This window comes from Enterococcus sp. DIV0901a, assembly GCF_051711525.1.
GTDB classification, from domain to species: Bacteria; Bacillota; Bacilli; order Lactobacillales; family Enterococcaceae; genus Enterococcus_B; species Enterococcus_B faecium.
Map to the genome: position 1 here is coordinate 728,358 of NZ_JBIOMW010000001.1, position 115,343 is coordinate 843,700.

112 protein-coding genes, 3 tRNA genes, 1 riboswitch and 1 other annotated feature (2 of these 117 cut by a window edge) are annotated in these 115,343 nt (G+C 38.7%); of the genes, 100 read left to right on the forward strand and 15 right to left on the reverse strand.

The annotated features are described in order from the left end of the window. The 9 genes from IGL70_RS03400 to IGL70_RS03440 all read left to right on the forward strand — a co-directional run. Nucleotides 1-367: the 3' end of a DUF916 and DUF3324 domain-containing protein gene (locus IGL70_RS03400; RefSeq protein WP_104873696.1), read on the forward strand. The gene continues 668 nt to the left of window position 1, outside the view; the window shows 367 of its 1,035 coding nt (coding positions 669-1,035); its start codon lies beyond the left edge, outside the window; its stop codon occupies nt 365-367. Nucleotides 368-380: 13 nt separating this feature from the next. Next, nucleotides 381-716: a hypothetical protein gene (locus tag IGL70_RS03405; protein ID WP_002301068.1), complete on the forward strand. Its 336-nt coding sequence runs from the start codon at nt 381-383 to the stop codon at nt 714-716. Beyond that, nucleotides 700-3,180, forward strand: coding sequence for a hypothetical protein (locus IGL70_RS03410; protein WP_104873695.1), 2,481 nt, complete (start codon nt 700-702; stop codon nt 3,178-3,180). The genes IGL70_RS03405 and IGL70_RS03410 overlap by 17 nt, the downstream gene beginning before the upstream one ends. A 55-nt stretch (nt 3,181-3,235) precedes the next feature. Next, nucleotides 3,236-4,795 carry a helix-turn-helix domain-containing protein gene (locus IGL70_RS03415; protein ID WP_016925810.1) on the forward strand — a complete coding sequence of 520 codons (1,560 nt, stop codon included), beginning with the start codon at nt 3,236-3,238 and terminating at the stop codon, nt 4,793-4,795. After that, entirely contained in the window at nt 4,792-6,156 is a 1,365-nt protein-coding gene (locus tag IGL70_RS03420; protein ID WP_002323810.1) for an NAD(P)/FAD-dependent oxidoreductase, read from the forward strand. The genes IGL70_RS03415 and IGL70_RS03420 overlap by 4 nt, the downstream gene beginning before the upstream one ends. Before the next feature lie 170 nt (nt 6,157-6,326). Beyond that, the gene (locus IGL70_RS03425) at nt 6,327-7,397 is read left to right on the forward strand and encodes an ABC transporter permease (RefSeq protein WP_002296464.1); all 1,071 of its coding nucleotides are present in this window, start codon (nt 6,327-6,329) and stop codon (nt 7,395-7,397) included. A 14-nt stretch (nt 7,398-7,411) separates the two neighbouring features. Beyond that, nucleotides 7,412-8,080, forward strand: a complete 669-nt coding sequence (locus IGL70_RS03430; protein WP_002295078.1) for an ABC transporter ATP-binding protein — start codon at nt 7,412-7,414, stop codon at nt 8,078-8,080. A 19-nt stretch (nt 8,081-8,099) separates the two neighbouring features. Then, a complete protein-coding gene (locus tag IGL70_RS03435; protein ID WP_002306167.1) occupies nt 8,100-8,678 on the forward strand; it encodes a TetR/AcrR family transcriptional regulator in 579 nt (192 codons plus the stop codon). A 401-nt stretch (nt 8,679-9,079) separates the two neighbouring features. Beyond that, nucleotides 9,080-9,991, forward strand: a complete 912-nt coding sequence (locus tag IGL70_RS03440; protein WP_002300433.1) for an N-acetylmuramoyl-L-alanine amidase family protein — start codon at nt 9,080-9,082, stop codon at nt 9,989-9,991. Nucleotides 9,992-10,368: 377 nt separating this feature from the next. On the opposite strand, the gene rnhC is transcribed toward IGL70_RS03440, so the two are convergent. Then, nucleotides 10,369-11,286 (reverse strand): ribonuclease HIII, encoded by a 918-nt coding sequence (rnhC, locus tag IGL70_RS03445; protein WP_002296459.1) that lies wholly within the window; start codon nt 11,284-11,286, stop codon nt 10,369-10,371. Nucleotides 11,287-11,487: 201 nt separating this feature from the next. Between rnhC and zapA the strand changes: the two genes are divergently transcribed. From zapA to IGL70_RS03485, 8 genes are all read left to right on the forward strand, one after another. Then, nucleotides 11,488-11,925 (forward strand): cell division protein ZapA, encoded by a 438-nt coding sequence (gene zapA, locus IGL70_RS03450; RefSeq protein ID WP_002295087.1) that lies wholly within the window; start codon nt 11,488-11,490, stop codon nt 11,923-11,925. A gap of 58 nt (nt 11,926-11,983) precedes the next feature. Further along, nucleotides 11,984-12,532, forward strand: a complete 549-nt coding sequence (locus IGL70_RS03455) for a CvpA family protein (protein WP_002295088.1) — start codon at nt 11,984-11,986, stop codon at nt 12,530-12,532. A 114-nt stretch (nt 12,533-12,646) separates the two neighbouring features. Next, nucleotides 12,647-15,007, forward strand: coding sequence for an endonuclease MutS2 (locus tag IGL70_RS03460; protein ID WP_104873928.1), 2,361 nt, complete (start codon nt 12,647-12,649; stop codon nt 15,005-15,007). A gap of 86 nt (nt 15,008-15,093) precedes the next feature. Further along, nucleotides 15,094-15,408, forward strand: a complete 315-nt coding sequence (trxA, locus tag IGL70_RS03465) for a thioredoxin (RefSeq protein ID WP_002290803.1) — start codon at nt 15,094-15,096, stop codon at nt 15,406-15,408. A 181-nt stretch (nt 15,409-15,589) separates the two neighbouring features. Continuing rightward, nucleotides 15,590-17,368, forward strand: a complete 1,779-nt coding sequence (gene uvrC / locus IGL70_RS03470) for an excinuclease ABC subunit UvrC (protein WP_002339007.1) — start codon at nt 15,590-15,592, stop codon at nt 17,366-17,368. A 144-nt stretch (nt 17,369-17,512) separates the two neighbouring features. Then, on the forward strand, nt 17,513-18,412 hold the full coding sequence (locus tag IGL70_RS03475; RefSeq protein WP_104873927.1) for an ABC transporter ATP-binding protein: 900 nt from the start codon (nt 17,513-17,515) through the stop codon (nt 18,410-18,412). Continuing rightward, nucleotides 18,405-19,667: an ABC transporter permease gene (locus IGL70_RS03480; RefSeq protein ID WP_002296456.1), complete on the forward strand. Its 1,263-nt coding sequence runs from the start codon at nt 18,405-18,407 to the stop codon at nt 19,665-19,667. The genes IGL70_RS03475 and IGL70_RS03480 overlap by 8 nt, the downstream gene beginning before the upstream one ends. Before the next feature lie 160 nt (nt 19,668-19,827). Beyond that, on the forward strand, nt 19,828-21,726 hold the full coding sequence (locus tag IGL70_RS03485; protein WP_104873926.1) for a fructose-1,6-bisphosphatase: 1,899 nt from the start codon (nt 19,828-19,830) through the stop codon (nt 21,724-21,726). A gap of 452 nt (nt 21,727-22,178) precedes the next feature. Here the strand turns inward: IGL70_RS03485 and IGL70_RS03490 are convergent, their stop codons facing one another. Continuing rightward, on the reverse strand, nt 22,179-22,898 hold the full coding sequence (locus IGL70_RS03490; RefSeq protein ID WP_002300438.1) for a gamma-glutamyl-gamma-aminobutyrate hydrolase family protein: 720 nt from the start codon (nt 22,896-22,898) through the stop codon (nt 22,179-22,181). 189 nt (nt 22,899-23,087) lie between these two features. Further along, nucleotides 23,088-23,135: a sequence feature (sodium ion sensor (DUF1646 type); this cis-regulatory element may regulate processes involved in with the transportation of sodium ions), on the forward strand. A gap of 99 nt (nt 23,136-23,234) precedes the next feature. On the opposite strand from IGL70_RS03490, the gene IGL70_RS03495 reads away from it, so the two are divergent. Genes IGL70_RS03495 through IGL70_RS03540 form a run of 10 tightly spaced genes read left to right on the forward strand, consistent with a single transcriptional unit; the run spans nt 23,235 to nt 33,152 of the window. Continuing rightward, entirely contained in the window at nt 23,235-23,567 is a 333-nt protein-coding gene (locus IGL70_RS03495; protein ID WP_002349065.1) for a hypothetical protein, read from the forward strand. Then, nucleotides 23,554-25,557, forward strand: a complete 2,004-nt coding sequence (locus IGL70_RS03500; RefSeq protein WP_104873963.1) for a V-type ATP synthase subunit I — start codon at nt 23,554-23,556, stop codon at nt 25,555-25,557. The genes IGL70_RS03495 and IGL70_RS03500 overlap by 14 nt, the downstream gene beginning before the upstream one ends. Nucleotides 25,558-25,575: 18 nt before the next feature. Continuing rightward, nucleotides 25,576-26,046 (forward strand): V-type ATP synthase subunit K, encoded by a 471-nt coding sequence (locus tag IGL70_RS03505; RefSeq protein WP_002292848.1) that lies wholly within the window; start codon nt 25,576-25,578, stop codon nt 26,044-26,046. Between the two features lie 20 nt (nt 26,047-26,066). Then, nucleotides 26,067-26,651 (forward strand): ATPase V, encoded by a 585-nt coding sequence (locus IGL70_RS03510; RefSeq protein WP_058128366.1) that lies wholly within the window; start codon nt 26,067-26,069, stop codon nt 26,649-26,651. Between the two features lie 14 nt (nt 26,652-26,665). Next, the gene (locus IGL70_RS03515) at nt 26,666-27,652 is read left to right on the forward strand and encodes a V-type ATPase subunit (protein WP_002295099.1); all 987 of its coding nucleotides are present in this window, start codon (nt 26,666-26,668) and stop codon (nt 27,650-27,652) included. Beyond that, nucleotides 27,642-27,953, forward strand: a complete 312-nt coding sequence (locus IGL70_RS03520; protein ID WP_002292844.1) for a V-type ATP synthase subunit F — start codon at nt 27,642-27,644, stop codon at nt 27,951-27,953. The genes IGL70_RS03515 and IGL70_RS03520 overlap by 11 nt, the downstream gene beginning before the upstream one ends. A gap of 21 nt (nt 27,954-27,974) precedes the next feature. Continuing rightward, entirely contained in the window at nt 27,975-29,756 is a 1,782-nt protein-coding gene (locus IGL70_RS03525) for a V-type ATP synthase subunit A (protein WP_086299821.1), read from the forward strand. Next, nucleotides 29,749-31,125 carry a V-type ATP synthase subunit B gene (locus tag IGL70_RS03530; RefSeq protein ID WP_002292842.1) on the forward strand — a complete coding sequence of 459 codons (1,377 nt, stop codon included), beginning with the start codon at nt 29,749-29,751 and terminating at the stop codon, nt 31,123-31,125. The genes IGL70_RS03525 and IGL70_RS03530 overlap by 8 nt, the downstream gene beginning before the upstream one ends. A gap of 6 nt (nt 31,126-31,131) precedes the next feature. Continuing rightward, nucleotides 31,132-31,767 carry a V-type ATP synthase subunit D gene (locus IGL70_RS03535; RefSeq protein WP_002295103.1) on the forward strand — a complete coding sequence of 212 codons (636 nt, stop codon included), beginning with the start codon at nt 31,132-31,134 and terminating at the stop codon, nt 31,765-31,767. A gap of 29 nt (nt 31,768-31,796) precedes the next feature. After that, nucleotides 31,797-33,152 (forward strand): TrkH family potassium uptake protein, encoded by a 1,356-nt coding sequence (locus IGL70_RS03540; RefSeq protein ID WP_002295106.1) that lies wholly within the window; start codon nt 31,797-31,799, stop codon nt 33,150-33,152. A gap of 191 nt (nt 33,153-33,343) precedes the next feature. On the opposite strand, the gene IGL70_RS03545 is transcribed toward IGL70_RS03540, so the two are convergent. After that, nucleotides 33,344-34,738, reverse strand: coding sequence for a PLP-dependent aminotransferase family protein (locus IGL70_RS03545; RefSeq protein ID WP_002325072.1), 1,395 nt, complete (start codon nt 34,736-34,738; stop codon nt 33,344-33,346). Between the two features lie 91 nt (nt 34,739-34,829). On the opposite strand from IGL70_RS03545, the gene IGL70_RS03550 reads away from it, so the two are divergent. Further along, complete coding sequence (locus IGL70_RS03550; RefSeq protein ID WP_002334119.1) at nt 34,830-35,801, forward strand: ornithine cyclodeaminase family protein; 972 nt, start codon at nt 34,830-34,832, stop codon at nt 35,799-35,801. Further along, complete coding sequence (locus IGL70_RS03555) at nt 35,798-36,580, forward strand: PhzF family phenazine biosynthesis protein (RefSeq protein ID WP_002295114.1); 783 nt, start codon at nt 35,798-35,800, stop codon at nt 36,578-36,580. Before IGL70_RS03550 ends, IGL70_RS03555 begins: the two co-directional genes overlap by 4 nt. Before the next feature lie 168 nt (nt 36,581-36,748). Here the strand turns inward: IGL70_RS03555 and gloA are convergent, their stop codons facing one another. Next, nucleotides 36,749-37,120 (reverse strand): lactoylglutathione lyase, encoded by a 372-nt coding sequence (gloA, locus tag IGL70_RS03560; protein ID WP_002334120.1) that lies wholly within the window; start codon nt 37,118-37,120, stop codon nt 36,749-36,751. A 133-nt stretch (nt 37,121-37,253) separates the two neighbouring features. Between gloA and IGL70_RS03565 the strand changes: the two genes are divergently transcribed. Then, on the forward strand, nt 37,254-37,697 hold the full coding sequence (locus tag IGL70_RS03565; RefSeq protein ID WP_002295117.1) for an NUDIX domain-containing protein: 444 nt from the start codon (nt 37,254-37,256) through the stop codon (nt 37,695-37,697). Between the two features lie 42 nt (nt 37,698-37,739). On the opposite strand, the gene yidA is transcribed toward IGL70_RS03565, so the two are convergent. Genes yidA through IGL70_RS03580 form a run of 3 tightly spaced genes read right to left on the reverse strand, consistent with a single transcriptional unit; the run spans nt 37,740 to nt 40,749 of the window. Beyond that, entirely contained in the window at nt 37,740-38,549 is an 810-nt protein-coding gene (yidA, locus tag IGL70_RS03570) for a sugar-phosphatase (RefSeq protein ID WP_002295119.1), read from the reverse strand. Nucleotides 38,550-38,567: 18 nt separating this feature from the next. After that, nucleotides 38,568-39,935, reverse strand: a complete 1,368-nt coding sequence (locus IGL70_RS03575) for an HD domain-containing protein (RefSeq protein ID WP_002295121.1) — start codon at nt 39,933-39,935, stop codon at nt 38,568-38,570. After that, nucleotides 39,919-40,749, reverse strand: coding sequence for a lipoate--protein ligase family protein (locus IGL70_RS03580; RefSeq protein WP_002295123.1), 831 nt, complete (start codon nt 40,747-40,749; stop codon nt 39,919-39,921). The genes IGL70_RS03575 and IGL70_RS03580 overlap by 17 nt, the downstream gene beginning before the upstream one ends. 162 nt (nt 40,750-40,911) lie before the next feature. On the opposite strand from IGL70_RS03580, the gene IGL70_RS03585 reads away from it, so the two are divergent. The 5 genes from IGL70_RS03585 (at nt 40,912) to IGL70_RS03605 (ending at nt 44,646) form a co-directional block, all read left to right on the forward strand. Beyond that, nucleotides 40,912-41,349, forward strand: coding sequence for a DUF1934 domain-containing protein (locus IGL70_RS03585; RefSeq protein ID WP_002295125.1), 438 nt, complete (start codon nt 40,912-40,914; stop codon nt 41,347-41,349). 75 nt (nt 41,350-41,424) lie between these two features. After that, nucleotides 41,425-42,045, forward strand: a complete 621-nt coding sequence (gene rpoE / locus IGL70_RS03590; RefSeq protein WP_002292825.1) for a DNA-directed RNA polymerase subunit delta — start codon at nt 41,425-41,427, stop codon at nt 42,043-42,045. 189 nt (nt 42,046-42,234) lie between these two features. Next, nucleotides 42,235-42,741, forward strand: a complete 507-nt coding sequence (locus IGL70_RS03595) for an RNA polymerase sigma factor (RefSeq protein WP_002295126.1) — start codon at nt 42,235-42,237, stop codon at nt 42,739-42,741. 16 nt (nt 42,742-42,757) lie between these two features. Then, entirely contained in the window at nt 42,758-43,657 is a 900-nt protein-coding gene (locus IGL70_RS03600) for an RsiV family protein (RefSeq protein ID WP_104873962.1), read from the forward strand. Nucleotides 43,658-43,743: 86 nt separating this feature from the next. Beyond that, nucleotides 43,744-44,646, forward strand: coding sequence for a polysaccharide deacetylase family protein (locus IGL70_RS03605; protein ID WP_113792380.1), 903 nt, complete (start codon nt 43,744-43,746; stop codon nt 44,644-44,646). Between the two features lie 191 nt (nt 44,647-44,837). On the opposite strand, the gene IGL70_RS03610 is transcribed toward IGL70_RS03605, so the two are convergent. Then, nucleotides 44,838-44,909 (reverse strand) — tRNA-Arg (locus tag IGL70_RS03610). Nucleotides 44,910-44,968: 59 nt separating this feature from the next. Here IGL70_RS03610 and rpoN point away from each other — a divergent pair. The 7 genes from rpoN to IGL70_RS03645 all read left to right on the forward strand — a co-directional run bounded on the left by rpoN (nt 44,969) and on the right by IGL70_RS03645 (nt 53,696). Continuing rightward, nucleotides 44,969-46,303, forward strand: a complete 1,335-nt coding sequence (gene rpoN, locus IGL70_RS03615; RefSeq protein ID WP_104873801.1) for an RNA polymerase factor sigma-54 — start codon at nt 44,969-44,971, stop codon at nt 46,301-46,303. A gap of 148 nt (nt 46,304-46,451) precedes the next feature. Next, nucleotides 46,452-47,543, forward strand: a complete 1,092-nt coding sequence (locus IGL70_RS03620; RefSeq protein WP_002321448.1) for a sugar-binding transcriptional regulator — start codon at nt 46,452-46,454, stop codon at nt 47,541-47,543. Between the two features lie 40 nt (nt 47,544-47,583). Then, on the forward strand, nt 47,584-48,585 hold the full coding sequence (gene gap, locus IGL70_RS03625) for a type I glyceraldehyde-3-phosphate dehydrogenase (protein WP_002292818.1): 1,002 nt from the start codon (nt 47,584-47,586) through the stop codon (nt 48,583-48,585). A gap of 109 nt (nt 48,586-48,694) precedes the next feature. Beyond that, the gene (locus tag IGL70_RS03630; protein ID WP_104873800.1) at nt 48,695-49,885 is read left to right on the forward strand and encodes a phosphoglycerate kinase; all 1,191 of its coding nucleotides are present in this window, start codon (nt 48,695-48,697) and stop codon (nt 49,883-49,885) included. A 103-nt stretch (nt 49,886-49,988) separates the two neighbouring features. Then, nucleotides 49,989-50,744 (forward strand): triose-phosphate isomerase, encoded by a 756-nt coding sequence (gene tpiA, locus IGL70_RS03635; protein ID WP_002292815.1) that lies wholly within the window; start codon nt 49,989-49,991, stop codon nt 50,742-50,744. A 115-nt stretch (nt 50,745-50,859) separates the two neighbouring features. After that, nucleotides 50,860-52,158: a phosphopyruvate hydratase gene (eno, locus tag IGL70_RS03640; RefSeq protein ID WP_002292812.1), complete on the forward strand. Its 1,299-nt coding sequence runs from the start codon at nt 50,860-50,862 to the stop codon at nt 52,156-52,158. 398 nt (nt 52,159-52,556) lie between these two features. After that, nucleotides 52,557-53,696, forward strand: a complete 1,140-nt coding sequence (locus IGL70_RS03645; protein ID WP_002295137.1) for an ArgE/DapE family deacylase — start codon at nt 52,557-52,559, stop codon at nt 53,694-53,696. 66 nt (nt 53,697-53,762) lie between these two features. Here the strand turns inward: IGL70_RS03645 and IGL70_RS03650 are convergent, their stop codons facing one another. Both IGL70_RS03650 and IGL70_RS03655 read right to left on the reverse strand, forming a co-directional pair. Further along, nucleotides 53,763-54,338 (reverse strand): ECF transporter S component, encoded by a 576-nt coding sequence (locus IGL70_RS03650; RefSeq protein WP_104873799.1) that lies wholly within the window; start codon nt 54,336-54,338, stop codon nt 53,763-53,765. A gap of 4 nt (nt 54,339-54,342) precedes the next feature. Beyond that, nucleotides 54,343-55,317 carry a nucleoside hydrolase gene (locus IGL70_RS03655; RefSeq protein ID WP_002296444.1) on the reverse strand — a complete coding sequence of 325 codons (975 nt, stop codon included), beginning with the start codon at nt 55,315-55,317 and terminating at the stop codon, nt 54,343-54,345. Nucleotides 55,318-55,340: 23 nt separating this feature from the next. After that, a riboswitch (PreQ1 riboswitch) is annotated at nt 55,341-55,385 on the reverse strand. A 214-nt stretch (nt 55,386-55,599) separates the two neighbouring features. Here IGL70_RS03655 and IGL70_RS03660 point away from each other — a divergent pair. The 25 genes from IGL70_RS03660 to IGL70_RS03780 all read left to right on the forward strand — a co-directional run bounded on the left by IGL70_RS03660 (nt 55,600) and on the right by IGL70_RS03780 (nt 73,845). Then, nucleotides 55,600-56,568, forward strand: a complete 969-nt coding sequence (locus tag IGL70_RS03660; RefSeq protein WP_002289477.1) for an alpha/beta hydrolase — start codon at nt 55,600-55,602, stop codon at nt 56,566-56,568. Between the two features lie 112 nt (nt 56,569-56,680). Then, nucleotides 56,681-56,959, forward strand: coding sequence for a GNAT family N-acetyltransferase (locus tag IGL70_RS03665; RefSeq protein ID WP_086299815.1), 279 nt, complete (start codon nt 56,681-56,683; stop codon nt 56,957-56,959). A 117-nt stretch (nt 56,960-57,076) separates the two neighbouring features. Continuing rightward, the gene (secG, locus tag IGL70_RS03670) at nt 57,077-57,313 is read left to right on the forward strand and encodes a preprotein translocase subunit SecG (RefSeq protein WP_002289017.1); all 237 of its coding nucleotides are present in this window, start codon (nt 57,077-57,079) and stop codon (nt 57,311-57,313) included. Between the two features lie 102 nt (nt 57,314-57,415). Next, nucleotides 57,416-58,171 carry an alpha/beta hydrolase gene (locus tag IGL70_RS03675; RefSeq protein ID WP_002304573.1) on the forward strand — a complete coding sequence of 252 codons (756 nt, stop codon included), beginning with the start codon at nt 57,416-57,418 and terminating at the stop codon, nt 58,169-58,171. 2 nt (nt 58,172-58,173) lie between these two features. Beyond that, nucleotides 58,174-60,531, forward strand: a complete 2,358-nt coding sequence (gene rnr / locus IGL70_RS03680; protein WP_002299412.1) for a ribonuclease R — start codon at nt 58,174-58,176, stop codon at nt 60,529-60,531. Between the two features lie 21 nt (nt 60,532-60,552). After that, nucleotides 60,553-61,017, forward strand: coding sequence for an SsrA-binding protein SmpB (smpB, locus tag IGL70_RS03685; protein WP_002289013.1), 465 nt, complete (start codon nt 60,553-60,555; stop codon nt 61,015-61,017). Nucleotides 61,018-61,318: 301 nt separating this feature from the next. After that, nucleotides 61,319-62,038: a F0F1 ATP synthase subunit A gene (atpB, locus tag IGL70_RS03690; protein ID WP_002289012.1), complete on the forward strand. Its 720-nt coding sequence runs from the start codon at nt 61,319-61,321 to the stop codon at nt 62,036-62,038. A gap of 52 nt (nt 62,039-62,090) precedes the next feature. Further along, complete coding sequence (gene atpE / locus IGL70_RS03695; protein ID WP_002289011.1) at nt 62,091-62,306, forward strand: ATP synthase F0 subunit C; 216 nt, start codon at nt 62,091-62,093, stop codon at nt 62,304-62,306. A gap of 90 nt (nt 62,307-62,396) precedes the next feature. Next, nucleotides 62,397-62,921: a F0F1 ATP synthase subunit B gene (gene atpF, locus IGL70_RS03700; protein WP_002289010.1), complete on the forward strand. Its 525-nt coding sequence runs from the start codon at nt 62,397-62,399 to the stop codon at nt 62,919-62,921. Beyond that, a complete protein-coding gene (locus IGL70_RS03705) occupies nt 62,908-63,450 on the forward strand; it encodes a F0F1 ATP synthase subunit delta (RefSeq protein ID WP_104873798.1) in 543 nt (180 codons plus the stop codon). The genes atpF and IGL70_RS03705 overlap by 14 nt, the downstream gene beginning before the upstream one ends. 22 nt (nt 63,451-63,472) lie before the next feature. Next, a complete protein-coding gene (atpA, locus tag IGL70_RS03710; protein ID WP_002289008.1) occupies nt 63,473-65,029 on the forward strand; it encodes a F0F1 ATP synthase subunit alpha in 1,557 nt (518 codons plus the stop codon). A 13-nt stretch (nt 65,030-65,042) separates the two neighbouring features. After that, the gene (locus IGL70_RS03715) at nt 65,043-65,945 is read left to right on the forward strand and encodes a F0F1 ATP synthase subunit gamma (protein ID WP_002292792.1); all 903 of its coding nucleotides are present in this window, start codon (nt 65,043-65,045) and stop codon (nt 65,943-65,945) included. A 22-nt stretch (nt 65,946-65,967) separates the two neighbouring features. Then, nucleotides 65,968-67,374: a F0F1 ATP synthase subunit beta gene (gene atpD, locus IGL70_RS03720; RefSeq protein WP_002289006.1), complete on the forward strand. Its 1,407-nt coding sequence runs from the start codon at nt 65,968-65,970 to the stop codon at nt 67,372-67,374. A gap of 13 nt (nt 67,375-67,387) precedes the next feature. After that, nucleotides 67,388-67,810 carry a F0F1 ATP synthase subunit epsilon gene (locus IGL70_RS03725; RefSeq protein ID WP_002289005.1) on the forward strand — a complete coding sequence of 141 codons (423 nt, stop codon included), beginning with the start codon at nt 67,388-67,390 and terminating at the stop codon, nt 67,808-67,810. A gap of 468 nt (nt 67,811-68,278) precedes the next feature. Beyond that, nucleotides 68,279-68,509, forward strand: a complete 231-nt coding sequence (locus IGL70_RS03730) for a DUF1146 family protein (protein WP_002289004.1) — start codon at nt 68,279-68,281, stop codon at nt 68,507-68,509. A gap of 96 nt (nt 68,510-68,605) precedes the next feature. Then, a complete protein-coding gene (gene murA / locus IGL70_RS03735) occupies nt 68,606-69,907 on the forward strand; it encodes a UDP-N-acetylglucosamine 1-carboxyvinyltransferase (RefSeq protein WP_002289003.1) in 1,302 nt (433 codons plus the stop codon). Nucleotides 69,908-69,919: 12 nt separating this feature from the next. After that, on the forward strand, nt 69,920-70,096 hold the full coding sequence (locus tag IGL70_RS03740; protein WP_002292789.1) for a DNA-directed RNA polymerase subunit beta: 177 nt from the start codon (nt 69,920-69,922) through the stop codon (nt 70,094-70,096). A 134-nt stretch (nt 70,097-70,230) separates the two neighbouring features. Continuing rightward, a complete protein-coding gene (gene yidD, locus IGL70_RS03745) occupies nt 70,231-70,527 on the forward strand; it encodes a membrane protein insertion efficiency factor YidD (RefSeq protein ID WP_002325064.1) in 297 nt (98 codons plus the stop codon). 63 nt (nt 70,528-70,590) lie between these two features. Beyond that, nucleotides 70,591-71,058, forward strand: coding sequence for a GNAT family N-acetyltransferase (locus IGL70_RS03750; protein ID WP_002338989.1), 468 nt, complete (start codon nt 70,591-70,593; stop codon nt 71,056-71,058). 84 nt (nt 71,059-71,142) lie between these two features. Then, nucleotides 71,143-72,027 (forward strand): ROK family protein, encoded by an 885-nt coding sequence (locus IGL70_RS03755; protein ID WP_104873797.1) that lies wholly within the window; start codon nt 71,143-71,145, stop codon nt 72,025-72,027. Between the two features lie 113 nt (nt 72,028-72,140). Further along, nucleotides 72,141-72,377 carry a DUF2969 domain-containing protein gene (locus tag IGL70_RS03760; protein ID WP_002316425.1) on the forward strand — a complete coding sequence of 79 codons (237 nt, stop codon included), beginning with the start codon at nt 72,141-72,143 and terminating at the stop codon, nt 72,375-72,377. An 87-nt stretch (nt 72,378-72,464) separates the two neighbouring features. Further along, nucleotides 72,465-72,545: transfer RNA gene (locus tag IGL70_RS03765), tRNA-Tyr, on the forward strand. A gap of 6 nt (nt 72,546-72,551) precedes the next feature. Then, nucleotides 72,552-72,623: transfer RNA gene (locus IGL70_RS03770), tRNA-Gln, on the forward strand. A gap of 124 nt (nt 72,624-72,747) precedes the next feature. Further along, nucleotides 72,748-72,918, forward strand: a complete 171-nt coding sequence (locus IGL70_RS03775; RefSeq protein ID WP_002294990.1) for a hypothetical protein — start codon at nt 72,748-72,750, stop codon at nt 72,916-72,918. A gap of 219 nt (nt 72,919-73,137) precedes the next feature. After that, nucleotides 73,138-73,845, forward strand: coding sequence for a GntR family transcriptional regulator (locus tag IGL70_RS03780; protein WP_002292782.1), 708 nt, complete (start codon nt 73,138-73,140; stop codon nt 73,843-73,845). A 58-nt stretch (nt 73,846-73,903) separates the two neighbouring features. On the opposite strand, the gene IGL70_RS03785 is transcribed toward IGL70_RS03780, so the two are convergent. Continuing rightward, nucleotides 73,904-74,548 carry a YigZ family protein gene (locus IGL70_RS03785; RefSeq protein ID WP_002296584.1) on the reverse strand — a complete coding sequence of 215 codons (645 nt, stop codon included), beginning with the start codon at nt 74,546-74,548 and terminating at the stop codon, nt 73,904-73,906. 126 nt (nt 74,549-74,674) lie between these two features. On the opposite strand from IGL70_RS03785, the gene IGL70_RS03790 reads away from it, so the two are divergent. The 16 genes from IGL70_RS03790 (at nt 74,675) to phoU (ending at nt 90,828) form a co-directional block, all read left to right on the forward strand. Further along, a complete protein-coding gene (locus tag IGL70_RS03790; protein ID WP_002294988.1) occupies nt 74,675-74,962 on the forward strand; it encodes a DUF7662 domain-containing protein in 288 nt (95 codons plus the stop codon). A gap of 107 nt (nt 74,963-75,069) precedes the next feature. Then, nucleotides 75,070-75,390 (forward strand): PTS sugar transporter subunit IIB, encoded by a 321-nt coding sequence (locus tag IGL70_RS03795; protein ID WP_002292778.1) that lies wholly within the window; start codon nt 75,070-75,072, stop codon nt 75,388-75,390. Between the two features lie 80 nt (nt 75,391-75,470). Then, nucleotides 75,471-76,784, forward strand: a complete 1,314-nt coding sequence (locus tag IGL70_RS03800) for a DEAD/DEAH box helicase family protein (protein ID WP_104873796.1) — start codon at nt 75,471-75,473, stop codon at nt 76,782-76,784. Further along, nucleotides 76,781-77,500, forward strand: coding sequence for a ComF family protein (locus tag IGL70_RS03805; protein WP_010727502.1), 720 nt, complete (start codon nt 76,781-76,783; stop codon nt 77,498-77,500). The genes IGL70_RS03800 and IGL70_RS03805 overlap by 4 nt, the downstream gene beginning before the upstream one ends. A 127-nt stretch (nt 77,501-77,627) precedes the next feature. Continuing rightward, nucleotides 77,628-78,179: a ribosome hibernation-promoting factor, HPF/YfiA family gene (gene hpf / locus IGL70_RS03810; protein ID WP_002296587.1), complete on the forward strand. Its 552-nt coding sequence runs from the start codon at nt 77,628-77,630 to the stop codon at nt 78,177-78,179. A 221-nt stretch (nt 78,180-78,400) separates the two neighbouring features. Further along, complete coding sequence (secA, locus tag IGL70_RS03815) at nt 78,401-80,935, forward strand: preprotein translocase subunit SecA (protein WP_002289770.1); 2,535 nt, start codon at nt 78,401-78,403, stop codon at nt 80,933-80,935. Between the two features lie 125 nt (nt 80,936-81,060). Continuing rightward, nucleotides 81,061-82,162, forward strand: a protein-coding gene (gene prfB, locus IGL70_RS03820) for a peptide chain release factor 2 (RefSeq protein WP_096948712.1) whose coding sequence is annotated in 2 segments (ribosomal slippage) — nt 81,061-81,132 and nt 81,134-82,162 — 1,101 coding nt in all. Because the reading frame shifts where the segments join, the coding sequence is not laid out codon by codon here. 104 nt (nt 82,163-82,266) lie between these two features. Continuing rightward, on the forward strand, nt 82,267-82,953 hold the full coding sequence (gene ftsE, locus IGL70_RS03825; RefSeq protein WP_002292768.1) for a cell division ATP-binding protein FtsE: 687 nt from the start codon (nt 82,267-82,269) through the stop codon (nt 82,951-82,953). Continuing rightward, nucleotides 82,946-83,830 carry a permease-like cell division protein FtsX gene (gene ftsX / locus IGL70_RS03830; RefSeq protein WP_002294981.1) on the forward strand — a complete coding sequence of 295 codons (885 nt, stop codon included), beginning with the start codon at nt 82,946-82,948 and terminating at the stop codon, nt 83,828-83,830. The genes ftsE and ftsX overlap by 8 nt, the downstream gene beginning before the upstream one ends. 151 nt (nt 83,831-83,981) lie before the next feature. After that, the gene (gene cls / locus IGL70_RS03835; protein WP_002306208.1) at nt 83,982-85,430 is read left to right on the forward strand and encodes a cardiolipin synthase; all 1,449 of its coding nucleotides are present in this window, start codon (nt 83,982-83,984) and stop codon (nt 85,428-85,430) included. A gap of 336 nt (nt 85,431-85,766) precedes the next feature. Beyond that, complete coding sequence (locus IGL70_RS03840) at nt 85,767-86,624, forward strand: phosphate ABC transporter substrate-binding protein PstS (RefSeq protein WP_002292763.1); 858 nt, start codon at nt 85,767-85,769, stop codon at nt 86,622-86,624. Between the two features lie 114 nt (nt 86,625-86,738). Beyond that, complete coding sequence (gene pstC / locus IGL70_RS03845) at nt 86,739-87,659, forward strand: phosphate ABC transporter permease subunit PstC (protein WP_002292761.1); 921 nt, start codon at nt 86,739-86,741, stop codon at nt 87,657-87,659. Continuing rightward, the gene (gene pstA / locus IGL70_RS03850) at nt 87,659-88,543 is read left to right on the forward strand and encodes a phosphate ABC transporter permease PstA (RefSeq protein WP_002296590.1); all 885 of its coding nucleotides are present in this window, start codon (nt 87,659-87,661) and stop codon (nt 88,541-88,543) included. Before pstC ends, pstA begins: the two co-directional genes overlap by 1 nt. Before the next feature lie 14 nt (nt 88,544-88,557). Next, nucleotides 88,558-89,364 carry a phosphate ABC transporter ATP-binding protein PstB gene (gene pstB / locus IGL70_RS03855; RefSeq protein ID WP_002289486.1) on the forward strand — a complete coding sequence of 269 codons (807 nt, stop codon included), beginning with the start codon at nt 88,558-88,560 and terminating at the stop codon, nt 89,362-89,364. A 15-nt stretch (nt 89,365-89,379) separates the two neighbouring features. Further along, nucleotides 89,380-90,138: a phosphate ABC transporter ATP-binding protein PstB gene (gene pstB, locus IGL70_RS03860; protein ID WP_002289489.1), complete on the forward strand. Its 759-nt coding sequence runs from the start codon at nt 89,380-89,382 to the stop codon at nt 90,136-90,138. A 12-nt stretch (nt 90,139-90,150) separates the two neighbouring features. Beyond that, a complete protein-coding gene (phoU, locus tag IGL70_RS03865; protein ID WP_002289490.1) occupies nt 90,151-90,828 on the forward strand; it encodes a phosphate signaling complex protein PhoU in 678 nt (225 codons plus the stop codon). 327 nt (nt 90,829-91,155) lie between these two features. Here phoU and IGL70_RS03870 read toward each other — a convergent pair whose 3' ends face one another. Then, a complete protein-coding gene (locus IGL70_RS03870; RefSeq protein WP_104770650.1) occupies nt 91,156-92,472 on the reverse strand; it encodes an ISL3 family transposase in 1,317 nt (438 codons plus the stop codon). A 94-nt stretch (nt 92,473-92,566) separates the two neighbouring features. Here IGL70_RS03870 and IGL70_RS03875 point away from each other — a divergent pair, with 94 nt between their 5' ends. The 11 genes from IGL70_RS03875 (at nt 92,567) to IGL70_RS03925 (ending at nt 102,163) form a co-directional block, all read left to right on the forward strand. Continuing rightward, entirely contained in the window at nt 92,567-93,622 is a 1,056-nt protein-coding gene (locus tag IGL70_RS03875) for a YibE/F family protein (protein ID WP_113809445.1), read from the forward strand. After that, the gene (locus IGL70_RS03880) at nt 93,619-94,386 is read left to right on the forward strand and encodes a YibE/F family protein (RefSeq protein ID WP_002294975.1); all 768 of its coding nucleotides are present in this window, start codon (nt 93,619-93,621) and stop codon (nt 94,384-94,386) included. Before IGL70_RS03875 ends, IGL70_RS03880 begins: the two co-directional genes overlap by 4 nt. Before the next feature lie 99 nt (nt 94,387-94,485). Then, nucleotides 94,486-96,054, forward strand: a complete 1,569-nt coding sequence (gene liaX, locus IGL70_RS03885) for a daptomycin-sensing surface protein LiaX (RefSeq protein WP_002289495.1) — start codon at nt 94,486-94,488, stop codon at nt 96,052-96,054. Nucleotides 96,055-96,350: 296 nt separating this feature from the next. Then, nucleotides 96,351-96,671, forward strand: coding sequence for a PspC domain-containing protein (locus IGL70_RS03890; protein ID WP_002294972.1), 321 nt, complete (start codon nt 96,351-96,353; stop codon nt 96,669-96,671). Continuing rightward, nucleotides 96,671-97,021 (forward strand): phage holin family protein, encoded by a 351-nt coding sequence (locus IGL70_RS03895; RefSeq protein ID WP_104873943.1) that lies wholly within the window; start codon nt 96,671-96,673, stop codon nt 97,019-97,021. The genes IGL70_RS03890 and IGL70_RS03895 overlap by 1 nt, the downstream gene beginning before the upstream one ends. Before the next feature lie 166 nt (nt 97,022-97,187). Then, a complete protein-coding gene (gene hprK / locus IGL70_RS03900) occupies nt 97,188-98,126 on the forward strand; it encodes an HPr(Ser) kinase/phosphatase (protein WP_002289568.1) in 939 nt (312 codons plus the stop codon). Nucleotides 98,127-98,140: 14 nt separating this feature from the next. Next, nucleotides 98,141-98,971: a prolipoprotein diacylglyceryl transferase gene (gene lgt, locus IGL70_RS03905; protein WP_002289570.1), complete on the forward strand. Its 831-nt coding sequence runs from the start codon at nt 98,141-98,143 to the stop codon at nt 98,969-98,971. A 43-nt stretch (nt 98,972-99,014) separates the two neighbouring features. Further along, on the forward strand, nt 99,015-100,040 hold the full coding sequence (locus IGL70_RS03910) for an NAD(P)H-dependent glycerol-3-phosphate dehydrogenase (protein WP_002325060.1): 1,026 nt from the start codon (nt 99,015-99,017) through the stop codon (nt 100,038-100,040). A gap of 14 nt (nt 100,041-100,054) precedes the next feature. Further along, nucleotides 100,055-100,993 (forward strand): UTP--glucose-1-phosphate uridylyltransferase GalU, encoded by a 939-nt coding sequence (gene galU, locus IGL70_RS03915; protein WP_002289574.1) that lies wholly within the window; start codon nt 100,055-100,057, stop codon nt 100,991-100,993. Nucleotides 100,994-101,117: 124 nt separating this feature from the next. Further along, nucleotides 101,118-101,558, forward strand: a complete 441-nt coding sequence (locus tag IGL70_RS03920; protein ID WP_002289575.1) for a DUF948 domain-containing protein — start codon at nt 101,118-101,120, stop codon at nt 101,556-101,558. A gap of 2 nt (nt 101,559-101,560) precedes the next feature. Continuing rightward, nucleotides 101,561-102,163, forward strand: a complete 603-nt coding sequence (locus tag IGL70_RS03925; protein WP_002294968.1) for a YtxH domain-containing protein — start codon at nt 101,561-101,563, stop codon at nt 102,161-102,163. Nucleotides 102,164-102,221: 58 nt separating this feature from the next. Here IGL70_RS03925 and IGL70_RS03930 read toward each other — a convergent pair whose 3' ends face one another. After that, nucleotides 102,222-103,328, reverse strand: a complete 1,107-nt coding sequence (locus IGL70_RS03930; protein WP_002299438.1) for an aminopeptidase P family protein — start codon at nt 103,326-103,328, stop codon at nt 102,222-102,224. Between the two features lie 209 nt (nt 103,329-103,537). On the opposite strand from IGL70_RS03930, the gene ccpA reads away from it, so the two are divergent. Next, the gene (gene ccpA, locus IGL70_RS03935; protein ID WP_002299439.1) at nt 103,538-104,539 is read left to right on the forward strand and encodes a catabolite control protein A; all 1,002 of its coding nucleotides are present in this window, start codon (nt 103,538-103,540) and stop codon (nt 104,537-104,539) included. Between the two features lie 336 nt (nt 104,540-104,875). Here ccpA and IGL70_RS03940 read toward each other — a convergent pair whose 3' ends face one another. Continuing rightward, nucleotides 104,876-107,221, reverse strand: coding sequence for a transglycosylase domain-containing protein (locus IGL70_RS03940; RefSeq protein ID WP_002289443.1), 2,346 nt, complete (start codon nt 107,219-107,221; stop codon nt 104,876-104,878). Between the two features lie 278 nt (nt 107,222-107,499). Here IGL70_RS03940 and IGL70_RS03945 point away from each other — a divergent pair, with 278 nt between their 5' ends. Further along, a complete protein-coding gene (locus IGL70_RS03945; RefSeq protein WP_104873942.1) occupies nt 107,500-108,402 on the forward strand; it encodes a deoxyribonuclease IV in 903 nt (300 codons plus the stop codon). A gap of 212 nt (nt 108,403-108,614) precedes the next feature. Continuing rightward, a complete protein-coding gene (locus tag IGL70_RS03950) occupies nt 108,615-110,390 on the forward strand; it encodes a hypothetical protein (RefSeq protein ID WP_002294959.1) in 1,776 nt (591 codons plus the stop codon). A 65-nt stretch (nt 110,391-110,455) separates the two neighbouring features. Here the strand turns inward: IGL70_RS03950 and IGL70_RS03955 are convergent, their stop codons facing one another. Beyond that, on the reverse strand, nt 110,456-112,042 hold the full coding sequence (locus IGL70_RS03955; RefSeq protein ID WP_104873940.1) for an Nramp family divalent metal transporter: 1,587 nt from the start codon (nt 112,040-112,042) through the stop codon (nt 110,456-110,458). 250 nt (nt 112,043-112,292) lie between these two features. Between IGL70_RS03955 and IGL70_RS03960 the strand changes: the two genes are divergently transcribed. From IGL70_RS03960 to IGL70_RS03970, 3 genes are all read left to right on the forward strand, one after another. Beyond that, nucleotides 112,293-112,517: a YneF family protein gene (locus IGL70_RS03960; RefSeq protein WP_002294955.1), complete on the forward strand. Its 225-nt coding sequence runs from the start codon at nt 112,293-112,295 to the stop codon at nt 112,515-112,517. Nucleotides 112,518-112,657: 140 nt separating this feature from the next. Further along, a complete protein-coding gene (locus tag IGL70_RS03965) occupies nt 112,658-114,409 on the forward strand; it encodes an ABC transporter ATP-binding protein (RefSeq protein WP_002304603.1) in 1,752 nt (583 codons plus the stop codon). Further along, nucleotides 114,409-115,343 carry the 5' portion of an ABC transporter ATP-binding protein gene (locus tag IGL70_RS03970; RefSeq protein ID WP_104873939.1) on the forward strand. Its footprint extends 850 nt past the window's final position, so 935 of the gene's 1,785 nt are visible here — the first part of the coding sequence; it begins with the start codon at nt 114,409-114,411; its stop codon lies beyond the right edge, outside the window. Before IGL70_RS03965 ends, IGL70_RS03970 begins: the two co-directional genes overlap by 1 nt.

Genomic DNA, 115,343 nt, shown 5'->3' on the forward strand with positions numbered 1-115,343 from the left:
GATATTTACGAGCAAGATCTTTTATGAAAATCAGCTTTATATTGAAAATACGTCTAATGCATTTTTAGTTGCACCAAATTCGAATTTTCACTTGAATCTTGATTTAGCTGGTGATAAAGCAAAAGCCGGCGATTACCGCGCAGAAATCATAGCAAAATCAGGCGACAGTAATGAATGGCGATTTACACAAAACTTTACGATCAAAAAAGAAAAAGCACAAAAAGTAAATGAAAATTCCGTTTTTGCAGTACAAGAACAATCTTTCCCATGGCTTTATGCAGGATTGGTTGCTGCAGTTCTAGTGTTATGGTTGATTTTGCTGTTTTTGTGGGTCCACAAGAAAAAGAAAAAAGGAGAAACAACATGATGAGGTGATTTCGTTGAAAACATCGATCTTATTGGGAGGGATTATTGCAAGTTTGCTGTTCTTCAGCTGGCAAGAGCCAGTCCAAGCAGATACCAAAAGTTCAGGTACGATTACATTTTATGATCTAAGTCCAGTTCCGCATCCAAGTGGTTCAGTCAATGGCGCATCAAAACAGCAGACACAGCTACCGATTTATAAAGAATCTAATCAACATGGCGTATTCCCGGAGACGAATGAAGAAAAGATCCGTTTTCTTTATTTGATCATTGGTATAGAATTATGGCTTCTTGCGTGGTTGTTGTTATGGAGAAGAAAGGAAAAGGAGGATGAACATGTTGCTACAAAATAAATTTTCATTTTTTCGCTCCTTCTTTTTTACTTCGCTTTTTGTTTTAAGTATATTTATCTTTTCACCTTCGGCAGAAGCTGTTGGAGCAACGCCTCCTGCCATTTCTTATGATCCATACACGTATGAAAATATCGTACCTCCAAATGGTGGACGTAGTGCAGTCAATGGCGGGAAGCTTGTCCAACTAACTGGGGCTAACCAATTGCCTAAATTGACTGCTACTTATTTGAACGATGGTTCAAATGATCCTTGGAAAGGTGGCACGGTCCGTTTTCATTGGGAAAGCCATGTGAAACTAACAAATGTACTTGATTTGGTGAATATCACTGCACAAGGATTTGCATTTGTGGCGATCATCAATTTGCCGGAACATGTATCAAGCAGTGATGTATTAAAAGCAATTGACTGGAACAACGCCTACTTGTATATTGCCGGTGCCCCCATCAAGGTTACTAGCGGAAGTTTATTATCAGCAGGAAGCCATACCTTGCGTTTCGGGATGGGTTCGTGGGATACAAATACTCTATTGGCAGATATCATCGCTATTATTACGCGAGGCGAATTCAACGTGGACGATATCCCGCTTCAATTTGATGTTACAGCTAATGTCGCGAAGATGACAGAAAACGGAGATAAATATGATACGAGTCCAAACAAAATTTTGACCAAGGGTAAATTACAACCTTCTATGTCTAAAAAGGCCGTTTTTTCTGTTGATTTTTATGATTCGAATAATATTATCCAAGATCGTATGTTCAATTCGATTTTAGCTCCAGCTGCAGGTAGATTTTATCCTAAATTAACTGGCGGAAACTTGAATCCAGGAGCATATGCATTTTCTGCAAGTGCAGAGATAAATACGTGGAATAGTTACATCTCACCAAGTGATTCAACAGGAAAATATAATACATTTGCTGATACCACAGAATACGTGGATGGAAATAACCAGAACCTTCCAGGCTCTACCAATAGTCGGACATTGACGATGGGGCTGACTGAAGGACGTTTTGATCAGTTGCCATTTAGTCGCTTTGATCGCGTAGTCAACTATTTTACAGGAAAAAACGTTACACAAGGAGCAATACTGACTCATACTCCAGCAAGCACAAGTGGATTGAATCAGACAGCCAATATCGTGTACAGTGGGAAAGATGCGCAAGGCGGATTGCTTTCTCCTGTTGCTTTAAAGGTATTGGAGCAGTACAAGCTAGACGGAACGGTTTTACCAACAAACTTAACAGCCGATAGTCAGTGGGGAAAGCTCCTTTCTTCTGCATCGTACCAAGTCACGGCCAATTGGTCAGCAACTGAACTAAAAAAGGGTTCGATCCATTACAGGCTTTATTCGAAAGGAACCCAAAAATTAGCGACAGGATGGACAGATCAACTTTTCCAAACGATCCAATCAAATAACGGGGGTGTAAATACAGCTACTTCTACACTACCTGCATTGGCTTCAGGGCAATATTATTTTGATTATCGCTTGGTGGACGATGTACTTACTAACATGTATCCGTCTTTTGCGTACAAATGGCAGTCTGAACAAGCTGGAATCACCACTCTTCCTCAAATAACAGTGGCTAATTTTCCATCTGTGAGTGCAGATAGTCAGCTAAAAAACCTTAGCAGACAACCTGAGACAGGAGATCCCCTGTCTGCTCTATCAGGAGATACGATTCAAGAAAATGTGACATTCACGTTAACAAAATCTGGGGATGCGATAACCGACAAAAAAATCACGATCTCACTTCCTGAAAATACTACTTATATCAATGATTCCTTAAAATTAAATGGTACAACTATCGCAGATACCGGCATTCAACAAGGAGTTTCTGTCCCAGCAGATCTATTGAGCAAAATAGGAGATACCATTCATCTTACTTACAACTATCAATTAAATACTGTAGATACTTCTTTACAATCCGTCAGCATACTGACAAAGGCAGCTGTACTTTCCAGCAATATTACATTAGCAGATGGTGCTAAGCTTCCTAACCCAGTTGTCCAAACATCTGCTAAAACAATTCTTGTCCCCAAACAAGAATTAACATTAGTTAATGTACCAGATGATTTTACATTTGGTAACGATCTCCCCAAACCGTTGAAGACAAGTTATTATGAAGCAAAAGGCGATTTTTCTTTTGATGTGCGGGATACTCGGCTTCCAAGCACGTCTCCTTGGCAACTGACAGGTACATTGACTTCTTTATTTAAGAATGATCAAGGTCAAGAATTAAGCGGAACAAAATTATACTTCAATCATTCTGGATCAAAGCAATTGATTCAGCAAGGTCAAAACACGTTGATTTATGAGAGTGATGGAACAGCTAAAGGAGAGGTTCTCGTTGACTTTCCCGATACCGATGGTTTACTCTTAGAGGTAAATAGCAGTACGAATGCTCAACCTGGCGCAACGTATCAAGGCATGGTCACATGGGAACTGACAGCTGGGCCAACCAGCTAAGTGATTAGAATTTGTATGGATCTGTGATAACTGTCACAGATCCTCTTTTTCAAGGATGAGAAGGAAACTTCTGCTGTTAAAATCAGAAATGCTTGGAGGAGTGGACTTGGAACTTTTCAGTTTGCTTGAAAAAAATGAACAACGGCAAATCAAACTTTTCCAACTTTTATTAGAGGAAAAAGGAGAGGTTTCCGTTAATAACGTACTTACCCGCTTATCAGTTGATCGGGCTACCTTGAAAGAAGATCTGTTTTATTTACAAGCTAACTTGGAAAATATCAAACAATTGGAAATTGTTATCCAAGAAGGGAATATTTTATTAATCAGACATGGAAATATAGCAGCAGTCGATGTTTATTATCATTGTTACTTGCGCTATTCTACAAAATATCAGATACTTCTTTATCTGTTGGAAAATGGCTCATTTGATCGGCAGAAACTTGTCATGGAACTTAATATCAGTTCGGCTACTTTGTCTCGCAGAGTGAAGGAATTAAATGATTCTTTAAATGAGTTTCATCTGAAAATAAAAAGCGGGCGGCTGACCGGTCCAGAAAGTCAAATTCGTTATTTTTATTTCCAATTATTTTGGTTTGGACGTCCCTATCTTGAAAACAAAAAAGAATACAGTGATTTATCAGGAAACACTTTTTTAGATCTGCTGCAAAAAGAGTTTAGTTTTGCTATTACAGAAGAAGGACGATTGAAATTTGAAATATGGCTTTCCATTATGAAGAAGCGAATGCGCTGTACGAAAAAATCCAAACCAGATTATAGCAATCTTCCTGTTGGATTGTTTCAAACGACACAATTTTTATTGGACCTCCATACATTTTTGACCCGTTACTTCTTTCAATATGCCTTTCCTTGGAATCAAAATGAAACGTTGGTTTTTTATCTTTTCATGATCAGTAACTTTACATTAGATACACATAACTCGCATGTCCAGGAGTTTTTGATAAGCGAAAAATACAAAGACGACGTAGTAGCTCAATTGAATCGAACGTTTAAACAATCGATAGAAGAATATTTCTCTTTTTATGTTTTTCCAGAAGAGATTTCGCAAAAGATTGCGTTGACAGTGATGCAAAATCACGCTCATTTTGCCTATTTTAGAGGATGGATGAATATTTTTGGCCAAGAAGGATTAAAACAGCGGTTAACTGAAGTAGAAGATAAACAATTCCTGGTTTTATGTGAAAGATTGGTCAGACAAACATTTGCTATTGTTGATTTTACTGAAGTAGACGAGGAAAATGCCCGCTTTGAATTATTTGCTCGCTATGCATCTATTTTACGGACGCTGATCAAGCAGTTAGAATTACGTCTGCAAATTGCTTATGATCTTCCTTATGAAAGGCTAATGGCGGATATCGTGAAAGAAATCATCCAGGAACAATTGCTGAATACGATCAAATATGATTTAGTCGAATACGAGAAAGAAAAGCAGTATGATATCATTTTGACTAGCCAATTGAAAGAGTACCCGTCACAGAAGTCCGCTAAAGTTTTTGTATTCACTAGCAACGAATATAATTATGATTTCCCCTATTTGAACCAATTTTTAAAAGAATGTTATTTAGAAAAATTGAATTTAAGGATGAATAAAACATGAAAATCGTGATCATTGGTGCTTCCCATGCAGGCATCACAGCTGCCCTAAATCTAAGAAAACTTCAACCGAAAGCAGAAGTTTTACTGATCGATGAAGATCATAAAGATGGACTAGGCTATGTTTCAAATGGAATCAACCTTTATTTAAAAGGAAAGATACGTAGTTTAGCTGAAGTTGCCCATAACATGCGGACTCTTCAAGAAAGTGGGGCAAAACTGATCACCGAATGGAGAGTAACTGAACTTGATCCAGACAAACATCAGCTCATCCTCGCATCCAAAGAAGGAAAAAACGAGACCATAACCTATGATAAATTAATCGTAGCGACAGGTTCCTCTCCTGTCACCTTGTATAAACAAATTGAAGCTGAAAATGTCTACACCTATAAAAATCTAGTGCAATCTAAGCAAGTACTTGCCGCTTTAAAAGAAGCAAAAGAAGTAGTGATCTTCGGTGCTGGTTACATTGGATTGGAATTAGCAGATGCTTTGAGAAATAAAGGATACATTATTCATCTAGTTGATTATATGCCGAATGTTTTATCAAGATATTTCGATAAGGATATGATCAACAGTTTTCAAAATCAGCTGCAAACTAAGCAAATAAATTTTTATCCAAATGAATTCTTGATCGATTGGAAAAAATCAGAAGAGAAAGTAGTATCCGTACAACTTCTGTCTCAAACAATAAAGGCAGATATGGTCATTTTTTCTGCCCAAACTCGTCCTAATACGACATTGTTAAAAGAAAAAGTGGCTTTGTATGAGGATGAGACTGTGATAGTCAATGAATATCTGCAGACAAGTGATCCGGACATTTATGCGATTGGAGATATCGTCCCAGTCAGTTTTGACAAAAATAAACGGCATCTCTTTTTACCTTTAGTTACTCGAGCTGTACATATGGCAAGAGCAGTAGCGCTAACTTTGAGTGGTCAGCCAACCGCTTACGACCTCAGACAAAAGATAACAGCAGCAGTCATTATAGACTACTTTTTAGGAACTGTAGGGCTGACAGAAGATGAAGCGCCATTCTTGGAACAAAATACCGGTTCGTGTTCAGGAGAATTTGATCTATTTCCACAATACGATGAAGAAAATAAAACAGTAAATGCAAAGCTGATCTACCATCCGGATACATTAGAAATAATTGGCGGACAGCTGATAAGCCAAGAATTCTTATTATCAGATTTGAACCTGCTTGCGGATATCGTGAAACACAAAACTACGATTCCACAGCTAGCAGTTGAGGATTTTGGATTTCTGTCTGAATACACCTCTCGTTTTCACTACCTCAATGAGTTAGCTTTTAAAGTACTAGCTAAGAGAGCAAATAGCAATAGAGTAGATAAAAGACTGTGAGAAATATCACGGTCTTTTATTGTGTGGGGATATAATAAATATTAATCAATCGAGAATAAAAAATTCATATAATGAAATAGCGGAAGAATTTTTTGAGCATAATATTCGCCAAAAATTTATCAAGTGATAAAATTGTTGTATAAAATGATTATTTCAGGAGGAGGAGTTAAATGTTTTTAGCATTAAATGAAATTATGCATTCAAAGTTACGTTATGCGTTAGTTGCAGGGGTGATGTTTTTGATCGCCTACCTGGTATTTTTTTTGACTGGGTTAGCTTATGGCTTAGCTCAAGATAATCGAACAGCAGTCGACAAGTGGGAGGCAGATTCGATTGTGCTTTCGAAAGATGCAAATTCAAATTTAGGGATGTCCATGATTACTAAGAAGATAGCAGAAGAAGTCGAAGGTGGGAAAGTGGCGTATCTTGCCCAAACACCTGGAGTCGTGACTAGTAAAGACAGTACAGAAGAAGGAAAAATCAATGTTAGCTTCTTCGGTATCGATAAAAATCAATTCATCATGCCCAATCTTGTTGAAGGAAAAGCTTTTGATAACGATGATGAGGCAGTAGGCGATATTAGTTTGAAAGAAGAATATGGTCTAGCCGTAGGAGATACAGTTAAGTTATCTGGTAGTGACAAGACGTTTAAACTAACTGGCTTTACGGATCATGCCAAATTTAATGTCTCACCAGTTCTCTATACAACCATCAATGCTTACCAAGAAATCCGCTTCGAAAAAGAAGATACAAGTGAAAATGCACGGATTAACGCAATAGTTGTCAGAGGTAAAATCAGTAATTTACCTGAAGATTTAGAACAGATCAAAATTTCTAAATTCATCAATGAATTACCTGGATATAATGCGCAAGTATTGACTTTTGGATTTATGATCGGATTTTTGATCGTTATTGCGGCTATTGTGATCGGGATTTTCATTTATGTACTGACGATGCAAAAGATTAATATCTTTGGTGTAATGAAAGCACAAGGGATCACAGGAGGATTTATTGCGCGTTCTGTAGTGGCACAAACATTCATTTTATCATTTGTTGGTATTCTTCTTGGTCTATTAGGAACAGTGGGAACATCCCTTGTTCTACCTGATGCGGTTCCATTCCAAAGCAATTGGCTGTTTTTTGGCGTCATTAGCTTGTTGATGTTAGTAGTAGCTGTGTTAGGCGCACTATTTTCTGTTCGGACAATCGTAAAAATCGATCCGTTGAAGGCAATTGGATAAGAAGGAGGAAGAACATGAAAGCAATAGAATTTAAAGAAGTAGAAAAAAGTTTCCAAGATGGCGACCAAGTAGTTAAAGCATTGAAAGAAACAACCATGAGTATCGATAAAGGGGAATTTGTTGCAATCATCGGTCCTTCTGGTTCAGGTAAAAGTACTTTTTTGACTTTGGCAGGCGGATTGCAGACGCCTAGCAGTGGCTCTGTATTTATCAATGATCAAGAATTCAGTAATCAAAAAGAAAGTGAACGCGTTAAACTACGTTTTAAAGAAATTGGCTTTATTTTGCAAGCTTCCAATCTGGTTCCTTTTCTGACAGTAAAAAAGCAGTTATTATTAGTAGATAAGATTAAACATGAACATCGTCAAAAAGAAGCAAACGAATTATTTGAGCAGCTTGGCGTGGATAAGTTGATCAACAAGTATCCAGAAGAACTATCTGGTGGAGAACGGCAAAGGGTCGCAATCGCTCGTGCATTGTACAATGATCCGTCCATTATTCTAGCAGATGAACCAACTGCTAGTTTGGATTCAGAAAAGGCACGAGAAGTAGTCGATATCTTGGCAAAAGAATCAAAAGACAAAAATAAAGCAACGATCATGGTTACTCACGATACACGGCTGATTGACAAATGCGATAGAATATTTATGATGGAAGATGGTGTATTGAAAGAAAAAGAATAACCAAAAAGCAGGTGGAAAAATGATCCATCGATACAACAAAGATACACAGCAAAAAATTTTGAAAGAAGCGACTGACTTGTTTATGTCCAAGGGATATCTCGGCACTTCAACAAGAGAGATCGCACAAAAAGTTGGGATCACCCAGCCCAATCTCTATCATTATTTCGGTGATAAAGAAAAACTATATACGGCAGTTTTAGAAAACCACTTAAAAGATGTTGGAAAAGCTTTGAGAGAAATCGTTCAAACAAGCGAAACGGGATTTCAAGTAACCTTGACAAAAATGGCGCAGTTTTTGATTGAGACACATCTGGTCGATTTGTTTCTGATGCTTCACGATCTTGAAAGCAATCTTTCAAAGGAAACAAGAGATCATCTTTTCTTTCTATGGAAGAAAAATTATCGTGAACCTTTTGAAGAAATCTTTTCAGCAAACCAATCTGTGCTAAGAAATGGGATTTCAAAAGAAATCGCAGCAAGGCATTTTTTCTTAGTGTTAGCACCTTACATCACTCGGTCGAAAAGACCTGTGGAAGAACCGCTAAATGTGGCGCAATTGATCGATTTATATTTGAATGGTGTATTAGGAGAAGCGTAAAGCTGTTATATAGGGAGAAAAATAGTTAGGTGAAGAAGCAAGATATGACGAAGATCGTTATATCTTGCTTTTTTATATAGGTAGTTTTTCATAAATACAAATTTGTTATTCTCTCATGATTATCAGGGTATATTTTTATTTATTATGTCGGTGTTCCAGGAAGGGTTTTAATTTAATAACGAAGAAATTAATTGTTTGTAGAATGAAGGAAACTATTTATTGGGTAGATGAATCACCACGAATAGTCAAAAGGAGATTTCAGGATATGCCAAAAATGAAAAAAATCATTTTAGCAGTAATGTTATTTTCTACGGTTATATCTTTTACAGCCCCTTTTTTGCGTACTTAAGCTGATTTTAAGTTTTGACCCTTAGTCTGGATCTACGAGGTGAGAGTCAAGAATGAAAAAAATAATTGGAGCTTTTGTATTTGCAATCATTATCATTATTATCTGTTTTCAAATAGATGTTTTTGGTCAAAAAAAGATAGTTGGACAAACGGTCAGCAGCACGAACAGTACGGTTACAAAGGCAAAGGAATCATCTGATGACACAGAACAAGAGACATTAGTCAAAATCGGAAAAAATGACCGTACACTATATACAGATGACTCGCTAACTACCCCACTTGCAACTATAAACGGCGGAGAGCTGACGGAGTTTCTTTCTGAAACAAAAAATGCTTATCAAATCAAGACAAATGATGGCTATACTGGATATTTAGCCCTCGAAGATGGAACCAAAGTCACAAAGAATATACAAACAAAACCGGAAGAGCTATCTGATGCAGTGATTGTATTAGATCCTGGGCATGGAGGAAATGATACTGGGGCATTAAGCAATGATGAACAAACAGAAGAAAAAGATATAACATTAAGTACAGCCATAAAAGTAAAAAAGGTGCTAGAGGATGCTGGAGCAACGGTTTATTTGACCCATACTACAGATGAATTAGTACAGCTTGGAGATATATGCGACTACAGTGAAGAAAAAAAGGCAGATGTCTTTATCAGTTTACACGCAGACTCTACGGAATATGCGAATGAAGCAACTGGAATCACGACATATTATTACTATGGACAAGAGGAAACATTAGCACAGACAATTGCTGACTCCTTCACTGATCTGCCTCTGGATTCAAGAGGAATCTCCACTGGGAACTATCAAGTTCTTCGAGAAAATCTTCAACCTTCTATTTTAATCGAGATGGGTTATATGAATAATGATAGTGATTTAAAGGAATTAGTAACAGACAGTTATCAGCAGCAGATTGCTGCAAGTTTGACACAAGCATTGACCACTTATTTTCAGTAATAAATAAGCCCAGCCAAACAAAAATAGCTCCTCATATTTTTCGTTTAGCCGGGCTTATTATCGCAGATGCAAGCTTTTGAACACCGTTTAAGGAAGAGGTTGTGAGCCTGCCGTTTAACTCCGCGTCACAAGGAGCAATTTCAAAAAACAGCTTCTCATGTTTGATGACTATTGTGACTTGTGACCGAGGAGTTGGCATGAGAACACCGTTTAAGAAAAAGGTTGTGAAATCAATGTTTTGTTCTGAGTATTAGAGAAACAAACGGAAAAATAGTTCCTCATATTTTGCCGTTTGTTGAGCTAATACCGAGGATCAGATGATTGAACACCGTTTATTCGGAACAAGGGACTGTGACATGACTTTTGTCACAGTTCCATTATTTTTTTAGTAGCTTCAAAGCTTTTTCTGTATTGGCAAAATGAAGTTTGGCATATTTTTCAAGCATAGGCATGCCGCCTTTCTCCAATAGTTTTGCCGCTACTTGGTCAGATTTCGTTCCAGCTCCTGACGGAAGGGTGATTCCAGCTTCAGCTGATGCTTTGTGTAACTCTTCCAAAAAGCTGGCACGACTGATGATAGAAGCAGCAGCAACAGCTAAATGATATTGTTCTCCTTTAGTAACGAAATACAGTTTTTCTTGTAATTGATTTTTTTCTAAACGCGCATATTTTTTAAAATTTGCTTCCGGCGTAAACTGATCGATCAAAATCGCTTCTGGTTTTTCTGGCTCGATTTTTTTTAGCAGCAAATGGATCGCTTGATTGTGCAAAGCGACTTTCATCCGAACGGCATTGTATTTTGGCTGGATCTCATTGTATTTTTCTGGAGATAAGACAAGCAGTTTATAGGGGATGGTTTTTTTTAAGATGTCAGCAAGCTGGATGATTTGGCTATCTTTTAACTCTTTTGAATCTCTAACACCAAGTTTACGTAATTCTGCAAGCTGATCACGTTTCACATAAGCAGCACATACTGTTAGCGGACCGAAATAGCTGCCATTTCCGACCTCATCACTACCTAAAACGGATAATTGACTGATATTTTTTGGCAAAGAAGAGGCTGTTTTTGCTGGCTTGGCTTGTTTATCCTGTGCCTCCCCCCATTTATCAGCTTCTATTGCTGCATTCGTACCTTGAAACATCACTTTTCCGGATGTATAAGCGGTAATGGTCGTCCCGTCTTTTTTTGCAGCAAAGCTAGTATAAGGAATCTGTTTATTTAACAAATAAGAGCGATAGTATGCTTTCATTTGACTAAGTTGGTCGTTTGTTGCTTTGATAATGACGTTGCTCATAAAATTCTCCTCGTTTTTATACATAAAACTATACCGCAACTCACGACTTTTCGTTTTCTAAGAGATTGCGAGACATAGCATTTTTTTAAAGTTTATCATATAATAGTTAAGTATGTGAAAAATATTTGTGGAGAACGGTGAAAGAACCAACTTCATGGTACACTAAATAAAACTTTCATCAAATAGGAGGAAATGATTCGTATGGCGCACGAAAAAACACGCTACAAAGCGGTGATTGCCAACCAAACATATACTATTATCGGACGGGAAACCAAGCATCATATGGATATCGTAACGAAGCTGATCAATGAACAGTTAGCAGAATTGAAACAATTATCACCACAAATGGATAATGAACAAGCAGCAATCTTGATGGCTGTCAATGCGCTTTCGGATCAATTGAAGAAACAAGAAAGAATCTTGGAGCTGGAAGAAGAAACAGCAGAATTAAAGAAAAAAATGATCAAATTTACAGAGCTTGAAAATCGTGTGAAACGCATTGAAGCAATCGAGAACGAAGCTCGGGAAGTATTGAAAGAAAATGGTCAAGCAGATCATACCATTAAAAATCATGTGGAAGCACAACAGATTTTAAACGAGAAACGAAAAGGACAAATTAAACAAAAATCTTCTAATTAAGATCCTTTTATCAAAATAAGAAAAATTTAAAAAAAGTTAGAAGAGAAAGGAACGTAGCATGCTGAGTTTGCTGATTTTATTTTTATTGCTAATTGCGTTTTTTTCTGGAGCACGTCGCGGGTTTGCTTTGCAAATCATATTCGCGATTGGATATGTATTGTCATTTATTGCTGCCCAGCATTTTTACAAACCATTAGCAAGTCATTTGGAATTATACATTCCATACCCAGCTGTCACCCCAACATCAAAGTTAGCATTTTTTGATCAGGTATTTGCCTTTCACCTAGATGAAGCTTTTTATGCAGGAACTGCTTTTCTGATTATTTTGCTAATTGGCTGGCTGCTTACCCGATTTGTGGGGGTTTTTGTCCATGGATTGACGTATGTGCCGATCTTGAGACAGGTAGACTGGATTGCAGGAGGCATCCTGTCACTAATCATGGCTTACGTTACTATATTTTTGATTTTGCAGTTACTTGCCTTTGTTCCATTAGATGTGGTCCAAAATCAATTCGGCGAGCATAGTTTCGCTCGTTTTATCGTTGAGAGAACGCCATTTCTTACCAACAAGATGTATGAGCTTTGGGTAACGAATATTTTGAATTAAGGAAAATAGTGCTGGAAAATATTTCGTTTTTTGTACAGAGTAGTTTATTTAAGAAGGCTGCGTAGCGTATGTCCGGCACAGCTCTTTTTTCATAGTGAAAGATAAGGTGATAAAATGAATAACCGAATCCTTGAAACATTGGAATTTGAAAAAGTCAAACAGATGGTCAGACAATTTGTAGTGACTGCACAAGGAAAAGAAGAACTGGCAGAATTGGTACCAGTGAGTGAGAAACAAACGATCACAAACTGGCTTCAAGAAACTGAGGATGGATTGAAAGTGCAACGTCTGCGAGGCGGGATCCCTATACCTAAACTTGAAAATATCCGTCCCCATATGAAACGGATTGAGATCGGAGCAGACTTGAATGGAGTGGAGCTTGCACAAGTTTCCAGAGTATTGTCTACGACAAGCGAATTGAATCGTTTCATTGATGATCTTTCTGACAGTGAAATCGAATTTGCACGTTTGTATATGTGGGCAGATCAGTTAGTCACGATCCCTGTTTTGAGCCGCCGTTTAAAGGAAGCAATCGATGAAGACGGACGCGTGACTGATGACGCTTCTCCTGAGTTAAAGAGCATAAGACAGAACATTCGGCGAAGTGAACAAGCTGTTCGTGAACAGTTAGATGGGATCGTCCGTGGGAAAAATGCAAAGTATTTAAGTGATGCGATCATCACCATGCGAAATGACCGCTACGTTATCCCAGTCAAACAAGAATACCGCGGTGTATTTGGCGGTGTAGTCCACGATCAAAGTGCTTCAGGACAGACTTTATTTATTGAACCAAAACAAGTGGTGGATTTGAATAATCGTTTGCGTCAATACCAAATCGCTGAACGAAATGAGATTCAACGTATTTTAAGTGAACTTTCTGCTGAACTTGTTCCCCATCGTCAAGAAATCATCCACAATGCTTATGTGATTGGTAAAATGGATCTGATGAATGCAAAAGCACGATTTGGTAAAGAAGTAAAAGCCATCGTGCCGGGAATCAGTGAAGAAAATCATGTCGTCTTGAAACAAGCAAGACATCCACTGATCGATCAGGAAAAAGTAGTTTCTAATGACATCACAATCGGAAAAGACTATCAAGCCATCGTCATTACAGGACCTAACACAGGTGGGAAAACGATCACGTTGAAGACTTTAGGTCTGTTACAACTGATGGGGCAAGCAGGATTACCGATTCCTGCAGGTGAAGAAAGTCAAATCGGTATTTTTGAGGAAGTATTTGCGGATATAGGAGACGAACAGTCGATTGAGCAAAGTCTATCGACCTTTTCTTCTCATATGACGAACACTGTAGATATTTTATCAAAAGTCAATGAAAAAAGTCTGGTATTATTTGACGAGCTCGGTGCAGGAACAGATCCGCAAGAAGGTGCTGCTCTAGCAATCGCAATCTTAGATGATCTTGGTAAAAAGTCTGCTTATGTGATGGCAACAACGCATTATCCTGAATTGAAAGTTTATGGATATAATCGGGCAAATACGATTAATGCCAGCATGGAGTTTGATGTGGATACATTAAGTCCAACGTATCGTTTGCTGATTGGCGTTCCTGGACGAAGCAATGCGTTTGAAATCTCTAGCCGATTAGGTCTTGATACAGAAGTTATTGATGAAGCGAAGCAGTTGATGAATGATGAGAGCCAAGATTTAAACGAAATGATCACAGATTTAGAGAATCGCCGGAAAATGGCAGAGACCGAATATCTGGAAATGCGTCATTTTGTTTCTGAGGCACAAGAACTTCACGATGATTTGAAAGAAGCTTACAGCTATTTCTTTGAAGAACGTGAAAAAGAAATGGAAAAAGCAAAGAAAAAAGCAAACGAAGTCGTGTCAGAGGCGGAAGAAAAAGCAGAAAAAATCATTGCTGATATTCGTAAAATGCAACAGCAGATTGGGCAAGGAAATGTGAAAGAGCATCAGTTGATCGATGCAAAGACCCAATTAGCAAATCTACATCAAGAAGAAACTTTGAAGAAAAATAAAGTATTGAAGAAGGCGAAAGAACAAAAAACGTTGAAACCGGGAGACGAAGTGTTGGTTACGACTTACGGCCAAAGAGGGACGCTTTTACGTAAAAACGGGAATCAGTGGCAAGTAGAAATCGGTATATTAAAAATGAATGTGTCCGAAGACGAGCTGACGCCTGTTGCTCCTCAAAAAGAGCCGACACAACGAGTTATCCATGCTGTACGATCTGAATCTAGTAGTCACGTGCCGAATCAATTGGACCTTCGAGGAAAACGATACGAAGAAGCGCTAAGTGAGGTAGATCAATATTTGGATTCTGCCATTCTAGCTGGTTATCCTCAAGTGACTATTGTCCACGGAAAAGGAACAGGCGCACTTCGCAAGGGAATTACTGATTATCTTAAAAACCATCGGAGCGTCAAAAGCTTTGAGTTTGCACCGGCAAACCAAGGCGGAAATGGTGCGACAATTGTTAAATTTAAGTAAAACTTACTAAAGGTAAGCAGATGGTTCGCTATCCAAGTATAGAAATGCTATACTAGTCATAGATTTTAAAAATGGAGGTCTTTGATATGTCACAAGTAATTACAGATAAGACATTTAATGAAGAAACAGATAAAGGACTTGTATTGATTGATTTTTGGGCAACTTGGTGTGGTCCATGTCGTATGCAAGCACCGATTTTGGATCAGTTGGAACAAGAATATGATGAAGAAGAATTCAGAATTGCTAAAATGGATGTGGATGAAAATCCAGAAACTCCTCAACAATTCGGTATCATGAGCATTCCAACATTAATGTTGAAAAAAGATGGTCAAGTAGTAGAAAAAGCTGTTGGTGTTCATTCAAAAGAACAACTACGTCAAATGATCGATCAATATTTATAAAAACTTACAGCAAAAATAAGCTGAGGGTGGAACTGAATCCAGTTCCGTCCTCGGTTTTTTTGCGGTTGAGTTAAGGTTATTCAAATTAATATTTTTTGAGTATAATTACGTTGTCAGGCTGGATTGTTTTTTTGACAGACATGCTATAATAACTTTAATTGAATATGAAGGGGAGTACCAGATGAACGAACGAATCAAAAACAAATTAGCTTTACTTCCTGATCAGCCCGGCTGTTACTTGATGAAAGATAAAAATGGAACGATCATTTATGTCGGCAAAGCCAAAATATTAAAAAATCGTGTCCGCTCATATTTTACTGGCAGCCATAATACGAAAACGGAACGGCTTGTTAGTGAAATCGAAGACTTTGAATACATCGTTACAGAATCGAATATCGAAGCATTGCTCTTAGAGATCAATCTGATAAAGAAAAATGATCCTAAATACAACATTATGTTAAAGGATGATAAAACCTATCCTTTCCTTAAGATAACGAATGAAAAATATCCCCGTTTGGTGATTACTCGTAAGGTACTAAAAGACAAAGCACTGTATTTTGGACCATATCCTGATGTCGGTGCGGCGAATGAGACAAAGAAGATCCTCGATCGATTATTTCCTCTAAGAAAATGCAAACCTAGTCAGACGAAGGAGCCTTGTCTTTACTATCATTTGGGACAATGTCTGTGTCCTTATTATTTCGACGTAGATCCGAAAGTCTATACGAAAATCGTTGATGAAGTGAAAAACTTTTTAAACGGAGGACACGAAAAAATCGAGTCAGAGATCCATCAGAAAATGGAAAAAGCTGCTGAAAATATGGAGTTTGAAAAAGCTGCAGAGTACCGAGACCAGATCCGTGCCATTGAGACAATCATGACTCGCCAAAAAATGACAAATACTGATTTACTGGATCGAGATGTATTTGGTTATGCGATTGACAAAGGATGGATGTGTGTCCAAGTGTTTTTCGTAAGACAAGGAAAGCTAATTGAACGAGATGTTTCAATGTTTCCTTTCTATAACGAAGCAGAAGAAGATTTCTTGACTTACCTCGGTCAGTTTTATCAGGAAAATGAGCATTTTATTCCTAAAGAAGTCTTGATTCCTGATACGATCGACAAGCCAAGTGTAGAAGCTTTGTTAGCTACGAAAGTGCTGCAACCAAAACGAGGAGAAAAGAAAAAATTAGTTGAATTGGCGAATAAGAATGCCTCAGTTGCTTTGAATGAACGGTTTGATCTGATTGCCAGAAAACAGGAACGGACGATCGGAGCAGTTGAACGTTTAGGAAACGCGATGAATATCCCGACCCCAATACGTATCGAGTCTTTTGATAACTCTAATATCATGGGGACGAATCCTGTGGCTGCGATGGTCGTATTCATTGATGGAAAACCGGCAAGAAAAGAATATCGGAAATATAAAATAAAAACAGTCAACGGACCGGATGATTATGCATCAATGAGAGAAGTCATCTATCGCAGATATTCACGAGTGATTCGCGAAGGGTTGCCTTTACCTGATTTGATCTTGATCGATGGAGGAAAAGGACAAGTAGATGTGGCAAAAGATGTCTTAGAAAATCAATTAGGAATCGATATTCCTATTGCTGGCATGGCAAAAAACGATAAACATAAAACAAATGAGTTGCTATTCGGTACAGATTTGGCTGTAGTACCGCTTGAGCGAAATTCACCAGAGTTTTTCTTACTCCAGCGAATCCAAGATGAAGTCCATCGATTCGCAATCACTTTCCATCGGCAGCTACGCAGTAAAAACAGTTTTGCTTCCCGATTAGATGAAATTGAAGGGTTAGGACCAAAAAGAAAAAAAATGCTGCTTAAAGAGTTCAAATCGTTGAAAAATATCACAGCAGCCACGACAGAAGAATTACAAGAAATCGGACTGCCGAAAAATGTCGCACAAAACGTATTTGATAAATTACATCAGGAATGAGGAAAGGGCACTTTACAAAGAAAGTAAAGTGTCCTATCATTTTATGTACAACAAAAAGAGCGTTTACGTTTTGTTGGTAAATAATAAATCGCTTACGTCTGGTGTCTAAGGATATATGTGATTTCTTGAAGAAGGAGTGAAGAAATGTTAGAAGTCAAGGATCTTGTTAAAACTTTTGGGAACTACACAGCTGTCGATCATGTCTCTTTCCAAATCCCCGATGGAAAAATCATGGGGCTAATTGGCCAAAACGGGGCTGGGAAGACAACGACTTTTCGTTTGATCTTGGATTTTTTGACACAAGACCAAGGAGAAGTGTTATGGAATGGCCATCATCTTGGGGAGAAAGATTATGATGTCATCGGTTATCTTCCGGAGGAACGGGGACTTTATCCGAAAGTAACGATTCAAGACCAACTGCTTTATTTTGCAGAACTTAGAGGGAAATCAAGAAAAGAGATTGAACCAAAAATCGATTTTTGGATGGAAAAATTTCAGGTAAAAGGGAAAAAGACGGATAAAGTAAAATCTTTGTCTAAAGGAAATCAGCAAAAAGTCCAGCTAATCGCCACGTTAATCCATGAACCTAAATTGATCATTTTGGATGAGCCATTCAGCGGGTTAGATCCGGTAAATGCTGAATTGCTAAAAGATGGAATATTGGAATTGAAAAAACATGGTTCATGTGTCATTTTTTCTAGCCACAATATGGATAATGTAGAAAAAATCTGCGATCATTTGATCATGTTGCGAAACGGAAAAATGGTTTTGAATGGAAAAGTACATGAGATTCGTGAATCATTTGGCCGTACGAAGTTATTCTTGGAATCTGGTTTAAGCCAACAGGAAGTAGAAGAAATCGAAGGCGTGAAAAAAGTGATCCTTCATGAAGACAAGACGTTAGAGATTACCTTAGAAGATCCTGAAGCTGGGAAAGAAATCTTTACTCGTGCGACTCAGTTCGGCTACATTCCTATGTTCAACCAACAACCGCCAACTTTGGAAGAGATTTTCAAATTGAAAGCAGGTGAAATCGATGCGTAAGTTTTGGATTATTACCAAAGATGTCTATTTAAAAAATGTTAAGTCGATTTCTTTCTTGATCATGATATTAGTCCCTTTTATCATGCTGGGTATCATTTATGTAGCAGGAAACTTTGCTCAACAAAATAGTGATGTCAATAAAATCGGCGTATTGGCTGATAATGAGCAAATCAGTCAGCAAATGAGCCAAGTCAAAACAGATGATTTTGAGTTCAAAGCAGTTGATTCTGAAGAAAAAGCACAAAAAGAGCTTTCGGAAGAAAAAATCGATGCGTATTTAGTAGTCTCAACTGAGAATGATAAGATAAATGGGATGCTTTATAGCGAAAATTCATTAGGACAAAGTACACAACTACTGATACAACAACAACTGACTGGCTTGCAATCGATGCTTCGAGCAAGTCAATTAGGCATTTCACCAGAAGAAGTAGCTAGCTTGAGCCAACAAGCAAGTTTGACTCGACAAAAAGTCAATTTTGATTCAAAAGGAAAAATGACAGTCGGAGAAGATAACTCGACAGTCCAATATGTCGTAAGTTATGTAGCAACGATTGTCTTGTTCATTATTATTTTGACGTATGCGCAGATCATTGCACAAGAGATCGCTTCTGAAAAAGGCACGCGGATCATGGAAGTGATCCTGTCCAGTACGACTGCACAAAAGCATTTTTACGGAAAATTAACAGGTGTTTTACTTGTTGCATTAACGCAAATGGCATTATACGGTATTATTTTTGGTATAGGATACAGTCAATTCAAAGATATGGAAATGGTCAAAAATATATTAGACGGTATCTCATTGGATAACTTGATTGGACCATTCTTGTGGTATTCTCTTCTATTCATGATCTTTGGCATTTTGATTTTTTCTGTTTTAGCAGCTTTATGTGGCTCTTTGGTCAACAAAGCAGAAGATACAGCAAAAGCAATTTTGCCAGTGACTTATCTATCTCTAGGCGGATATATGCTTGGATTGATACTAGGAGCTTCAGATCCAAACAATATCGTTATTCGGATCACTTCGTATATTCCATTCTTATCTTCATATATTATGCCGGTTCGCTTAGCAAATGAGACAGTCGGTATGGGTGGAGCATTGATTTCCTTGTTGGTACTTGTAGCCGTAACATTCTTATTGATGATCTTGTCTGCAAACATGTACAAATCGAATGTACTCGTTTATAGCGAAGGCGGATTATGGAGTTCATTGAAACAATCGATTTCAATTATGAGGAATGAACGAAAAAAAGCATAAAACAATCCTAAAATATAGAAGGAAGCTGGACATCTATTGTTCCCAGCTTCTTTTTGTATAGACCTATTTTATTTATTTTACTATATTGGATATATATTCATTGAAAATAGTGTATAACAACTTTATAATATTGAGTATACCAATTTTTGGAGGCGTTTTAATGGACCGTTATTTAGATTTACTTTCAGAAAAATTCCCCTCAACGGAAGATGTCATCACGGAAATCATCAATCTCGAAGCAATTTTGCAGCTTCCAAAAGGAACAGAGTTATTTTTGAGTGATATACATGGCGAATTTCCTGCTTTTGATCATATTCTGCGTATCGGTTCAGGAAATCTTAAAGAAAAGATCAAAGACCTTTTTTCTGAACAAATGACGGAAACGGATATCAGCCAATTCACTATTTTTACGGCTTATCCAGAATATGCATTAACGACTGATTGGTACAAAGAACAAGATAAATCGCAGCTGATCCATCATTTGATCGATCTTTTACGGTTTACGACAGTCAAATATACCCGGTCAAAAGTTCGAAAAGGATTGCCGAAAGAATATAGCTATATCATTGAGGAACTCTTGTATATCGATGACCGTATCAATGGAAAAAAAGACTATGTAAAAAAAATCATTGAACAACTTGTTTTGATGAAGGAAGAAGAAAAATTTTTAACGAAACTTGCACAGACGATCCAAAAATCTGTCATCGATCATTTGCATATCGTTGGAGATATTTTTGACCGAGGAACTCAAGCAGCCAAAGTGATGGATCGAATCATGGATTTTTCTTCTGTAGATATCCAATGGGGAAATCATGATATTTTGTGGATTGGTGCGTATTGCGGCTCTGAGGCATGTTTACTGACACTTTTACGGATTGCAGCACGCTATAATTATTTATTTGAATTAGAGAAAGAATATGGGTTGAATTTACGTCCATTGTTTTCTTTTGCTCATCAAACTTATCAGAAGAATCCAGTATTTGCGCCTAAAAACAGTAAAAATCTATCCGAAAGAGAGCAAGAAGAATTAGAAAAAATCCATCAGGCACTTTCTATCCTTCAATTCAAATCAGAACATCAGTTATTGGATCGTCGACCTGAATTTAAAATGGACGATCGTAAATTGCTGGAAAAAATCGACTATGAAGCATCAACGGTTGATTTAAAAGGTCAGCTCTATGAGTTGAAAGGAACTTGTTTTCAAACGATCCAGCCAGATGATCCAAAAAAATTCTTGGAAGAGGAACAAAAAGTGATTGATAGTTTGATGTATTCATTCCAGCACTCTTTGAGAATGCAAAAACATATGACGTTTTTGATCGAAAAAGGGGGAATGTATCTCACGAACAATCAGCATGTGCTGTTTCATGGCTGTATACCTGTAGACGAGAAGGGACAGCTCTTAGCATTTGAATTAGACCAATCTTATCGCGGAAAAGAACTGCTGGGCTTTTTTGAAAAACAGATAATTGAAAGCGCAAAAGATCTGACTGCAAAAGAAGATTTAGCAACCGATTTGATTTGGTATGCGTGGAGTGGGCCATTTTCGCCTTTATTCGGCAAGAGTAAAATGGCGACTTTTGAACGTTATTTTCTCACAGAGCCTCATACGCACGTCGAGAAAAGCAATCCTTATTATCACTTGCGAGATGAAGAGTGGTTCAGTGAAAAAATTTTAGCAGAATTCGACACAAAAGAAGAAGGGTCAGCAATCATTAATGGGCACACGCCAGTAAAAGTAAAAAAAGGGGAGTCACCGATCAAAGCAAATGGAAAAGTATTTGTCATTGACGGAGGTTTATCCAAAGCTTATCAAAAAACGACAGGAATTGCCGGTTATTCACTATTATGCAATTCTTATGGTTTCCAAATCGTGACACATTATCCGTTTTTGCCTATTGAACAACAATTTGCAAAAAAATCCGACCAAACAAATGTGAAAAAAGTAATCGAACAGCAACTACCACGCAAACTCAATCGTGATACAACAAAAGGTATGGAACTGCAGCAGCAGATTACCCAGCTCAAAAGGCTGTTGGACTATCGAAAGGACGATTGAGAAGAATTCCAGTGAACATTGTTCCATAGACTGGAGACTGAGACAAAAGTCGTGTCGCAGTCTCTTTTTCCGGATAAACGGTGTTCTTCTGCCAACTCCTCGGTCACAAGTCACACTATTCAACAAACATGAAAAGCTGTTTTTTGAAATTGCTCCTTGTGACTCAGAGTTGAACGGCAGGCTCACGACCTCTTGGTATAAACGGTGTTCAATCAGCTGACCCTCGATATTAGCTCAAAAAACGGTAAAATATGAGAAGCTATTTTTCCGTTTTGTTTCTCTAATACTCAGGTCAAGGCACTGATTTCACAACCTCTTCCTTAAACGGTGTTCAAAAGCCAGTTTCTCGGTATTAAGCCAAATTTATGCAAAAATGTGAAAAGCCATTTTCACAAAATTTTTCTTAATACTCGAAACTAAACAGCTTTTTCACAACCCCCTCAGAAAGTCTATTAAAATTCATTCACAAAGAAATCGAATAAGCGCTGTTCAGATGGATGTACACGGTGGGTAAGTTCCGGATGCCATTGAACACCGAGGATTTTATGCATATCATCTTTGCTTTGAACCGCTTCAACGAGTCCATCGTTAGAAAAAGCGATGGCTTTTAATAAAGGTGAAAGATCTTTGACTGCCTGATGATGGTAAGAATTCACAAAATATGGATCGGGGAGAAGGTTGCTTAACAAACTGTCTGAAACAATCTTGACTTCGTGAGTCGTAAATTGCGGGGCAGTGGGCTGTTGTTCATGTTTTACTGACCACTTTGGATATAATGAAAGATCTTGATAAAGTGTACCTTCCAAAACGACATTCAATAGTTGGAGTCCCCGGCAGACTGCAAAAATTGGTTTTCTTTGTTTCAATGCTTCCAAGATCAGTGCCTGTTCAAATTGGTCTCGTTGAATATTTGTTTCCGTTAGCTTTGGATGAGGATCTTCCATGTAAAGTTGCGGACTAACATCCTGACCGCCTGCAAGAATAAGTTTGTCGATTTGTCCAATCAGTTGAGGAGCTGAATCTGGAGACATGACTGGCAGAATAAGAGGCAATCCTTGAGCATCTAAAACTGCATCCACGAATCCTTGCGGTGTATAGCTCACTTGATTTCCTTGGAAAGTATCTGTTGCTCGAATCAGTTGATTTCCGGCAATGCCGATGATTGGTTTCATTTGTATTCCCCCTAAAGTAGACTTATTGTAACAAGGATTTAAAAAAAATTAAACTATGTAAGACTTGCCCCTATACTTATCTGTTCTTGCTGTGTTACTATCTGTAAAGAGAAATTTCGTGTGAAATTCATGACGATAGTTGAAAATATTGCTTAATTTGTTATAATAAAAAGTAAGCAGAAATAAAAAGGTTGGGCGTAAGCTTCAAGGATCTAGTTCTTCAAGGGGTGAGAAGGACATTTTATTGAAGGGGCCTGCCTATACTAAGTTATCTTTAGAGGTACATACTTTCAATGAAAAAAGAAAGCATGTACCTCTTTTTTAAATCGAAAGGAAGTGAAGCAAGTGTTAGAAGCTTTGGAACAAATCCGAAAAGCAGAAGAAGAAAATGAAAAGCGTGCTCAAACACTGCGGCAGCAGCTGAAGATCTATGCAACAGAAAAAGAGCAGGAATTGGAAACGATCCAAACAAACTATCGACAACAACTAAAACAGTTGGTGGAAGAAAAAGAACAATTCGAAATACAAGAATTAGAAAAAGAAAAAATGAAATTGAAAGCAGAAGCAGACAAGGTGCAAGCAACTTTGAAAGATCAATATCAAAAGCATCAGAGTCAAGCGATCGGTGCGATCATTGAAAGGGTGAAAGAAACTTATGGCCGTCACTAAGATGGAAAAAGTGACCCTCATTTCAGATAAAAGAAATCAGGAGAGGATTTTACAAGCAGTACAAGGAATCCAAAACGTTGAAATCCGGGATCTGTATCAAAATAGAACAAACAACCAGTGGGTGGAGAAGTATTTTCCAGATACCACGATTATTGATAAAGAAGCAAAATTAAGCGCTTTAGGTAATCGGTTGAAAGACATCCAAGAAGCTATCCAATTCATACAACACCACGGCGATAGCCGTCAAAAGAAACTCCATTTGAAACGTCAAGAACTTTCCTTACAAGATTTGGAAGCCAATTATTCCGAAGAAAATTTCATAAATAAATTGAAAGAAGTCCTTGATTTAAAAGAAAAGTGGGAACAACTAACTGAAGAACGTGATCGTTTAGAAGAAGAGGAAGAATGGCTTCTTCATTGGCAACAGCTGGATATTGCTCCAAGTATGTATGCAAGTAAGACGACCATTTTTGAGATGGGGACTGTGAGTGCAGCAAATTTTGAAAGTTTCAAGGAAGAACTGAGTGAGCTTGATGACGTTTATATGGAAGAAATAGATTATACGCCAAAACAAGTTTATCTTTCGTATGTTGCTTTAAAAAAATCAGTTGCTGTTATAGAAGAAATTGCTGGGAAATACGGGTTCAATAAAGAAACGTATCCTTATGAACAAAATCCTAAAGAAAAACTGCAAGAGACCAAGCAACAATTATCCATTGTTCACGAGCAGCAAAAGAAGATAACGACAGCGTTAGGTCAGTGCAGTGGCTATATCCAAGAATTTGAATGGGTAGAAGAAGTCACACTTGCCGTTGCAGAACGAGAAAAAATAAAAGAACGGTTTATCCATGCGACTTATCTGATCGTTTTGCAAGGTTGGGTAGATGCAGAAGAAAAACAGAATTTGCTGCATGTGTTAAACGAAACCGTATCAGAAGAAGATATATACGTCAGTTTCGAAACACCAAACTCAGAAGAGATTCAGCAGGAAGTCCCTACTAAATTGAAAAACCATCCGCTTGTCGAACCTTTTGAATTGCTGACTGAAATGTACAGTCTGCCAAAATATGAAGAAGTAGATCCAACACCTTGGATGACACCATTTTATCTTGTCTTCTTCGGGATGATGGTCGCAGATGTTGGTTACGGATTGCTGATGCTCATTGGGACAATACTAGCTCAAAAACTACTTGTTCTACCACGCGGGATGAAACGTTTCGTAAAATTCTTTGAGATTCTCTCGATACCATCGATCATCTGGGGATTGATCTACAGTTCATTTTTCGGACAGGCATTACCAAAAGAACTGTTTGGCATCCGCTTGCCTTTCCCAATCCTATCTACGACGGATGACGTCAATACGATTTTGATTTTATCCGTGATTTTCGGTCTGATACAGATTTTGGTTGGATTATTTGTGGCAGCAAAGGAAAATATCAGGAGAAAAGATTACTTGAGTGCTGTCAGTGATGGATTTGCCTGGCAAGGGATCCTAATTGGGATCGTTATTGCGTTGGTTGGTGCCATGTTGATAAAAAATACAGCATTTGTTTACCTTGGCGCTGGGCTATCGATCATTGCTGCCTTATGTATCTTGATCGTTCCGATTATCCAAACGCCGTCTAAAGTCAAAGGTGCTGCCAAAGGTGCGTATAATCTTTACGGACTGACCGGCTATATCGGTGATTTAGTCAGTTATACACGTTTGATGGCATTGGGTATTTCAGGCGGAAGTATTGGAGCGGCATTCAATATGCTAGTTGCTTTCATGCCGCCAGCTGCTCGATTCAGTGTAGGGATCCTTTTGATCATCGCTTTACACGCACTGAATATGTTTTTGACACTGCTAAGTGCCTATGTCCATGGCGCACGATTGCAGTATGTCGAATTTTTTGGGAAGTTTTATACAGGAGGCGGACGTGCCTTTGATCCGCTGAAAACGGCGGAAAAATACGTCAACATCAATCACAAGAAAAAAAACAATAAATAATTGGAGGATTTTTATACAATGATGGATTACTTAATTAGTCAAAATGGTGGAATGGTATTTGCGGTATTAGCGATGGCAACAGCGACGATTTTTTCAGGGATCGGTTCAGCTAAAGGTGTTGGAATGACAGGTGAGGCAGCAGCAGCATTGACAACAAGTCAACCCGAAAAATTCGGGCAGGCTCTGATTCTGCAATTGCTTCCAGGTACGCAAGGTTTGTATGGATTTGTTATTGCCTTTTTGATTTTTATCAACTTAGGAAATGACATGTCAGTTGTACAAGGACTGAACTTTCTAGGTGCTTCTCTGCCGATTGCTTTTACAGGCTTGTTTTCAGGTATTGCCCAAGGAAAAGTCGCAGCGGCAGGTATTCAAATTTTAGCGAAAAAACCTGAACATGCTACAAAAGGAATCATTTTTGCTGCGATGGTTGAAACATACGCGATTTTAGGTTTCGTTATTTCCTTCCTATTAGTGTTGAATGCCTAAGCATAAAGGAGGAAAAGCAGATGAACGCCATTGAAAAAATCATCTCTCAGATGAACGAAGCAGCAGAGCAGGAAAGAGCGGCGTTAGAACAAGAAGAGCGAATGAAGATCGATCAAAACTTTGAACAAAAACGTACGCAAGTTGAAACAGAACATCAAAAACAAAAAGAAAAACAAATCGAATTACTCGAAAAAAAATACCGTCAGCTAAGGAATCGCCAGCAAGTAGAAGTACGACAAGAAAATTTGAATGCGAAGCAGGAATTTTTAAGACGATTGTTTGCAGATGCGGTAACTGAAATGGAAAATTGGGATGAATCTGAACAAATCCAGTTTATCAAAAATGCATTGTATTCATTACCTTTGACAGGAAAAGTAGCATTCATTGCTGGAGAAAAATCAGCAGCCTATCTTTCTCAGACGTTGTTGGATGAATGGAACAATGAACTTCCCTTTATGATGATTTTAAGTGATGAAACTGTTGCTGATCAAGCGGGTTTTCTGATAAACGATCAAGGAGTTCAGTATAATTTTCTTTTCAGCAGCCTTGTACAAGATATCCAAGGAACGATGAGTTTTGAGATTGCCAATCAATTATTCGAATAAGGAGGGATCAGTGTATGGAATACCACGAACTAAATCCCTTGATTCGCGGAAGAGAGCTTGAACTTTTGTCCAATGAGACATTTGAACGGATGATTCAAACAAATTCTGTCGAAGCACTTGGTGAAATATTGAAATCCACGATTTACAGTCCATATATTTATGACGGATATGAATATGACTTCGAACAGAATCTTTTAAAGGAGCAGAGCCGTCTATTTCGCTGGTTAAAGGAATCAGCACCGGAGCCTGAAATCGTTTGGATCTATACGATGCGTTATACTTTCCATAATCTGAAGGTTTTGACAAAAGCTGAGATGACAAATCAAAATCTGGACCATTTGTATATCGACGATGGATTTTATTCATTAGAAACCTTGAAGGATGCCATTCATACGCAAGTTTCAAATGAACTTCCTGAAAGCATTATGGACAGTATACGAGAAGTACGTGATTATTTTGAAGAGTCTACCATTCTTCAGGGAATTGACGTGATTTATGATCGACAGTTTTTGACAGAGCAGCGACGGCTTGCCGATAAGCTAGGATATCAAGAATTGCTGACAGAAGTCATTGCTTTTATTGACTTGACCAATATCACAACGATGGCTCGAGGAATATTGCAGAAAAGAACATATGGGTTCATGACGACGGTACTTTCCAGCTCGGGAAGTATCGAAAAAGAAGTATTTTTGAACTTTGTAGATAAAGATATGGAAGATTACACGAATTTTCTATTAGAGACAGATTATGCTGATTTTCTGCGCCCTGTCATCCGTGAGGGAAATATTGATCTCGTAAAGCTTGAACAGTTGAAAGATGATTATCTAAGTTCATTGTATCAAGAAGCACAAACCCAGGCTTTCGGACCACTGCCACTACTAGCCTTTTTGAACGCAAAAGAGGTAGAAAGCAAAAACCTTCGTTTACTGGTTATCGGCAAAAGAAGCCATTTCGAATCAGAAACAATCAGAAAGCGGGTGAGACAAGTCTATGACGCATAAGATTGGTGTAGTTGGCGACAAAGATTCTGTTTTGCCATTCAAATTGTTTGGCTTTGATGTTCGTTATGGTACAACCAAGCAAACCGTTCGTCAGGCAATTGAAGAAATGGCAAAGAATGAGTATGGCGTGATTTATGTCACAGAGCAATGTGCAGCATTGAGCCCAGAAACGATCGAACGTTACAAGGAACAAATGATACCTGCTATCGTATTGATTCCCAATCATCAAGGATCATTAGGGATAGGGCTGGAAGAAATTCAAAAAAACGTAGAAAAAGCAGTAGGTCAAAATATCTTATAGTATGAAAAGGAGATAGAAATTTTGCAAATTGGAAAAATCATAAAAGTCTCCGGACCTCTTGTAATGGCTGAGAACATGTCTGATGCCAGTATCCAAGACATGTGTCTAGTGGGAGATCTAGGAGTTATCGGAGAAATTATCGAGATGCGTGGCGATGTGGCGTCTATTCAAGTATATGAAGAGACTTCTGGAATTGGTCCAGGCGAACCGGTTCGCTCTACTGGTGAAGCTTTATCTGTTGAATTAGGACCAGGGATCATTTCACAAATGTTTGACGGAATCCAACGGCCATTAGATACCTTTATGGAAATCACACAAAGTAATTTCTTAGGGCGCGGAGTTCAATTGCCCGCATTGGACCATGAGAAAAAATGGTGGTTCGAAGCAACAGTAGAAACCGGAGAAACGGTGAGTGCCGGAGATGTTATCGGGATCGTAGAAGAAACAAAAGTTATCAAACATAAAATCATGGTGCCAAATGGGATAAAAGGTACGATCAAAACAATCGAAAAAGGTTCATTCACTATTGATGAAACAGTATGTGTCATTGAAACCGAAAATGGTGACAAAAATTTGACGATGCTTCAAAAATGGCCAGTAAGACGTAGTCGGCCAATCAAAGAAAAATTAAACCCGGATGCACCCATGATCACTGGACAGCGAGTGATTGATACATTCTTCCCAGTGACAAAAGGAGGAGCAGCAGCTGTACCTGGTCCTTTTGGTGCAGGGAAAACAGTCGTTCAGCATCAAATTGCAAAATGGGCCGATGTGGACATGGTTGTCTATGTGGGATGTGGCGAGCGTGGAAATGAGATGACGGATGTTTTAAATGAATTCCCTGAATTGATTGACCCTAATACAGGAGAATCGTTGATGGAACGTACGGTATTGATTGCTAATACATCAAACATGCCAGTAGCAGCTCGAGAAGCTTCTATCTATACGGGAATCACAATTGCGGAATATTTCCGTGACATGGGTTATGACGTTGCTATCATGGCAGACTCCACTTCACGATGGGCAGAAGCACTTCGTGAGATGAGCGGACGTTTGGAAGAAATGCCTGGTGATGAAGGTTATCCAGCTTATCTTGGTTCACGGCTTGCGGAATACTATGAACGATCTGGAAGAGTCATTGCATTAGGATCAGAAGGTCGCGAAGGAAGTATAACCGCAATCAGTGCTGTATCGCCGTCTGGAGGGGATATTTCGGAACCAGTCACACAAAATACATTGCGGGTTGTAAAAGTATTCTGGGGTCTTGATTCCAGTTTAGCCCAAAAAAGACATTTTCCTTCGATCGATTGGATACAAAGCTATTCTCTTTATTCAACAGAAGTAGGGAAGTATATGGATCATATCCTTCAAGCTGACTGGGCATCCATGGTCACCGAGGGCATGCGTATTTTGCAAGAAGAACAGCAGCTGAATGAAATCGTGCGTTTGGTAGGGATTGATTCCCTTTCAGATAATGACCGTCTGACATTAGAAGTGGCAAAATCCATTCGTGAAGATTATTTGCAGCAAAATGCTTTTGATGATGTCGATACATTCACTTCAAGAGAGAAACAGTTCAAAATGTTGAAGATGATCTTGACCTTTGGTGAAGAAGGACGCCGTGCGTTGTCGTTAGGTGCTTATTTAAGTGAGATCATGGACGGTACCGTATCGATTCGTGAAAGGATCGGACGAAGCAAATATATCCCGGAAACAGAATTAGAAAAACTAGATCAAATTATTGGTGAAATCAAGCAAACGATGCAAACGATCGTTTCAGAAGGAGGCATGAGCAATGATTAAAGAATATCGTACGATCGGTGAAGTCGTCGGTCCATTGATGGCGGTTGAAAAAGTTGCTGGTGTCAAATATGAAGAATTAATCGAAGTCCGTATGCAAAATGGCGAGATTCGTCGTGGACAAGTATTGGAAGTCCAAGAAGATAAAGCAATGGTCCAAATATTCGAAGGAACAAGTGGTATCAATTTACGTGACTCTTCTGTACGATTTTTAGGCCATCCTTTAGAACTAGGTGTATCGGAAGACATGATCGGTCGAGTATTCGATGGTTTGGGACGACCGAAAGATAACGGACCAGAGATCCTGCCTGAAAAGCATTTGGATATTAACGGAGAAGTAATCAATCCAGTAGCTCGGGATTATCCAGATGAGTTTATCCAAACAGGTATCTCTGCAATCGATCATTTGAATACATTAGTTCGTGGGCAAAAATTACCAGTATTTTCTGGCTCTGGTCTTCCTCATAAAGAATTAGCTGCTCAGATCGCTCGACAAGCAACGGTACTCGATTCATCAGATGATTTCGCCGTAGTCTTTGCTGCTATTGGAATCACTTTTGAAGAAGCTGAATTTTTCATGGAAGATTTTCGTCAAACGGGCGCAATCGACCGTTCTGTCATGTTTATGAATTTAGCAAACGACCCTGCAATCGAACGTATCGCTACTCCTCGTATGGCTTTGACTGCTGCAGAATATCTTGCTTATGAAAAGGGAATGCATGTTTTGGTTATCATGACAGACATGACCAACTATGCAGAGGCATTGCGAGAGATTTCTGCAGCACGGCGAGAAGTTCCAGGAAGAAGAGGATATCCTGGGTATCTTTACACGAACTTAGCTACTTTATTCGAACGAGCAGGAAGAATCCGCGGACTAAAAGGATCGGTTACTCAAATTCCGATTCTAACAATGCCAGAAGACGATAAAACTCATCCAATCCCTGACTTGACTGGTTATATTACAGAAGGACAGATCATCTTGACTAGAGAGCTTTACAAGAGTGGGATTCAGCCACCAATTGATGTACTCCCGTCTCTTTCGCGGTTAAAAGATAAGGGAACTGGACCCGGAAAGACAAGAGAAGACCATGCAGCTACGATGAATCAGCTTTTTGCAGCCTATGCACAAGGAAAACAGGCAAAAGAATTAGCCGTAGTTTTAGGTGAATCTGCTTTATCTGATGTAGACAAGATCTATGCGAAGTTTGCTGAGCGGTTTGAAAAAGAATATGTCAATCAAGGATTCTACACGAACCGTTCGATTACTGAAACACTTGATCTAGGGTGGGAACTGCTATCGATGTTGCCAAGAACCGAATTAAAACGAATCAAAGACGACATGCTGGACAAATATCTGCCAGAAGGGAAGTGAGTTCTGATGGCACGATTGAATGTGAATCCGACCCGCATGGAATTGACTCGATTGAAAAAACAGTTGACAACTGCCACAAGAGGGCATAAATTATTAAAAGATAAGCAAGATGAACTGATGCGTCAATTCATCCTGTTGATTCGAAAGAACAACCAGCTGCGTCAAGAAATGGAAGAGTCTATGACAGAAGCAATGTCTGATTTTGTATTGGCAAATGCTTCGATCACGGAACCTTTCATCGAAGAATTATTTGTTTTGCCGGCGGAAAACGTTGATTTGTCTATCGTAGACAAAAATATCATGAGTGTAAAAGTACCTGTGATGAATTTTGAATATGATGAACAGCTGACAGACACACCTTTGGAATACGGGTATTTGAATTCCAGTGCCGAACTGGATCGGTCAATCGATCGGTTTACTACCCTGCTTCCAAAACTTTTGGAACTGACAGAAATCGAAAAAACTTGTCAACTGATGGCGAGTGAAATCGAAAAGACACGTCGGCGAGTCAATGCATTAGAATATATGACGATCCCTCAATTAGAAGAAACGATCTATTATATTCGTATGAAGCTGGAAGAAAACGAGCGCGCAGAAGTAACAAGGTTGATCAAAGTAAAAAATATGGGTACCACTGACTAAGTGGTATCCTTTTTTAAAAGAGGAAAACGATGATTAAACAAAGCAAACAAATAAAGAAACGCTTGCCGGCTGTTCAGCTTCTCGCATTAGGATTTTTTCTCCTGATTTTAGTTGGCGGCGGCCTACTTACCCTACCATTTTTTAGTAATAGTGGGCATGGGACAAATTTTATCGATGCACTTTTCACTGCAACTTCTGCTGTCTGTGTAACGGGATTGACAACATTGAATACAGCAGAGCATTGGAACAGTGCTGGTCAATTTTTGATCATGCTTTTGATTGAGATCGGCGGTCTTGGTTTTATGATGGTTCCGATTCTATGCTTTGCATTGATAAAGAAGAAAGTCAGTCTCAGCACACGTATTATATTAAAAGAAGCGCTGAATCTAGAAGAAGTATCAGGTGTGATGAAGCTCATGCTTTACATCCTGAAATTGGCCTTTGTGATCCAATTGATTGGTACGGTTGCTTTATCTTTTGTATTTGTGCCTGAATTTGGCTGGTTGAAAGGTATCTGGTACAGTTTGTTCCATGCAATCTCTAGTTTTTGTAATGCAGGGTTTGATTTGTTAGGAGACAGTTTAGCCAATCACCAGCAAAATGTTTATTTGATCATGGTGGTATCTGCTTTGATCATTTCTGGTGGGTTAGGCTTCATCGTATGGCGTGATTTACTGGAATATCATCAGAAAAAGAAGATGACGATTCATTCAAAAATCGCATTAACCGTTACAGGTACCCTTTTATTAGGCGGATTCGTTGTGTTCTTTTTCACAGAGCGCAATGGGGCAACGCTAGTGGAAGGGAATATGTTTCAACGATTGGCAAACACCTTTTTTATGAGTGTGACACCTAGAACGGCTGGATATTATTCAGTTGATTACCTCCATATGAGCCATGCAGGTCTGATTTTAACGATGTTTTTGATGTACATCGGCGGAACATCTGGGTCGACGGCCGGCGGATTGAAAACAACTACGTTAGGTGTGTTGCTGATCCAGATGCGTTCGATGTTGAAAGGACGTACGAGAGCGGAAGCATTTGGCCGTACCATCCGACAAGGCGCAGTGTTGCGGGCACTTACTTTATTTTTTGTTACGTTGACGTTGTGTGTAGTCGCCATCATGATTTTATCGGTGACTGAAACGATACCTAAAACTTCTGGCATCGAATATATTGCTTTTGAGGTCTTCTCTGCGTTTGGTACAGTAGGTCTTACGATGGGATTGACGCCAGACTTGACTGCAATAGGGAAATTGATCATTATAGCGCTTATGTACATTGGACGAGTTGGTGTATTGACTGTGGTCTTCTCTCTGATGACAAAAGCACAAAGAACACAATCAAAATACAAATATCCAGAAGAAAGTGTCATGATTGGATAATTTCATCTTCTGACAGAAACCTAGTGATTTAGTAAAATAAGAAAATAAAATAATTTTTCTTGCTTCTTGGATACTTTAAGTGCAAAATGTTCGTTTATTTTTTGAGGCACTACCCGTTGTTGAACCTCGGGTAGTGCCTCTTTTTTATTGAAAGGAATCAATAAGATTTGATTCCTTTATTTATCAATAGGTTATAATTCATATTTTTTTATTTTTTCTTTTACGATACTTAGTCCAGAAGCTAAAATTTCAAGGTTATTAGAGGATAGGGAAATTCGAACGAATGCATCTGGTTGCGCACGTGTAGTAAAGCGTCTGGAATGATAAAGTCGTATACCGTTAGCAAGAAAGTCATTCTCAATTATCTTAGGGTCAATCTCAGGATCAACTGGAAGAATTCGATAGTAAGGGACACGATTCGTTGGTTTTTCTACTTTGAAAAGAGAATCAAAAAGCTGATTGGCTCTTTTCGTAAGACTTAATTTAGTTTCTAAGATCCTATTTGCTTCATTTGAATGGAGGATTTGAGTGATGACTTCCACATCTAATCCAGAAGTTTTCACATTTATATTAAAAATTGCTTGTTCTATCTTGCTTTGGACATGTACTGGAACTACAAGATAAGCAACTCGCAATCCAGAACAAATAAATTTTGTCATTCCAGCTAAGTAGATTGTTTGGTTAGGTAATAATTTTTGGAAAGGAGGAATGATCGTATGTTGATAGTAAGTTGTTAAAAATGAATGGATATCATCTTCAATAACCCATAGACCTTCTTTTTCAATCACTTCGGCTAATTGCTCTCGTCTTTTGTGAGAGATTTGAAACCCTATAGGATTATTACAAGAAGGCATAAGAAAGACACCATGAATCTTCTTTTTTCTACATTCCTGAATCAATATATCAGGTCGCATTCCTTGCTCGTCAAAATCAATTGGAACGATCTCTAAATGATATAACTGAGCCAATTCAATGAAATTAGCGTATGTATATCGGTCTGTTGCTATTCTATCACCTGGAGAGAAAAGTGCAGAAAGTGTGATAGCCAATCCATTTTGAACACCGGAAACAATAGATAGAGATTCTAAGGACGGAATGACTCCTTGAGTTTTTAACCAATTTGCTGCAGTAGTCAATTGAAAATTTGTGCCTTTGGGATCTTGGTAATTAAGCAAACCAACAAGATTTGGGTTATTACTAGTTGATTGAATAAACGGGACAACGAATTTATTACATTCTTCAAAAGAACTAACCAGACCAAAATCAATGATATGTTCGGTTACTTCATTGGTAGAGATGGTGATGGACTCAAAGACATTGGGAGAAATAAATGTGCCACTTCCAATATTCGTATACAGCAAACCTTTCTCAATTCCATATTTATAAGCCTTGCCAACGGTAGTAAAATTTAAATCTAAATAATCAGCTAGCTCTCTTTGGGAGGGTAACTGAGTGTTTTTCTGTAATTTATTCTTTAAAATATCTTGTTCTAATTGTTGAATCAACGATCGATAATAAGGACGCTTCAATTTTTGTTTGTCTGGTCGCCAAGTTAACGGGTAATTGTCATAAGAATTAATAGGCATTTTCTCCACTCCTTAAAATTGTATACCATACAATTTTACCATTGATTGTATTGATTTTAGAAGTTAATCTTTTGTGAGGAGGGAATTGTCTATGAAAATTATTAATTTTGAGGAAGTAGTAGCTTCTTTTAGTTTTGAAGAAGCGATTCAAGTAATGAAAAAATGTTTTTTTGATTATGAAAGTGGTAAAATCAGCCAAAATCCTCGATTGGTGGAAATTTTACCTGACGGAAAAGACAAAAATATGTTTGCGATGATGCCTGCTTATTTGGGGGAGAACAGATATTTTGGAACAAAAGTCATTACCGCTTTTCCGGATAATCATCAGTATCATTTACCTTCTCATTTAGGAGAGATTTTCTTGTTTGATGCTCAAAACGGACTACCCAAAGCATTGATAAACGCAAATGCAGTCACCTGGATTCGAACAGCTGCTGTATCTGCGCTGGCAACAGATTACTTAGCAAATCCGCATGCAGAAACACTTGCTTTAATTGGAGCTGGTCAACAAGCATTGTCGCATTTGACTGCGATTTCTACCATTCGTCCCATCACTACAGTGTTTGTTTACGATATTTTAGAAGAAAGACGAAATACTTTTATCGCTAAAGCTAAAAAACAGTATCCTAAAATAACGTTTATAAATGCAATATCAGTAGAAGATGCAGTACGTCCAGCGGAAATCATTTGTACGTTGACCTCTAGTAAAGAGGCATTTCTTCAAAAAGAGTGGGTAAGGGAAGACGCACATATCAATGCTGTGGGCACATTTACTCCTGATACAAGAGAGATAAGTACATCGTTGATGGAAACTTCTCAAATCTATGTAGATGATTACTCAGCTGCCTTAACAGAAAGCGGGGACCTGCTTATAGCCATGGCAGAAGGAGATTTAGAGGAATCTTGTATTGTTGGTACATTAGGCGAATTAGTTTCTGAGAAAAAAACATTTTATAAAGGAGAATCGAGGCCGACGATTTTCGACGCAGTTGGTCTAGCTATTGAAGATCTTTGTTGTGCAGAATATATTTATAACAAATTAGAGAAAGGGGCTTTAAAATGAACTTAGATTATTACGTAGTTGATGCATTTGCAGATGAGGTGTTCAAAGGAAATCCAGCAGCGGTTTATGTGCTAGAAGAATGGCTGCCAGAAGGTACGATGCAAAAAATTGCCATTGAAAACAATTTATCTGAAACAGCATTTACAGTGAAGAAAAACCAAGAATTTGAGCTTAGATGGTTTACGCCAGATCGAGAAATCGATCTTTGTGGTCACGCGACATTAGCAACAGCATTTGTTTTATTTAACTATTACAAAATACCTGATGAAACGATTAAATTTTCTACTCAAAGCGGTAATCTATTTGTGACAAGAATTAAAGATTATTATTACATGGATTTTCCTAGTATTATGCCGAAAAAAGTGCCGATATTGTCTGAATATGAAGAAGCGATTGGGGCTAAGATTAAAGAAGCCTACTTAGCGCGTGATTTATTTTTCGTATTAGAAGATGAAAAAACGGTGGCTAAATTGCAGCCAGATTTTACAGCTATCAAAAATTTTGAATTAGGAATAGGAGTCATCGTGACAGCAGAAAGTGTGCAAAAAGACTTTGTTTCTAGAACCTTCTTTCCAAAATTAACAATCAATGAAGATCCAGTATGTGGATCAGCACATTCTAATCTTATTCCTTATTGGGCAGAAAGAATGAATAAAACAAAATTGTCAGCTTATCAAATGTCATCAAGGGGCGGGGATCTAGAATGTGAATTAAAAGAAGATCGTGTGATAATAGGAGGAAAAGCAGTTTTGTTTTCTAAAGGTACCTCGTTTATTTGATTTCTTTCAAATGAATTAAAAATAAATTGGTGGAGAGTGGCAGCCTTATAGCTACAATGGTTGTTAAAAAAAGACGCAAACTTTTTCAATTTAATGAAAAGTTTGCGTCTCATTTTAATTATTGGTGTTTGTTTTTTATTCAATCAAGAGTAAAATGCCCCATACTAACTATCCTCGGATGACTTCGATTTTATAACCATCAGGGTCAATGACAAAGTAGTAAGAAGGCGCAGTGCCAGGTAATCCTTTTAAGTCAGTAATCTCAAGACCAGCAGCTTTATGTTGCTCGTGTAATTTTTCTAGATCATCAGCTACAATAGCGATATGACCATAGCCGTCTCCTAGATCATACGCACCATGATCATAGTTGTAAGTCAACTCTAATTCATAGTCATCCCCAGGAAGTGTCAAATAAACAAGTGTAAATTTGTTTTCTGGAAAATCACGGCGGCGGCTTTCTTCAAAACCAAATGCCTTTTGATAAAACTCGATTGATGCTTCAAGATCTTTCACTCGAACACATGTGTGAGCCATTTTCATAGATTCATCTCTCCTTTTCCTTTTACTCAATCATAACAAAAAGAAGTAAGGAAATAGTTGATTTGTGCTTGTTCATGAGAAATTTCTCATGTAAAATGGATAGAAAATAAAACTGTTAAGGTGGAAACTATTCATGGATAAACCAATTTTTGGTGAAAAAAAGCAATTTGCTGATTATCAAACCCGTTATGCAGCATATATTGTCATAGAAAGAGATCAGCAGATTGCAGTAATCGAGGCTCCAAATGGTGCTTTTTTTCTTCCTGGCGGGGAAATTGAAGGAGAAGAGACGAAAGAAGAAGCGATTGTCCGTGAGCTGATAGAAGAAATGGGAATTGTGGCAGAAATTTCTTCTTATCTGGGAGAAGCTGATGAGTATTTTTACTCGAATTATCGTGCAACTTATTATTATAATCCAGGATATTTCTTTGTTGCTGATTCTTGGAAGCGTATAGGAGAACCAACTGAAAAGACCAATAAAATTTGGTGGGTGAGCCCTCAAGAAGCGCTTGTGAAATTGAAACGTGGTAGCCACCGATGGGCAGTCGAGAGATGGATCGAAAAAAATAAAAACTGAAAGAAAGCGAGTAGATCAGCTTTCTCTCAGTTTTTTTATTTATTACAGTACATATTTTTTGATTGCTTCAGCTACACCGTGCTCGTCGTTTGATGAAGTGATGACATTTGCTGCTTCTTTGACAAGAGAAACGGCATTTCCCATTGCTACTCCTAGACCAGCATATTCAATCATGGATAAGTCGTTCTCGTTATCTCCGATAGCCATGATTTCATCTTGATCAATACCAAGGTGCTGGGCGAGATTCGCAACTGCCGCACCTTTACTTGCTTCTTTATTTAGTACTTCGAAGTAATAGGGCGCACTTTTGACCGTTGTGTATTTATCACGGAAAGTTTGCGGTAAACGCGCAATTGCTGCATCTAAAATTTCTGGTTCGTCGATCATCATCATTTTGACGATGTTCATGTCTGGTGTCATTTCTTCAGGTGTTCGATATTTTAGCGGCATCTTGACTAAACTTGCTTCGTGGATCGTATAAGCGCTGATATCTCGATTAGGCGTGTAGATCGCTTTGTCATCGATCGAATGGAGATGACTGCCGACACGGCGTGCCATCACTTCGATCTCTAGGAAATCTTCATGAGTCAGTCCGTGACGGGCGATGATTTTACCTGATTTCGTTTGTTGTACGAGTGCCCCGTTATAAGTAATAACGTAATCATTATCTTGAAAAAGGTTCAACTCGTTTAACTGTTCCTGGACACCTGGTAAGGGACGGCCAGTGCATAAAACGATCGAAACACCTTTTGCAACAGCAGCGGCAATCGCTTCTTTTACTTCTTTTGTTACTTCTCTTTTCTCATTTAATAAAGTACCATCGATGTCGATAGCGACTAGTTTGATAGACATAATTTCCTCCAATATATTTTAATTTATTTCAATCAATGCGCCATTACGGATATGGCTGGCAAATTCTTGATAAGTTTCGTCAAATAAATCATAATGATCACGCAAGGACGGATCAACCATTTCTTTTGGAAAGAAAAATCGCTCATCTCCTTGTTCTTGTCCCGCTAATGCAGCAACAAGCTGACTAACCTGTGATAATTCTATCAAAGTTCCGTCATTTCGCAAAATCTCGATTTGTGTGCGATGTCTGCCTTGTTCTGGGCGATAAAAATCATAAGGTAGATCGTAGCTAGAATTCACAGCAGTGTAATAAACAGGATTATATCCGACCTTTTCTACTAACAAAGTGAGTTCTTGGACTAATTTTGAATCCCGGTTGCCAGAAAAAGTAGCAGATTTCAGTGGTTTACGATTCAAAAAACGTTTAGCTAAATCATTTAAAATAGGATCAGCAGATTCAGACCATTGAGTAAAGTAAGTGCCCAAGACCCCATCATCAAGTTTGAGGTATTCTTCTAAAGTAAAGCTTCCGTCAAGAAATGGCAGAAGTAATTGAGAATGGAGTTCAAAACTGCTGGCATCTTCTTGATACAACTCGTGTGCGCGATGAAGCAGATGCTCCAAAATCACTTCCATACCGCGGGAAACAGGATGGAAGTACACTTGCACATACATTTGATATCGGCTAACGATATAATCTTCCACTGCATGCATGCCACTCATGGAAAAAGCGATCCCGCCTTCATAAGGACGAATCACACGTAATATTCGGGTAAGATCAAATGTTCCATATTCTGTTCCAGTGAAATAAGCATCCCGAAGCAAATAGTCCATTCGATCCGCATCGATCTGACTAGAAATCATTTGGACAACTTGTGGGTTGGGGTAAGTTTTTTGGATCACACTAGCTACCTTTTCAGGAAAACCTTCTTCTACTCGGTTAAGAATCTGATACACTTCTGTTTCTGGAGAAGTGATGATCTCTACAGTGATGGCTTCATGATTCGTATGGAAGATATGTTCAAATGTATGAGAGTAAGGACCATGACCGACATCATGCAACAGTGCCGCACATAAAGTCACCAGCCGTTCCTGATCATCCCAGCCTCCGTTGCCTATTTTTTCTTTTGAAAAATTTCGAGAAAAGATATCGCAGATTCGTCTTGAAATCTCATAAACGCCTAATGAATGAGTAAAACGGCTATGTTCTGCTCCGTGAAAAGTGAAAGAAGAAGTGCCTAATTGTTTAATGCGTCGTAGACGTTGGACTTCTTTCGAATTGATCAAATCTAAGATTACTTGATGCTGGACATGGATATAGTTATGGACTGGATCACGAAAAACTTTTTCCATAGGCAGCATTTGATATTTATAAGGGGTTGTCATAATGTAGCTCCTTTATGTTATTACGTTGTTCCATTCTCTGGATTTGGTTGTTCCATTGCTCCAGCTGGATTTCTTTTTTTAGCCAGTCGGTAGAATCCTGTAAATCACTTGCAGAATACAGCTTTTCAAAAGCTTTTGCAAATGCTTCTTTGACTTCTTTTACAAAAAGGGGTTGGTCAAGCAGTTCTTCAAGTGTTGCCATTGTAGCAGGATCCACTGCAGGATAGCCATTTGTACCAAAGTCTTCTTTTAAAGCAGATTGATAAAATCGCTTCATGACTTGCCCGCGTTTTTCCTGATTACCGTTGACACTTAAGTACATCATAACAGAAATCCCATTTTTGATCCGACGCTGAGCGATACCGGCAAATTTTTTGCCATGGATGCTTAAATCATAAGTTCCAGGACAATAAGAATGGGTGATTTCGAATGCTTGTATCGGTGCCTTTGGAAAAGCGTATTTAGTCAATAGGAGCATTTGCTCGTAAGCGTCATCTATGGTTATTTTTTTTGTGTCACTTTGGGGGAAAATCAAAGAAATGTTCAAAATTCCTTCATCTGATACGATCCCTAATCCACCTGAATTTCTGATCACTGGAGCGTAACCTGCATCTTTCAGTGTTTGGATCCCGTCACTTAGAAAAGGAGTTCGAACATCCTTCATACCTAAGATGACTGTGCAGTCATATTGCCAGAAATGTAAAAAGATTTGCTGGTGTTCTTTAGAATATTCCGTTAATATATCTGTTAATGCAAAAGGGGAAAAGTCGTTTTTTTGATAAATGTGCTGATCTAGTCGAATCGCAGGGTTCATTCAACCGGCTCCTTTGTATAAATTCATATTTTCTACAATATTATACTCTAAAATCAAGGAGTTGTTTTGGAAAAAAGGTTTTCTGTAAAAATGGACAAGTTGGTTGACAAAACAAAAGAAACTAGGAACAATGTAGCTATGAGAAGTAAAGGAGAATGAATAATGGAATTATCACAAGGAACACCGATTTCAATCAAATTGCGTACAAAAGTAAAACAGCAAGGGGAAGTGCAAGATTTTTATTTTGATTTGAAAGGGCAAATGGTGACAATTGGCGATACGCTGTACATACGTTATAAAGAGATTCAGGAGGAGACGGGCGATGAGATTCCTGTAACGATCAAATTAGTTCCAGATGGTCATGTACAGCTGATCCGTGCAGGAGAAATGCGGATGCGTTTGAAATTTGGCTATAAAGAACGGTTAGAAACATCCTATCGAACACCATACGGTATGATCCAGATTGCTACTTTTACGAAAGAACTGCATGTTAGTTTGAAAGACCGTCCCACAGCAGGGAAGGTTCGAATCGATTATGATCTGTTCATGGGACCGGAAAAAATCGGCGAATATTATTTGACCTTGGATTTTACAGCGTAAATATAAAAGAAAAGTTTGATTTTTTGTGTCTGATTTTGTATGATAAGGAGTAGACTGTGAAAGGACGTGTCCTGATTGGAAATTAGTGTATTTGAAGGTGCAAACAAAAGCGAATTATCAATGATCGAAGTAGCACACGCGATCTTAGAACAACGTGGCGATGTCATGGATTTTTCTGATTTAGCTAACCAGATCCAAAACTATCTTGGGAAATCAGACAGTGAAATTCGTGATTCACTCGCACAATTTTATACTGACTTGAATATTGACGGCAGCTTTATCTCATTAGGGGATAATCGTTGGGGCTTGCGTTCATGGTATGCTATCGATTCGATCGATGAAGAAGTAAACCATGGAATGGACGAAGAGGATGAAGATACTCCACGTCGCCGTAAACGCAAGAAAGTCAACGCCTTTATCAATGATGATGAAGACGCGATCGATTACAATGACGATGACCCAGAAGATACAGATCTGACAGAAGAAGATGACGATGATCTGTTTGATGACGATGATGATGAAGATGAAGAAATCGCTGCTTATAATTCTGACTTGCAAGAAATCGGAGCAGATGACCCGACAGATGATGAAGAAGACTTGCCAGGAAATATCGAAGAAGATTTAAGTATCATAGACGAAGACGATGATGATGAAGATTATGAAGAGGAAGAATTTTCTGACTCTGAAAAAGAATAAACATTATTTTCTTACGAGAGGTTGTGACAGAGACGGATCAGCCTATCAGAATAAGGAGGTGTGACACGATTTTTGTCACACCTTCTTTTTTGTATATAAAAATCCCAAGTAAATACATAAAATATAAAATAATTGAAACTTTTAGCGCACCTTGTACGTCATATTAAGTGAGGCAGAAAGGAGTGGAGAATGATTTTTACTGGATATAAGAAAAAACGGCAGATCGAAAAATACCGTCACCTGCTGAATGGACTCATCGAAACTGATTATCAAAAAATGTTCCGTATCACGATGAATTACGTACATGATAAAGAAGAGGCCTTAGATGTGATGCAAGATAGTTTTCATAAAGCCCTGAACTATTTTGAAAAAGAAAAAGAGATCGAGCATTTTAGTGCATGGTTTTATCGGATATTGATCCGCACGGCATTAGATAGTTGGCGCAGGCAAAAAAGGACGCCTGTGGACTTATTTGAAATTCAAGATATCCCCCAACAGTTACCTTTAGAAACTTCCGTTGCAGAGCTCCATATGATTTTAGATAAAATAGACAGTCCGGAAAAAGAGATTCTGATCCTCTACTTTTTTGAAGGATTTCGTTTGAAAGAAATTGCGACTATCTTGGATATGAATGAAAACACAGTTAAAACGAAAATGTACCGCTCATTGAATGCTTTACGTCAAATCCTAGAATGAAGGAGAGAAGAGTGCCATGTATTCCCAAAAAGAAAATTTAAAAAAACTAAAGAAAACTTATAAAGAACAAGCAATTCCCAAAGGGCTTAAAGAGGAGATCCGCCAGCGTTTTATTATCGAAGAGCAATCATTTATAAAAGCAAGGCGGAGAAAGAGACGTCTCCAAGGGTTCGGAGTATCTTTGGCTATCGTAATGATTACAACAAGTAGTCTTCTTTTTAATAGTCAAGTTCGAAGCTTTGCAGAAGATTTACCCATCTTAGGATCAGTCATTGAATTGATCTTAGGCGAGCGCTTTACTGATCGATCTGAAAAAATCGATATTCAGGTACCGAAGATCAATACACAAAATGAGAAAGAAAATAAAACAATTCATGGATTAAATCAAAAATACTTTCGCGAAGGACAAGCAGATTTTGAAAAAGCTGAAAAAGAATATGGAAATTTTGAAACGGATCATTACCAAGTTTTGGGAGATTATCAGAAAATCGTAGACGATAACCGGTTTCTCGTGATTGAAAGGCAGATCACCCAAACAGCAGCAGATAGCCATGTTGAAAAAAGATACGACACAATCGACAAGAAAAACAGTGTCCAGCTCTCACTTCCACTTTTATTCAAAGATGACACCTATCTATCTGTTTTGACAAAAGAAGTTAAACGGCAGATGGCCGAACAAGTCAAGGAAGATCCATCTAAGTACTATTGGACTGAGCAAGATATTAAAGAAGGGACGATAGAAAAACCAACACTTGTTACGCCTACACGAAGTTTTTATTTGAACAAAGAGCATCAATTAGTTTTGACTTTTTCTCAATACGAAATTGCTCCCGGTTATATGGGTACACCAGAATTTGTCATTCCCAAGTCCGTGACAAAAACGATTTTGGCATCGGAAGATTATTTGGATCATTAGACGAGAAGTAGTTGCGACTAGCAGTTTCAATTTTCAAGTAAGTACAAGTAAATAATAAGAAGAGAAAAAGAGAAAGAAGAGATATAGTGAAAAGAAATTACTTAGTTATCAGTATTATTGCTTTATCCGTGCTTTTGTTTTTCGAAATTACTTCGGTGGCCTCCTTGATCACCGAAGTAAAAGGGCAAACATACTCTTCGGAGCATTCGTCACAATCTTTCAAACAATCAGAACAATCAGAACGATCAGAACAATCAACCATTAAAAGCCAATCAACTGAAACAGCTAACGTCAAAGAAGCCATTCAAGAATCAGCGAAAAAGGTACAAAGTCAGTCATCACAATCAACACAAGACAGTACAAAAACGAGCCGAGATACGGCTGTCAAAAGTATTGCCATCAGCTTTGATGATGGACCAGGAGCGACCACAACGCCGCAGCTTCTGCGAATCTTAAAAGAAAAAAACGTGCATGTCACTTTTTTCGTCTTAGGAGAAAATACGGCGCAGCATCCTGAAATCGTGAAGCAGACAGCTGAAGCAGGGCACGAGATTGGCAATCACACATACGATCATCAGAATCTGGCCACTCTTTCTGCCCAGTCGATGACGGAGGAAGTGACGAAAGCAGACACTGAGATCAAAAAAGTCACTGGCAAAACCCCCGCTTTTGTTCGTCCGCCCTATGGTTCTGTCACGAATGTAGGAGCAACGATCATCCAGCGACCGATCATCGAATGGTCTGTTGATTCAGAAGATTGGAAGACAAGAAATCCTGACTTGATTTTGCAGAAAATCCAAGCAACAGTATACGATGGGGCAATTATTTTATTCCATGATATCTATCCTGAAACGATTCGTGCCGTTCCTCAAGTGATCGATTATCTGAAAGAGCAAGGCTATCGTATCACGACAGTTGGCGATTTATTAGGGCATCCAACGGCTGTCGAGAACTACTATGGCAGAAATGATCATCGACCAGTTCAGTAAGTGAGACAAGTATCTTTAATAAATAACACATTTGAATAAGTAGTTGAACACATAACTACCTTACTTGCAAAGGCTTAACAATATCTATACAGATACAACAAAAAGCTGTCCACCAATTTTCTTTGGCGGACAGTTTTCACTTAAAAATAAAGAAGCAACTATTCGTAAATTATGCTAAAATAGCAGTAGAACGCGTCCTGAGGGAATCGAACCCCCGTCTCAAGAACCGGAATCTTACGTGATATCCACTACACTAAGGACGCAAGCACTGGGATAATTGTAACTAAACAGATAAAAAATTACAAGGGGATTGGACAAAAAAATGAAATTTGAGCAAAATTTTTCACAAAAACAGCAGCAGACACAGAAACTAGCCATGACGCAACAGTTGCAACAGTCCATCCAAGTTTTACAATATAACAGTGAGGAGCTGTTGGCATTCGTTGAGAATCAAGCAATGGAAAATCCATTGGTGGAAGTTGTTGAGCCGGAATGGCAGCCAGATTACATAAAAGCTTCTTCATCTTCTTATGAAGGAGAAGAGACAAATTACCTAAATCAGATTCCTGATACAAAAGGGTCTTTATTTGATTCATTGATCGAACAAGTCCATTTGAATTACCGAGATACTTTTTTGAGGAAAATCGTTCTTTATCTTGTAGAATACATCGATTTGAACGGATTTTTGACGATTAGTTTAGAAGAAGCCGGAAAAGAGATTGGAGCTACGCCTATCCAAATGCTCGATGCGTTGACTCTGATTCAGCAATTAGAACCAGCTGGAGTAGGTGCACGTAGTTTGCAAGAATGTCTCATGCTTCAAACAGAACGAGATGATTATGCGCCGGAATTAGCTTATATCGTGTTGGAAGAATGTTTTGAGGAACTGGTGGAGCGAAAATGGAAAGAAATCGCACAACGTTTTTCTGTTGATCTACATGCTGTTCAGCAGATATTCGACTATTTACAAACGTTGAGTCCAAGCCCTGGCCGGATTTTCGACCGTAGCAGCGAATTGTACATTATTCCTGATGTCCGGGTATTAGTGGACGACGATAAAAATGTACAAGTTATCTCAAACCGAAAAAATCAGCCAAATATACGCTTTCAAGAGAGTTACTTCAAACAAATGTCACAACAAGCAGATAAAGAAACTGAAAATTATTTAAAAGAACGGAAACAGGAATTCGAATGGTTGAAGAAAACGATCCTACAACGTGGGGATACAATTTTGCGGGTTGCTCAAGTCATTGTTTCCCGGCAAAAAGCTTTCTTTATCGACAAGGAACGTCCAATCAAGCCTCTTACGTTAAAGGAAGTTGCAACTGAGATAGATGTGCATGAATCCACGGTCAGTCGTGCAGTCAACGGGAAATATTTGGAAACAGATTTCGGTGTATTTGAATTAAAAAAATTTTTCACTACACGAATTCCTACGAATAGTACAGAACAGACAGAAAACCTTTCAGCAGATACAGCGAAGAAAAAGTTGCAGGAATTAGTCGATCAAGAAGACAAAAACAAGCCGTTGTCTGACCAGAAATTGGTTGAATTGCTGAAAAAAGATGAGATAGCGATCTCAAGACGAACAGTAGCAAAATATCGTGATTTATTAGGAATCCCGAGTTCATCAAAAAGAAAACGTTATGATAACTAATCAGTCAAAAGACTAGAAAAAGTATTTCACTTTTTCTAGTCTTTTTAGTTGAAAAACGAGAGCAAAACTGTTAGACTTACAGTCGTGAGGTTGAGATTTCCCTTTATTGATGTGAAATTCGAATAGTTAATTTCTTTTTTTATCGTATATGGGTCGTTTTAAGTCTACATTGGACGTAAAGTGTCCAACTAAGGAGATCGCTATGCTGGATGAAATAAAAATGATTGAATCTGTTGCACCAGATATTATCGAAGTGTTGCAAGAACGCTATAAAATTTTACGAAATATCTATTGGATGCAGCCGATTGGACGTCGAAGTTTATCGGAAAGTATGGGGATCACAGAACGAGTATTACGAACAGAAACAGACCTTTTGAAAAATCTGAATTTGATCGACACCTCAAAAAGCGGTATGACGCTGACAACTAAGGGCGAAGAAGTTTATCAAAGCCTTGAAAACTTCATGGATCAGCTTTTAGGTACGCATCAAACCGAACAACAGTTGGCAGAATATTTTGGTAACCAACGCTGTATCGTTGTTTCAGGAAACAGCGAAGAGCAGACCAAAGTGGCTGATGCATTCGGCGAAGCGCTGAGCGAAGCCCTAGACCGACTACTTCCAGAAGGCGAGAATATCATCGCTGTGATGGGAGGAACTACTATGGCTGTGGTAGCCGAACAATTGTCTAATCTGGAAAATAAGAAACGGCATAACCTGTTTGTCCCTGCAAGAGGCGGGATTGGTGAAGCGATAACTGTACAGGCAAATTCTGTCAGTGCAAGAATGGCTGCTAAAGCAAACGGTAACCACCGTGCACTTTATGTTCCGGAACAATTAAGTCTGGCAACTTACAATTCTTTACTCAATGAGCCATCTATCCAAGAAGTCTTAAACTTGATTAGTGAAGCGAATTGTGTTATTCATAGTATTGGGCGTGCATTACACATGGCAGCACGTCGTAAGATGACTGAAAAAGAATTAGTCATGCTGAAACAAGCAAATGCTGTTGCGGAATCTTTTGGCTACTTTTTCAATGAAAAAGGTGAAGTCGTTTATAAGGTCCCTAGAATCGGCATAGAATTGCAAGATTTGGAAAAAGTCCCGATCATCATGGCAATCGCGGGCGGAAAATCAAAAGCTAAAGCAATTCGAGCTTATATGAAAAATGCACCAAAACAAACGTGGCTCATCACTGATGAAGCTGCTGCAAATGAGATTTTAAAAGGGGTAACCCTTTAAAATAAATATTTTTTTGATTTTCATAAGGAGGAAATCTTAAATGACAGTTAAAGTAGGTATTAATGGTTTTGGACGTATTGGACGTCTAGCATTCCGTCGTATCCAAGATGTAGATGGAATCGAAGTAGTAGCAATCAACGACTTGACAGATGCTAAAATGTTGGCACACTTGTTAAAATACGACACAACTCAAGGACGTTTCAACGGAACAGTTGAAGTTCATGAAGGTTCATTCAACGTAAACGGAAAAGAAGTTAAAGTATTAGCTAACCGCAACCCAGAAGAATTACCATGGGGCGAACTAGGCGTAGATATCGTTCTAGAATGTACTGGTTTCTTCACTTCTAAATCAGCAGCTGAAAAACATTTAACAGCTGGTGCTAAACGCGTTGTTATCTCTGCTCCTGGCGGAAACGATGTTCCAACAATCGTTTATAACACAAACCACGAAACATTAACTGGTAAAGAAACAGTTATCTCAGGTGCTTCATGTACTACTAACTGTTTAGCTCCTATGGCTAAAACATTGAACGACAAATTTGGTGTTGTTGAAGGATTAATGACAACTATCCACGCTTACACAGGTGACCAAATGACTCTAGACGGACCTCATCCTAAAGGTGACTTCCGCCGTGCACGCGCTGCTGCTGCAAACATCGTTCCTAACTCAACAGGTGCTGCTAAAGCTATCGGTTTAGTAATTCCTGAATTGAACGGTAAATTAGACGGAGCTGCTCAACGTGTTCCTGTACCAACAGGTTCATTAACAGAATTAGTAACAGTTCTTGAAAAAGAAGTAACTGTTGACGAAATCAATGCAGCAATGAAAGAAGCTTCAAACGAATCTTACGGATACAACACAGACGAAATCGTTTCTTCAGATATCGTTGGTATGACTTACGGTTCATTATTTGATGCTACACAAACTAAAGTAATGACAGTTGGCGACAAACAATTAGTTAAAACTGTTGCTTGGTACGACAACGAAATGTCATACACTGCACAATTAGTACGTACTTTAGAATACTTCGCTAACTTATAAGATAGACAAACGTACAAGTGTAAATTATAGACATGTACATTTAAAAGCGGGGAAGCAATCGCGCTTCTTCCGCTTTTTTTGATAATAAGTTTATTCAGGAGGAAATAAAATGGCTAAGAAAACAGTGAAAGATATCGATTTAAAAGACAAAAAAGTTCTTGTCCGTGTTGACTTCAACGTTCCTTTGAAAGACGGCGTGATCACTGACGACACTCGTATCAAAGCAGCATTGCCAACAATCAACTACGTTCTAGAACAAGGCGGAAAAGCAATCCTTTTCTCTCACCTTGGACGTGTAAAAACAGAAGAAGATAAAGAAGGAAAATCTTTAGCTCCAGTTGCAAAACGTCTAGGCGAATTATTAGGTAAAGAAGTAACATTCGTACCTGAAACTCGCGGAGAACAATTAGAAGAAGCAATCCGCAACATGAATGACGGCGATGTTGTCGTATTCGAAAATACACGATTTGAAGATATTGACGGTAAAAAAGAAAGCAAAAATGATACAGAACTAGGTAAATACTGGGCTTCATTAGGCGATGTATTTGTTAACGATGCTTTCGGTACAGCTCACCGTGCGCATGCTTCTAACGTAGGTATCGCTTCAACTGGTATCCCAACAGTTGCTGGATTCTTGATGGAAAAAGAAATCAAGTTCATCGGTGAAGCAGTAGAAGAACCAAAACGCCCAATGATTGCAATCCTTGGTGGCGCAAAAGTTTCTGATAAAATCGGCGTAATCGAAAACTTGATTCCTAAAGCAGATAAAATCTTGATCGGTGGCGGAATGACTTACACATTCTACGAAGCAAAAGGAATCAAGATCGGTAACTCTCTAGTAGAAGCTGATAAAGTGGAACTAGCAAAAGAATTAATCGAAAAAGCAGGCGACAAACTTGTCTTGCCAATCGACAATGTCTGTGCACCAGAATTTTCAAATGATGTTGAAACACAAGTAGTCGAAGGAGACATTCCTGATGGTTTGATGGCTTTAGACATCGGCCCAGCATCAGTAAAATTATTTGCTGATACATTACAAGGTGCAAAAACAGTTGTTTGGAACGGACCTATGGGTGTATTTGAAATGAGTAACTTTGCTAAAGGTACAATCGGTGTTTGTGAAGCAATCGCTAACTTAGAAGGCGCAACAACAATCATCGGTGGCGGAGACTCAGCCGCAGCAGCAGAACAATTAGGATTTGCTGACAAATTCACACACATCTCAACAGGTGGCGGCGCAAGCTTGGAATTGCTTGAAGGTAAAGAATTACCAGGACTAGCAGCAATCAACGATAAATAAACGACCAAGTTTGCTCAATTCTGACGAGTAATCGAACAAAAGGTGAAGGGAGTTTTCATGACTCCCTAGCCATTTTTCAATAAATTAAGGAGTGTGTTCCTCAATGCGTAAACCTATTATCGCAGGTAACTGGAAAATGAACAAAACTGCATCAGAAGCAAAAGAATTTGCTGAAGCAGTAAAAAACAAAATCCCTTCAAATGACAAAGTTGATTCAGTCATCGGATCTCCTGCATTATTCTTACAAGAATTAATGACATCAGCTGAAGGTACAGAACTAAAAATCTCAGCACAAAACTGCTACTGGGAAAACTCAGGTGCGTTCACTGGTGAAACTTCACCAGCAGCTCTTGCTGATCTAGGTGTTCATTATGTGATCATCGGACATTCAGAACGTCGTGAATATTTCCATGAAACAGACGAAGACATCAATAAAAAAGCGAAAGCTATCTTTGCAAATGGTATGACACCAATCCTATGCTGTGGCGAATCTTTAGAAACCTATGAAGCAGGCAAAACTGCTGAATGGATCGAAGGACAAATTACAGCTGGTTTAGCTGATCTTTCAGCTGAACAGGTGTCAAACATGGTTATTGCTTATGAACCAATCTGGGCAATCGGTACTGGTAAATCAGCTGACGCACAAATCGCTGACGAAATTTGTGGAGTTGTACGTCAAACAGTTGAAAAACTTTATGGAAAAGAAGTATCAGAAGCAGTTCGTATCCAATACGGCGGTTCTGTAAAACCAGAAAATATTGCTGAATACATGGCAAAAGAAAATGTTGACGGTGCTTTAGTCGGTGGCGCAAGCTTGCAAGCAGATTCATTCTTGTCATTGTTAGACGCTGTAAAATAATTGTTGAAAATTTGCGAAAAATGCAAGAAATGTTTGCACTAATGAGCAAAATTAACTAAAATCGTATATGAGGGAAATCCCTTAGGAAAAAACAAACTCAAAGGAGAGACAAAACATGTCAATTATTACTGATGTTTACGCTCGCGAGATCTTAGACTCACGTGGTAACCCAACAATCGAAGTAGAAGTATACACAGAAAGCGGAGCTTTTGGCCGCGGAATGGTTCCTTCAGGTGCTTCAACTGGTGAATACGAAGCAGTTGAATTACGTGACGGAGACAAAGCTCGTTATGGCGGTAAAGGTGTAACTAAAGCTGTCGACAACGTAAACAACATCATTGCTGAAGCAATCATTGGCTACGATGTTCGTGACCAAATGGCTATCGACAAAGCTATGATCGCTTTAGACGGAACTCCTAACAAAGGTAAATTAGGTGCGAACGCTATTTTAGGTGTTTCTATCGCTGTTGCACGTGCAGCTGCTGACTACCTAGAAGTACCTTTATACCACTACCTAGGCGGATTCAACACAAAAGTATTGCCAACACCAATGATGAACATCATCAACGGCGGATCACATGCTGATAACTCAATCGACTTCCAAGAATTCATGATCATGCCTGTTGGCGCTCCAACATTCAAAGAAGCTCTACGTATGGGTGCTGAAGTATTCCACGCATTAGCTTCAATCTTGAAAGCTCGCGGATTAGCAACTTCTGTTGGTGACGAAGGTGGATTTGCTCCAAACCTTGGTTCAAACGAAGAAGGTTTTGAAGTAATCATCGAAGCAATCGAAAAAGCTGGCTATGTACCTGGTAAAGACGTTGTTCTTGCTATGGATGCTGCTTCTTCAGAATTCTACGACAAAGAAAAAGGTGTTTACGTACTAGCTGATTCAGGCGAAGGCGAAAAAACAACTGACGAAATGATCAAATTCTACGAAGAATTAGTTTCTAAATATCCAATCATCTCAATCGAAGACGGATTAGACGAAAACGACTGGGACGGATTCAAGAAATTAACTGACGTATTAGGCGACAAAGTTCAATTAGTTGGTGACGACTTGTTCGTAACAAACACTCAAAAATTATCTGAAGGTATCGAAAAAGGAATTGCTAACTCAATCCTTATCAAAGTGAACCAAATCGGTACATTAACAGAAACTTTCGAAGCTATCGAAATGGCTAAAGAAGCTGGCTACACAGCAGTTGTATCTCACCGTTCTGGTGAAACAGAAGATTCAACAATCTCTGATATCGCTGTTGCAACAAACGCTGGCCAAATCAAAACTGGTTCTCTATCACGTACTGACCGTATTGCTAAATACAACCAATTACTACGTATCGAAGACCAACTTGGTGAAGTTGCAGAATACAAAGGTTTGAAATCTTTCTACAACTTAAAAAACAAATAATTCTTTTCTAATGAAGATACATGATCGACTATTGAAAGATAGTCGAGTATGATCACTTAGTTAAGTAATCGAACTCTCTACTTGCTGAAATATCAGCAGGTAGAGAGTTTTTTTGCAACTAGCTTCTGTATATGATGTTTACAAAGAATGGTACAAGAAAAGCTCATCCTTGAAAAAGGAAAGCTAACAATAACTAGCATCATATAAGAGCTTTTAAGGATAGAACAGTAGAATAGGAATCTATGGGCAAGTCCTCTCGTATAAATAAAATAGGAGGGAAGTAGCAGCATATTTTTCATAAAGTGGCTCTCTTTCTTCATTTTTACTTTGGTTGCTCCTATTTGAAAATTCGAGCACACTCAAATACAATAAAAAGAAATGGCAAGGGAGAGGATTAGATGAAAAAAGAAGAAAAAATCGCGATTTTACAAGAGATCATCCGAATTAAATCAGTGAATGGAAACGAAGGTGAAGTAGCAGCCTATTTGAATAAGCTTTTGGCAAAGCATGACATAACAGGAGAGATTGTTTCTTACAGAGATGGTAGAGATAATTTGATTGCTCGTTACCAAAAGGGCCAATCAGGAAAAGTGTTAGGCCTATCTGGGCATATGGATGTCGTGGCGGCTGGTGATGAATCGTCTTGGACCTATGCACCCTTTGCAGCAGAAATCCATGGGAACCGTTTGTACGGACGTGGTGCTACAGATATGAAGAGTGGCTTGGCAGCAATGGTGATTGCCATGATCGAACTGAAAGAGTCAGGAAAACCATTTAACGGAACAGTCAAATTATTAGCCACTGTCGGAGAAGAAGTGGGTGAACTAGGTGGGGAACAGCTCACGAAAGCAGGCTATGTAGATGACTTAGATGCCTTGATCATCGGAGAGCCAACCAATTACAGTTTGATGTATACGCACATGGGATCAATCAACTATACAGTCACCTCGCACGGAAAAGAAGCGCATAGCTCTATGCCAGACCAAGGTTATAATGCAATCAATCACCTAAATGAATTCATTACGAAAGCAAATGCTGAAATGAATCACCTCGCTGAAACAATCGAGAATCCTGTCCTAGGAAAAACAATCCATAATGTTACATTGATCAGTGGCGGGAATCAAGTCAACAGCATCCCAAGCCATGCGCAGCTCCAAGGGAACATTCGATCGATTCCAGAATACCCAAATGATAAAATCATTGCATTGCTGCAATCAATCGTCAATGAATTGAATCAAGAGACAGACTATCATTTGGAATTGATGATCGATTACAACAAAATACCTGTCAAAGCTGATCCAGATTCTCCTTTGATTCATTGCATTCAGCAACAATTCAGCCAGCCATTACCTTTAGTTGGAGCGGCAGCAACAACGGATGCAGCCGAATTTACGAAAGCTAACCATTCCTTCGACTTTGTCGTCTTTGGGCCTGGTGTCGTTACTTTGCCTCATCAAGTAGATGAGTATGTTGAAATCGATAATTATTTGGATATGATTGAAAAATATCAAGGAATTATTTTATCCTACTTAGCGTAAGATTTTTTTAATAAATGAAAAAACAGAGCCAGATTAGCATTATTTTGCTAATCCAGCTCTGTTTATTCAGCCTATTTTTCTTTTTGAATATATCAAGCGTTGTGGCAACATAGTGATGACTAATGAAACAACGACGATAGACAACAAACGATCAAGGTAGTCTGTACCTGCCTGTACCAAGATCACACTTGTTGTCTGACTTAAACCTAACCCATGTAATAGCTGAACGATCATACTGGATCCTGAGGAGGTGATCCCGCCAAATAACTGAACGGTAATGATCGAAGAAACGATCGTTCCAGGTACCGACAAAATCAAAGCGAGTAATAACAGTTTCAAGCTGTTTTTATCTTTGCCGAGATATCTTGGCAAAATCAATCCAGCAAGCAAGCCTGTGAGAATTTGGATTGGCGAATAATACAGAGAAAAAATATCTGTAGTCACTCCACTTAAAATACCGCTGCACAATCCTGTCAGCATTCCAGGTACAGGCCCAAGCAATGCACCAGCAAAAATCGTTCCGATAGAATCGAGATAGATTGGCAAACGAAGCCATAAAGCAATCGTTCCTCCAATATAATTGATCCCAATACACAAAGCCATCACTGTAAGTACGCGAGTTGCCATTTTGTTTTTATTCATTTTGTTAGCCCATCTTTAACCTTTCCAAATCTTTCATAATCGTTTCTTCTTGTGCATTTAAAAGAACGGTTAAAAACTTTCGGAAAAAAAGACGAGTATCTACTTTTGTCATAATTTTACTGTTAGCAGGTTTCTGCCAAAATTCATAACGATCAACCAATGTTTGTCCACGACTTATTCCTTGAGTTTCCACAGCAGTGAAGCTTTTGAAACCTTCACAGATGGCCCCCTCGATAAAATAAGCAACAGCTAACGGATCATTGATGACACATCCTAAAATTCTTTCTTGTTTCCAGTGGAAGTCAAAATAAAAACGAGTGATCGCTTTTAGATACTCTCCCTCTTCAGGATTCATTTGACAGCAGTATTCGAGGATAGTCGGTGTCAAGACGATTTCTCTTGTCACATCTAACCCAACCATTTCTATCGTTTGTTTGAGATTCTCGAATACATAAGAAGCTGCTTCAGGATCACACCAGTAATTGTATTCAGCAACTGGCGAACAGTTACCATGGCTTTTGTAAGTTCCACCCATCGAGACAAAACGATCCATATGTTTCCCAATATTTGGGTTGACTTTCAAAGCAAAAGCGATATTGGTCAAAGGACCCAAAGCAATGACTGATGTATTTGTCTTTTCTTTGAAATAATCAGCCAAAAAATCAACGGCATGGAGAGGTTCTGCCTGTTTTCTCAAGATCATCGGGAAATTTGTTTCCCCTAAACCATCCATACCATGAGTGTCTTGTGCACTGATGAAAGGTTGCTTCAAAGGTTTTTCCATTCCTTGATAAACAGGAATGTCTAAACGATCACAGCGTTCCAGGCATTTCAGCACATTCTGCGTACCTATATCTGCAGGGACATTCCCACAAACTACGGTAATAGCAACTACTTCGATATCAGGGGATTTGACAGCTAATGATAAAGCTAAAGTGTCGTCGATCCCTGGATCGCAATCAATAATTACTTTTCGCATTATTTCCAATCTCCTTTCTTTAGAGATACTTAGTTTTTTATTCTGGGAAGTTTCCGAACCAGTCCAAGACGAGCGTCTTGATTATAATGCACGAAATTAGTATACTGGCTTTTATTGCGAATGTAAATGCTCTCTTACAAGTAAATCTATTGAGGAGAACTTTAAGTAAATGATACAATGAAAAAGAAATGGAATTTACGTGTGCCGAAAATAAAGAATCCTATGGATCGGTACATTGGATAATAGTTAGATTATAGTTTGGCAGAAAGCGGCGGGTGTACAATGGTTATTTTTTATTTCATTCTTATTCTGATAATTATAGGGATCAGTTACCATTTTCTTTCTTATTTTTATGCAAAGAAATTAGTAAGAGCGGGAGTACAGAGAGGATATGACTGGTATGAAGACACTGGTCATCGTTTGATGGACCCTGCTGCAGTCACGTCAGTAGAAAAAAAACGACAAAAATTAGAAGAAGAGTGTGAAAGCTTTTGGGAGCAGGGAACACCCAAAACAATCAAAAGTTATGACGGGTTGAAACTAGCTGGTCAGATGTTCATCCATCCAAATAAGCAGAATAAATGGGTCATTTGCGTACATGATTACCGAAGCACAGGGAAAAGAGACATGTCTCATATAGGTAAAAGATATGCAGAGAAAGGATTCAACGTTCTTGTACCTGATTTACGTGCGCACGGAGAAAGTGAAGGAGAAATCATCGGAATGGGATGGCTAGATCGGCTAGATTTAATTGCCTGGATTCAACTCATCTTAGATGAACAGCCGAATGCGTCCATTATTTTACACGGCGGATCAATGGGAGCTTCTACGATCATGATGGCAAGTGGTGAAAAACTTCCATCAGCGGTCAAAGGATTTATTTTAGACAGCGGATATGTTTCTGTTTATGCAGAATTCCGATATATGTTAAGTAAAATCACTGTCTTTCCTAAAAAAATGGTCATGAGATATGCGAATCATTATGCCCAGAAATACGCCGGTTACTCCTTAAAGCAAGCGTCAGCTACGAGACAGCTTGGCAGCAACCATCTGCCTTTATTGGTCATTCATGGTGAAAGAGATCATTTTGTCCCTACAGAAGCAGCGTACACGATTCAAAATGCTACGGCAGGGGATAAAGCACTGCTGCTTGTTCCAGAAGCAGAACACTTGGAAGCATCGATGAAAGATCCGAAAACCTATTGGACAGTGATTTTTTCATTTATTGAACAAAGAATAACGATGAATTAATTTTCTCTTCTTTTTTGTAAGTAATTCGAGGATAAATAATTGTTTATAGATCAGGAGACTGCTAAAATAAGGTAGGAATAAAAAAATATCAGTTATTTGAGGAGTGCGGCATATGGAAATCAAAGAAGAAAAAAATCGTCTTGCTTTATTCAATGATGAACAACAAGAGATCGGAGAAATGACATGGTCAGATGCGGGCCCAGACATCATGATCATTGACCATACATTTGTAGATCCAGCATATCGTGGTCAAAAGTTAGCTGAAAAGCTAGTGTATACTGGAGTAGAATTAGCAAGACGAGACAGGAAAAAGATCATTCCTTTATGCCCTTATGCAAAAAAAGAGTTTGAAAAGAAACCAGAATATCAAGACGTCTTACGTCAGTCATAAGAATAACAGCTGAAAGTTTTGAACTTTCAGCTGTTATTCCATTTATATAGAGTTGTCACGGACTTTTATCTATGATAAAGTTAAAGAGACGATATCTTTTGGGAAGGAGGCTGCGATATGTATAATTTAATTTTGGGAATCGTGATCGTTTTATCGATTGTTATGGTCATTGCGATTATGATGCAGCCAAGCAAGCAAAATAGTGCAGCGAGTGCATTTACCGGCGGTGCGGATCAACTATTCGGCAAACAAAAAGCTCGCGGCTTTGAAGCTGTCATGCAGCGATCAACTGCAGTTATGGGAGCTATCTGGATGATCTTATTATTTGTCCTAGCATATTTATCTTCGAAGTAGTTGAATAAGCCTCTCGCAAAACGGCGGGCGGCTTTTTTTATTGCAAAGAGAACGCTTAAGAAGAAGTTATGAAAGAAACTATGGTAAAATGAGGCGAAAGAGGTGAGACGAGTGAGACAATTACCAAAACCCCTTTATGCAAAACATGGAAAGCGAGCGGTTTTGCTGCTTCACGCTTACTCAGGAAGTCCAAACGATGTTCGAATGCTCGCACGATTTTTGGAAAAAGCAGATTATACAGTTTATGCGCCGCTTTTTAAAGGACACGGAACAATGGAGCCATATGATATTTTGCAAGAAAAAGCAGAAAGCTGGTGGGCAGACACTAAAAAAGCCATCCATTTTTTACAGTCTGAGCAGTTTTCTGATATTGCCGTATTAGGATTATCAATGGGCGGCATCTTTGCTGTACGAGCACTAGAAGAAGAATCAGTGATTGGCGGCGGTTTTTTCTGTTCGCCTTTGTCTCCTGTAAAAACAAACGTGCCTGAAAACTTTGAAAAATACGTACGTCAAGTGCTGAAGACAGCAGGTAAATCAGAGAAAGAAATCAATGAAAAAGCAGTTGCTTACCGCTCGTTAGCTGAACAACAATTAATGGATATACAAGATCAGGCAGCAATCGTAGAAAGTAGGTTGTCAGATATCCAACAGCCGATATTTTTAGCTCAAGCTGGGAAAGATGAAATGATCGACCCTAATGGCGTATTTGAAACTGCACGCAAGTTGAGCCGTCAGCGAGTGACACTTCAATGGTATCCTGAAAGTGGTCATGTGATTACAGTTGGTACAGCAAGACGCGAATTAGAAAAAGACGTCTTGGAATTTTTAGAAAAATTACCTTGGAATGAGGAATAAATATGACAAAAGAAACGATAAAAGAGAAAATTCTCTTTTTCATGGAAAGCAGTCGCAAACGCAGTTTTTCTATGGAAGAAATCGCTGAAGGTTTAGGGTTCCAAAAAAGCGATGATTTTAAATTACTAGTACAAACGATTGCTCAAATGGAAAGAGAACAGAGTATAGTTTTCAATAAAAAAGGAAAAGTGAAACTTCCTTTAAAACCAATCTTGATCGAAGGAACATTTCGAGCAAATGAACGAGGATTTGGATTTGTAACGATTGATCCCGAAGAAGATGACATCTATATCCCAAAAGAAGCGACTGGTTTTGCAATGGATGGAGACACCGTAGCAATCGATATCATGAAGCGAGCAAATACAGATATGGATCGCGGAGCAGAGGGGAAAGTAGTCGAGATTCGAGACCGGGCGACTACTCAGTTAGCAGGGGAATTCGTTGCTTATTCAGAAGAAGAAATACAAGAAACGGATCTTTACGGCGTTGTTATCCCGAAAGATAGAAAGCTCAACCAATTTAAAGTATATGCAGCAGCAGAGGGAGTTCGTCCAGTTGACGGAAGTATTGTGCTGATCGAACTGACCCATTACCCTGAAAAAGGGTATGCGACTAGTTTAGAAGGGATAATCAAGCAAGTGATTGGTCATAAGAATGACCCTGGCATGGATATCCTCTCAATTGTCGTGGCTAATGGTATCCCTACGAAATTTCCTGATGATGTATTGTCTGAAGCAGATGAAGTTCCAGATCAAATCAGCGAAAAGGATATAACTGGACGTAGAGATTTAAGAAATCAGCTCATTGTTACGATTGATGGAGAAGATGCAAAAGATCTAGATGATGCAGTTACGGTTAAAAAATTAGATAACGGTAATTATTTTCTTGGAGTACACATTGCAGATGTTTCTTACTATGTGACACAAGGCAGTCAATTGGACAGAGAAGCATATGAAAGAGGGACAAGTGTATATTTGACTGATCGAGTGATTCCGATGATCCCGCAACGTTTATCGAATGGTATCTGTTCACTGAATCCCCATGTTCCAAGGCTGACCATGAGTTGCGAAATGGAGATTGATCCAAATGGACAAGTAGTCTCTCATGATATTTTCCCAAGTGTGATCCAAACAACAGAACGGATGACCTACACAGCTGTCAATCAAATCTTAGAAGATCAAGACGAAGAAACGATGCAACGCTATGCTCAGCTCGTACCTATGTTCCAAGAAATGGGTGAATTGCATCGAATCCTTGAAACGATGCGAATCAAACGTGGCGCGATTTCTTTTGAGGATCGCGAAGCGAAAATCCTTGTTGATGCTGAAGGACACCCAAATGACATCCAGCTAAGAAGCAGAGGAATTGGTGAACGCTTGATCGAATCTTTCATGCTTGCGGCCAATGAAACGGTAGCTGAACATTATAATAAATTAAATCTGCCGTTTATTTACCGAATCCATGAACAGCCAAAAGAAGAAAAAATGCAGCGCTTCTTTGATTTTGCTTCAGCTTTGGGCATTCTGGTCCGAGGAACGAAAGGAACGATCACACCAAAAGATTTACAGCATGTGATCGAAGGAGTAGAAGACAAACCAGAAGCTGCAGTTATCAATACTATGTTGCTAAGAAGCATGCAACAAGCACGCTATTCAGAAGACAATTTTGGGCATTATGGCTTAGCGGCAGATTACTACACACACTTTACATCTCCTATTCGACGCTATCCCGATCTAATCGTCCATCGTCTGATCCGTTCTTACAGTGAAGATAAAAGTGAAAGCAATCAAAGTTCGTGGGCTGCGGAACTTCCTGAAATTGCAGATCATAGTTCTAAGATGGAACGTCGTGCAGTAGAAACAGAACGTGAAGTAGATTCCATGAAGAAAGCAGAATTCATGATGGACAAAGTGGGAGAAGAATTCGATGGGATCATCAGCTCTGTTGTGAAATTCGGCCTGTTTATCGAACTGCCGAATACAGTAGAAGGATTGATCCATATCAATGAATTGAAACAGGACTACTTCCATTTTGTTGAAAATCATTTAGCTCTTGTAGGTGAAAGAACTGGTCTGACTTTTAAAATCGGACAGAAAGTGCGAGTAAAAGTAGTCAAAGCTGATCCAGATGAACGGGCAGTAGATTTTGAACTTGTTTCCGCAGAAGAGGTTACAGCGTTGGAACGGCCAAAAATACGAAATGGAAAATCAGGAAAACGCGAAGGAAAACAAGCAGGAAAACGCCCAGAAAGAAATGGCAAGAAGAACAAACGATATAGCGATAGTAAGCAAACGTTCGGTAAGAAAAAAGGGAAGAAGCCATTTTACAAAGGTGTTAAAAAGAAGAAAAAGAAAAAATAAAATGAGTTGGAGGAAACAGCTATGCCAAAAGGCGAGGGAAAATTAATTGCACAAAACAAGAAAGCTCGCCATGATTATTCGATCATCGACACGATGGAAGCAGGGATGGTCTTGCAAGGAACCGAGATCAAGTCGATACGAAACAGCCGGATCAATCTAAAAGATGGATTTATTCGCGTCCGCAACGGAGAAGCTTTCTTGCATAATGTTCATATCAGTCCTTATGAACAAGGAAATATTTTTAATCATGATCCGTTGCGCACGAGAAAGTTATTATTACACAAAAAACAAATCATCCGTCTTGAAAATGAATTGAAAAATACTGGGATCACTGTTGTTCCTTTAAAAGTCTATATTCGTAACGGCTATGCCAAGGTATTGATTGGTCTGGCAAAAGGGAAAAAATCGTATGATAAACGGGAAGATTTGAAACGAAAAGATATCGATCGACAAATTGATCGAACATTAAAAAATTTCTCTAGATAATTTCATTATCCTTTTTCGCATATTCGGTGCTTTTGCTTTTACTTAATGATAAAATTTGTTAGCATTTAATCTGATAAAACATGATTATCATAGGTTTTTTCTTAGATCAGGAGCACCGTGTATAAAGAAAAATTCGCTTCGTTTTTGACTGAAATAAAAAAGTGTCTAATTTTCATGAAAATGTTTTGAATTTTCTGTTTCATGGTGGTATGATACCGTGTGGTTAGAAACCGATTGGAAAAAACCAGATACGCACATGAATTGATTTTATGTGAATTTCGGGGAAAAGAGGTGAAATGGATTGGATGAACGCTCGCTAACGTTCCACATTGGACCAATTTGGTTTGATGGTACAGTTTGTATAATGGTGTTACTGACCTGTTTGATTGTTTTCTTCTTAGCTTACTTTTTTACAAGAAATCTTAAGTTGAAACCAACAGGCAAACAAAATGCGATAGAATGGGTCATTGATTTTAGTCGAGGAATCGTAACAGATAATCTGCCTAGAAAAGAATTGAGCAATTTCCATTTGTTGGCATTTACATTGTTTTTATTTGTTTTTGTTGCAAACAACATCGGTTTAGTAACAAAAATCGTTTTACCTAACGAAACAACACTTTGGAAAAGCCCGACAGCAGACCCGTTTGTTACTTTAACTTTGGCATTTATAATGATCTTACTTACTCACTTATTTGGGGTGAAAAAGTTAGGCTTCAAAGGATATTTCGTAAATTCGTTCTTGAAACCATATAGTTTTATGTTTCCGATGAAACTGATTGAAGAATTTACAAACTTATTAACACTTGCTTTACGTCTTTATGGGAATATTTATGCGGGGGAAGTTTTGCTAACCTTGATTGCAAAAATGGTAATAAGCTTAGGCTGGTTCTCATTGCCGTTAGCAATTCCATTAGAGATGGTCTGGATCGCATTCTCCTTGTTTATCGGAAGCATCCAAGCATTTGTCTTCGTTACTTTATCTATGGTTTATATGAGCCATAAGATTGAAGTGGAAGAATAATATTCGTTTTAAAAACAAACTACTATTTATCTAATTTAGGAGGAAAACAATTATGAATTATATCGCAGCAGCAATCGCAATCATGGGAGCAGCAATCGGAGCCGGTTATGGTAACGGTCAAGTTATCTCTAAAACAATCGAATCAATGGCTCGCCAACCTGAAATGTCTGGTCAATTCCGTACAACAATGTTTATCGGGGTAGCTCTAGTCGAAGCTGTTCCTATCTTAGGGGTAGTTGTCGCCTTGATTCTAGTTTTTGGTGTTTAATTGAATCAGTATTAAGGCAGAAACAATTTGGTTTGTTACTGCTTTTTTACATGAAAACTAGAAGTACTTCAAAGAAAGGAAGGCTCGCCTATGCTGAATCAATTGGCAATTGCAGAAGTTGGCAATGCGATGTTAGGAAATGTCATCGTTGTCAGCGGCTCATTTTTGATACTACTGGCTCTCTTGAAGCATTTTGCTTGGGGACCAATCAGCGATATTTTGAAAAAACGTGAAGACAAGATCGCCAATGATTTGGATTCTGCAGAACAATCTCGCATCAACTCAGCGAAAATGGAACAAGAACGCGAACAACAATTGTTAGCCTCTCGTTCTGATGCAGCTGATATCATCAAAAATGCGAAAGAAAGTGGAGAATTAAGCCGCCAAAATATTTTGAAGGATGCTCAAGAAGAAGCAGCTCGTCTAAAAAGTAAAGCCCAAGCTGATATCACTGTAGAACGTGATTCAGCGCTGAACTCTGTAAAAGACGATGTTGCAGAACTATCTCTTCAAATCGCGGAAAAAATCTTGAACAAAGAATTATCTCCAGAAATGCACGAATCATTAATCAATCAATATATCGAAGGTCTAGGTTCTTCAAATGAAACTAGATAAATATACAGTAGGAAGACGTTACGGGAAAGCTTTATTTGAACTGGCGATCGATTCAAATCAAGCAGAAGAAATCTATCAAGATCTCGTAAGCTTACGTCAAATCTATGAACAAGTACCTGGATTAGGTAATATGTTAAGTGATGTTCGTCTAGAACCTCATGAAAAACGAGAAATCATGGACAAGCTTGTTAGTGGCTATGAGGGAATCGTTAAAAACTTTTTAGAAGTTGTTTATGCGTATAACCGAATGGATGATCTTTTGTTCATGATCGAAGAATATGAACGTCGATATGATGAACATCAAGGTTTGCTGTTGGGAAGTGTCACAACAGCAGTTCCACTTTCAGACGAACAACGAATACAATTAGAAAAGAATGTTGCAAAAACAATGAACTATCAATCAGTCGAATTAAAACAAATCGTTGATTCTTCTATTATTGGTGGCGCGATTGTTGAAGCTAACCATCGAGTAATCGACGGAAGCATTCGCACGCAATTAGAAAATATGCGTAATCAATTAAATAGATAGTACAAAGAGGTAGGTGAATCGAATGGCCATCAAAGCAGAAGAAATTAGTGCCTTGATTAAAGAACAAATTGAAAATTATCAAAACGTGCTTTCAGTCGAAGAAATCGGTACCGTAACTTATGTAGGTGACGGGATCGCTCGTGCACATGGTTTAGAAAACGCGATGAGTGGTGAGTTGCTTGAATTTTCAAATGGCTCATACGGAATGGCGCAAAACTTAGAATCAAATGATGTAGGTATCATTATCCTTGGCGATTTCGAGTCCATTCGTGAAGGAGATAAAGTAAAACGAACAGGAAAGATCATGGAAGTTCCAGTTGGAGAGGCCTTGATCGGACGGGTAGTTAATCCGCTAGGTCAGCCAATCGACGGACTAGGTGAAATCGTTACTGACAAAGCTCGTCCAGTAGAAGCAATGGCACCAGGCGTTATGCAACGTAAATCTGTTAACGAACCAATGCAAACAGGTCTAAAAGCAATCGACGCTCTTGTACCAATCGGACGCGGCCAACGTGAATTAGTTATCGGTGACCGTAAAACAGGGAAAACTTCCATTGCGATCGATACGATCATCAACCAAAAAGGTCAAGATATGATCTGTATCTATGTAGCAATCGGACAAAAAGATTCTACAGTTCGTACACAAGTTGAAACATTGAAAAAATATGGCGCAATGGATTACACAATCGTTGTGAATGCCGGTGCGTCTCAACCAGCGCCGTTGCTTTATATCGCACCATATGCTGGTACTGCAATGGGTGAAGAGTTCATGTACAACGGGAAACATGTCTTGATCATTTTTGATGATCTTTCAAAACAAGCTGTTGCTTATCGTGAACTTTCCTTGCTACTTCGCCGTCCACCAGGTCGTGAAGCTTATCCAGGGGATGTTTTCTACTTACACTCACGCTTATTGGAACGTGCAGCAAAATTAAGTGATGATTTAGGTGGCGGTTCAATGACTGCCTTACCATTTGTTGAAACACAAGCTGGAGATATCTCTGCTTATATCCCAACAAACGTTATTTCGATCACTGATGGACAAATCTTCTTAGAAAGCGACTTGTTCTACGCAGGTACTCGTCCAGCGGTTGATGCCGGACTATCTGTATCTCGTGTAGGGGGTTCTGCGCAAATCAAAGCAATGAAAAAAGTTGCTGGGACTTTACGTCTAGACTTAGCAAGTTACCGTGAATTAGAAGCATTTACACAATTCGGTTCTGACTTGGATGCAGCAACACAAGCAAAACTAAATCGTGGACGCCGTACAGTAGAAATCTTGAAACAAAAATTGCATGCACCGCTAGCTGTTGAAAAACAAGTAGTGATTTTGTATGCTTTGACACATGGATTCTTAGATAGTATCCCTGTAGACAGTATTTTAGACTTCGAACATGAATTATTCGAATATCTGGATACCAATCATTCAGATATCTTTGAAACAATCCGTACAACAAAAGATCTTCCAGAAGAAGAAGCGTTGAACAGTGCGATTCAGGAATATAAAGACATGTTCTTAGCTACAAAAGGAAATAATTCCTCTACAGAAGATAAATTGAAATCCATTCAAAATGCATAGTGAGGTGAGATGAATGGGTGCTTCATTAAATGAAATCAAGACACGTATCGCTTCAACGAAAAAAACGAGCCAAATCACGCGGGCAATGCAGATGGTGTCTGCTTCTAAGTTGACAAAATCTGAAGCTTCTTCACAGAAGTTTCAGGTTTATGCAACAAAAGTAAGAGAAATCGTTACGCATTTGACTGCTACTCAGTTAAATGATATTGCCTCAGAAAATCCTAGAGGGGATATCAATTACAACAGCATGCTGCTCAGCCGTCCTGTTAAGAAAACTGGTTATATCGTCATCACTGCAGATGGCGGTTTAGTCGGTGGATATAACAGCTCGATATTGAAACAAACGATGTCTATTTTAGAAGAAGACCACCAATCACCCGATGATTACGTGATGATCGCAATTGGCGGAACTGGTGCAGACTTCTTTAAAGCACGCGGTATCAATCTAGCATATGAGCTGCGCAATCTATCTGATCAGCCAAGCTTTGATGAAGTCCGCAAAATCGTAAATATGGCAACAACTATGTACCAAAACGAAGTATTCGATGAATTATACGTATGTTATAACCATCATATCAATTCGCTAACTAGTCAGTTTCGTGTAGAAAAAATGCTGCCAATCTCAGACTTAGATCCAGAAGAAGCAACTACTTTCGAACAAGAATATATTTTTGAACCTTCAAAAGAAGAAATCTTGTCTCAGTTATTGCCTCAGTATGCTGAAAGTTTGATCTACGGTGCGATCGTTGACGCCAAAACAGCAGAACATGCTGCTGGTATGACAGCAATGAAAACAGCAACTGATAATGCTGCTAATATCATTGATGAGCTGACGGTTTCTTACAACCGTGCAAGACAAGGGGCTATTACCCAAGAAATTACCGAAATTGTTGCCGGAGCTTCGGCACTAGAATAGTATTGAGATTGGAGGAAAAAAGATGAGTTCAGGCAAGATTGTTCAAGTAATCGGTCCCGTTGTCGACGTGGAATTTTCTTTAGACCAATCCTTACCAGATATCAACAACGCATTAGTTGTTTATAAAAATGACGAAAATAAATCAAAAGTTGTTCTTGAAGCAGCGTTAGAATTAGGGGACGGAGTGATCCGGACCATTGCGATGGAATCAACAGATGGTTTACAAAGAGGAATGGAAGTCATTGATACAGGCAAAGCAATCTCTGTTCCTGTAGGTAAAGAAACATTAGGTCGCGTATTCAACGTACTAGGAGATACGATCGATTTAGAAACACCTTTCCCAGAAGATGCGGAAAGAAGCGAAATTCATAAAAAAGCACCAGCCTTTGACGAATTAAGTACAAGTACAGAAATTTTGGAAACAGGGATCAAAGTTATCGATTTGCTTGCCCCATATTTAAAAGGTGGGAAAGTCGGACTATTCGGTGGTGCCGGTGTTGGTAAAACCGTACTGATCCAAGAACTGATCCATAATATCGCCCAAGAACATGGTGGTATTTCTGTATTTACCGGTGTAGGTGAACGTACTCGTGAAGGTAATGACTTGTATTATGAAATGAAAGATTCAGGAGTTATCGAAAAAACAGCCATGGTGTTCGGACAAATGAACGAACCACCAGGTGCACGTATGCGTGTTGCTTTGACTGGTTTGACGATTGCGGAATATTTCCGTGATGTAGAAGGTCAAGATGTACTGTTGTTTATCGACAACATTTTCCGTTTCACTCAAGCTGGATCTGAAGTATCAGCCTTGTTAGGACGGATGCCTTCTGCGGTTGGTTATCAACCAACATTGGCAACAGAAATGGGTCAATTGCAAGAACGTATCACATCTACGAAAAAAGGTTCGATCACATCGATCCAAGCAATCTATGTGCCAGCCGATGACTACACTGACCCGGCGCCGGCAACAGCATTCGCCCATTTGGATGCGACAACCAACTTGGAACGTAAATTAACAGAACAAGGGATTTATCCAGCGGTAGATCCATTGGCTTCTTCTTCAAGTGCTTTAGCACCTGAAATCGTGGGAGAAGAACATTATAAAGTAGCAACAGAAGTCCAACACGTATTGCAACGATATCGTGAATTACAAGATATCATTGCTATCTTAGGTATGGATGAATTATCCGATCAAGAAAAAGTGTTAGTTTCTCGTGCCCGCAGAGTCCAATTCTTCTTGTCACAAAACTTTAACGTGGCTGAACAATTTACTGGTCTTCCAGGTTCATATGTCCCTGTAGAAGAAACAGTGAAAGGATTCCGCGAAATCTTGGAAGGCAAATACGATGATCTTCCTGAAGAAGCTTTCCGAAGTGTTGGCCGAATCGAAGACGTCGTAGAAAAAGCGAAAACACTAGGCTACTAGAAAGGGGTGCCCCATGGATCAATATTTAACAGTAAATGTGGTAACTCCTGCCGGTTTGGTCTATGATCACCATGCAGCTATCGTCGTTGCACGTACGACAGCTGGTGAGCTTGGGATTTTGCCTAAACATGCACCAATCATCGTTCCATTGACGATTGATGAAGTTCGTGTAAAACGAACAGATTCAGATACCCACGTCGATTGGATCGCTGTTAATGGCGGAATCATGGAAGTTCGTGATAATGTTGTTTCAATCGTTGCTGATAGTGCGGAACGTGAACGTGATATCGATGTATCTCGTGCGGAACGTGCAAAACAACGTGCAGAACGCCAAATCGAAGAAGCAAAAGCAAAACAAGATACGAACGAATTGAAACGGGCAACTGTTGCGTTGCACCGAGCAATCAATCGTATCAAAGTATCTAAGCACTCATAAAATGAGATGCGGATGTTTATCCGTGTTTAAGAACAGTAAAAAGAGGTTATGACAGAAGTGGTCAGCTTCAAGACATAAGAAGGAATTTACGAAAATTGCTTCTCAAATTTTTGTGAAATCTCAGCTTATTTTTCGAAGAAGCTACTTCTGGAACACCGTATATCAGAGGTTGTAAAATCAGCGTTTTGTCCTGAGTATTAGAGAAACAAATGGAAAATAGTTCCTCATATTTTGCCGTTTTTTGAGCTAATACCGAGGGTCAGATGATTGAACACCGTTTATTTGGAATAAGGGACTGCGACAAGACTTTTGTCTCAGTCCCTTTTTTTGCATATTTTTAGCATTTATTTCCTAAAAAATGTAAGGGGATTCCTATATTTTTAAGTATACTTGTTTTTCCTTTTATACATTTTATGGTATTATCATTTTATTAGTTATTATAAAACAATCGTTAGAAAGGACGTCATTATGCAAGTATACGGAATTGATGCGGTGCTTCGAATCGTGAGTCATTTGGCGTTTATCTACTTAGCCTTCTGGTCTTTACGTTCGTTACGCATTGAAACTTTTTTCAGACCAATGCATAATACGCAAATTAGAATGGCAATCGTACTTTTTTCAATTTTTTTAGGGTACACTGCAAGTAATTTTTTCTTAGAAGTTATCGCTTTATGCCGAAATCTTTTCGTTAGCCTGTAAATTTTAAAAAAAGGTACTATTTTAAAAGCAAGGATGTTATAATAGAAAAGATTTTGAGTAAGTGTATGCTCATTGGAATTTTTTGGAGGGAACAACATGGAAGAGATCATCGTAAGAGGTGGCAATCAATTAAATGGAACAGTAAGAATTGAAGGAGCTAAAAATGCTGTTTTGCCTATTTTAGCTGCTAGTTTGTTAGCAGAAGAAGGTATTACGACATTAGACAACGTTCCGATTCTTTCTGATGTCTTCACTATGAATCAAGTGATTCGTCACTTAAACGTAGATGTAGATTTTGATGAACAAAAGAATCAAGTAACAATCGACGCTTCAAGACAATTAGAAATCGAAGCGCCTTATGAGTATGTTAGTCAAATGCGTGCTTCAATCGTTGTGATGGGTCCGCTACTTGCCAGAAATGGACATGCAAAAGTAGCTATGCCTGGTGGATGTGCGATTGGTAAACGACCAATCGATTTGCATTTAAAAGGATTTCAAGCTTTAGGAGCAAAAATTATTCAAAAAAACGGCTATATCGAAGCAATTGCGGATGAATTGATCGGTAACACGATTTATTTAGATTTCCCTAGTGTAGGTGCTACTCAAAATATCATGATGGCTGCCGTAAAAGCAAAAGGAACAACCATCATTGAAAACGTAGCTCGCGAACCAGAAATCGTTGATTTAGCAAACATTTTGAATAAAATGGGCGCTCAAGTCTATGGAGCTGGTACTGAAACAATGCGTATTGAAGGCGTGGATCATTTACATGCAGTCAACCACTCAATCGTACAAGATCGTATCGAAGCAGGTACCTTTATGGTTGCTGCTGCAATGACACAAGGTAATGTGCTGATTGCAGATGCTATCTCTGAACATAACCGCCCATTGATTTCTAAATTGATCGAAATGGGTGCAGAAATCATTGAAGAAGAAGGCGGAGTCCGTGTCATCGGACCAAAACATATCTTACCTACAGATGTAAAAACGATGCCTCATCCTGGTTTCCCTACAGATATGCAAGCTCAAATGACAGCTATCCAATTAGTTGCAGAAGGTACAAGTGTAGTGACTGAAACAGTGTTTGAAAATCGTTTCCAACATTTAGAAGAGATGCGCCGTATGAACGCTCATGTCAAAATCGACGGAAATGTAGCAATCATGGATGGAAACCATGAATTGCAAGGTGCAGAAGTATATGCAACAGACTTGCGGGCAGCAGCAGCATTAGTTTTAGCTGGCTTGAAAGCAAATGGAATCACACGTGTGCGTAACTTGAATTATCTAGACCGTGGATATTATAATTTCCATATCAAACTACAGCAATTAGGTGCAGACGTTGAACGTGTGGACATGGATCAAACTTCTGCTGAAAAAACAGCACAAACGATTGCTTAAGGAAGTGGCTGAATGAGTAACCAACGATATATCTTATTAACTTTGATAAAGATTTTAGTGGTGATCTTATTGCTTATCCTTCTTTTTGTGGCCGGAACGATGATCGGATATGGTGTCATCGGTGGCGGCAATCCATTTAAAGTATTTCAGCCAAGTTTGTGGATTCATATTCGAGACTTTTTTCATTGATAAATAAGAATCACAGTGGTTCTAGTCGATATGAAGTGAGCCATGAAGCAGAACATGATAAAAGAAAACAGAAGGGAACGTTGACGTTAGTCGCGATCCCTTTTTTTAGTAAAAGAAAAGAAGGAATCTAATTGATGAAGAAGATATTGATTTATTTAGTTAGAGGATATCAGCGCTTTATTTCGCCTGCATTTCCACCTAGCTGCCGTTATTACCCAACCTGTTCCAATTATATGATAAAAGCAATTCAAACCCATGGTGCGCTAAAAGGGACGGTAATGGGGACTGCACGGATCTTACGCTGTCATCCTTTTGTCAAAGGCGGTATCGATTATGTACCATTGACATTCCGATTAACGCGAAATAAGAAAGATAAAAAAGAACCAGATTATAAAAAGGTTGTGAAAAATACGAGTAGCACTGAGCGATAAAAAAAAAGAGGAAAATTATTGTCAAAGTAACAACTCCGCAACTACTTATATGGGGGACAAAAAATGATCGAAGAACTAAACAAGAAAGATTTACCATGGTCCTTGTTATTAGATGCAGATCCTGATAAAGAAAAAGTTCAAGTATATGTTTCCAGAGGGAGTGGCTGGATATGGAAAGAAAAAGAAAAAACAATAGGTGTACTGATCTATGTGGCAAGGGAAAAAGAATACGAAATCGTCAATGTAGCAGTAGCCCCAACGTATCAAGGAAAGGGGATTGGCGGAAAATTACTTGAGACAGCTTTTCAGAAGCTTTCAGAGCTAGCTTCAAGCCAAACTCGGATCATTATACGTACTGGCACTACTAGTAGCGCTGCGTTACACCTCTATCAAAAAATGGGTTATGTGGAGATTGGCCGTGTCAAAGATTATTTTATCCATCATTACTCTGAGCCCATTTTTGAAAATGGAGATCAATTAAGGGATCAAGTGATTTTAGCAATTCACTTACCTAAAAATAGCTTTAACTAATAAAATTTCAATTCAAGAAAATGCTTTCAAATGCCAAATAGATACATTACAATAGCTTTAGCAAACAAAAAGGAGAATATTTTTATGGGAATATTAGTTTTTGATTTTGGTGGAACGGCTGTCAAATATGGTTGTTGGGATGGCAAAGAGATTAAAGGTAAGGGACAATTTGCAACGCCTGAATCTTGGGAAGAAATGAAAGCGCAATTATTTCAAGTTTATAAAAAAATACTCGTTTCTTTTGAAGTCGAAGGAATTGGAATCAGCTCTCCTGGAGTAGTGAATAATGAGAAACAGGTGATTGAGGGAATCAGTGCGATTCCTTATATTCATGGATTTAATATTTTCCGAGATTTGGAAACTCTGTTTCAACTTCCAGTAACGATTGAAAATGACGCCAACTGTGCCGGAATGGCTGAATTTTATGAAGGTGCTGCCCGTGATTATCAAGATGTTGCTTTTGTTGTGGCAGGAACTGGGATTGGCGGGGCGTTGTTCACGAAAGGACAAATCAATAAAGGGGCACATCTTTATGGTGGAGAATTTGGGTTGATGTTCTTAAATGGCGATAAGACATTCAGTAAACTTGGTACAGCGGTACAGATGGCTTGGTGTTATTGTGAACGCAAAGGTCTCGATAAAAATGCTTATACCGGAAAAGATGTCTTTGAATTAGCAGAAACTGGAGATGCAATAGCAAAAGAAGAAGTTGAGAGTTTTTATACGTATCTTACAAAGGGATTATTCAGTATTCAATTTTCGTTTGATCCAGAAGTGATCGTATTAGGCGGCGGGGTTTCTGCAAAAGAAGGGCTCATTGATGAGATCAAAAGCCGAATGAAGAAGCTGACAGAACAATTCGATCTGCATGATTTCGAACCGCAGATTTTATTATGTGAATACAGAAACGATGCTAATCTTGTAGGTGCAGCAGCAAACTATCTCGCTGTACGTCAAGGGGAGAATTAAGAGCTTTAGAGAAGGTGCAGCTTGCATAAAAGAAGTGAATGAAATGAATAGGAGATTTTTACCTAAGGAATGTTTTATTTGCTGCAGTATGATAAAATATCTGAGAGGTGAAAATGATGTCAAAAAAAAATAAAGATATTGAAGTGCGTATAGAAGAAGTGAAAAAAGATATCAAAGGTAAGAATTATGAAGTCACTCAGTTATTTATAGGGAAAAAAATGATTGGTGAGATCTTAGCCTATGGGCCAAAAGAATATGAAATTTTCTTTGGTGAAGAAGATTTTGGAAAAGAAAAAAGTCTTGAAAATGCGATAGAAACAGTGATTCGACACTGGAATCTGCACGAATAAAAAAATATCAAAAAAACTTTCAATAAAGGGTTGCAAAAATCTGGAAAATTAGGTATTATAACTAAGTCAGGTTGATACAAACCTTTCGGAGGAGTAGCGAAGTGGCTAAACGCGACGGACTGTAAATCCGTTCCTTAGGGTTCAGTGGTTCGAATCCACTCTCCTCCATTTCATTGGGGTATAGCCAAGCGGTAAGGCAAGGGACTTTGACTCCCTCATGCGTTGGTTCGAATCCAGCTACCCCAGTATACCACAATCGTAAGCTCTCGTTAGTTCGAGAGCTCTTTTTTTTGCTTTGCTACCTTGTTCCTTGAAGATTCTGCTGATTTAAGATAGAGTTAAGTTAACTACAAGAATTGGAGGGATCCACATGAAATGGAAAGAAAAAGTAGACGAAGCAGCTGAAAAGTTATATGATTTGGTCAAATCAGAAAAATACAATATTGAAGTGAATATTCCGAAAAAAGGCGGAAAAGCGGTCCAGGTAAAATCAAAACGCCCAACGAATCATACAAAAAAATGGATGGCTAAAAACCGCTAATAATAACAAAAGATCCATAAGTCGGCATTTTCATCGATTTTAGGGTCTTTTGTTATTTTCTAGGTTGAACATATCTAAAAAATTGTTTCTGACAATAGGAGTAGGAAGAACGATGTGTGTCTAAATCCTCTGTTGATGGATAGAAACCTTTATCTTTTTCAGTTGTGAATCAGGTATATACCAGTTATAATAGAAGAAACGAAAGGACGGGTGTACGTTATGTCGAATCAATTACCTGTATATATACAGATTCATGACCAATTAAAAAATGAAATCGAACAAGGTATATGGAAAGTCGGAGACCGTCTTCCTTCAGAAAGAGAATTAGCAGTGAAATTCAATGTCAGCCGTATGACGTTGAGACAAGCAATTCAAAACTTGGCAGATGAAGGAATCTTAGAAAGAAAGATCGGTTCGGGTACATATGTTGCGCGAGAAAAAGTACAAGAAAAAATGTCTGGTGCAACAAGTTTTACAGAAATTATGGAATCGCAAAATCGAGTACCGTCTAGTCGGACAATCTCTTATTTCTTGACTTCGCCAAGCTCAAGTGAAATGGAAAAACTAAACTTGAGTAAAGATGACACGATCTTGCGAATGGAACGTATTCGTTTCGCAGATGATGTCCCTATTTGTTTTGAAGTTGCCAGTGTGCCACAAAAGCTGATCGATGGCTACAGCAAAGCAGAGATTACTGAATCGTTGTATCGCACGCTAGAAGAAAAAGGCGGGAAAAAGATCGGTCCAGCGAATCAAACGATTACTGCTGTGTTGGCTTCTGAGAAAATTGCTGACTATTTAGAGGTAAAACGAGGAGATGCAGTTCTTCGTTTGCGCCAGATTTCTTATTTTGAAGACGGTACGCCGTTTGAGTATGTGCGTACGCAATACGTAGGAAATCGTTTTGAGTTTTATTTGGAAAAATAAAAAACAGGTGATCCCTGATTCCTTATTAGAAATAAAAGAGAATCAGAATCACCTGTTTTTATATATGATCAGTTACCAGTTGCTCGTGATAAGAAACAGGACCCTCTTCAAATTGGACTTGTCCGTTCAGCAGCTCAATGATGGATTCTTTAAAGTGGTCAGCACTTTTTTCATCTACAGCACAGATGACGCTAACTTGATCAGTATATTGGATTTCTTTTATAAAAAAATGTTGGAGTTCAAGATAATTCTGTAATTTTCCTAGTTGCGGATACGTGATCATCACAGAGATCTCCTGTTGCAAGGTACCTTCTACGATTCCAATGTCAGACAATGCTTGAGAGACCGCATGAGTGTATGCTCGTATTAATCCGCCTGTGCCGAGTTTCGTTCCTCCAAAATATCGAGTGACTACTGCAGCTACATTGATCAGTTGATTTTTTTTGAGGACTTCCAACATCGGTACGCCCGCCGTTCCACTTGGTTCTCCATCATCGCTGCTTCGCTGGATTTCATTTTTTTCTCCAATGATGAAGGCGCTGCAGTTATGGTTCGCTTTCCAATGTTCTTTTTTTATTTCTTGAATGAAACTTTTTGCTTGGTCCTCTGATTCTATTCGTCTAAGAGAACAGATAAAGCGTGATTTTTTGATCTCAATCTCACTTTGTCCATTTTCTTTTATTGTACGATAGCGCTCGATCATCTTGTCACCTCTTTTTTTCATTTTCTTTATTCAGTATAAATAAAGTTCTAGGTTGTTTCAACACTGTAACGGTTGCGCAATTGCTGTAGTATGCGATAATAAAGACAAAGGCAGGTGGATCTGGGGATGCAGGAACGAATGAAAAAGTACGATGCAATTACGCATTATTTGAAGAACAATGGCGGCTCTCAAGTAACGTTGACCTTTACCCAATTTGACGAACTGCTGTTTCCCAGTAACGGACTTCCCAAAACAGCAAGGGAAAGTACAGATTGGTGGGCAAATGATTATAAACACCCTGAAAAAGGTGCCTATGGCTGGATAAATGCAGGCTATGAAGTAGTTGTCATCAATTTGGACAAAGAATATGTCGTGTTCAATAAATTAGTGAAATCTAGTTGGCTATTTGATTAAATAAACCGCGTTTAGAAAACGTTGACAAATTTCTTTCTTTTTATATAATAGAGTAACAGACGCGAAGAAAACGTTTGCGTAGTTTGTTTTAAAAAGGAGAGAAAAGTATGGCTAAAAAAACAATCATGCTTGTATGTTCGGCTGGTATGAGCACAAGTTTACTAGTAACAAAAATGCAAAAAGCTGCTGAAGCAAAAGGAATCGACTCGGATATTTTCGCTGTGTCCGCTTCTGACGCAGATAACAATCTTGCAAATAAAGACGTGGATGTGTTGTTATTAGGCCCACAAGTTCGCTTTATGAAAGCTGATTTTGAAAAACGTCTGGAACCAAAAGGCATTCCTTTAGACGTCATCAATATGGCTGATTATGGAATGATGAATGGCGAAAAAGTGTTAGATCAAGCAATCACGCTCATAGGTGAATAAATAGAACAGTATAACTATCGAACAAGCGATCCAAAAAATAGATCGCTTGTTTTTTCGTATATTTTTTTAGGGCGAATGATATGAATCATTTTTGGGGTAGAAGGCTTCTGACGAGAGATATTAAAGCAATAGACTGTGAGGAGGTAAATTTACCAAATTATGAGAAGATCGCAGCAGTGGAACGTTTGGGCAACTGGATTCTTTGTCATCGCTGTGGAATGAGGACGTCCGTCATTGATGGACAGCTTGCAGATTACGGTTATTTTTGTACACATTGTCTATATTTAGGGCGATGCGACACTCAACAAGATTTATATTTGTTTGATCAGCCTGAAGCAAAACCTCGAGAAGTCGTCTTTTTTTGGACAGGACAGCTTACTGAAAAACAAACGGAAATCTCAAAGAGAATACTTTGCCATTCAGAAAAAAGACATCATCTTATTTGGGCTGTAACAGGTGCAGGGAAAACAGAGATGCTTTATCCTATTTTAGTGGAAACTTTAAAAGCTGGAGGAAGAGTAGCGATTTGTACACCGCGAGTTGATGTTTGTAATGAATTGTTTTTACGCTATCGTTATGTTTTTCCAGAAGAAAAAATCACGTTGCTCCATGGGAATACAGCAACGGCTTATACCTTTACTTCTTTTGTTATCTGTACGATTCATCAGCTATACCGTTTTTATCGGTCCTTTGATTTAATAGTGATCGATGAGATCGATGCGTTTCCTTATAACGGGGATGCAGGATTAGCTCATGCTGTGCAAACAGCGATTAAACCAGACGGACGATTCATCTACTTAAGTGCCACACCTGATAAAAAGTTACTAAAGGAAATCAAGCAGACGTTTGACATCCACAAACTTGCTTTACGCTTTCATCGGCGTTTACTTCCTGAACCCGTCTTGGTTTTCATGAATAATTGGCGACAAAAATGCAAGAACAAGAAGAAGATAAAATCTTTGGTGCGGATCATTCATCAATTAATTAAAGAAAATCATATCCTTTTATTTTGTCCAAGTATCACGATGATGCATCGTTTGAAAGCCACACTTCAAGAGGCTCTTCCGAGATATGAGATCACAGATGTTTCTTCAAGAGACAATCAGCGGGCGGAAAAAGTCCAGAAAATGCGAGAAGCAAAATATGACATACTGTTAACCACGATGATCCTTGAACGTGGAGTCACATTTGAAAGAATATCCGTTATCGTTTTAGGAGCGGATCATCCGGTTTTTACTAAATCTTCTTTGGTACAAATCGCAGGAAGAGCCGATCGTAAAGGGCCTTATACGAACAGTCAAGTATACTTTTTCTATGAAGAAAAAACTGCAGCTATTCGAAAAGCTTGTCGGGAAATCAAAGAAATGAATGAAGAAGGGAAGAAGATGCTGTGAGGTGCAGTTGCTGCAGTAAAGATATCGTCCAAAATTTAACATTCAGCGAGATTATTGGTGTTTCGAAATACAGATTACCTCAGACTTGTTCAGTTTGTCGCGCACAATTTCATTTATTGGAAACAAGAGGCTGTTCTGGCTGTCAAAAACCAATCCATTTCAATCTAGAGAGTACGAAAAAGAAAGTAAAGTCTATTCCCGTTTACTGCAGTGACTGTCAAGAATGGAAGAAGAAATATCCGACCTATGATTTTCAGCACCGTGCCTTTTTTGTGTACGATGAAAATATGAAGGCCTGGCTCAATCAATACAAGTTTATGGGAGATATCCGACTAGCAGGCACCTTTGCATATAAATGGACGCAGATAAAAAAAGAATACCCGACATACATCTATTGTCCAATACCTTTATCTGAAAAAAGGCGAACAGAAAGAGGATTCAATCAAGTAAGCGAGATGTTGAAAGCAGCAAGAATTCCTTTTCAGATGCTACTCAAAAGAGAGAAGCATCTGCTGGCTCAAGCAAAAAACACGCGAAAGGAAAGATTGGAGATGCCTCAACCTTTTGAACTTGCAGTCACCTTTTCTAAGATACAAAATAAAAAAATATTGATTATTGATGATGTCTATACAACAGGACAGACTCTTTTCCACGCAGCAGATTGTTTGCAGATCGCACAGCCGAAAATCATCCGAACTATTTCTTTGGCGAGATGAATTAGATGTGGAAATTTGATAGCGATTTAATTTGCAAATAACCTAGAGTTCGATATAATAGAATTAAGAAGAGGGAAAGAGTGGTCCTTCTCCTTCTTGATTGTGGTAGACGAAAGGGGTAATTTTTATGTTTAGATATAATGTACGCGGCGAAAATATCGAAGTAACTGAAGCGATTCGCGACTACGTTGAGAAAAAAGTAGGCAAACTAGAACGCTATTTCAGTGACGCACCCGATGCAACGGCGCATGTGAACTTAAAAGTTTATACAGAAAAAACAGCAAAAGTGGAAGTAACGATCCCATTACCTTATCTTGTATTACGTGCCGAAGAAACTTCTCCAGATTTATACGCAAGTATCGATTTGGTTGTTGACAAATTGGAACGCCAAATCCGCAAATTCAAAACAAAAATTAATCGTAAATCCCGTGAAACGGGCATGAATACTGCAGATGCTACTGCTTTATTCAATGAAGAGGACGAAAACGAAAATGATTCTGAATTAGATATCGTACGTACGAAACGCCTTTCATTGAAACCAATGGATAGTGAAGAAGCAGTCTTACAAATGAACATGCTGGGACATAACTTCTTTATTTTTGAAGATGCAGAAACAAATGGTACAAGTATCGTTTACCGCCGTAAAGATGGAAAATACGGACTGATTGAAACAGACTGATCAGCCTTACTTAAATAACAACGAAAACTTGCAGCAGCTACTGACAGCTGCCGCAAGTTTTTTTGAGTTTCCTCCTCTTTTAGATGAAATATGAATAAATTATGAAGTTCTTACTTTAATACGCTTAAGATATTTCAATTATCTATAACTAATGATAAAATGAAAAGTAAAGTCTACATAGTCTGGATAATACACAGAAGGAAAAGGAGATTACACAACGCATGGCCAATTTGATTCGTTCACTTATCGAAAACGATAAGAAAGAACTAAAACGTTTAGATAGCATTGCAAAAAAAGTTGAAGCATACGCTGACCAAATGGCAGCATTAACTGATGAACAATTACAGGCAAAAACTGCTGAATTCAAGGGCAGATACCAAAAAGGAGAAACATTAGATCAATTACTTCCGGAAGCTTTTGCAGTCGTCCGAGAAGCAGCAAAACGTGTATTGGGGTTATATCCATACCACGTACAATTGATGGGTGGAATCGTGCTTCACGATGGAAATATCCCTGAAATGCGTACTGGTGAAGGTAAAACCTTGACCGCAACGATGCCAGTATATCTAAATGCTCTGACTGGCGAAGGGGTACACGTAGTTACCGTCAATGAATATTTAGCAACCCGTGACTCGACGGAAATGGGCGAACTTTATAATTTCTTAGGATTAACAGTGGGGTTGAATATCAACTCAAAATCTTCGGATGAAAAACGCGAGGCTTATAATTGTGATATCACTTATAGTACGAATAATGAATTAGGATTTGACTACTTGAGAGACAATATGGTCGTTTACCGCCATCAAATGGTACAACGTCCGCTGAATTATGCCATTGTCGATGAAGTTGACTCAATCTTGATTGATGAAGCGAGAACGCCGCTGATCATTTCAGGGCAAGCAGAAAAATCCACAGCTTTATATACAAGAGCAGACAACTTCGTAAAACGTTTGAAAGAAGAAGAAGATTATAAAATCGATGTACAATCAAAAACAATCAGTTTAACCGAAGCAGGGATCGAAAAAGCAGAAGAAACATTCGGTTTGGATAACTTATACGACATTGAAAATACTGCATTGACCCATCACTTGGATCAAGCATTGAGAGCCAACTATATCATGCTTTTAGATATCGATTATGTTGTCCAAGACGGAAAAGTACTGATTGTTGACCAGTTCACTGGTCGGATCATGGATGGACGCCGTTATTCAGATGGACTTCACCAAGCAATCGAAGCTAAAGAAGGCGTAGAGATCGAAGACGAAACGAAAACCATGGCGACGATCACTTTCCAGAACTATTTCCGTATGTACAAGAAACTTGCGGGAATGACTGGTACAGCTAAAACAGAAGAAGAAGAATTCAGAGAAATTTATAACATCCAAGTATACCAGATTCCGACAAATCGTCCGGTTATCCGTGATGATCGTCCAGATTTGCTTTACCCAACATTACAAAGCAAGTTCCACGCTGTCGTGCAAGATATCAAAGATCGCTACCGCAAAGGACAGCCTGTGTTAGTCGGAACTGTTGCGGTTGAAACATCTGAGTTATTATCAGATATGCTGAATCAAGAACGTATTCCTCATGAAGTGCTGAATGCGAAAAATCACTTTAAAGAAGCAGAGATCATCATGAATGCCGGTCAAAAAGGTGCTGTGACGATTGCTACCAACATGGCTGGTCGGGGAACAGATATCAAGTTAGGACTTGGCGTAAGAGAACTTGGTGGTCTAGCAGTTATCGGGACAGAACGACATGAATCTCGTCGTATCGATAACCAGCTTCGAGGACGTGCAGGACGTCAAGGAGACCCTGGTATGTCACAGTTCTACTTGTCATTGGAAGATGATTTGATGAAACGATTCGGTTCAGAACGAATCAAAGCTTTCTTAGATCGGATGAAGATCGGTGAGGAAGATGCTGTTATCCAAAGCAAGATGCTGACGAAACAAGTAGAATCTGCACAAAAACGTGTAGAAGGAAATAACTATGACACACGTAAAAACGTCTTACAATACGATGATGTGATGCGTGAACAACGTGAAGTAATCTATAAACAGCGACAAGAAGTAATCATGGAAGAAAAAAGCTTATCCAAGCCACTAATGAACATGGTCAAACGGACAATCAGTCGTGTAGTAGATGCGCATACACAATTAGAGAAAGAAAACTGGAATTTGGAAAGTATCATCGATTTTGCCGGCAGTACTCTTGTCCATGAAGATAGCATTACTCTTGCAGATATCGAAGGAAAAACAGCTCAGGAGATCAAAGAGTATCTAAACGAACGAGCACAAGAAGTATTTAATACCAAAGCGGCTCAACTAAATGGTCCAGAGCAACTGTTGGAATTTGAAAAAGTCGTGATCTTGCGTGTTGTGGACTCTAAATGGACAGACCATATTGATGCAATGGATCAATTACGTCAGTCAATCGGCTTACGTGCTTATGGACAGAACAATCCATTAGTCGAATATCAAACAGAAGGCTATAAGATGTTTGAAGATATGGTAGGCGCCATCGAGTATGAAGTCACTCGAATCTTTATGAAAGCTGAGATCCGTCAAAACGTACAGCGTGAACAGGTTTCTCAAGGAACAGCTTCTCACTCAGAAGACGGAGATGCCAAAGAAAATAGTAATACTAGCGCGAAAAAACAGCCAATCCATGTGAACAAGGTCGGAAGAAATGATCCTTGTCCTTGTGGAAGCGGGAAAAAATATAAGAACTGTCATGGAAAAAATGCAAACTAATTTCTGACAGCAGGATTGGTGAGACAAATTCTTTTTTTAAGAATTCGTCTCACCTTCTTTCTGTTATTTGCTGATTCTGTTAGACTAGATATAATGAAAAAAGTATAGTGAAAGAAGGAAAAAACATGGAAATATCCGAAATTCGAAATCTCCTGACAGAAATGCAGGAAAAGGTCACAAGTTTCAGGAGGTCTCTTTGACTTAGATCAGCTGGAAGAAGACATCGCGGAAGCAGAAGCAAAAATGGCTGAACCTGGTTTTTGGGATGACAGCGAAGCCGCACAAAAAGTGATCAGCGAAAATAACGCTAATAAAGAAACCTATGACCAATTCCATTCTCTTGCCGAAGAACTAGAAGAAATCGAATTGATGGTGGAGATGCTGCAAGAAGAACCTGATGCAGCAATGCAAGAAGAAGCAGAAACACGTATCAATGCATTAGATGAAAAAATGAAGACGTATGAATTATCTATGCTGTTAGACGGACCTTATGATCGAAACAATGCGATCGTCGAATTGCATCCAGGGGCTGGCGGAACGGAGTCCCAAGACTGGGGCAGCATGCTTTTACGTATGTATACACGTTGGGCAGAGCAGCATGGCTATCAAGTAGAAACACTAGATTATCAAGCAGGTGATGAAGCAGGGATCAAGAGTGTGACCCTGCTGATTAAAGGACATAACGCTTTTGGTTATCTAAAATCAGAAAAAGGTGTTCATCGCCTTGTACGGATTTCGCCTTTTGACTCAGCGAAACGACGTCATACTTCTTTTTGTTCGGTAGATGTGATGCCAGAGCTTGATGAAACGATCGATATAGAAATCAATCCAGATGATTTGAAAATCGATACGTACCGAGCAAGTGGTGCAGGTGGTCAGCACATCAATAAAACAGAATCTGCTGTACGGATCACTCACTTGCCTACAGGAACAGTAGTAGCTAGTCAGGCACAACGTTCACAATTGAAAAACCGTGAGCAAGCGATGGGGATGTTAAAAGCTAAGCTTTATCAATTAGAAGTGGAAAAGAAAGAACAAGAAGCAGCTGCACTTCGAGGAGAACAAAAAGAAATCGGCTGGGGTTCACAGATCCGTTCTTATGTTTTCCATCCATATTCTATGGTAAAAGACCATCGGACAAACGTAGAGACAGGAAATGTCCAAGCAGTTATGGACGGTGACCTTGATTTATTTATTGACGGCTATTTAAAAATGCATCTACAATAAGAACCCATTGTTAAATTGAAATAAAATTGTAAGATTTTGCAAGCATGTTGAAACATTGCCATGCTATAATAGCTAAAGACTGAAAAAGATATGGAGAGAACGCCATGATTGAAATGAAGGATGTAATGAAGAAGTACTCAAATGGTACGACCGCTATCCGCAATCTCTCGATTGTCATCGAACAAGGAGAGTTTGTCTATGTGGTTGGTCCGTCTGGAGCCGGTAAATCTACATTCATCAAATTGATGTATCGAGAAGAAAAAGCTTCAAAAGGAACTTTGAACGTCGCAGGTCATGATCTAATAGCAATCAAAAACCGCGAAGTTCCTTATCTACGCAGAGAAATCGGCGTGGTGTTCCAAGACTATAAATTATTACCAAGAAAAACAGTATATGAAAATGTTGCGTACGCTATGCAAGTTATCGGCAGAAAACCTCGGGATATCAAAAAACGAGTAATGGAAGTGCTGGACCTTGTTGGTTTGAAACACAAAGTTCGAGTCTTTCCTAGCGAATTATCCGGTGGGGAACAGCAACGTGTCTCTATTGCTCGGGCAATCGTGAATACGCCTAAAGTACTTATCGCGGATGAACCGACAGGAAATCTGGATCCAGAAAACTCATGGGAAATCATGAAATTATTAGATCGGATCAATGCCCAAGGAACTACTGTCGTGATGGCTACACATAACAGTACGATCGTAAATACGATTCGGCACCGAGTAATTGCTATCGAAAACGGCCGCATTATTCGAGATCAAGCGGAAGGGGAATATGGATACGATGATTAGAACCTTTTTCCGCCATTTATTAGAAAGTATCAAGAGTTTGAAACGTAACGGCTGGATGACAGTTGCTTCAGTCAGTGCGGTAACGATCACGTTGACTTTAGTCGGTGTATTCATGGCAGTTATCATGAATGCAACTAAATTAGCTCAGGATATAGAAGGAAACGTTGATGTCTCTGTATTCGTAGATATCGGTACAAAAGACGAAGAGATGAAAAAGCTAGAAAAAGAATTGAATGACTTAGATCATGTTAAAAAAGTTGAATTTTCAAGTAAAGAACAGGAATTGAAAAAAATCCAAAACGAAATGGGTGATTCCTGGAAATTGTTTGAAGGTGACAATAACCCGTTATATGATGTGTATGTAGTAAGTGCTACTGATCCTTCTTATACAAAACAAGTAGCAGAAGAAGCAGCAGATTTGAAGAATGTTTCTCGTTCTGATTACGGTGGAGCTTCCTCAGATCGGATTTTCCAAATCGCTGGTGCAGTTCGGACATGGGGATTAGTTGCAGCGGCATTGCTGCTGTTCGTAGCGATGTTTCTCATTTCGAACACGATTCGGATCACGATTTTGTCTAGACAGCGTGAAATTCAAATCATGCGTTTAGTCGGTGCAAAAAATGGATATATTCGCTGGCCGTTTTTCCTTGAAGGTGGCTGGATCGGTCTGATCGGTGCGATTCTTCCGATTTTGATCATCACATTTGGTTATGCATGGTTTTTCCAATTGATCAATCCATCATTATTACGTTCCCATTATTCATTGATTCATCCACAAAATATCGTTTGGAAAATCAATCTTTTAATGGTCGGCATTGGTGTGATCATTGGTTCACTTGGCTCGATCATTTCTATGAGACGTTTCTTGAAATTCTAATACCACAATATAAATAAAATGAGAAAGTTGGACAGTTTCGTTCCAGCTTTCTTTTTTTATTGGCTAGGAGAATAGAAGGAAGCGGCTTTTTTCCCTTTACTTTAAAAAACAACTTGGGTATTCTTAAGTTGGTAGAAGAAGAGGTGAAGCCGTGAAAATTATCGTTGACAATTTTTTTACGATCCTTTTGATTATGAATATTTTGCTTTCCTTTATCATCGTTTTTCGAGAAAGAAAGGAAACTGCTCAAACATGGGCATGGCTGCTCGTTTTGATGTTCATTCCAGTTGTAGGATTTATTTTATATATTTTTTTAGGAAGAGGGATTTCCAAAGAGAAAATCTTTGATTTGAAGATCCAAGGGAAAATCGGTAAGAACCTGGAAATTGAAGAAGACAAACAGGCATTGATGCGAGGGCTTTATCCTCATCCGCCTACTGGACAAGTAGATGTGAAACAATTGATCTATATGCTCACGGTATTTGAAAGTACGCTCTATACGACTAAAAATGAAATCACTTTATTTACAGATGGTCGTGAAAAATTCGATGCGCTGATTGAAGATATCAAGCAGGCAGAAGACCATATCCACTTCCAGTATTATATTTATCGCAGTGATGCATTAGGTGAAGAAGTTCGAGATGCATTGACAGAGGCGGCAAGACGAGGGGTAAAAGTCAGAGTCCTTCTTGATGCATGGGGTTCCACACAAGTTTCTTCCAGCTTTTTTCAGAATTTGAAAAAAGCAGGCGGAGAAGTCGCATTTTTCTTTCCTCTATTTGTTCCGTATATTAATCCTCGGATCAATTATCGCAATCATCGTAAAATCGTAGTTATTGATGGGAAAATCGGATATACAGGTGGGTTCAATGTTGGAAATGAATATCTAGGATTGGTAAAGAAATTTGGTTATTGGCGAGACAATCATTTGCGTATTTACGGAGAAGCGGTGTATACCTTGCAAAACCGTTTTTTGATGGACTGGAATTCTCAGCATACAAAAGAAGTAGGCTATTCTCCCAAATTTTTTCCGTCCATTCACTCTACTGGTGATATAGCTGTTCAAATCGTGACAAGCGGACCAGATACCGAACATGAACAAATCAAAATGACTTATTTGAAAATGATTTCGTTAGCCAAACGGGAGATATTGATCCAAACGCCTTATTACATACCGGATGGATCGATTCATGAAGCACTGAAGTTGGCTCTTCTTTCAGGCGTAAAAGTTCATATCCAAATACCTAACAAACCAGATCATCTTCTCGTTTACTGGGCAACGTATTCTTTCGCTGCAGAGCTAATCGAGTATGGAGCAAGGATCGAAACATATGAGAATGGATTTATTCATGCAAAGACGATGATTATCGATGGTGGCATTGTTTCAGTTGGCTCAGCAAATATCGATGTTCGTTCATTTCGCTTGGACTTTGAGGTCAATACACTGGTTTATGATGAACGAATGGCTTCACGTGTAAGAAAAGCTTTTTTTGAAGACTCGAAAATTTCTACGCATCTCACAAAAGAAATGTATGAAAACCGAGGAATAATCATCAAGATGAAAGAAGGATTAGCAAGATTGATTTCGCCGCTCCTTTAAAACATAAAAAGGACATGAGAACCATCAACAGATGGAGATCTCGTGTCCTTTTATAACGGGGCCATTTCTGAGAGTACGTCAGAAATGGAGAAAGCGTCTCGCATGAGCGAAATTAACTTTGGGGTATCTCTTGTTTTTTGGGGAAAGCAAGAAATAAGCTAATATATGCTATTAAAAGAGACACATTTCAAAGCCAGTATAGCATAGAAACTTTTAATGAGATAGTTTTTTTTACAATTATGAGAATTTATTTTGTTATTTAATGATTTTGATTCGTTTTCATCAAGTAATGAAAATGATAAAATAAACATACTTTAGGATTAAAGGAGATTTCTAATGAAAAAACTTAAATTATTCTTACCAATAATAGGATTAGCTATTCTTTTATCAGGCTGTTCAAAGTGGATTGATCGAGGAGAATCCATTACGGCTGTTGGCTCTTCTGCTTTACAGCCTTTAGTAGAAACAGTTGCTGAAACTTACCAGACAGAAAATCCTGGAAAATTCATCAATGTACAAGGGGGCGGAAGCGGAACTGGTTTGTCTCAAGTACAGTCAGGAGCAGTCGACATCGGAAACTCTGATTTGTTTGCGGAAGAAAAATCGGGGATCGATGCCTCAGCATTAGTCGATCATCGAGTAGCAGTTGTTGGGATCACTCCTATTGTGAACAAGGATATTGGCGTAAAAGACATCAGTATGGAAAACCTGAAAAAACTATTTACAGGCGAGATCAAAAACTGGAGTGAAGTCGGTGGAAAAGATCAGCCAGTAGTTATATTGAACCGCGCTTCAGGAAGCGGAACCCGTAGCACGTTTGAAAAATGGGTATTGGACGGAGAAACAGCTGTTCAGGCACAAGAACAAGATTCAAGCGGAATGGTGCGCCAGATCGTTGCCGACACACCCGGTGCAATCAGCTATGTTGCTTTTTCTTATGTTTCCGATGATGTAGATACGTTGAATGTTAACGGTGTAGAACCGACAGATGAAAATGTGACAACGAACAAATGGACGATTTGGGCATATGAGCATATGTACACAAGAGATCATCCAAAAAAACTGACAAAAGAATTTTTAGACTATATCTTATCTGATGAAGTACAAGATAACATCGTTGGAGAACTAGGTTATATCCCTGTTTCTCATATGAAAGTCGAACGTGATTGGCAAGGAAATATCGTTAAAGAGTAATCTTTACACAAAATTTACAAACTTAGCTAAACTTTTACATGTTATTAAAACCAAATTGATGTTCAATTTGTACACTGAGTGAGTATGTTAAACCTGATTAAGGGGGAGTCATCTGTGGAAGATGTGAAAAAAGTATTATTAACAAAATCAAAACGTTCAAAAATGGAACAGCGTGGAAAATTCATCAGTTTTTTATGTATCGCGCTGATCGTGTTGGTTGTATTATCTATTTTTTATTTTGTAGCTAGTAAAGGATTGGCCACCTTTTTTACTGATAAGATCAATGTATTTGATTTTCTGTTTGGTACAGATTGGAATCCAAGCCAAATCGGAGCAAATGGGAAACCAATGGTAGGGGCATTGCCTATGATCACAGGTTCGTTTATTGTGACCTTTTTATCTGCTATCGTTGCCACGCCATTTGCCATTGGTGCAGCAGTATTCATGACGGAGATCTCTCCTAAAAACGGAACGAAGATCTTACAGCCGGTCATCGAGCTGCTTGTAGGTATTCCTTCTGTCGTTTACGGTTTTATCGGTTTATCAGTTATCGTGCCTTTTGTCAGAAGTATTTTTGGCGGGACAGGGTTTGGTATCTTAGCTGGTACATTTGTGTTGTTCGTTATGATCTTGCCGACTGTCACAACGATGACTGTTGATGCATTAAAGGCAGTACCACGGCACTATCGGGAAGCTTCATTAGCGCTTGGTGCCACAAGATGGCAAACAATCTACAAAGTCGTGCTACGAGCAGCCGTGCCCGGGATTTTAACAGCAGTCGTTTTTGGTATGGCTCGTGCGTTTGGTGAAGCCCTAGCTATCCAAATGGTCATCGGTAATGCAGCATTGATGCCAACAGGACTTACTACTCCTGCTTCTACATTGACGTCCATCTTAACAATGGGAATCGGAAATACAATCATGGGAACAGTTGAAAATAATGTGTTATGGTCATTAGCGCTGATCTTGCTATTGATGTCATTATTCTTTAATATCGTGATCCGTATGATTGGGAAGAAAGGAGAGCTGAAATAATGAACGCAAAACGCTCAGATAAAATTGCTACAGGTGTTTTATATATAGTTTCGGGGATCATCGTATTGATTTTAGCAGCTTTACTACTTTATATCTTAGTTCGGGGAATACCGCACATTTCATGGTCCTTCTTGACCGAACCTTCCAAAGCCTACCAAGAAGGCGGTGGAATCGGGATACAGCTATTTAACTCGATTTATTTGCTTTTGATCACGATGATCATCAGTTTTCCTATTTCTTTAGGTGCGGGTATCTATCTTTCAGAATATGCTGGAAAAAACTGGCTAACAGATGTGATTCGCACGTCGATTGAAATCTTGAGCTCGTTGCCTTCTGTCGTTGTCGGTTTATTCGGTTTCTTGGTTTTCGTTATTCAATTCCAGTATGGTTTCTCGATTATTTCTGGTGCATTGGCTTTGACTGTATTCAACTTGCCTCTTTTGACTAGAACAGTTGAGGAGTCTTTACAAGCGGTCCATTACACACAACGAGAAGCAGGATTGGCCTTAGGTTTGTCACGCTGGGAAACAGTGATAAAAGTGGTGGTTCCAGAAGCGACACCAGGGATTTTGACTGGTGTGATCCTAAGTTCTGGAAGAATTTTTGGTGAAGCAGCTGCATTGATCTATACGGCTGGACAAAGTGCACCTGCGTTAGATTTTACGAACTGGAATCCATTAAGTGTTTCAAGCCCGATCAGCATTTTCCGTCAAGCTGAAACATTAGCTGTCCATATTTGGAAGATCAATACAGAAGGCACGATGCCTGATGGTGTTTCTGTTTCGGCTGGCGCTTCTGCCGTGTTGATCATTGCTGTTTTACTGTTCAACTTCGGCGCTCGTGCGATTGGCAAACGATTATACCGAAAAATGACTTCAGCCTAAGGAGAAGAAGCAAAATGAAAAAATATAACTGGAATGAAACAAATGTCATCACCATGCCAAAAGAGAAAGAAGTAGCACTATATACGGATGATCTACATGTCTGGTATGGCGACAATGAAGCAATCAAAGGAGTGGATCTGGAATTTGAAAAAAATAAGATCACTGCACTGATTGGTCCTTCCGGCTGCGGAAAATCTACGTATCTTCGTTCGTTGAATCGAATGAATGATGGGATCGCTAATACGAAAATCACTGGGAAAATCATGTATCAAGGCGTAGATATTAATGCGCCTCAAGTGGATGTTTATGAGATGCGCAAACGGATTGGCATGGTTTTTCAACGTCCTAATCCGTTCAGCAAGTCGATTTATGACAATATTACATTTGCTTTGAAACAGCACGGCGAAAAAAACAAAAAGAAATTAGATGAAATCGTTGAAACAAGCTTGAAACAAGCTGCCTTGTGGGACCAAGTAAAAGACAGCTTGGACAAAAGTGCCTTGGCTTTATCTGGCGGGCAACAGCAACGTTTATGTATTGCTCGTGCGATCGCAATGAAACCTGATATCTTGCTGCTAGACGAGCCGGCAAGTGCTTTGGACCCTATTTCGACAGGAACAGTTGAAGAAACACTTGTAAACTTGAAAGAAGACTATACGATCATCATCGTGACGCATAACATGCAACAAGCAGCTCGTATCAGCGACTATACTGCCTTTTTCTATCTAGGAAAAGTAATGGAATATGACAAAACTAACAAGATATTTACCAGACCAAAAATTCAGGCAACCGAAGATTATGTGTCCGGTCATTTTGGTTAAGACGGAGGCCTCAACATGACAAAAGAAATTATTTCATCTAAAGATCTTCATCTGTATTATGGAAAGAAAGAAGCACTAAAAGGGATCGATCTAAGTTTCAATCAAGGGGAAATCACTGCGATGATCGGTCCTTCTGGTTGCGGAAAATCCACTTATCTGCGTTCTTTGAACCGGATGAATGACCTGATTCCGAATGTAACGATCACCGGAAGTGTTTTATATAAAGACAAAGACATCTATGGTCCAAAAACAGATGTTGTTGAACTAAGAAAAGAAATCGGCATGGTATTCCAACAGCCAAACCCATTTCCTTTTTCTATCTATGAAAATGTCATCTATGGATTGAAATTAAAAGGGGAAAAAGATAAAAAAGTCCTTGATCAAGTAGTTGAAGAAAGTCTGAAGGCAGCGTCTGTTTGGGATGATGTGAAAGACAAATTGCATAAAAGTGCTTTATCTTTATCCGGTGGGCAGCAGCAGCGTGTATGTATCGCACGTGTTTTGGCAGTTAATCCGGAAATCATCTTATTGGATGAACCAACAAGTGCGCTTGATCCTGTTTCTACTGGGAAAATCGAAAGTATGCTGTTAGAATTAAGAGAGCGGTATACGATGATCATCGTGACCCATAATATGTCTCAAGCTTCACGTATTTCAGATAAGACGGCATTCTTTTTAGATGGTCACTTGATCGAATACAACGATACGAAGAAGATATTCATGAATCCAGAAAAACAAGAGACAGAAGATTATATTTCAGGTCGATTTGGATAAGGAGGAAACGGAATGCTACGTACACAATTTGAAGAAGAATTGCTGAATCTCCATAATCAGTTCTACGAAATGGGGATGATGGTGAGCAGCGCCGTGCACAAGTCAGTTCGTGCATACATCAAACACGATAAAATCTTAGCCCAAGAAGTTATCGAAAACGATATAAATATCAATAACATGGAAACACGCTTGGAGAAGAAAAGTTTTGAAATGATCGCATTGCAACAGCCAGTTACAACTGATTTGCGTATGATCATTACGGTCATGAAAGCTAGCTCGGATTTAGAACGTATGGCCGATCATGCGGTGTCTGTTGCTAAATCCACGATTCGCGTAAAAGGGCAGACGAGAATACCGGAAATCGAAAAAGAGATCTCCGATATGTCCGATTATGTGAAAAAAATGGTGGACAACGTCCTAGTTGCTTATGTCAAAACAGACGAAAAAGACGCACGTACGATCGCCAATATGGATCAAAGAGTCAATGACTATTTCAATCGAATCTATAATGCAACAATCAAAAATATGCAGGAAAATCCTGAGACAGTCATCAGTGGAACAGACTACTTGAATGTTGCCAGTTATCTAGAACGGATCGGAGACTATGTGACAAACATCTGTGAATGGATCGTCTACTTGGCTACAGGGAAAATCACTGAGTTAAATACGAACCACAATGAGATTTTCTAAACTGAAGCTGTGATTCTACCGTTTGTTTATGAAAAGAGGTTGTGAAATCAGCGGTTGTGAAAAAGCTGTTCTGCATCAAGTAATAAGAACAGTCAAACAAAAAATAGCTCCTCATATTTTTCGTTTGGCTGGACTTATTACCGCAGATGCAAGCTTTTGAACACCGTTTATTCGGGAAAGGGTTTGTGACAAAACATGTCACAAACCCTTTTCATCATTTCATAGAAAGGATAAAGAATGCAAAAAAAAATGGCTCATTGTCAAATGGTGTTGTTTTAATTAAATCACCTTGAGGAAACGTTTCGGCGTTTCCTCTTTTTTTTGTTATTAAATAATCTCACAGAGATTTTGTTGGATCAAGACTCGCATACGCAGATGTCGAAACGTCCGAAAGCCAAACGCGATGCGTTTAATGACCTTGATTAAATTGTTTTTCCCTTCCAATTTGCCGTTAGAATAGGGATATTTCAAAGCATTGATGATGCCTTTTTTATATTTGTTTAACGAAAGAATCGCTTTTTTAAATCCTTTATCCAATGATACTGGTAATGTGTCGATCAACTCGAAGAAGGCAGTAAAATCTTTTGTTTCCAAAGCAGCCAACAATTCCTGATAGACTTCATAACTTTCACGTAAGTGCTTATCGATTGAGAGCAGATAGTCTAGGACCTCTGATTCGGTCACGTATTTCCGTTGGAAAAGCGGAAATTGTCGAAGAGAAGTATAGTTGATTTTTGTTTCTTTCTTCAAGATCGTTCGCCAGTATTTTTTTAATTTACGATAATCTTTCATTGCTTTAGGATTGTTTTTCTTTAACTGGTTCATGGTTTGGATTCGTTGCTTATTGAAGGCACGAGTCAATTGTTGGACTATGTGGAACCGGTCGATCGATACACAGGCATTCGGAAAAAGAGCTCGTGTCACTACGTGATAAGAAGCATTCATATCCATTACGATATGAGTCACATTTTGCCTTGCTTTTAGGGTGAAGCGTTGGAAATAGGCGGTTAATTTAAAGTTTCTCCGATCATCTAAAATATCAAAAATCATTCCAGTGTCGGCATCACTGAGAATAAAGCACATCGCGCCTTCACAATCTTTGGTTCCTTTGAATTCATCAATCATCAAATGTTTCGGTAAGTAAGCAGGTTTTAACTGTGGTTCTTCAAAGAAAGAGTCTAGTACGCGTTCGACCGTTTTGGTCGATACAAAGTATCGAGCCGCAATATCTTTCATGGAGATCTTCTTCTTTAAATCAATAGCGATCGCAAATTTCAATGGTTGCGAAAGATAGCAGTTTTCAGCGACATAATCAGTTTTGGCTGTAAATGTGTGTCGACAATGTTTACAATAAAAGCGCTGCTTGAATAAACGAAGATAAGAAGGAACTTCTTGATAAGGAATCAGCTGGATCAAGCTCTCTTTATACGAATGATAAATCACTGTTTCAAAGCCGCACAGTTCGCAGTGGTGCGGTTTATAAGTCAATATTCCCGTAAAGACATTGGCCATTCGGCCATGGACCCGTTCTTTGGTCAGCGCATCTTTGGGAAAAGCGATGTTTGAATCTTTGATATTTAACAATTCTTTGATCATTTGGTCTGTATTTTCATCTTTTATTTTGATATTCTTAGGTAAAGACATTTGGATTCTCCTTCTATAAGTGGTTCAGCGACTTAATTATAGAGGAATCAAATGTCTTTTTGTTATAAAAAAATATTTGGTGTCCTTACTCGATTTGAGTAACAACACCAAATATCATAGAACCAAAAAAATTAGCATCATCACTATATTTTTTATTTGTGTGCTTACTTCATGGGTTATTCAGCATCAAGCCGCTTTATATGAAGTACCTGTCATCGAGATAGAAAAAGTACGAATAAAAGAGGATCATCAATTGATTACAGGAAAACTGATGAACACGGATCAAAAAGGAGAATCGATTTATTTATCGGTTCCTTATCAAAAAAATCAAATAGAAACAGCAAATATAAAAGCGAGACAAATGTATCTAGTCCAAATGCATGGAGATGAATGGCAGCTAGTAGCAAAAAAAAATGATGGCTGGCTTTTCTTCTTCACAAGTATCTTCATTGGCGCCATGTTGCTTATTGGTGGAAAACAGGGTCTATTTGCTTTAGGAAGTCTCATCATCAATATCGTTTTACTTTTACTTTTGTTGCTCATCTTTACTAAAACAGAAGGGATTTCTCTATTAAATATATCTATCCTGTTCGTCGTTATAGGGATGATTATTAGCATATTGGCTTTAGATAGATGGAATAGAAGCAGTATAATCAAAATTTCAGCTGCAGTTACGAGTGTTTTTTTAGCATTTTTTATTTGTCTTTTGACAATGAATCATTGGAAAGACCAAGGACTGCGCTATGAGGAACTGAATTATCTGACACGACCGTATCGTTCTGTTTTTCTTTCTAGCGTACTGATTGGAACAGCTGGAGGAACACTCGATACCGTTATCACAGTCATTGCGACATTAGAAGAATTGACTAAGCGACAACCAGAAATAACAGCGAAACAGTTATGGCTTTCAGGAAGGCAAGTGGGTCGAGATGTGATTGGCTCGATGACCAATATCCTTTTGTTCGTCTATATCAGTGGGTCAGTTCCATCGCTTCTTTTATATTTAGGAAATCAATGGTCGTTCAAAGAAACGATAGAACAGCATTTATCATTGGAATTTTTACGCGTCATTGCTGGCAGCTTAGGAATAGTATTATCGATCCCCATCTCGGTCCTCTTTTTTCTGACTGTAAGGAGGCTGAAACGATGAATGTACTTATTATACTTGTTGGGATTTTAGCAATCAGCGTGCTACTTATTGGCGGTACGCAAGGTATGTATATTCTTTTAGGCTTATTCATCAATTTAGGGATCTTTTTCCTGTTGTTATTCGGTTATCATCAGAAGTGGCCGATACTGGCATTGTCGGTCATAGGATTTTTATTGATTGCTGTGGTTATCTTATTTTTTATCAACGGTTATAATCTAAAAATGCGTGCAGCTTTTGTGAGTATACTGATCTTTTTATTTTGTTTCCTACTATTGCTTCCTATCACTGATTTTTTAGCGATCCAAGGTTTTACATCGGTAGAACTAGAAGAATTATCTGGCTTAGATAAGACTTTAGCGATTGATTTTAGATTACTTACGAGATCGTTGCTTCTGATTAGTCTTAGTGGTGCTGTTTTAGATGCGAGTGTAGCAATTTCTAGTGGGACATTCGAAGTATATCAGGCAAATCCGCAATTATCTTTTTACCAATTGCGCCATTCTAGTTTCGCTATTGCTAAAAAAATATTGGCGTCAACAGTAATGACACTTCTTTTTGCATTCATGGGAAGTTCTTTAGCGTTGATCCTCTGGTTTATTGATTTAGACATTCCTTTTCAGCAAGTGATCAATGAAAAATCATTTGTTCTAGAATATACGATGGCTATTCTTACCACATTGTCCGCACTACTTGTTCTTCCTTTAACCTGCGTGACTACAGCATATCTCTTTACAAAAAAGAAAGAACAACTCAAGATGGAGTAAAAGTTACAACTTAAGTCCTATGACATTTTTACTGAATCAGTGCATAATATGGATGTAAGGAAAAGCTTGCAAACAATTTTGCTTAAGGAGGCAATTTCCATGAAAGAAAGAGAACGTATTTTAGATTTAGTGAAAAAAGGAATCCTTTCGACTGAAGAAGGCTTAGATTTATTAGAAAGCATGGCAACTGAAAAAGACGAAAAGCAAATCAAAAAAGAAGCAGACAAGGTAACTGCTAGTCATAAAGAAAAAGATCAGGCAAGTCAATTGATCGATAAACTTGAAAACGGCGAAGAAGAAATTTCTGAGCCAGTTGATCCAAAGGAAAGAGAAAGACAAGATCAAGAAAACTTAGAAAAGATCTTAGATGAACTAGCAACTGAAGCGAATAAAACTTCGGCGCGTCTAGATGAAGTAAATGCTCAATTCGCTGACAATAAGGCAGCACGCAATGAGAAACAGGAAGCATTGATGCAGCTGAATACAAAAGAAGAATTAGGCGAGTTGACAGAAGAAGAATTAGCACAGCGTCAGACGTTAGAAGCAGAAATCAAAGAATTAGAAGCTAGTGGCGATACACTGTTAGAAGAACAATTGAAATTAGAAGCAGAATTAAAAGATATCCGTAAGAATCAATGGTCTGAGAAAAAAGAAACGTTTACTGATAAGTTTGAATTGCCAGATGATTGGAAAGATCAAGCAACAGATACACTGAATCAAGTAGGCGAAAAAATGTCAGAAGCTGGATCACAGTTAGGCAAATTCTTGAAGAAAACATTCCAAACTGTTTCAGAAACAGTGAATGACAACATGGAATGGAAAGATGTCAGCTTACGTGTCCCTGGGATTGCGACAACGAAATTTGAGCATGAATTTTACTATGAAGCTCCTGCAGCAAGTATCCTTGATATCAAGGCAGCAAACGGAAACGTGACGTTAAAAACGTGGGACAGCAACGATGTGAAAGTTGAAGCTAAGATCAAACTTTACGGAAAAATGGGTGCTGAACCATTTGAAGCATTCTCTGAACGGAGCCAGATTGAGGTTAATGAAGATCATATCTCCTTCCAAATTCCAAATAAACGTGTGCGTGCAGACCTTGTTTTCTACTTACCTAAACGAGTATACGACCACGCAGCTATTAAACTTCTAAATGGCAACATCATGATTGAAACATTGGAAGCTAAAGATATTTATACAAAATCTACGAATGGTAACATCATCGTGGACCAATTAACTGCAACGATGCTGGAAGTAGAAGGTGTAAACGGCAATATCGATATTCGAAACGGGAACATCTTAGATTCTATTATCGAAACAGTAAATGGTACAGTGACATTTGGTGCGACAGCAGAAAACCTTTCTGTGTCTTTGGTAAATGGTGATGTACGTCTTACGATTAAAGAAGATAATTTGAAAAAAGTAGAAGCAAGTTCAGTGAACGGAAATGTCAAAGTCGCTTTACCAGATGGCATCGGTTTGGAAGGACATGCTAAAACAAGTCTTGGAAGTATCAACAGCCGTCTGTCCAATTACGAAGTAGTTCGTGAGAAAAAAGAACGGACAAACCAAATGTTGCAATTCCGTCGTGTTTCAGATGGTGAAATCGCGCAAGTGCAACTTTCAACGACAACAGGAAGTATCTATTTAAAAGATACAGATAAATAAAGAGGTTGTGAAAGAGATGTTCAGCCTTGAGCAATAAGAAGCGATTTTGTAAAATAGCTTCCCCTATTTTACAAAATTGTGCCTTATTGCCGATAGGCTATCTCTTGAACACCGTTTACCAAGAGATTATGAACCTGCCAATTATCGCCGAGTCACAAGGAATAATTTCAGAAAAAGCTCGTCATGTTTTATGAATATGGTAATTTGTGACCGAGAATTTTGCAGAGAGACACCGATTAAGAAGAAGGTTGTCACAACGATTTTCTTCATTTAAAATAGTAGAACAGAGGTGAGACATGATGAAAAAAAAGTTGACAAAATCCAATAAAAATGTTGTTTTGACAGGGACTTTAGCAGGAATAGGAGAATACATCGGGATCGATCCGACTGTTATCCGTGTGCTTTATGTATTCCTGAGCTTAGTTGCTTTTGGAAGTCCAATCATTTTATACATTTTATTAGCTTTGATTATCCCATCTGCGCGTTCTGCACGAACAAACTATGGACATAACAATGCATATTATGAAAAAAACAATTATCGTGAACAAACTCGTGAACAAACAAAAAAACGCAAAGAAGCGGAAAAAATCGATGATGACGAATGGAGTGACTTTTAATGTCGTACTTTCAACGTATTTTAGTTAATACGTTAACATCCATATCATTGGCTGTTCTTTTTCCTGCGATGGTCCATGTGAGCAGTATTTGGACGGCCGTTCTTGCCAGCTTCGTATTGTCTGTGTTGAATATGTTTGTCAAACCGATTTTGACGATACTGTCCCTGCCCTTTACATTAGTCACATTGGGATTGTTTACGTTTGTTATCAATGCAGCGATTCTTAAAATGACCTCCTTTTTTGTGGGAGCAGAACATTTTAGTTTTTCTTCATTCGGTGCAGCGTTGTTAGTAGCTATCTTGATGTCGCTTGTCAATGTAATTGTCAGCGAACATAACAGTAGAAAATAAAAGAAAGCTGTGCCGAACTATCGGCGCAGTTTTTTTATTTAGAATCAGGAATGCGTTTTCTATTACATTGGTAATTAAATAAAAACGTTTTTTTTAATTGGTAGTACTTTTGGCTAGACAATGATAAAATGATAGAGAACACTCTAATAGAAATGAGGTAGCATGAATGTCAGAAGTTGTAAAAGTTAGCCAATTAGTGAAAAAATTATCTTTGGAAATCGTGACAGGCGACGAGAAAAGCTTAGACCGTGTCATCGTAACTGGGGACATCTCACGCCCAGGACTAGAGTTGACTGGTTATTTTAATTATTATTCCCATAATCGTTTACAGCTATTTGGCAGTAAAGAAATCAGTTTTGCGGAACGGATGATCCCAGAAGAGCGTTTGATCATCATGAGAAGATTATGTAGTGAAGATATGCCCGCATTTATTATTTCAAGAGGATTACCGGCTCCAGAAGAAATGATCCAGGCAGCAAATGAAAATGGGATAGCTGTACTGCGTTCTCCCATCTCAACTTCTCGTTTATTAGGAGAATTATCCAGTTATTTAGATGGTCGCCTTGCCCCTCGAACAAGTGTCCACGGTGTTTTAGTGGATGTTTACGGATTAGGTGTACTGATTCAAGGTGACAGTGGGATAGGAAAAAGTGAAACAGCGTTGGAGTTGATCAAACGCGGTCATCGATTGATCGCAGACGATCGAGTAGATGTTTATCAGCAAGATGAATTAACGGTGATCGGAGAACCGCCTAAAATCCTGGAACATCTGATTGAAATCCGAGGAATCGGGATCATTGATGTAATGAATCTTTTTGGTGCGAGTGCGGTACGTGGCTCTATGCAAGTCCAGTTGGCTGTTTATCTGGAAGCATGGGCAAAAGATAAGAAATACGACCGTCTGGGCTCTGAAGACACGACCGTTGAAATCGCGGAAGTGGGCATTCCACAAATAAAAATCCCTGTCAAAACAGGACGAAACGTTGCAATCATCATTGAAGTAGCCGCGATGAATTTCCGTGCACGTACAATGGGCTTTGACGCAACGAAAACATTTGAAGAAAGATTAAGTCGCTTGATTGAAGAAAACTCAGGCAACGACTAGCAAGGAGTGACAATATGTTAGCACAAATCAATCGAGTTGCTTTTGAGCTTGTAGGGATTCCTATCTACTGGTATGCATTGATCATCGTATCAGGTATCATTATCGCCATGTGGCTTAGCAGCAGAGAGGCTGTTCGGGTAGGATTAAAAGCAGATGATGTGACAGATTTTATGTTGTGGGGATTGCCTATCTCCATTATTGGCGCTCGCTTATATTATGTTTTATTTGATCTTCCCCAGTATATAGCTGATCCAATCCAAATATTCAATATCCGTTCAGGAGGCTTAGCTATTTATGGCGGACTGATTGCAGGCGCGATCACGCTGTATTTTTTTACTAAATATCATTTTATTTCTTTGTGGACTTTTTTAGATATCGCTGCACCAAGTGTATTATTAGCACAGGCAATCGGTCGTTGGGGAAATTTCATGAACCACGAAGCATATGGACCAGACACGACGCGAAGCTTCTTAGAAAGTCTGCATTTACCGCAATTCATCATTGATAATATGTATATCGAAGGGATCTATCGTCAACCAACATTTCTTTATGAATCACTTTGGAGTTTGATTGGATTTATTTTGCTTTTGTTTTTACGAAAGAAACCACACCTTTTGAAAAAAGGCGAAGTCCTTTTATGTTATCTAATGTGGTATAGTTTCGGGCGTTTCTTTATTGAAGGATTACGTACAGACAGTCTTTACTTTTTAGGTGTGATCCGTATTTCTCAATTATTATCTGCTGTGTTATTTGTCGGTACATTGATTCTATTTATTTGGCGCAGAAAAAAAGGAAATTTACCGGATTATGACCGCTCATTAGGAAAAAATCAACAAATTATCTGATTTTTAGAGCGTTAAAAATGAAAAAAATTTCAGGAGTGGTAAAATGAATTATAGAGTAGCGGTTTTAGGACCAGGCTCTTGGGGTACTGCTTTGGCACAAGTCCTCGCCGAAAACGGACATGACGTTCGGATTTGGGGACATCGTGCTTCACAAGTAGAAGAAATCAACACCCAACACACGAATCAACGTTATTTACCAGATCATTATCTACCCGATTCCATCCAAGCATTCACCAATATGGAAGATGCAGTAAAAGACGCAGATGCGGTGCTATTCGTCATTCCAACGAAAGCAATACGTTCTGTTGCAAAAGAACTAGTGCCTAAATTGAATACAAAGCCAGTGATCATCCATGCAAGTAAAGGATTAGAACAGGGAACACATAAAAGGATCTCTGACATCTTGTTAGAGGAAATCCCAGCAGAAAAAAGAAAAGCTGTTGTTGTTCTTTCTGGACCAAGCCATGCAGAAGAAGTAGCGAAACATGACATCACTACGATCACAGCTGCAAGTACAGATGCAAAAGCAGCAAAATATGTACAAGAGCTGTTCATGAATAATTATTTTCGGATCTATACCAATCCTGATGTGATCGGTGTAGAGATGGGGGCAGCTTTGAAAAATATTATTGCTATTGGTGCTGGCGCTATTCATGGCTTAGGGTTTGGCGATAATGCAAAGGCAGCAATCATGACGCGCGGATTAGCTGAGATCAGCCGTTTAGGTGTAGCAATGGGTGCCAACCCGCTGACCTTTATCGGATTAAGCGGAGTAGGCGATCTAGTCGTTACTTGCACAAGTGTTCATTCTAGGAACTGGCGCGCAGGCAACTTGTTAGGACAAGGGCAGCCCCTAGAAGAGGTGCTAGCCAATATGGGAATGGTCGTTGAAGGTGTGAATACTACCCAAGCAGCGATGGAACTAGCCCAAATGATGGAAATCGAAATGCCCATCACTCAAACAATCTATGAAGTGCTGTATGAACAAAAAGAAATCAAAACAGCCGCAAAAGAAATCATGTTACGTGATGGGAAAAAAGAAAATGAATTCTCATTAACAATTTTTTGAAGGAGCGAATGTATATGAAAGTCAAAAAAGCAGTTATTCCAGCAGCAGGATTAGGAACAAGATTTTTACCAGCAACAAAAGCTATGGCAAAGGAAATGTTGCCAATTGTTGATAAACCAACAATCCAGTTCATCGTTGAAGAAGCGTTGAAATCAGGTATCGAAGACATCTTGATCGTTACAGGAAAAGCTAAACGACCAATCGAAGATCACTTTGATTCAAATATTGAATTAGAAACAAACCTAAGTGAAAAAGGAAAGACCGAATTATTGAAATTAGTAGAAGAAACGACAGATGTCAACTTGCATTTCATCCGTCAATCTCATCCAAAGGGTTTAGGACATGCCGTTCTTCAAGCAAGAGCCTTTATTGGAAATGAACCATTTGTCGTTATGCTAGGCGATGATATCATGGAAGATGAAGTACCATTGACACAGCAATTAATCGATGATTACGAACGTACTCATGCTTCTACGATCGCCGTTATGCAAGTTCCTCATGATGAAACTTCAAAATACGGAATTATCAATCCAGGAGAAGTATTGGAAGATGGGTTATACAATGTCAAAAACTTTGTTGAAAAACCAGATCCAAGCAAAGCACCAAGTGATTTAGCTATTATTGGACGTTACTTATTGACTCCAGAAATTTTTGATGTATTGTCCGAGCAACAACCAGGAGCCGGAAATGAAATCCAACTAACTGACGCAATCGATACATTGAATAAAACACAACGCGTATTTGCCCGTAAATTCACAGGTAAACGTTACGATGTCGGTGACAAATTTGGTTTTATGAAAACAAGCATTGAATATGGTCTAACACATCCAGAAGTAGGTGCACCTTTACGTGAGTACATCCTGTCTTTAGGTAAAACATTAGAAGCAGAAGGAAGCAAGATCGATCATAATCCAAAAGGAATAACAGAAATCAAAGAAGAAAAGAAAAAATAACCCTTTTTTCTAACGAGCTTCAGCTGCTAATTGAATAAAAAGTAGTTGAAGCTCGTTTTTATTTGTTTAAAAAACACGAAAATGCTATCCTTATAGAAAAGAGAGACAAGAAGGGAGTTTGATCATGTCAGGAGGAGAAATTGCAGGATTGATCGCAGCAATCGCCTTTGCGATACTTGTCGTTTTTATCGTTCGTGTGTTGTTGCAAGTTTCTAAAACTTTAGAAAAAGTAGATCAGACTGTAGCAGAAGCAAATACGACGATCGAAATCGTCACAAAAGACGTAGATCTTTTGTCTAGACAAGTAGAAGGCTTGCTGGTCAAAAGTAATGAACTGCTCTTGGATATCAATGGAAAAGTCGCAACGATCGATCCATTGTTCACAGCAGTTGCTGATTTAAGTGAAAGTGTATCAGAACTTAATCATTCTAGTAAAAACATCGCGACGAAAGTCGGCGGAATCGGTAAAACGACAGCTAAAGCGACGGTTGCCGGAAAAGTCGGTGGGACAGCGATGAAATTTTTTAAAAACAAAAAACATACTGAAACGACAGGAGGAAAATAAAAATGGCTAAAAAAGGTGGATTTTTATTAGGTGCAGTAGTCGGAGGAACAGCCGCAGCAATCGCCGCGTTATTGTTAGCACCAAAATCTGGTAAAGAACTTCGGGATGAATTAGCTGCCCAAGCGGATGATTTGATGGATATGGCTTCAGATTACACAGATATGGCGAAAGAAAAATCGACTGAGTTAACAGGTATTGCAAAAGAAAAAGCGCAAGATCTTTCTCAACAAGCAGGTGATCTAGCAGGTAGTGTCAAACAAAAAGTAAGTGAATCAGCAGATGAAGCAGGAAGTGAATCTGACGATATCTTGTTAAATCTTAAAGAACAATCAGCTGACTTATCTAATCGTTTCAAAAAAACGGCAGAAGATATGAAAAAACCTGCAGATGAATTAGGAAGTATTGCTAAAGATACTTCAGAAGATATCATGATTGATGTAAAAGACGCTGCTGGTAAAGCAGGAGACACTGTCAATGAAGGAATGTCAGAAGCAAAACCAGTTGCAGATGACACAAAAGAAATGATGAAAATGGCAAAAGAAGATGCGAAAGAAGCTAAAAAAGAAATAAAAGATACAATGACAGATTCATCTACAAATCACTAAAATCACAAATTTATAGAATAAAAAGGTGGGAGCGGACTAGCTCTCACCTTTTTTACTCTTATTTTTCTAAAACAAGTAATTCTTTTGGTGTAGTCGTGAATGGCACACAGCCATCGCTTGTCACATATACACAGTCTTCGATACGTACCCCTACTTTTTCAGGAATATAGATTCCTGGTTCAAGAGAGAAGCACATCCCTTCTTCGATTACTAAGTCATTTCCTTCTACAAGGGAAGGGAATTCGTGGACGGTTGTTCCGATCCCGTGACCTAAACGGTGATTGAAATATTCGCCGTAGCCATAGCTGTTGATCACGTTTCGTGCGATTTGATCAAGTTCACCTGCTGTCACACCTGGACGGACGGCTTCTTGTGCGGCAAGCTGTGCTTCAAGAGTGATGTTGTAGATTTTTTCTTGGAAGTCGGTTGGTTTTTGATAAGCAATTGTACGAGTAGCATCACTGCAATAGCCATTCCAAACAACGCCAAGATCGAATAACACAAGTTCATTCGGTGAAATCTTCGTGTTTCCTGGTGTACCATGAGGGCTTGCAGCATTTGCTCCTGCAAGGACTAATGTGTCGAAAGACATTTGTGAAATACCTTGTTTTTTCAATTGGTATTCAATTTCTGCAATGATCGCTTGTTCAGTCACGCCTTCTTTCACTGCTTTAAAGCCAATCTCAAATGCAACATCGGCCCATTTACCAGCTTCGATCAGTTTGTCTTTTTCCTCTAGAGTTTTGATCAGTTGTAGACGTTGGATGATGGAAGTTAGATCAGTGTAAGAATCCGTTCCCGTCAAGATATCAGAGATAGCATCGAAGCGCTCGACAGTCAAGGCGTTCTTTTCAATCCCTACATTGCCAGGCTGACCATAGCGAGCACGAAGTTCTTTTCCGATGATCTCCCAAGGGTTTTCGCTGTCTAAATAGCCACGGACATCATACGCCCAACTACTGTTTTGAGCATCTTCAACTTCCAAAGCAGGAGTGAAAAGGAAAGGATCTTGTTCAAGAGGGATAAAAAGAGCTAGTACACGCTCATGAGGATCACTTTCGTATCCGGAAAAGTAAGCGATGTGGCCAGGGTCGCTGATATAAGCCAATTCGACTTGGTGTTGTGCCATCCATTGACGTAGTTCATTGATTTTTACGTTATTCATTTGGCAACCTACTTTCTAAATTAATTTTGTATTCAATAATTGTACCACTGATTTATTAAAAGACCAACGTTCTAAAAACTGAAAAAAGTAAAAATTTTCATGAAAACAGAGATAAAACGGTTGCAATTCTTGAGATTATTTGATATTCTATTTTAGAAATGTAAGACGTATTTTCAGAAAACATATAAAATATGAATAGGAGAACACAAATGGAAAAGCAAACAATCACTATCTATGATGTAGCGAGAGAGGCAAATGTTTCGATGGCTACTGTTTCACGTGTCGTAAATGGCAATCCAAACGTTAAACCAGCAACAAGAAAAAAAGTCTTGGAAGTTATCGATCGCTTGGATTATCGTCCAAACGCAGTTGCGCGTGGCTTGGCAAGTAAGAAAACAACAACAGTTGGGGTAATCATCCCTGATGTCAGCAATATGTTCTTTGCTTCTTTAGCACGTGGTATCGATGATGTGGCAACAATGTACAAATACAATATTATCTTAGCAAATTCAGATGGCAACGACCAAAAAGAAGTCAATGTATTGAATAACTTACTGGCTAAGCAAGTGGATGGCGTGATCTTCATGGGTCACCATATCACAGACGAAATCCGTGGAGAATTTTCACGTTCAAAAACTCCTGTTGTATTAGCTGGCTCTATTGATCCAGATGAACAAGTAGGTAGCGTAAACATTGATTATGTATCAGCAACAAAAGATGCAGTAAACAAATTGGCAAAAAACGGCAATAAAAAAATCGCTTTTGTCAGTGGTGCGTTGATCGATCCCATCAATGGACAAAATCGTCTGAAAGGCTATAAAGAAGCATTAAGCGAAAATAACCTACCATATAGCGAAGGATTGATCTTTGAAGCACAATACAACTTCAAAGATGGTCTATCTCTAGTCGATCGGATCCATAATAGCGGTGCAACAGCTGTCTATGTTTCAGATGATGAATTAGCCATCGGTATTTTGGATGGTTTATTAGACCGTGGCGTGAAAGTACCGGAAGAATTCGAAATCATCACAAGTAACAATTCACTACTGACAGAAGTAGCTCGTCCTCGTTTAACAAGTATCACACAACCATTATACGATTTAGGGGCGGTATCTATGCGCCTATTGACGAAAATGATGAATAAAGAAGAAGTCGAAGAAAAAACGATTATCTTGCCTTATGGAATCGAAGAAAAAGGATCTACAAAATAATAAAAGGACAACCATTCAGAGGTTGTGAGCCTGCTGTTTAACTCTGCGTTACAAGGAGCAATTTCAAAAAACAGCATTTCATGTTTGATGAATATTGTGACTCGTGATTCGGAGTTGGCAGGAGAACACCGTTTATTCGGGAAAAGGGGTTATGACAAAATTTTGTTATAATCCTTTTTTTGTGTCTTAAAAAAGAGAGAAAGTGGTTGAAATTACATTTATCATATATAAAACAATCCGTGTATAGATGCTGCATTTTGTTCACCACCATCAAAAAAATAAGGGACTGTGACAATACTATTGTCACAATCCCTTATTACTGTGTATTCTATTAAATCAATCATCTTTCTCATCTGATTCTTTGGTTGCTTGATTCGCTCTTGCATAAGCTGAAGCGGTGTTCCAGTAATCTGTATAGTTTTCATCGGTACCGCCAACGCCAAATTTAAAGGCGCTTTTCTTCGGTCCATTTTTCGCCCATAGCGATTCAACTGTTTTTCCTGGTGTTTGGATGGATTTTTTATTGACAGTAACTTTTCCAGGTGTTTGACCAGTAAATCCAGATACTTTTTTCTTCATCACATCAGATGATAATTCGAATTTCTCATCAGTACCAAAAATGTCAGGTTTTGCTTGGTAAGCTTGATTGATCAGATTGGCAAGATAATTAGCCGAACGTATCCTTGCTTTGCTGTCCATTCCAGTATTGTCATCGTGCCCTGCCCAGCTACTGATGGTAATAGACGGAGTAGAGACAATTAGCCATGAATCTCGGTATTCATTGGTAGAACCAGTTTTTCCGACCCAATCTGCTTTTCCTAGATTTCCGTTTAAGCTTGAGATGGCATCTTTGAATGGTGTAGTGATTTTTGCATTGATCACACTGCGCATCATGTCATTCATGATCGATGCCGTTGCTTCCGAATAGATCCGGACAGAGTTGCTTTCGTGTTTATAAATTACATTTCCTGCGTTATCTGTGATGGAATCGATGATATAGCCTTCTTCATAGACCCCGCCGTTTGCTAAAGCCTGAAATCCGTTGGTCTGTTGAAGCGTCGTGACATCTACTGTACCTAAAGGAGCAGATTCAACGCCCCAATTGTCATTTGCCGGGTAGTTCATCTTTGCCAAGTAGTGCTCGTAAGCATATTGTTTCGATCCACCGGAATTCAACACATCTTGATATAAGTGATAAGCCGGGATATTATTGGACCATTCTAGTGACTCACGGACGGTTTGGAAGGTGTTCGATCCTTCGTTAGTAGCATTGACGATTTTCTCGCCAGCATTTTCTCCTTCTTGCCAAGTTGTTGCATAATCTGATACACGGGATTCTGATCCGATAAGCCCCATGTCGATTGCAGGTCCGTAAACAAGAACTGGTTTGATTGATGAGCCAGCTTGACGTTCTGTATCGAAGGCATGGTTATTTTGATTCTGACTGTAATTCCGTCCGCCAACGAATCCGTAGATGCGGCCAGTTCTGTTATCCATCAATACATTTCCGGTTTCTACTTGACTGCCAGCACCATCATCTAACATGTATCCATAATTTTCTACGCCATTTTGCAATGCAGCATAGACATCTTTATCGATTGTCGAATGGATTGTATATCCTTTATTTTGGATCGTTTGCTGTGCCTTTTGATAATAAGCGTCACTGACCGATGAATCAGACATATCAGCGTTGTCTTTTTCAGCCAATTGTTGTGCAATGATTCTTGTTGCTTCATTCATCACAGTATAATACAAGAATTCTCTGTCAGTCTGTTCTGCGATTTGTTGTGGTAGAAAGTCTTTTGTAAGGTCATAGGCTTTTGCTTCTTCGTATTGTTCTTTCGTAATTTGGCCTTCACGATACATACTGAATAAAACAAAATCTTTTCTGGCAAGGCCGGCAGAAAGATCTTCTTTTAGCGCGCCTGTGTTCGTGTATGGACTATACGTGATCGGGCTTTGGGGTAATCCAGCGATATAAGCAGCTTGCGGCAGAGTAACATCTTTTGCATCTACACCAAAGATTCCTCTTGCAGCTTCCTGGACTCCAGCAATGTTTTGTCCCTTATTATTACGACCAAATGGTGAGACATTCAAATACGTAGCAATGATCTCATCTTTTGAAAAGTATTTTTCTACTTGTGCAGAAAGAATGATCTCGTTTGCTTTACGTTTGAATGTTGTTTCATCTGTAAGGATCTGCTGTTTGACTAATTGCTGTGTCAAAGTTGATCCACCAGAAGAGCCAATACCAGTAGCTTCAGATACTAATGCTCGTAAAACAGCTTTAGGAACGTAACCTTGGTGTTTATCGAAGTATTCATCCTCTGTGCTGATAATTGCAGTTTTCAATAAAGGTGAAATTTTATCAGATGAAATAGTCGTGCGCATCAGATCTGTCTGGATTTTTGATATCTCTGTATTATCTGCATAAACAATCTTTGACGTTTCTGTAATGTTTCCTAGTTCTGTCTGCAGTGCTTTTTTAGTCGGCAATTGTGTGTCTTCGACGAGATAGGCAAAATAGCCAGCGCCTATTCCAATACCTAGAGCTGCGAACATCAAAAGAAGAACAGTAATAAAAACAGTCAATGATTGAAAAACTCTAAAAATAATCTTAGGAACAAACCATTTTTCTTTTTTTCTTCTATTCTGTTTTTTTCGAGTATTTTTGCGTGGCAAAAGGGTCACCTCAACTAATGGTTTTATTTCGCTAATTATAGCAAATAATAGAACAAAAAAACAGACAAGGCTGTTTTTGGCAGGAATTTCTTTTTTAAAGGAGTTAAAACGTGAGAAAATGATCTTTTTTATAAAAGAGTTCTTAAGCTTTTCTTTAGAGAAAATTTCAGTTACTATGGAGAACAGGGCAAAGAAAAATCAATCATTTTCTTTGTATATCATCTTACCAATATATAGGAATTGTTAGTAACAATTGCCTTTCAAGGAGGAATCCATCCATGTTATTAGGCTCACACGTCAGCATGAGCGGAAAGAAAATGCTGTTAGGAGCAGCAGAAGAAGCAGCCAGTTATGGATCTTCGACTTTTATGATCTATACAGGCGCCCCTCAAAACACTAGAAGAAAAGCCATCGAAGAGATGAATATTGATGCCGGAAAAGCGTACATGGCAGAAAACGGTCTAACAAATATCGTCGTTCATGCCCCTTATATCATTAATTTGGGGAATACGATCAAACCAGAAATGTTTCCTTTTGCCGTCCAATTTCTGAGAGAAGAGATTGTTCGTGCGGAAGCTTTAGGCGCTACTCAAATTACACTTCACCCAGGTGCTCATGTAGGGGCAGGAACAGAAGCCGGAATTGCTAGAATTATTGAAGGCTTGAATGAAGTTTTGACAAAAGAACAGACGGCACAAATCGCTTTGGAGACGATGGCAGGTAAAGGTACAGAAATCGGTCGAACATTTGAGGAATTAGCGCAAATCATCGATGGAGTAAAATTAAATGAAAAATTATCCGTTACTTTTGACACCTGTCATACGAATGATGCCGGTTATAATATTAAAGAAGACTTTTCAGGTGTAATGGAAGAGTTTGATAAGATCATCGGGTTAGATCGGCTTAAAGTACTCCATATCAATGATTCTAAAAATCCGCAAGGTTCGCATAAAGACCGGCACGCCAATATTGGTTTTGGAACAATCGGATTCGACACGCTGAATAAGATCGTCCATAATCCAATGTTTGACAATATTTCGAAAATCTTGGAAACTCCCTATGTCGGCAAAGATAAAAAGAAAGCTTACGCACCATATGGAAAAGAAATCGCCATGTTCAAAGCACAAATATTCGATCCAGAAGTGTTTCCTGAGTTATTAGCAGAAGAAGTGATACTCTAAGATTTTCTATCTGACAGCAGCAAAAAAGGACCAGGCACATTGCCTTGTCCTTTTTTGTTTAAGAAACAAAGGAGTACTTTTTGCAGTCTTTGTCATCATGCATCTTCTCCCCCCTCTTTTTAAATTTAGACAAACAAGGTATACTGGTAGAAAAGTAAAAAAACGAAAAGTTTCACAAGCAAGTGGCAAAACGTGATTGGAAGGACGAAAAGATGCTGAACACTTTAAAACCCTTGATCAACCAACTAAAAAAGAAACATACATACTTTATTCTTGGCATAGCCCTATTATTTACAATTATTCGTTTGTATTTATATAGTAAAGCAATCTATGGAACAGACATGTCGGCAACCTATGATGACCAGCTGCTGATTCGCTATGCTCAAAATATTTTGGACGGTAAATGGCTAGGGGAGTATACGACTACAACACTTTCCAAAGGAATCTCCTACAGCTTATTTTTAGTACTTGCACATAAACTGCATCTTTCTTATGCAGTTTTGTTCGGCATGTTCAGTATTTTTGCCAGTATATTGGTTGCACTCGCGTTTAAACCGATCGTGAAGAACAAGTATCTTCTTTTAAGTATCTATTTTTATTTTTTGTTTTCTCCGATTAGTTTTACACATGAATATTCCACTCGAACGTATCGTAATGCCCTCGTGATTCCGGCTGTTGAGATCATTATCGCTTGTTTACTAGCTATTTATTACCGCAAATACGGTTCTAGCAGAAAATTGCTGCCATGGTTTTTAGGGCTTTCTGTCGCTTTTCCTTTCTTTTGGTTCATTCGCGAAGATTCTATCTGGCTTCTTCCTTTTACTGTAGTAGCTTTGGGTATCAGTTTCGTCCAAATCTTGCTAGGGCAAGACTTTTCTTTCAAAGAAGTAAAGAAGTTAAAAAAACGACTCTTTCTTCTCTCGAAACGGGAATGGCTGAAACTTTCATTGTTTTTACTTCCTATAGTTGGCTTTTCCATCGTCTATCAGTGGATCGAATATAAAAATGAGACAACATACGGTATTGCAACCATCAATGACCGTTCCAGTGGAGAATTTGGACGTTTGATGAAACAACTGATCCGAATAGATGATGAAACGAACTTGAATAAAGAAAACAGTGAGATATGGGTCTCACATGCTGCACTAAATAAAGCATTAGCCGCATCTCCTACATTCCATACTGTTTCTACCCGTATTGACGAATTATATACGACTCACGCGTGGACCCAAGGTGGAAAAGTAAAAGAATTACCCGGAGATATCATCTTTTGGGCATTGCGAGATGTGGTAAGCGAATCTGGTTATTACCAAAACAATGCAAAAGAAACCAATGATTTTTGGAAAAAAGTCAACCAAGAATTAGAAGAAGCCTATCACAAGGGAACCATCAAAAAGAAAAAAGAGTTCTATCTGATGGGATCAGGAGATGGAAAGACGATGAGTGATCTGCCAATCGTATTCGATTTCCTTCAATCAGGATACGCTTATGCATGGCGATATAAAGATTTCCATCAAGGAGGAAATTATAGTTTCGGAACGCAAGAACAAGTCAAACAGGCTCAAGAATTATTAAACCTTCCGCTAATGGAGAATTGGATCGATAGTAATGAACCGAGAACACCTAATTTCCAATTAACAAAATCAGCAAAAGTCGCGAATGTCATCATAAAAATTTACCAAGTTCTGGCTATTCCCGTGCTGATTGCTTCAATAGCAGGGATATTACTTATGATACTAGGAACCGTATTTGCAAAAGCTGATCGTGCCTATTATAGTTCCTCTTTGATTGTGGTCACCGGATTAATACTGACACAATTGGTTTTTCTTTTCGGTGTCTCGTGGTTTTGTTCTTATGCGCCAGAAAAAAAGGATTATTTTTTAAGTGTCTACACTGGCGCAGGCGTGCCATTAACGCAATTCATCGTAGTAACAAGCATGCTAGTTTTCAGTAAATTAAATCTGAAAAAAGCTTTATCTTCTAAATAAAAAGACCCTTGGTAGCTAGATTTTTAACCTAACTATCAAGGGTCTTTGTGTGGAAAAATCAGTTTTTATTCGATTTCTTCTATCGTTTCCTGCAAACGCTGTTCATATTTTTTGTTTCCTTTATATAAATCACCAATCGTCCATGCCAACAGGAGAAGGACAAGAACAATGATTACATAAGCGATGTGATCAGCCAATGCTAGTTGAGCGGAAGTGGCTTGCTCGCCGAAGAAACTTTCGATCTGTCCTGGTAATCCTCGTAAGTTCAAGTAAGTCAGACTAATCACAGAGAACCAGCCAAGAAGTTTTACAACAAATGAATTTTTGAATCGGCTCCCCATCTCCGCTTGGCTGTTGGTCATCATCAGTAAAGGGATCATCGAAAACGGCAACGCAAAAGCCAAGAACACCTGGGATTCATTCATTAAGTTATTCAAAGCGGTATGTTCTTCGATCGTTCCTTTTGTACTTGTAAACAAAACACAAATCAATACAGGAATCACAGAAAGCAATCGTGTGACCAGTCTTCTTAGCCAAATCGGGATACGCATATGGATGAATCCTTCCATGATGACTTGACCGGTCAACGTACCAGTAATAGTAGAGTTCTGGCCAGAAGCAAGAAGTGCTACAGCAAATAAAGTGGACAAGATACCAGATTTTGCTACAGCAATCAAGATACCATTGCTCATAGCTGATGGATCAGATAAAGCTTCATACAGACCAAAAAAGGAAGGATCTTGGACAGAACCGGTTTTGAAGACAGCGACACCCATGATCAATAGCAGTGCATTGACTAGAAAAGCCATCGACAATTGGATATTAGAGTCCCAAGTAGAAAAACGTACAGCTTGTGCTACATCTTCTTCGTCTTGGTGATCGATCTTCCGAGTTTGTGAAACTGCTGAATGTAGATATAAGTTATGTGGCATGACTGTTGCGCCAATAATCCCTAATGCTCCAGTTAGCGGAGTTTCGCCACCAATGACAGGTGAGTCGGAGAATGTATGGCTGTTAGGGATAAAGCCAGCAAATAAACTGTGCCAATCAGGGTTAGACAAGCCAACTTGATAGACAAAAACGAATAAAATGACGAAAATCAAGCAGACAACCAAAGCTTCGATTTTACGAAACCCGACTTTTGTCAGTAGTAAGAGAACGAAAACATCTAATACAGTAATAAAGACGGCAATCACTAATGGAATATCAAAGAGCAGGTAGAGGGCGATTGCTGCACCAATTACTTCTGCAATATCTGTTGCCATAATGGCTAATTCAGTCAATATCCATAAAATGACACCTAATGTCTTACTTGTGCGTGCTCGGATTGCCTGTGCCAAATCCATTTGGCTCACGATTCCTAATTTTGCTGCCATATACTGTAAAAGCATAGCAATAAGACTAGACATCAAAATAACTGACATCAATAAATATTGGAAATTTTGTCCCCCGGTGATCGAAGTAGACCAGTTACCCGGGTCCATATACCCAACTGCTACTAACGCACCAGGTCCAGAGTAAGCAAGAAGTGTTTTAAAAAAACTTTTCCCCTTCGGTACATCAACTGTTCCATTTACTTCAGCTAAAGATAAACCATTTGTATGTTCAATAAGTCGATGCTTATGAAATTGTTTGTTGGATTGATTATTCAAGAAAAAACCACCTTTCCTATTTATCTACGATTACATTCTACACCTCAAAAAGAAAAAATTAAAGAAAAAGATTCGGTATGCCTAATTTATTTTCGTGGCGCGTCTTGCTGAATGACGAAAGAAATTTTGTTCTCCTCTAAAAAAACCGCTATTTTTTGCATGAAACTAAAGAATACGCCTTTCTTTTTTCAATAAACTTTAGTAAAATAAGTCATTGAGAGCAATTCGGAAATAGAAAGGAGAGATTTATATGTTATCAACAGGTATTGTCGTACTTATTGCTATTATTGCTTTGCTAATCGGCGCAGTAGGTGGCTTTTTCCTAGCGCGTAAATATATGAAAGACTATTTAGAAAAAAATCCTCCCGTTAATGAGGACATGTTGCGATCAATGATGATGTCAATGGGGCAAAAACCATCTGAGAAGAAAATTCGCCAGATGATGCAGCAAATGAAGAACCAAGGGAAAAAATAGGTTCTGACCCAACGACTTTTTACGGGCTGATTTTTTCAGTCCGTTTTTTATTTCGTAATTTGTTAGACTATTCAGATTATTCAGCAAAAAGACAAGCACAGACAATCCTAGGCTCTTGATAAAGACAAAGGAGGAGTAAAATGTCGATTTTTAGAAAGTTAGGCTGGTTTTTTCGTCAGGAAAAGAAACATTATTTAATTGGGGTTTTCTCGCTATTCGCAGTGGCCTTGGTACAGTTAGTTCCTCCAAAAGTGATTGGGATCATCATTGATGAGATTGCCGATAAAAATTTATCAGTAAAGATCATTTTCGGGTGGATCTTCCTATTGATTATCGCTGCTTTTTTACAATATCTTTTTCGTTATATCTGGCGGACGAATATTTGGGGAAGTGCAGCTCGGTTGGAGAAAGAACTTCGGCAGCAGTTATTCAAACATTTTACAGAAATGGACAATCTCTTTTACCAAAAATATCGGACTGGGGATTTGATGGCTCATGCAACGAATGATTTGAATGCGATCCAGAATGTAGCAGGAGCTGGTATCTTGACCTTTGCAGATTCAGTGATTACGGGCGGAACAACGATCATTGCGATGATTTTGTTTATTGATTGGCGCTTAACACTGATTGCGCTGATTCCTCTGCCTTTGCTGGCCGTCACTTCGCGAGTGCTGGGGTCAAAACTCCATGATGCTTTTCGTGATTCGCAAGAAGCTTTTTCTAGTATCAATGATAAGACACAAGAAAGTATCACTGGGATCAAAGTCATTAAAACATTTGGACAAGAAAAAGAAGATCTAGCGGATTTTGAAGAAAAGATTGAAGATGCAATTATTAAAAACAAACGAGTCAATTTTTTAGACTCCTTATTTGATCCATTCATTACCTTGATTATCGGTCTGTCTTATGTTGCAACAATTATTTTAGGTGGAAAGTATGTCTTGGAAGGCACGATCTCGATCGGGCAGATGGTCTCATTTATTAGTTATATCGGTATGCTTGTTTGGCCGATGTTTGCGATTGGTCGATTGTTCAACGTATTGGAAAGAGGAAATGCTTCTTATGATCGCGTCAATGAACTTTTGCATGAAAAAACGCATATCGTGGAACAACTGGGTGCAGTGCAGACCCCGGCAAAAGGCGAGCTGAATGTAGCTATTTCCTCTTTTAATTATCCGAAAGAAGAATCACCAGCATTAGAACAAATCAAGTTTGCAATCCAAGAAGGAGAAACATTAGGTATTGTTGGGAAAACTGGTGCGGGAAAAACGACGATCATCAAATTACTGATGCGTGAATACGATGATTATCAAGGGAAAATCCAATTTGGCGGACGTTCGATCAAAGAATATTCATTGAATGCTTTATTAGGATCAATCGGCTATGTGCCTCAGGATCACTTCTTGTTTTCGATGACCATTCGAGATAATATCCGTTTTTCTAATCCAAAACTTTCAGAAGAAGAAGTAGAGCATGCGGCTTCTTTAGCATTTATCAACAATGAAATTAAGGAATTACCAAAAGGTTATGATACCTTAGTTGGAGAACGTGGAGTCTCTTTATCTGGCGGACAGAAACAACGGATTTCGATTGCTCGAGCATTGATCAAAAATCCTGAATTATTAATATTAGATGATGCACTTTCTGCAGTAGATGCCAAAACAGAAGAAGCTATCTTGCATAATTTAAAAGAAATAAGAAAAGAGAAAACAACTATCATTTCAGCTCACCGTTTAAGTAGCGTAATGCATGCAAAAGAAATCATTGTTGTCGATCAAGGGAAAATCATTGAACGAGGAACCCATCATGAGCTGCTTGCACTAGGCGGCTGGTATGAACAAATGTGGGAGAAACAGCAATTAGAAGCGAAGATAGAAGGAGGCGAGGCCTGATGGATGAAAATTATCAATCGGAATGGACAAAATCGATTCCACTTAAAGAACAGAAAAAGATCATCACACGACTGATGAAGTTCGCCAAACCTTTTAGAAGAACGTTCATCGTTGCTATCTTATTTGCGTTTGCTCTGTCTGTGATCAATGTCCTATTGCCAAGGATCATCCAAACTTTTATGGATGATCATCTGGCTAAACAGTCGGCTACGACACAAGTTATTTTGTTTTTTGCTAGTATGTACTTATTTGGAGTCATAGTAAAAAGTATCATTTGGTTTTTCCAATGGTATTTGTATTCCATGGCTTCATTGAAGACCTATCAGTATATTAGGGTAAAATTATTTGAAAAGCTGCATACACTAGGTATGCGTTATTTTGATCAGACACCGGCAGGATCAACCGTTTCTCGAGTGACGAATGACACAGAAACGCTATTTGAATTTTGGTACGTCTTTTTGATGGTATTGACTGGGATCTTTGCAGTCGTTTCTTCATTCATTGCCATGTTTCAAATCAATGGAGAAATTGCCTTGTGGACTTTGGTGTTCTTGCCAATTTTAGGAATCGTCATCTGGTATTACCAGAAATTTAGTTCTCGTATTTACCGGAATATGCGAGAAAAATTAAGTCAGCTGAATACGAAATTGAATGAATCGATTTCCGGCATGCGTATTATCCAGCAGTTTCGCCAAGAAGCTCGTTTAGCTAAAGAATTTGAACAAGTGAACAATGAGTATTTAGACACGCGTTATGCGATGATCAAAACGAATTCGATTCTGTTAAGTCCAATCATCAATTTTCTATATGCATTGGCGATTGCGTTGGTGTTGACTTTGTTTGGGATCGATGCGTTGCATTCTCCCGTAGAAGTTGGACTGATCTATGCATTTACGACCTATGTCCAGGGATTTTTTAATCCAATGTCTCAAAT

Excerpts from the sequence above, each read along its gene's own strand:
- IGL70_RS03410 (WP_104873695.1), top strand. The coding sequence starts at position 700 with ATGTTGCTACAAAATAAATTTTCATTTTTTCGCTCCTTCTTTTTTACT.
- IGL70_RS03415 (WP_016925810.1), top strand. The coding sequence starts at position 3,236 with ATGAGAAGGAAACTTCTGCTGTTAAAATCAGAAATGCTTGGAGGAGTG.
- IGL70_RS03420 (WP_002323810.1), top strand. The coding sequence starts at position 4,792 with ATGAAAATCGTGATCATTGGTGCTTCCCATGCAGGCATCACAGCTGCC.
- IGL70_RS03425 (WP_002296464.1), top strand. The coding sequence starts at position 6,327 with ATGTTTTTAGCATTAAATGAAATTATGCATTCAAAGTTACGTTATGCG.
- IGL70_RS03430 (WP_002295078.1), top strand. The coding sequence starts at position 7,412 with ATGAAAGCAATAGAATTTAAAGAAGTAGAAAAAAGTTTCCAAGATGGC.
- IGL70_RS03435 (WP_002306167.1), top strand. The coding sequence starts at position 8,100 with ATGATCCATCGATACAACAAAGATACACAGCAAAAAATTTTGAAAGAA.
- IGL70_RS03440 (WP_002300433.1), top strand. The coding sequence starts at position 9,080 with ATGAAAAAAATAATTGGAGCTTTTGTATTTGCAATCATTATCATTATT.
- rnhC (WP_002296459.1), bottom strand. The coding sequence starts at position 11,286 with ATGAGCAACGTCATTATCAAAGCAACAAACGACCAACTTAGTCAAATG.
- zapA (WP_002295087.1), top strand. The coding sequence starts at position 11,488 with ATGGCGCACGAAAAAACACGCTACAAAGCGGTGATTGCCAACCAAACA.
- IGL70_RS03455 (WP_002295088.1), top strand. The coding sequence starts at position 11,984 with ATGCTGAGTTTGCTGATTTTATTTTTATTGCTAATTGCGTTTTTTTCT.
- IGL70_RS03460 (WP_104873928.1), top strand. The coding sequence starts at position 12,647 with ATGAATAACCGAATCCTTGAAACATTGGAATTTGAAAAAGTCAAACAG.
- trxA (WP_002290803.1), top strand. The coding sequence starts at position 15,094 with ATGTCACAAGTAATTACAGATAAGACATTTAATGAAGAAACAGATAAA.
- uvrC (WP_002339007.1), top strand. The coding sequence starts at position 15,590 with ATGAACGAACGAATCAAAAACAAATTAGCTTTACTTCCTGATCAGCCC.
- IGL70_RS03475 (WP_104873927.1), top strand. The coding sequence starts at position 17,513 with ATGTTAGAAGTCAAGGATCTTGTTAAAACTTTTGGGAACTACACAGCT.
- IGL70_RS03480 (WP_002296456.1), top strand. The coding sequence starts at position 18,405 with ATGCGTAAGTTTTGGATTATTACCAAAGATGTCTATTTAAAAAATGTT.
- IGL70_RS03485 (WP_104873926.1), top strand. The coding sequence starts at position 19,828 with ATGGACCGTTATTTAGATTTACTTTCAGAAAAATTCCCCTCAACGGAA.
- IGL70_RS03490 (WP_002300438.1), bottom strand. The coding sequence starts at position 22,898 with ATGAAACCAATCATCGGCATTGCCGGAAATCAACTGATTCGAGCAACA.
- IGL70_RS03500 (WP_104873963.1), top strand. The coding sequence starts at position 23,554 with ATGGCCGTCACTAAGATGGAAAAAGTGACCCTCATTTCAGATAAAAGA.
- IGL70_RS03505 (WP_002292848.1), top strand. The coding sequence starts at position 25,576 with ATGATGGATTACTTAATTAGTCAAAATGGTGGAATGGTATTTGCGGTA.
- IGL70_RS03510 (WP_058128366.1), top strand. The coding sequence starts at position 26,067 with ATGAACGCCATTGAAAAAATCATCTCTCAGATGAACGAAGCAGCAGAG.
- IGL70_RS03515 (WP_002295099.1), top strand. The coding sequence starts at position 26,666 with ATGGAATACCACGAACTAAATCCCTTGATTCGCGGAAGAGAGCTTGAA.
- IGL70_RS03520 (WP_002292844.1), top strand. The coding sequence starts at position 27,642 with ATGACGCATAAGATTGGTGTAGTTGGCGACAAAGATTCTGTTTTGCCA.
- IGL70_RS03530 (WP_002292842.1), top strand. The coding sequence starts at position 29,749 with ATGATTAAAGAATATCGTACGATCGGTGAAGTCGTCGGTCCATTGATG.
- IGL70_RS03535 (WP_002295103.1), top strand. The coding sequence starts at position 31,132 with ATGGCACGATTGAATGTGAATCCGACCCGCATGGAATTGACTCGATTG.
- IGL70_RS03540 (WP_002295106.1), top strand. The coding sequence starts at position 31,797 with ATGATTAAACAAAGCAAACAAATAAAGAAACGCTTGCCGGCTGTTCAG.
- IGL70_RS03545 (WP_002325072.1), bottom strand. The coding sequence starts at position 34,738 with ATGCCTATTAATTCTTATGACAATTACCCGTTAACTTGGCGACCAGAC.
- IGL70_RS03550 (WP_002334119.1), top strand. The coding sequence starts at position 34,830 with ATGAAAATTATTAATTTTGAGGAAGTAGTAGCTTCTTTTAGTTTTGAA.
- IGL70_RS03555 (WP_002295114.1), top strand. The coding sequence starts at position 35,798 with ATGAACTTAGATTATTACGTAGTTGATGCATTTGCAGATGAGGTGTTC.
- gloA (WP_002334120.1), bottom strand. The coding sequence starts at position 37,120 with ATGAAAATGGCTCACACATGTGTTCGAGTGAAAGATCTTGAAGCATCA.
- IGL70_RS03565 (WP_002295117.1), top strand. The coding sequence starts at position 37,254 with ATGGATAAACCAATTTTTGGTGAAAAAAAGCAATTTGCTGATTATCAA.
- yidA (WP_002295119.1), bottom strand. The coding sequence starts at position 38,549 with ATGTCTATCAAACTAGTCGCTATCGACATCGATGGTACTTTATTAAAT.
- IGL70_RS03575 (WP_002295121.1), bottom strand. The coding sequence starts at position 39,935 with ATGACAACCCCTTATAAATATCAAATGCTGCCTATGGAAAAAGTTTTT.
- IGL70_RS03580 (WP_002295123.1), bottom strand. The coding sequence starts at position 40,749 with ATGAACCCTGCGATTCGACTAGATCAGCACATTTATCAAAAAAACGAC.
- IGL70_RS03585 (WP_002295125.1), top strand. The coding sequence starts at position 40,912 with ATGGAATTATCACAAGGAACACCGATTTCAATCAAATTGCGTACAAAA.
- IGL70_RS03595 (WP_002295126.1), top strand. The coding sequence starts at position 42,235 with ATGATTTTTACTGGATATAAGAAAAAACGGCAGATCGAAAAATACCGT.
- IGL70_RS03600 (WP_104873962.1), top strand. The coding sequence starts at position 42,758 with ATGTATTCCCAAAAAGAAAATTTAAAAAAACTAAAGAAAACTTATAAA.
- rpoN (WP_104873801.1), top strand. The coding sequence starts at position 44,969 with ATGAAATTTGAGCAAAATTTTTCACAAAAACAGCAGCAGACACAGAAA.
- IGL70_RS03620 (WP_002321448.1), top strand. The coding sequence starts at position 46,452 with ATGGGTCGTTTTAAGTCTACATTGGACGTAAAGTGTCCAACTAAGGAG.
- gap (WP_002292818.1), top strand. The coding sequence starts at position 47,584 with ATGACAGTTAAAGTAGGTATTAATGGTTTTGGACGTATTGGACGTCTA.
- IGL70_RS03630 (WP_104873800.1), top strand. The coding sequence starts at position 48,695 with ATGGCTAAGAAAACAGTGAAAGATATCGATTTAAAAGACAAAAAAGTT.
- tpiA (WP_002292815.1), top strand. The coding sequence starts at position 49,989 with ATGCGTAAACCTATTATCGCAGGTAACTGGAAAATGAACAAAACTGCA.
- eno (WP_002292812.1), top strand. The coding sequence starts at position 50,860 with ATGTCAATTATTACTGATGTTTACGCTCGCGAGATCTTAGACTCACGT.
- IGL70_RS03645 (WP_002295137.1), top strand. The coding sequence starts at position 52,557 with ATGAAAAAAGAAGAAAAAATCGCGATTTTACAAGAGATCATCCGAATT.
- IGL70_RS03650 (WP_104873799.1), bottom strand. The coding sequence starts at position 54,338 with ATGAATAAAAACAAAATGGCAACTCGCGTACTTACAGTGATGGCTTTG.
- IGL70_RS03655 (WP_002296444.1), bottom strand. The coding sequence starts at position 55,317 with ATGCGAAAAGTAATTATTGATTGCGATCCAGGGATCGACGACACTTTA.
- IGL70_RS03660 (WP_002289477.1), top strand. The coding sequence starts at position 55,600 with ATGGTTATTTTTTATTTCATTCTTATTCTGATAATTATAGGGATCAGT.
- IGL70_RS03665 (WP_086299815.1), top strand. The coding sequence starts at position 56,681 with ATGGAAATCAAAGAAGAAAAAAATCGTCTTGCTTTATTCAATGATGAA.
- secG (WP_002289017.1), top strand. The coding sequence starts at position 57,077 with ATGTATAATTTAATTTTGGGAATCGTGATCGTTTTATCGATTGTTATG.
- rnr (WP_002299412.1), top strand. The coding sequence starts at position 58,174 with ATGACAAAAGAAACGATAAAAGAGAAAATTCTCTTTTTCATGGAAAGC.
- smpB (WP_002289013.1), top strand. The coding sequence starts at position 60,553 with ATGCCAAAAGGCGAGGGAAAATTAATTGCACAAAACAAGAAAGCTCGC.
- atpE (WP_002289011.1), top strand. The coding sequence starts at position 62,091 with ATGAATTATATCGCAGCAGCAATCGCAATCATGGGAGCAGCAATCGGA.
- atpF (WP_002289010.1), top strand. The coding sequence starts at position 62,397 with ATGCTGAATCAATTGGCAATTGCAGAAGTTGGCAATGCGATGTTAGGA.
- IGL70_RS03705 (WP_104873798.1), top strand. The coding sequence starts at position 62,908 with ATGAAACTAGATAAATATACAGTAGGAAGACGTTACGGGAAAGCTTTA.
- atpA (WP_002289008.1), top strand. The coding sequence starts at position 63,473 with ATGGCCATCAAAGCAGAAGAAATTAGTGCCTTGATTAAAGAACAAATT.
- IGL70_RS03715 (WP_002292792.1), top strand. The coding sequence starts at position 65,043 with ATGGGTGCTTCATTAAATGAAATCAAGACACGTATCGCTTCAACGAAA.
- atpD (WP_002289006.1), top strand. The coding sequence starts at position 65,968 with ATGAGTTCAGGCAAGATTGTTCAAGTAATCGGTCCCGTTGTCGACGTG.
- IGL70_RS03725 (WP_002289005.1), top strand. The coding sequence starts at position 67,388 with ATGGATCAATATTTAACAGTAAATGTGGTAACTCCTGCCGGTTTGGTC.
- IGL70_RS03730 (WP_002289004.1), top strand. The coding sequence starts at position 68,279 with ATGCAAGTATACGGAATTGATGCGGTGCTTCGAATCGTGAGTCATTTG.
- murA (WP_002289003.1), top strand. The coding sequence starts at position 68,606 with ATGGAAGAGATCATCGTAAGAGGTGGCAATCAATTAAATGGAACAGTA.
- IGL70_RS03740 (WP_002292789.1), top strand. The coding sequence starts at position 69,920 with ATGAGTAACCAACGATATATCTTATTAACTTTGATAAAGATTTTAGTG.
- yidD (WP_002325064.1), top strand. The coding sequence starts at position 70,231 with ATGAAGAAGATATTGATTTATTTAGTTAGAGGATATCAGCGCTTTATT.
- IGL70_RS03750 (WP_002338989.1), top strand. The coding sequence starts at position 70,591 with ATGATCGAAGAACTAAACAAGAAAGATTTACCATGGTCCTTGTTATTA.
- IGL70_RS03755 (WP_104873797.1), top strand. The coding sequence starts at position 71,143 with ATGGGAATATTAGTTTTTGATTTTGGTGGAACGGCTGTCAAATATGGT.
- IGL70_RS03760 (WP_002316425.1), top strand. The coding sequence starts at position 72,141 with ATGATGTCAAAAAAAAATAAAGATATTGAAGTGCGTATAGAAGAAGTG.
- IGL70_RS03775 (WP_002294990.1), top strand. The coding sequence starts at position 72,748 with ATGAAATGGAAAGAAAAAGTAGACGAAGCAGCTGAAAAGTTATATGAT.
- IGL70_RS03780 (WP_002292782.1), top strand. The coding sequence starts at position 73,138 with ATGTCGAATCAATTACCTGTATATATACAGATTCATGACCAATTAAAA.
- IGL70_RS03785 (WP_002296584.1), bottom strand. The coding sequence starts at position 74,548 with ATGATCGAGCGCTATCGTACAATAAAAGAAAATGGACAAAGTGAGATT.
- IGL70_RS03790 (WP_002294988.1), top strand. The coding sequence starts at position 74,675 with ATGCAGGAACGAATGAAAAAGTACGATGCAATTACGCATTATTTGAAG.
- IGL70_RS03795 (WP_002292778.1), top strand. The coding sequence starts at position 75,070 with ATGGCTAAAAAAACAATCATGCTTGTATGTTCGGCTGGTATGAGCACA.
- IGL70_RS03800 (WP_104873796.1), top strand. The coding sequence starts at position 75,471 with ATGAATCATTTTTGGGGTAGAAGGCTTCTGACGAGAGATATTAAAGCA.
- hpf (WP_002296587.1), top strand. The coding sequence starts at position 77,628 with ATGTTTAGATATAATGTACGCGGCGAAAATATCGAAGTAACTGAAGCG.
- secA (WP_002289770.1), top strand. The coding sequence starts at position 78,401 with ATGGCCAATTTGATTCGTTCACTTATCGAAAACGATAAGAAAGAACTA.
- ftsE (WP_002292768.1), top strand. The coding sequence starts at position 82,267 with ATGATTGAAATGAAGGATGTAATGAAGAAGTACTCAAATGGTACGACC.
- ftsX (WP_002294981.1), top strand. The coding sequence starts at position 82,946 with ATGATTAGAACCTTTTTCCGCCATTTATTAGAAAGTATCAAGAGTTTG.
- IGL70_RS03840 (WP_002292763.1), top strand. The coding sequence starts at position 85,767 with ATGAAAAAACTTAAATTATTCTTACCAATAATAGGATTAGCTATTCTT.
- pstA (WP_002296590.1), top strand. The coding sequence starts at position 87,659 with ATGAACGCAAAACGCTCAGATAAAATTGCTACAGGTGTTTTATATATA.
- pstB (WP_002289486.1), top strand. The coding sequence starts at position 88,558 with ATGAAAAAATATAACTGGAATGAAACAAATGTCATCACCATGCCAAAA.
- pstB (WP_002289489.1), top strand. The coding sequence starts at position 89,380 with ATGACAAAAGAAATTATTTCATCTAAAGATCTTCATCTGTATTATGGA.
- phoU (WP_002289490.1), top strand. The coding sequence starts at position 90,151 with ATGCTACGTACACAATTTGAAGAAGAATTGCTGAATCTCCATAATCAG.
- IGL70_RS03870 (WP_104770650.1), bottom strand. The coding sequence starts at position 92,472 with ATGTCTTTACCTAAGAATATCAAAATAAAAGATGAAAATACAGACCAA.
- IGL70_RS03880 (WP_002294975.1), top strand. The coding sequence starts at position 93,619 with ATGAATGTACTTATTATACTTGTTGGGATTTTAGCAATCAGCGTGCTA.
- liaX (WP_002289495.1), top strand. The coding sequence starts at position 94,486 with ATGAAAGAAAGAGAACGTATTTTAGATTTAGTGAAAAAAGGAATCCTT.
- IGL70_RS03890 (WP_002294972.1), top strand. The coding sequence starts at position 96,351 with ATGATGAAAAAAAAGTTGACAAAATCCAATAAAAATGTTGTTTTGACA.
- IGL70_RS03895 (WP_104873943.1), top strand. The coding sequence starts at position 96,671 with ATGTCGTACTTTCAACGTATTTTAGTTAATACGTTAACATCCATATCA.
- hprK (WP_002289568.1), top strand. The coding sequence starts at position 97,188 with ATGTCAGAAGTTGTAAAAGTTAGCCAATTAGTGAAAAAATTATCTTTG.
- lgt (WP_002289570.1), top strand. The coding sequence starts at position 98,141 with ATGTTAGCACAAATCAATCGAGTTGCTTTTGAGCTTGTAGGGATTCCT.
- IGL70_RS03910 (WP_002325060.1), top strand. The coding sequence starts at position 99,015 with ATGAATTATAGAGTAGCGGTTTTAGGACCAGGCTCTTGGGGTACTGCT.
- galU (WP_002289574.1), top strand. The coding sequence starts at position 100,055 with ATGAAAGTCAAAAAAGCAGTTATTCCAGCAGCAGGATTAGGAACAAGA.
- IGL70_RS03920 (WP_002289575.1), top strand. The coding sequence starts at position 101,118 with ATGTCAGGAGGAGAAATTGCAGGATTGATCGCAGCAATCGCCTTTGCG.
- IGL70_RS03925 (WP_002294968.1), top strand. The coding sequence starts at position 101,561 with ATGGCTAAAAAAGGTGGATTTTTATTAGGTGCAGTAGTCGGAGGAACA.
- IGL70_RS03930 (WP_002299438.1), bottom strand. The coding sequence starts at position 103,328 with ATGAATAACGTAAAAATCAATGAACTACGTCAATGGATGGCACAACAC.
- ccpA (WP_002299439.1), top strand. The coding sequence starts at position 103,538 with ATGGAAAAGCAAACAATCACTATCTATGATGTAGCGAGAGAGGCAAAT.
- IGL70_RS03945 (WP_104873942.1), top strand. The coding sequence starts at position 107,500 with ATGTTATTAGGCTCACACGTCAGCATGAGCGGAAAGAAAATGCTGTTA.
- IGL70_RS03950 (WP_002294959.1), top strand. The coding sequence starts at position 108,615 with ATGCTGAACACTTTAAAACCCTTGATCAACCAACTAAAAAAGAAACAT.
- IGL70_RS03960 (WP_002294955.1), top strand. The coding sequence starts at position 112,293 with ATGTTATCAACAGGTATTGTCGTACTTATTGCTATTATTGCTTTGCTA.
- IGL70_RS03965 (WP_002304603.1), top strand. The coding sequence starts at position 112,658 with ATGTCGATTTTTAGAAAGTTAGGCTGGTTTTTTCGTCAGGAAAAGAAA.